The 114405-nt window shown below is 71.4% G+C and carries 101 protein-coding genes, 3 rRNA genes, 2 pseudogenes and 1 riboswitch (2 of these 107 cut by a window edge); of the genes and pseudogenes, 56 read left to right on the forward strand and 50 right to left on the reverse strand.

What is annotated here, in order from left to right; translation table 11 throughout:
• Together OHT01_RS30135 and OHT01_RS30140 are read right to left on the reverse strand one after the other, a co-directional pair.
• Nucleotides 1-226: the beginning of a peptidoglycan D,D-transpeptidase FtsI family protein gene (locus tag OHT01_RS30135; RefSeq protein WP_328556250.1), read on the reverse strand. Its footprint begins 1226 nt before the window's first position; only the first 226 of its 1452 coding nucleotides appear in the window; it begins with the start codon at nt 224-226; its stop codon lies off the left edge, out of view.
• 97 nt (nt 227-323) lie between these two features.
• On the reverse strand, nt 324-1097 hold the full coding sequence (locus OHT01_RS30140) for an IclR family transcriptional regulator (protein ID WP_266503678.1): 774 nt from the start codon (nt 1095-1097) through the stop codon (nt 324-326).
• A 132-nt stretch (nt 1098-1229) separates the two neighbouring features.
• On the opposite strand from OHT01_RS30140, the gene OHT01_RS30145 reads away from it, so the two are divergent.
• From OHT01_RS30145 to OHT01_RS30165, 5 genes are all read left to right on the forward strand, one after another.
• Entirely contained in the window at nt 1230-2759 is a 1530-nt protein-coding gene (locus tag OHT01_RS30145; RefSeq protein WP_328556251.1) for an aldehyde dehydrogenase (NADP(+)), read from the forward strand.
• Between the two features lie 156 nt (nt 2760-2915).
• Entirely contained in the window at nt 2916-3524 is a 609-nt protein-coding gene (locus OHT01_RS30150; protein ID WP_328556252.1) for a DUF1349 domain-containing protein, read from the forward strand.
• Between the two features lie 72 nt (nt 3525-3596).
• Nucleotides 3597-4139 carry a GNAT family N-acetyltransferase gene (locus tag OHT01_RS30155; protein WP_328556253.1) on the forward strand — a complete coding sequence of 181 codons (543 nt, stop codon included), beginning with the start codon at nt 3597-3599 and terminating at the stop codon, nt 4137-4139.
• Between the two features lie 78 nt (nt 4140-4217).
• On the forward strand, nt 4218-4937 hold the full coding sequence (locus OHT01_RS30160; RefSeq protein ID WP_328556254.1) for a DsbA family oxidoreductase: 720 nt from the start codon (nt 4218-4220) through the stop codon (nt 4935-4937).
• A gap of 151 nt (nt 4938-5088) precedes the next feature.
• Nucleotides 5089-6138 (forward strand): aminotransferase class V-fold PLP-dependent enzyme, encoded by a 1050-nt coding sequence (locus tag OHT01_RS30165; protein WP_328556255.1) that lies wholly within the window; start codon nt 5089-5091, stop codon nt 6136-6138.
• A 137-nt stretch (nt 6139-6275) separates the two neighbouring features.
• Here the strand turns inward: OHT01_RS30165 and thpD are convergent, their stop codons facing one another.
• From thpD to OHT01_RS30190, 5 genes are all read right to left on the reverse strand, one after another.
• On the reverse strand, nt 6276-7163 hold the full coding sequence (gene thpD, locus OHT01_RS30170) for an ectoine hydroxylase (protein ID WP_328556256.1): 888 nt from the start codon (nt 7161-7163) through the stop codon (nt 6276-6278).
• 7 nt (nt 7164-7170) lie between these two features.
• Entirely contained in the window at nt 7171-7575 is a 405-nt protein-coding gene (locus OHT01_RS30175; protein WP_328556257.1) for an ectoine synthase, read from the reverse strand.
• Between the two features lie 50 nt (nt 7576-7625).
• On the reverse strand, nt 7626-8897 hold the full coding sequence (gene ectB / locus OHT01_RS30180) for a diaminobutyrate--2-oxoglutarate transaminase (RefSeq protein WP_328556258.1): 1272 nt from the start codon (nt 8895-8897) through the stop codon (nt 7626-7628).
• Between the two features lie 116 nt (nt 8898-9013).
• On the reverse strand, nt 9014-9553 hold the full coding sequence (gene ectA, locus OHT01_RS30185; protein ID WP_328556259.1) for a diaminobutyrate acetyltransferase: 540 nt from the start codon (nt 9551-9553) through the stop codon (nt 9014-9016).
• Between the two features lie 423 nt (nt 9554-9976).
• The gene (locus OHT01_RS30190) at nt 9977-11077 is read right to left on the reverse strand and encodes a pyridoxal-phosphate-dependent aminotransferase family protein (protein ID WP_328558323.1); all 1101 of its coding nucleotides are present in this window, start codon (nt 11075-11077) and stop codon (nt 9977-9979) included.
• 177 nt (nt 11078-11254) lie between these two features.
• Between OHT01_RS30190 and OHT01_RS30195 the strand changes: the two genes are divergently transcribed.
• The 5 genes from OHT01_RS30195 to OHT01_RS30215 all read left to right on the forward strand — a co-directional run bounded on the left by OHT01_RS30195 (nt 11255) and on the right by OHT01_RS30215 (nt 16139).
• Nucleotides 11255-12088: a basic amino acid ABC transporter substrate-binding protein gene (locus OHT01_RS30195; protein WP_328556260.1), complete on the forward strand. Its 834-nt coding sequence runs from the start codon at nt 11255-11257 to the stop codon at nt 12086-12088.
• Entirely contained in the window at nt 12085-12918 is an 834-nt protein-coding gene (locus OHT01_RS30200; protein WP_328556261.1) for an amino acid ABC transporter permease, read from the forward strand. The genes OHT01_RS30195 and OHT01_RS30200 overlap by 4 nt, the downstream gene beginning before the upstream one ends.
• Entirely contained in the window at nt 12915-13703 is a 789-nt protein-coding gene (locus OHT01_RS30205) for an amino acid ABC transporter ATP-binding protein (protein ID WP_328556262.1), read from the forward strand. The genes OHT01_RS30200 and OHT01_RS30205 overlap by 4 nt, the downstream gene beginning before the upstream one ends.
• Nucleotides 13704-13791: 88 nt before the next feature.
• The gene (locus OHT01_RS30210) at nt 13792-14883 is read left to right on the forward strand and encodes an amidohydrolase family protein (protein WP_328556263.1); all 1092 of its coding nucleotides are present in this window, start codon (nt 13792-13794) and stop codon (nt 14881-14883) included.
• A gap of 308 nt (nt 14884-15191) precedes the next feature.
• Entirely contained in the window at nt 15192-16139 is a 948-nt protein-coding gene (locus tag OHT01_RS30215) for an SCO1860 family LAETG-anchored protein (RefSeq protein WP_328556264.1), read from the forward strand.
• Between the two features lie 817 nt (nt 16140-16956).
• Here the strand turns inward: OHT01_RS30215 and cobC are convergent.
• The 6 genes from cobC to cobM form a co-directional block, all read right to left on the reverse strand.
• Entirely contained in the window at nt 16957-18075 is a 1119-nt protein-coding gene (gene cobC / locus OHT01_RS30220; protein WP_328556265.1) for an Rv2231c family pyridoxal phosphate-dependent protein CobC, read from the reverse strand.
• On the reverse strand, nt 18065-19000 hold the full coding sequence (locus OHT01_RS30225) for a sirohydrochlorin chelatase (protein ID WP_328556266.1): 936 nt from the start codon (nt 18998-19000) through the stop codon (nt 18065-18067). The genes cobC and OHT01_RS30225 overlap by 11 nt, the downstream gene beginning before the upstream one ends.
• The gene (locus OHT01_RS30230; RefSeq protein WP_443043467.1) at nt 18997-19707 is read right to left on the reverse strand and encodes a precorrin-8X methylmutase; all 711 of its coding nucleotides are present in this window, start codon (nt 19705-19707) and stop codon (nt 18997-18999) included. The genes OHT01_RS30225 and OHT01_RS30230 overlap by 4 nt, the downstream gene beginning before the upstream one ends.
• Nucleotides 19704-21410, reverse strand: coding sequence for a precorrin-3B C(17)-methyltransferase (cobJ, locus tag OHT01_RS30235; protein ID WP_328556267.1), 1707 nt, complete (start codon nt 21408-21410; stop codon nt 19704-19706). Before cobJ ends, OHT01_RS30230 begins: the two co-directional genes overlap by 4 nt.
• Complete coding sequence (cbiE, locus tag OHT01_RS30240; protein ID WP_328558325.1) at nt 21407-22666, reverse strand: precorrin-6y C5,15-methyltransferase (decarboxylating) subunit CbiE; 1260 nt, start codon at nt 22664-22666, stop codon at nt 21407-21409. Before cbiE ends, cobJ begins: the two co-directional genes overlap by 4 nt.
• A 77-nt stretch (nt 22667-22743) precedes the next feature.
• Complete coding sequence (gene cobM / locus OHT01_RS30245) at nt 22744-23580, reverse strand: precorrin-4 C(11)-methyltransferase (protein ID WP_328556268.1); 837 nt, start codon at nt 23578-23580, stop codon at nt 22744-22746.
• A 109-nt stretch (nt 23581-23689) separates the two neighbouring features.
• Here cobM and OHT01_RS30250 point away from each other — a divergent pair, with 109 nt between their 5' ends.
• Nucleotides 23690-24418 carry a ZIP family metal transporter gene (locus OHT01_RS30250; RefSeq protein WP_328556269.1) on the forward strand — a complete coding sequence of 243 codons (729 nt, stop codon included), beginning with the start codon at nt 23690-23692 and terminating at the stop codon, nt 24416-24418.
• Nucleotides 24419-24528: 110 nt separating this feature from the next.
• Here the strand turns inward: OHT01_RS30250 and cobI are convergent, their stop codons facing one another.
• From cobI to OHT01_RS30300, 10 genes are all read right to left on the reverse strand, one after another.
• Nucleotides 24529-25278, reverse strand: a complete 750-nt coding sequence (gene cobI, locus OHT01_RS30255; protein ID WP_328556270.1) for a precorrin-2 C(20)-methyltransferase — start codon at nt 25276-25278, stop codon at nt 24529-24531.
• Nucleotides 25275-26783: a cobyrinate a,c-diamide synthase gene (locus OHT01_RS30260; RefSeq protein WP_328556271.1), complete on the reverse strand. Its 1509-nt coding sequence runs from the start codon at nt 26781-26783 to the stop codon at nt 25275-25277. The genes cobI and OHT01_RS30260 overlap by 4 nt, the downstream gene beginning before the upstream one ends.
• Nucleotides 26780-27379, reverse strand: coding sequence for a cob(I)yrinic acid a,c-diamide adenosyltransferase (cobO, locus tag OHT01_RS30265; RefSeq protein ID WP_328556272.1), 600 nt, complete (start codon nt 27377-27379; stop codon nt 26780-26782). Before cobO ends, OHT01_RS30260 begins: the two co-directional genes overlap by 4 nt.
• The gene (locus OHT01_RS30270; protein WP_328556273.1) at nt 27379-29406 is read right to left on the reverse strand and encodes a putative cobaltochelatase; all 2028 of its coding nucleotides are present in this window, start codon (nt 29404-29406) and stop codon (nt 27379-27381) included. Before OHT01_RS30270 ends, cobO begins: the two co-directional genes overlap by 1 nt.
• Nucleotides 29403-33056: a cobaltochelatase subunit CobN gene (cobN, locus tag OHT01_RS30275; protein WP_328556274.1), complete on the reverse strand. Its 3654-nt coding sequence runs from the start codon at nt 33054-33056 to the stop codon at nt 29403-29405. Before cobN ends, OHT01_RS30270 begins: the two co-directional genes overlap by 4 nt.
• Nucleotides 33053-34648: a cobyric acid synthase gene (locus OHT01_RS30280; protein ID WP_328556275.1), complete on the reverse strand. Its 1596-nt coding sequence runs from the start codon at nt 34646-34648 to the stop codon at nt 33053-33055. Before OHT01_RS30280 ends, cobN begins: the two co-directional genes overlap by 4 nt.
• Nucleotides 34645-35604, reverse strand: coding sequence for a cobalamin biosynthesis protein (locus OHT01_RS30285; protein WP_328556276.1), 960 nt, complete (start codon nt 35602-35604; stop codon nt 34645-34647). The genes OHT01_RS30280 and OHT01_RS30285 overlap by 4 nt, the downstream gene beginning before the upstream one ends.
• 107 nt (nt 35605-35711) lie before the next feature.
• Nucleotides 35712-35852: riboswitch (cobalamin riboswitch) on the reverse strand.
• Between the two features lie 137 nt (nt 35853-35989).
• Complete coding sequence (locus OHT01_RS30290; RefSeq protein ID WP_328556277.1) at nt 35990-36208, reverse strand: hypothetical protein; 219 nt, start codon at nt 36206-36208, stop codon at nt 35990-35992.
• Nucleotides 36209-36228: 20 nt separating this feature from the next.
• Complete coding sequence (locus OHT01_RS30295) at nt 36229-37470, reverse strand: inorganic phosphate transporter (protein ID WP_328556278.1); 1242 nt, start codon at nt 37468-37470, stop codon at nt 36229-36231.
• Between the two features lie 176 nt (nt 37471-37646).
• The gene (locus tag OHT01_RS30300; RefSeq protein WP_328556279.1) at nt 37647-38396 is read right to left on the reverse strand and encodes a lysozyme; all 750 of its coding nucleotides are present in this window, start codon (nt 38394-38396) and stop codon (nt 37647-37649) included.
• A gap of 197 nt (nt 38397-38593) precedes the next feature.
• Between OHT01_RS30300 and OHT01_RS30305 the strand changes: the two genes are divergently transcribed.
• The 3 genes from OHT01_RS30305 (at nt 38594) to OHT01_RS30315 (ending at nt 42342) form a co-directional block, all read left to right on the forward strand.
• Complete coding sequence (locus tag OHT01_RS30305) at nt 38594-39334, forward strand: class II aldolase/adducin family protein (protein ID WP_328556280.1); 741 nt, start codon at nt 38594-38596, stop codon at nt 39332-39334.
• A gap of 104 nt (nt 39335-39438) precedes the next feature.
• Nucleotides 39439-40566: an alpha/beta hydrolase family protein gene (locus tag OHT01_RS30310; protein ID WP_328556281.1), complete on the forward strand. Its 1128-nt coding sequence runs from the start codon at nt 39439-39441 to the stop codon at nt 40564-40566.
• Nucleotides 40567-40938: 372 nt separating this feature from the next.
• Entirely contained in the window at nt 40939-42342 is a 1404-nt protein-coding gene (locus tag OHT01_RS30315; RefSeq protein WP_328556282.1) for a hypothetical protein, read from the forward strand.
• Nucleotides 42343-42445: 103 nt separating this feature from the next.
• Here the strand turns inward: OHT01_RS30315 and OHT01_RS30320 are convergent, their stop codons facing one another.
• Both OHT01_RS30320 and ypfJ read right to left on the reverse strand, forming a co-directional pair.
• Entirely contained in the window at nt 42446-42859 is a 414-nt protein-coding gene (locus tag OHT01_RS30320; RefSeq protein WP_328556283.1) for a VOC family protein, read from the reverse strand.
• A gap of 105 nt (nt 42860-42964) precedes the next feature.
• Nucleotides 42965-43855 carry a KPN_02809 family neutral zinc metallopeptidase gene (gene ypfJ, locus OHT01_RS30325; RefSeq protein ID WP_328556284.1) on the reverse strand — a complete coding sequence of 297 codons (891 nt, stop codon included), beginning with the start codon at nt 43853-43855 and terminating at the stop codon, nt 42965-42967.
• Between the two features lie 526 nt (nt 43856-44381).
• Here ypfJ and OHT01_RS30330 point away from each other — a divergent pair.
• The 3 genes from OHT01_RS30330 to OHT01_RS30340 all read left to right on the forward strand — a co-directional run bounded on the left by OHT01_RS30330 (nt 44382) and on the right by OHT01_RS30340 (nt 47524).
• Complete coding sequence (locus tag OHT01_RS30330; protein WP_328556285.1) at nt 44382-45980, forward strand: ABC-F family ATP-binding cassette domain-containing protein; 1599 nt, start codon at nt 44382-44384, stop codon at nt 45978-45980.
• 373 nt (nt 45981-46353) lie between these two features.
• Nucleotides 46354-46575, forward strand: coding sequence for a helix-turn-helix domain-containing protein (locus tag OHT01_RS30335; protein WP_006123601.1), 222 nt, complete (start codon nt 46354-46356; stop codon nt 46573-46575).
• 145 nt (nt 46576-46720) lie between these two features.
• Nucleotides 46721-47524 carry an enoyl-CoA hydratase/isomerase family protein gene (locus OHT01_RS30340; RefSeq protein WP_328556286.1) on the forward strand — a complete coding sequence of 268 codons (804 nt, stop codon included), beginning with the start codon at nt 46721-46723 and terminating at the stop codon, nt 47522-47524.
• Nucleotides 47525-47690: 166 nt separating this feature from the next.
• Here the strand turns inward: OHT01_RS30340 and OHT01_RS40210 are convergent, their stop codons facing one another.
• Nucleotides 47691-48830, reverse strand: coding sequence for a hypothetical protein (locus tag OHT01_RS40210; protein ID WP_443043468.1), 1140 nt, complete (start codon nt 48828-48830; stop codon nt 47691-47693).
• 87 nt (nt 48831-48917) lie between these two features.
• Here OHT01_RS40210 and OHT01_RS30350 point away from each other — a divergent pair, with 87 nt between their 5' ends.
• The 5 genes from OHT01_RS30350 to amaP all read left to right on the forward strand — a co-directional run bounded on the left by OHT01_RS30350 (nt 48918) and on the right by amaP (nt 51363).
• Nucleotides 48918-49400 carry an Asp23/Gls24 family envelope stress response protein gene (locus tag OHT01_RS30350; protein ID WP_328556287.1) on the forward strand — a complete coding sequence of 161 codons (483 nt, stop codon included), beginning with the start codon at nt 48918-48920 and terminating at the stop codon, nt 49398-49400.
• An 84-nt stretch (nt 49401-49484) separates the two neighbouring features.
• Nucleotides 49485-49670 carry a hypothetical protein gene (locus OHT01_RS30355; RefSeq protein WP_261703263.1) on the forward strand — a complete coding sequence of 62 codons (186 nt, stop codon included), beginning with the start codon at nt 49485-49487 and terminating at the stop codon, nt 49668-49670.
• 3 nt (nt 49671-49673) lie between these two features.
• Complete coding sequence (locus OHT01_RS30360; protein ID WP_405917463.1) at nt 49674-50096, forward strand: hypothetical protein; 423 nt, start codon at nt 49674-49676, stop codon at nt 50094-50096.
• Complete coding sequence (locus tag OHT01_RS30365) at nt 50093-50779, forward strand: DUF6286 domain-containing protein (RefSeq protein ID WP_328556288.1); 687 nt, start codon at nt 50093-50095, stop codon at nt 50777-50779. The genes OHT01_RS30360 and OHT01_RS30365 overlap by 4 nt, the downstream gene beginning before the upstream one ends.
• A 5-nt stretch (nt 50780-50784) precedes the next feature.
• Nucleotides 50785-51363: an alkaline shock response membrane anchor protein AmaP gene (gene amaP, locus OHT01_RS30370; protein ID WP_328556289.1), complete on the forward strand. Its 579-nt coding sequence runs from the start codon at nt 50785-50787 to the stop codon at nt 51361-51363.
• A 355-nt stretch (nt 51364-51718) separates the two neighbouring features.
• On the opposite strand, the gene OHT01_RS30375 is transcribed toward amaP, so the two are convergent.
• From OHT01_RS30375 to OHT01_RS30395, 5 genes and pseudogenes are all read right to left on the reverse strand, one after another.
• Nucleotides 51719-52474, reverse strand: a complete 756-nt coding sequence (locus tag OHT01_RS30375; RefSeq protein WP_328556290.1) for an SDR family oxidoreductase — start codon at nt 52472-52474, stop codon at nt 51719-51721.
• Nucleotides 52475-52488: 14 nt separating this feature from the next.
• Nucleotides 52489-53921 (reverse strand): annotated as a pseudogene (locus OHT01_RS30380) (glycoside hydrolase family 15 protein).
• A gap of 212 nt (nt 53922-54133) precedes the next feature.
• Nucleotides 54134-54925: an SURF1 family cytochrome oxidase biogenesis protein gene (locus tag OHT01_RS30385; RefSeq protein WP_328556291.1), complete on the reverse strand. Its 792-nt coding sequence runs from the start codon at nt 54923-54925 to the stop codon at nt 54134-54136.
• Nucleotides 54926-55052: 127 nt separating this feature from the next.
• Nucleotides 55053-55286, reverse strand: a complete 234-nt coding sequence (locus OHT01_RS30390) for a hypothetical protein (RefSeq protein ID WP_328556292.1) — start codon at nt 55284-55286, stop codon at nt 55053-55055.
• A gap of 78 nt (nt 55287-55364) precedes the next feature.
• On the reverse strand, nt 55365-56369 hold the full coding sequence (locus OHT01_RS30395; RefSeq protein ID WP_328556293.1) for a DEDDh family exonuclease: 1005 nt from the start codon (nt 56367-56369) through the stop codon (nt 55365-55367).
• Between the two features lie 680 nt (nt 56370-57049).
• Between OHT01_RS30395 and OHT01_RS30400 the strand changes: the two genes are divergently transcribed.
• From OHT01_RS30400 to OHT01_RS30435, 8 genes are all read left to right on the forward strand, one after another.
• Entirely contained in the window at nt 57050-57847 is a 798-nt protein-coding gene (locus tag OHT01_RS30400) for an acetoacetate decarboxylase family protein (RefSeq protein WP_328556294.1), read from the forward strand.
• Nucleotides 57847-58731 (forward strand): SDR family NAD(P)-dependent oxidoreductase, encoded by an 885-nt coding sequence (locus OHT01_RS30405; RefSeq protein ID WP_328556295.1) that lies wholly within the window; start codon nt 57847-57849, stop codon nt 58729-58731. The genes OHT01_RS30400 and OHT01_RS30405 overlap by 1 nt, the downstream gene beginning before the upstream one ends.
• Nucleotides 58732-58740: 9 nt before the next feature.
• Nucleotides 58741-60024, forward strand: coding sequence for an amidohydrolase family protein (locus tag OHT01_RS30410; RefSeq protein ID WP_328556296.1), 1284 nt, complete (start codon nt 58741-58743; stop codon nt 60022-60024).
• A complete protein-coding gene (locus tag OHT01_RS30415; protein ID WP_328556297.1) occupies nt 60021-61262 on the forward strand; it encodes an amidohydrolase family protein in 1242 nt (413 codons plus the stop codon). Before OHT01_RS30410 ends, OHT01_RS30415 begins: the two co-directional genes overlap by 4 nt.
• 41 nt (nt 61263-61303) lie before the next feature.
• A complete protein-coding gene (locus tag OHT01_RS30420) occupies nt 61304-62035 on the forward strand; it encodes a VIT1/CCC1 transporter family protein (RefSeq protein ID WP_328556298.1) in 732 nt (243 codons plus the stop codon).
• 123 nt (nt 62036-62158) lie between these two features.
• Complete coding sequence (locus tag OHT01_RS30425) at nt 62159-63112, forward strand: sterol desaturase family protein (protein WP_328556299.1); 954 nt, start codon at nt 62159-62161, stop codon at nt 63110-63112.
• On the forward strand, nt 63109-63783 hold the full coding sequence (locus OHT01_RS30430) for a lysoplasmalogenase (protein WP_328556300.1): 675 nt from the start codon (nt 63109-63111) through the stop codon (nt 63781-63783). Before OHT01_RS30425 ends, OHT01_RS30430 begins: the two co-directional genes overlap by 4 nt.
• Before the next feature lie 40 nt (nt 63784-63823).
• Entirely contained in the window at nt 63824-64867 is a 1044-nt protein-coding gene (locus OHT01_RS30435) for a zinc-dependent alcohol dehydrogenase family protein (RefSeq protein WP_328556301.1), read from the forward strand.
• Between the two features lie 63 nt (nt 64868-64930).
• Here the strand turns inward: OHT01_RS30435 and OHT01_RS30440 are convergent, their stop codons facing one another.
• From OHT01_RS30440 to OHT01_RS30450, 3 genes are all read right to left on the reverse strand, one after another.
• Nucleotides 64931-66073 (reverse strand): CopD family protein, encoded by a 1143-nt coding sequence (locus OHT01_RS30440; protein ID WP_443043469.1) that lies wholly within the window; start codon nt 66071-66073, stop codon nt 64931-64933.
• 141 nt (nt 66074-66214) lie between these two features.
• Nucleotides 66215-67636 (reverse strand): CoA transferase, encoded by a 1422-nt coding sequence (locus OHT01_RS30445; RefSeq protein WP_328556302.1) that lies wholly within the window; start codon nt 67634-67636, stop codon nt 66215-66217.
• 106 nt (nt 67637-67742) lie between these two features.
• Nucleotides 67743-69269, reverse strand: a complete 1527-nt coding sequence (locus OHT01_RS30450; RefSeq protein WP_328556303.1) for a S8 family serine peptidase — start codon at nt 69267-69269, stop codon at nt 67743-67745.
• Between the two features lie 381 nt (nt 69270-69650).
• Here OHT01_RS30450 and OHT01_RS30455 point away from each other — a divergent pair, with 381 nt between their 5' ends.
• The 3 genes from OHT01_RS30455 to moaA all read left to right on the forward strand — a co-directional run bounded on the left by OHT01_RS30455 (nt 69651) and on the right by moaA (nt 72801).
• Nucleotides 69651-70007: a DUF485 domain-containing protein gene (locus tag OHT01_RS30455; RefSeq protein WP_328556304.1), complete on the forward strand. Its 357-nt coding sequence runs from the start codon at nt 69651-69653 to the stop codon at nt 70005-70007.
• Complete coding sequence (locus OHT01_RS30460; RefSeq protein ID WP_328556305.1) at nt 70004-71641, forward strand: solute symporter family protein; 1638 nt, start codon at nt 70004-70006, stop codon at nt 71639-71641. Before OHT01_RS30455 ends, OHT01_RS30460 begins: the two co-directional genes overlap by 4 nt.
• 170 nt (nt 71642-71811) lie before the next feature.
• On the forward strand, nt 71812-72801 hold the full coding sequence (moaA, locus tag OHT01_RS30465) for a GTP 3',8-cyclase MoaA (protein ID WP_328556306.1): 990 nt from the start codon (nt 71812-71814) through the stop codon (nt 72799-72801).
• A gap of 9 nt (nt 72802-72810) precedes the next feature.
• Here the strand turns inward: moaA and OHT01_RS30470 are convergent, their stop codons facing one another.
• Nucleotides 72811-73065 carry a hypothetical protein gene (locus tag OHT01_RS30470; RefSeq protein ID WP_328556307.1) on the reverse strand — a complete coding sequence of 85 codons (255 nt, stop codon included), beginning with the start codon at nt 73063-73065 and terminating at the stop codon, nt 72811-72813.
• A gap of 338 nt (nt 73066-73403) precedes the next feature.
• Complete coding sequence (locus OHT01_RS30475; protein ID WP_328558328.1) at nt 73404-73790, reverse strand: DUF3099 domain-containing protein; 387 nt, start codon at nt 73788-73790, stop codon at nt 73404-73406.
• A gap of 244 nt (nt 73791-74034) precedes the next feature.
• Here OHT01_RS30475 and OHT01_RS30480 point away from each other — a divergent pair, with 244 nt between their 5' ends.
• Nucleotides 74035-74319 carry a GlsB/YeaQ/YmgE family stress response membrane protein gene (locus tag OHT01_RS30480; protein WP_328556308.1) on the forward strand — a complete coding sequence of 95 codons (285 nt, stop codon included), beginning with the start codon at nt 74035-74037 and terminating at the stop codon, nt 74317-74319.
• 78 nt (nt 74320-74397) lie between these two features.
• Here OHT01_RS30480 and tyrS read toward each other — a convergent pair whose 3' ends face one another.
• The 3 genes from tyrS to OHT01_RS30495 all read right to left on the reverse strand — a co-directional run bounded on the left by tyrS (nt 74398) and on the right by OHT01_RS30495 (nt 78711).
• On the reverse strand, nt 74398-75666 hold the full coding sequence (gene tyrS, locus OHT01_RS30485) for a tyrosine--tRNA ligase (RefSeq protein WP_328556309.1): 1269 nt from the start codon (nt 75664-75666) through the stop codon (nt 74398-74400).
• Nucleotides 75667-75710: 44 nt separating this feature from the next.
• Nucleotides 75711-77105 (reverse strand): metallopeptidase TldD-related protein, encoded by a 1395-nt coding sequence (locus OHT01_RS30490; protein WP_328556310.1) that lies wholly within the window; start codon nt 77103-77105, stop codon nt 75711-75713.
• Nucleotides 77106-77187: 82 nt separating this feature from the next.
• The gene (locus OHT01_RS30495) at nt 77188-78711 is read right to left on the reverse strand and encodes a TldD/PmbA family protein (RefSeq protein WP_328556311.1); all 1524 of its coding nucleotides are present in this window, start codon (nt 78709-78711) and stop codon (nt 77188-77190) included.
• 269 nt (nt 78712-78980) lie between these two features.
• Between OHT01_RS30495 and fabG the strand changes: the two genes are divergently transcribed.
• The 3 genes from fabG to OHT01_RS30510 all read left to right on the forward strand — a co-directional run bounded on the left by fabG (nt 78981) and on the right by OHT01_RS30510 (nt 80987).
• Complete coding sequence (fabG, locus tag OHT01_RS30500) at nt 78981-79700, forward strand: 3-oxoacyl-[acyl-carrier-protein] reductase (protein WP_328556312.1); 720 nt, start codon at nt 78981-78983, stop codon at nt 79698-79700.
• A 5-nt stretch (nt 79701-79705) separates the two neighbouring features.
• Nucleotides 79706-80473 carry an enoyl-ACP reductase FabI gene (fabI, locus tag OHT01_RS30505; protein ID WP_328556313.1) on the forward strand — a complete coding sequence of 256 codons (768 nt, stop codon included), beginning with the start codon at nt 79706-79708 and terminating at the stop codon, nt 80471-80473.
• A 154-nt stretch (nt 80474-80627) separates the two neighbouring features.
• On the forward strand, nt 80628-80987 hold the full coding sequence (locus tag OHT01_RS30510) for a hypothetical protein (RefSeq protein WP_328556314.1): 360 nt from the start codon (nt 80628-80630) through the stop codon (nt 80985-80987).
• A gap of 307 nt (nt 80988-81294) precedes the next feature.
• Here OHT01_RS30510 and OHT01_RS30515 read toward each other — a convergent pair whose 3' ends face one another.
• The gene (locus OHT01_RS30515) at nt 81295-81981 is read right to left on the reverse strand and encodes a FadR/GntR family transcriptional regulator (RefSeq protein WP_328556315.1); all 687 of its coding nucleotides are present in this window, start codon (nt 81979-81981) and stop codon (nt 81295-81297) included.
• A 100-nt stretch (nt 81982-82081) separates the two neighbouring features.
• Between OHT01_RS30515 and OHT01_RS30520 the strand changes: the two genes are divergently transcribed.
• The 4 genes from OHT01_RS30520 to OHT01_RS30535 all read left to right on the forward strand — a co-directional run bounded on the left by OHT01_RS30520 (nt 82082) and on the right by OHT01_RS30535 (nt 84890).
• A complete protein-coding gene (locus OHT01_RS30520; protein WP_443043470.1) occupies nt 82082-83458 on the forward strand; it encodes a CynX/NimT family MFS transporter in 1377 nt (458 codons plus the stop codon).
• A gap of 62 nt (nt 83459-83520) precedes the next feature.
• Nucleotides 83521-83637, forward strand: coding sequence for an SGM_5486 family transporter-associated protein (locus OHT01_RS30525; RefSeq protein ID WP_328556317.1), 117 nt, complete (start codon nt 83521-83523; stop codon nt 83635-83637).
• A gap of 275 nt (nt 83638-83912) precedes the next feature.
• Nucleotides 83913-84128, forward strand: a complete 216-nt coding sequence (locus OHT01_RS30530) for a hypothetical protein (protein WP_328556318.1) — start codon at nt 83913-83915, stop codon at nt 84126-84128.
• Between the two features lie 243 nt (nt 84129-84371).
• Nucleotides 84372-84890 (forward strand): SixA phosphatase family protein, encoded by a 519-nt coding sequence (locus tag OHT01_RS30535; RefSeq protein WP_328556319.1) that lies wholly within the window; start codon nt 84372-84374, stop codon nt 84888-84890.
• Between the two features lie 68 nt (nt 84891-84958).
• On the opposite strand, the gene serB is transcribed toward OHT01_RS30535, so the two are convergent.
• Both serB and OHT01_RS30545 read right to left on the reverse strand, forming a co-directional pair.
• Complete coding sequence (gene serB, locus OHT01_RS30540) at nt 84959-86176, reverse strand: phosphoserine phosphatase SerB (RefSeq protein WP_328556320.1); 1218 nt, start codon at nt 86174-86176, stop codon at nt 84959-84961.
• A gap of 675 nt (nt 86177-86851) precedes the next feature.
• Nucleotides 86852-88699, reverse strand: a complete 1848-nt coding sequence (locus tag OHT01_RS30545) for a streptophobe family protein (protein ID WP_328556321.1) — start codon at nt 88697-88699, stop codon at nt 86852-86854.
• Nucleotides 88700-88939: 240 nt separating this feature from the next.
• Between OHT01_RS30545 and OHT01_RS30550 the strand changes: the two genes are divergently transcribed.
• Nucleotides 88940-91438 (forward strand): ABC transporter ATP-binding protein/permease, encoded by a 2499-nt coding sequence (locus tag OHT01_RS30550; RefSeq protein ID WP_328556322.1) that lies wholly within the window; start codon nt 88940-88942, stop codon nt 91436-91438.
• Nucleotides 91439-91519: 81 nt separating this feature from the next.
• Here the strand turns inward: OHT01_RS30550 and OHT01_RS30555 are convergent, their stop codons facing one another.
• The 3 genes from OHT01_RS30555 to OHT01_RS30565 all read right to left on the reverse strand — a co-directional run bounded on the left by OHT01_RS30555 (nt 91520) and on the right by OHT01_RS30565 (nt 94426).
• Nucleotides 91520-92314 carry a transglycosylase SLT domain-containing protein gene (locus OHT01_RS30555; protein ID WP_328556323.1) on the reverse strand — a complete coding sequence of 265 codons (795 nt, stop codon included), beginning with the start codon at nt 92312-92314 and terminating at the stop codon, nt 91520-91522.
• 304 nt (nt 92315-92618) lie between these two features.
• Nucleotides 92619-93734, reverse strand: a complete 1116-nt coding sequence (locus tag OHT01_RS30560; RefSeq protein ID WP_328556324.1) for an S-adenosylmethionine:tRNA ribosyltransferase-isomerase — start codon at nt 93732-93734, stop codon at nt 92619-92621.
• Nucleotides 93731-94426, reverse strand: a complete 696-nt coding sequence (locus tag OHT01_RS30565; RefSeq protein ID WP_328556325.1) for an SDR family NAD(P)-dependent oxidoreductase — start codon at nt 94424-94426, stop codon at nt 93731-93733. The genes OHT01_RS30560 and OHT01_RS30565 overlap by 4 nt, the downstream gene beginning before the upstream one ends.
• A gap of 184 nt (nt 94427-94610) precedes the next feature.
• Here OHT01_RS30565 and OHT01_RS30570 point away from each other — a divergent pair, with 184 nt between their 5' ends.
• The 4 genes from OHT01_RS30570 to OHT01_RS30585 all read left to right on the forward strand — a co-directional run bounded on the left by OHT01_RS30570 (nt 94611) and on the right by OHT01_RS30585 (nt 97315).
• Complete coding sequence (locus OHT01_RS30570; RefSeq protein ID WP_328556326.1) at nt 94611-95780, forward strand: GAF domain-containing sensor histidine kinase; 1170 nt, start codon at nt 94611-94613, stop codon at nt 95778-95780.
• Nucleotides 95773-96414, forward strand: coding sequence for a response regulator transcription factor (locus OHT01_RS30575; protein ID WP_328556327.1), 642 nt, complete (start codon nt 95773-95775; stop codon nt 96412-96414). Before OHT01_RS30570 ends, OHT01_RS30575 begins: the two co-directional genes overlap by 8 nt.
• 221 nt (nt 96415-96635) lie before the next feature.
• Nucleotides 96636-96881, forward strand: coding sequence for a chaplin (locus OHT01_RS30580; protein ID WP_328556328.1), 246 nt, complete (start codon nt 96636-96638; stop codon nt 96879-96881).
• 194 nt (nt 96882-97075) lie between these two features.
• A complete protein-coding gene (locus OHT01_RS30585) occupies nt 97076-97315 on the forward strand; it encodes a chaplin (RefSeq protein WP_328556329.1) in 240 nt (79 codons plus the stop codon).
• Between the two features lie 395 nt (nt 97316-97710).
• Here the strand turns inward: OHT01_RS30585 and OHT01_RS30590 are convergent, their stop codons facing one another.
• Nucleotides 97711-98499, reverse strand: a complete 789-nt coding sequence (locus OHT01_RS30590) for a hypothetical protein (protein WP_328556330.1) — start codon at nt 98497-98499, stop codon at nt 97711-97713.
• Nucleotides 98500-98620: 121 nt separating this feature from the next.
• Here OHT01_RS30590 and OHT01_RS30595 point away from each other — a divergent pair, with 121 nt between their 5' ends.
• From OHT01_RS30595 to OHT01_RS30605, 3 genes are all read left to right on the forward strand, one after another.
• A complete protein-coding gene (locus OHT01_RS30595) occupies nt 98621-99412 on the forward strand; it encodes an ABC transporter ATP-binding protein (RefSeq protein WP_328556331.1) in 792 nt (263 codons plus the stop codon).
• A gap of 95 nt (nt 99413-99507) precedes the next feature.
• Nucleotides 99508-99942 (forward strand): NfeD family protein, encoded by a 435-nt coding sequence (locus tag OHT01_RS30600; RefSeq protein ID WP_328556332.1) that lies wholly within the window; start codon nt 99508-99510, stop codon nt 99940-99942.
• A gap of 130 nt (nt 99943-100072) precedes the next feature.
• On the forward strand, nt 100073-101041 hold the full coding sequence (locus tag OHT01_RS30605; protein ID WP_328556333.1) for an SPFH domain-containing protein: 969 nt from the start codon (nt 100073-100075) through the stop codon (nt 101039-101041).
• Nucleotides 101042-101108: 67 nt separating this feature from the next.
• On the opposite strand, the gene OHT01_RS30610 is transcribed toward OHT01_RS30605, so the two are convergent.
• From OHT01_RS30610 to OHT01_RS30620, 3 genes are all read right to left on the reverse strand, one after another.
• Complete coding sequence (locus OHT01_RS30610; protein WP_328556334.1) at nt 101109-101615, reverse strand: HNH endonuclease; 507 nt, start codon at nt 101613-101615, stop codon at nt 101109-101111.
• Between the two features lie 143 nt (nt 101616-101758).
• On the reverse strand, nt 101759-102298 hold the full coding sequence (locus tag OHT01_RS30615; RefSeq protein WP_328556335.1) for a YbhB/YbcL family Raf kinase inhibitor-like protein: 540 nt from the start codon (nt 102296-102298) through the stop codon (nt 101759-101761).
• A 38-nt stretch (nt 102299-102336) separates the two neighbouring features.
• Nucleotides 102337-103122, reverse strand: coding sequence for a sporulation protein (locus tag OHT01_RS30620; protein ID WP_328556336.1), 786 nt, complete (start codon nt 103120-103122; stop codon nt 102337-102339).
• Nucleotides 103123-103339: 217 nt separating this feature from the next.
• On the opposite strand from OHT01_RS30620, the gene OHT01_RS30625 reads away from it, so the two are divergent.
• The 6 genes and pseudogenes from OHT01_RS30625 to OHT01_RS30650 all read left to right on the forward strand — a co-directional run bounded on the left by OHT01_RS30625 (nt 103340) and on the right by OHT01_RS30650 (nt 112581).
• Nucleotides 103340-103981, forward strand: coding sequence for a DNA-3-methyladenine glycosylase (locus OHT01_RS30625; RefSeq protein ID WP_328556337.1), 642 nt, complete (start codon nt 103340-103342; stop codon nt 103979-103981).
• 643 nt (nt 103982-104624) lie between these two features.
• Nucleotides 104625-106150: ribosomal RNA gene (locus tag OHT01_RS30630) — 16S ribosomal RNA — on the forward strand.
• 312 nt (nt 106151-106462) lie between these two features.
• Nucleotides 106463-109585, forward strand: a 23S ribosomal RNA gene (locus OHT01_RS30635).
• Between the two features lie 136 nt (nt 109586-109721).
• Nucleotides 109722-109838: ribosomal RNA gene (rrf, locus tag OHT01_RS30640) — 5S ribosomal RNA — on the forward strand.
• Together the 16S, 23S and 5S rRNA genes form the textbook arrangement of a ribosomal RNA operon.
• A 518-nt stretch (nt 109839-110356) precedes the next feature.
• Nucleotides 110357-111339, forward strand: a pseudogene (locus OHT01_RS40215) (hypothetical protein); the annotation flags it as partial.
• Nucleotides 111340-111711: 372 nt separating this feature from the next.
• The gene (locus OHT01_RS30650) at nt 111712-112581 is read left to right on the forward strand and encodes a hypothetical protein (protein WP_328558329.1); all 870 of its coding nucleotides are present in this window, start codon (nt 111712-111714) and stop codon (nt 112579-112581) included.
• A gap of 96 nt (nt 112582-112677) precedes the next feature.
• Here the strand turns inward: OHT01_RS30650 and OHT01_RS30655 are convergent, their stop codons facing one another.
• Nucleotides 112678-113970: a DUF1015 domain-containing protein gene (locus OHT01_RS30655; RefSeq protein ID WP_328556338.1), complete on the reverse strand. Its 1293-nt coding sequence runs from the start codon at nt 113968-113970 to the stop codon at nt 112678-112680.
• A gap of 72 nt (nt 113971-114042) precedes the next feature.
• Between OHT01_RS30655 and OHT01_RS30660 the strand changes: the two genes are divergently transcribed.
• Nucleotides 114043-114405, forward strand: the beginning of a protein-coding gene (locus OHT01_RS30660) for an HAD hydrolase-like protein (protein ID WP_328556339.1). 666 nt of this gene lie beyond the right edge of the window; the window shows 363 of its 1029 coding nt (coding positions 1-363); its start codon is at nt 114043-114045; its stop codon lies beyond the right edge, outside the window.

Raw genomic sequence — 114405 nt, forward strand, 5'->3', positions numbered from 1 at the left:
TGTACTTGAGGTCGCCCCCTGTCGTCTTCGCGGAACCGGTGATCGCGTCGCCGGCCACGATGATGTTCCCGAGCGGGTTCGCGTACAGCGAGATCATGTTCCGTCGGTTGTTCTTGTCGTCCGCGAGTGCCCTGCCGTCGTAGAACTGCACCCACGTCGCCCTGACCAGCAGGGCGAGCACGAGCAGCAGTGTGAAGACGGCGGCACGCCTGATCGTCTTGTTCATCCCGCACAGAAGGACGAGCGATCAGGGGCGAATCGTTCCCGTCCGCCCGGTTTTCTCATGCATCCCTCATGGAGTCACCGGGCGGGCGGCTCGCCCGTCAGAGCCTGCGGGTGGCCAGCGTGAGGCGGTCGCGGGCGTCGAACAGGGCGTCCTTGACCATCTGCTCGTGCGCGGGGGTGAGCCGGGCCACAGGCACCGAGCAGCTGATCGCGTCGCGGGCGGGCGTGCGGTACGGGATCGCCACACCGAAGCAGCGCAGTCCCAGCGTGTTCTCCTCGCGGTCCACCGCGAAGCCCTGCTCCCGCACCTGGCGCAGCTCCTCGATGAGCTTCTCCCGGTCGGTGATCGTGTGCTCGGTCAGCGCGGGGAGCGTCTCCGGCAGCAGTTTGCGGACCTGCTCGTCGGTGTGCGTGGCCAGCAGCGCCTTGCCGAGCGAGGTGGAGTGGGCGGGGAGCCGGCGGCCGACCCGGGTGAAGGGGCGCAGATAGTGCTGGGACTGCCGGGTGGCCAGATAGACGACGTTCGTGCCGTCCAGGCGCGCGAGGTGGATCGTCTCGGTGGTGTCGTCGGAGAGACGGTCGAGGGTGGGACGGGCCGCGGCGACCACTTCGTCACCGTCGATGTACGAGGTGCCGACGAGCAGCGCCCGGACGCCGATGCCGTACCGCGTACCCGTGGCGTCCGTCTCGACCCAGCCGAGCTCCACGAGCGTCCGAAGCAGCATGTAGAGGCTCGACTTGGGATATCCGACGGCTTCCTGGACCGCGGCCAGGGAGTGCATTCCGGGCCGGCCGGCGAAGTACTCCAGCAATTCCACGGTCCGCACCGCGGACTTGACCTGCGCCCCGCCGCCTGTCTCGCCTGCCGACATCGCCCTTGACCCCTTCGTTGGACGGGAAATAGTCTCCGACAGGAGATTCACCATCAGAGACAGCGTTCAGCATATCGAACACCCCTGGTGAGTGACACAAGAAATGTGGCATCACATCTGAAGGGACCCGCGGTGGCAGCAGCACCAGTCTGGAGTGTCGACCCCCGTACCGGGAAGCAGCGGGAACAGGTCGCGGTGGAGGCCACGGCCCAGGAGGTGGACGAGACCGTCCGCGCCGCGAACGCCGCCCGTCCCGCGCTCGTCGACCGCACCGTCCGCGCCGCGTTCCTGCGCACCGCCGCCGACCTGCTCGAAGGCTCCAAGGACCACCTCGTCGAGGCCGCCGACGCGGAGACCGCGCTCGGCCCGGTCCGGCTCACCGGCGAACTCGCCCGCACCTGCTACCAGTTGCGCGCCTTCGCCTCGATCGTCGACGAGGGTGCCTTCCTCGACGTCGTCATCAACCACCCCGACGGCACGGCGACCCCGCCGATCCCGGACCTGCGCCGCTACAAGGTGCCGCTGGGCGTCGTCGCCGTGTACTCGGCCTCGAACTTCCCCTTCGCCTTCTCGGTCGCCGGCGGCGACACCGCGAGCGCGCTGGCCGCGGGCTGCCCGGTCGTGGTCAAGGCCCACCCCGACCACCCGGCGCTCTCCGAGCTGGTCGCGGCCGTCCTGCGCCGCGCCGCCGCCCGGCACGACATCCCCGAGGGGGTCATCGGTCTCGTCCACGGCTTCGAGGCCGGGGTCGAGCTGGTCCGCCACCCGCTGGTCGCCGCGGCCGGGTTCACCGGCTCGGTCCGTGGCGGGCGCGCGCTGTTCGACGCGGCCTCGTCGCGTCCGGTGCCGATCCCGTTCCACGGTGAGCTCGGCTCCCTCAACCCCGTCGTCGTCACCGAGGCCGCGGCCGCCGAGCGTGCCGAGGAGATCGGCGCGGGACTCGCCGGATCGATGACGCTGGGCGTCGGTCAGTTCTGTGTGAAGCCGGGCCTGGTGCTCGCTCCGGCCGGCGCGGCGGGCGACCGTCTGCTGAAGTCCCTGACCGACGCGGTGAGCGACACCGCTTCCGGGGTCCTGCTCGACCACCGCATGCGCGACAACTTCATCGCCGGGGTCGCCGAGCGCGCCGGACTCCCCGACGTACAGGCCCCGGTGACACCGGGCGCGGGCGGCGAGCACACGGTGAGCCCCGGCTTCCTGACCGTGCCCGCGAGCAGGCTCGCGGCCGGGGGCGAGCACGACCTGCTCCTGGAGGAGTGCTTCGGGCCGCTCACGGTCGTGGCGCGCTACGAGGACGAGTCCGAGGCCGGCGCGGTGCTCTCCCGGCTGCCGGGCAACCTCACGGCCACCGTGCAGCTCTCCGCGGAGGAGGCGGCGGGCGAGGGGCGCGGCGCGGAGATCCTCGCCGAACTGACCTCCCTGGCGGGCCGCGTGCTGGTGAACGGCTGGCCGACCGGCGTCGCCGTGGCCCCGGCCCAGCATCACGGGGGCCCGTACCCGGCGACGACCTCGACGTCCACCTCGGTCGGCGGCAGCGCCATCGAGCGCTGGATGCGGCCGGTGGCCTACCAGGGTGTGCCCGAGGCCCTGCTGCCGCCGGAGCTGCGCGACGACAACCCGCTGGGGCTGCCGCGGCGGTACGACGGGCGCCTGGAGCGATAACCCCCGGCCGGTGTCCGTGGGGCCCGGTGTCCGAGTCGGTGCCCGCCGGTTCCGCCGGTCTCCGCCGGGCCGCCGGTGTCGCGGGTGCCGCGTGTTCGATCACGCGGCACCCCGAGTCCGCCGAGGGTGCCGCCGTGGACCTGAGAGACTCGGGGCATGGACGTCACACTCCCCGAACTCCCCTTCTCCCTCCGCACCTACGGCCCCGGCGGGCACTGGTCGTACGAGGACGGTGTGCTCACCGGCTGGGCCGGGCCCCGGCAGGACCGCTTCGTACCGCCCACCGGTGAAGGACTCGACCCGGCCTCGGACGCGCCCCGGCTGCTCGGCTCGCCCGAGGGGGACTTCCAGCTCATCGCCCGCGTGACGGTCGGTTTCGGGGCGGCCTTCGACGCGGGCGTGCTCTACGTCCATGTCGGGGAGCGGGCCTGGGCGAAGCTGTGCCTGGAGTACTCCCCGGACGTGCCCACCGTCTGCACGGTGGTCACCCGGGGACACTCCGACGATGCCAACTCCTTCACCGTGGAGGGCAGTTCCGTCTGGCTGCGGGTGAGCCGCACGGACCGTGCCTTCGCCTTCCACGCCTCCCGCGACGGCGAGCGCTGGACCTTCGTCCGCCTCTTCACCCTGGCCGACGAGAAGGAGACGGGGGCGGCGCTGGTGGGCTTCATGACCCAGTCGCCGATGGGGGAGGGCTGTGTGGTGACGTACGACGGAATCGAGTTCCGGCCCGACTGGCCGAGCGACCTCCGCGACGGCAGCTAGCGAGCGTCGCCGGTCCGGTTCGGCGCCCGGCGGGTGCGGAACCGGACCGGTGGCGGGCACGTCCTCAGTTGCATGATCGAGGACCGTGTGGACCATGTGGGCCGGATGATCAGGACCGCCCTCCCCGCCGAGGCGGCCGGTGTCGCCGAACTGCACGCCCGCGCCCGGGCGACGTACTACCCCGGCGGGGTGCCGCAGGACGGCACCGACTGGCTCGCCGGCTGGCGGAGCGCCATCGAGCGCCCCGACGGCCATGTGCTGTGTGTCGTGCAGGACGCCCGGATCGTGGGCATCGCCTCTTTCCGTACGGCCGAGGGCGCACCCGCCGACACGGTCAAGCTCTACCAGTTCCATGTCGACCCCGACCGCTGGCGGGCCGGTGTCGGCACGGCCCTGCACGCGGCCTGCGTGGAGGAGTGGAGGGCGGACGGGAAGAGCGCGGCGACGCTCGACGTGCACGTCGACAACCTGCGCGCCCAGGCCTTCTACGCCCGCCTCGGCTGGGTCCCGGACCCGGAGAACCCGCCCGCCGAGGGCGATCACCACCGGTATCTGCGGTACGCGGTGACGGGGACCGGACCCGGAACGGCTCCCCGGGCGGTGCCCGGGGAATGACCCGAGCCGTTTGAACGTTCACATACTGACGTCCCCGGAGGGTGTCCCGTATCCGCACGACCTGAAGAGAGCCGAAGAATGCGCGTCGAAATCTGGAGCGACATCGCCTGCCCCTGGTGTTATGTCGGAAAGGCCCGTTTCGAGAAGGCGCTGGACGCCTTCCCGCACCGGGACCAGGTCGAGGTCGTGCACCGTTCCTTCGAACTCGACCCGGGCCGCGCCAAGGGCGACATCCAGCCGGTGATCACGATGCTCACCAAGAAGTACGGCATGAGTGAGACCCAGGCCCAGGCGGGCGAGGAGAACCTCGGCACGCAGGCCGCCGCCGAGGGCCTCGCGTACCGCACCCGGGACCGCGACCACGGCAACACCTTCGACATGCACCGCCTGCTGCACCTCGCCAAGGCGCGGGGCCGTCAGGACGAGCTGATCGGTCTGTTCTACCGGGCCAACTTCGCCGAGGAGCGGACCGTCTTCGGTGACGACGAGCGGCTCGTGGAGCTGGCCGTCGCCGCCGGCCTCGACGAAGGCGAGGCCCGCCGGGTGCTCGCCGACCCGGCCGCCTACGCCGACGACGTCCGCGCCGACGAGCGCGAGGCCGCCGAGCTGGGCGCGAACGGCGTCCCCTTCTTCGTCCTCGACCGCACCTACGGCGTCTCCGGCGCACAGCCCGCCGAGGTCTTCGCCCAGGCGCTGGCCCAGGCCTGGGGCGAGCGTCCGCAGCTCACCCTGATCCAGGACGAAGGCGGCGACGCGGAGGCCTGCGGTCCGGACGGCTGCGCCGTTCCCCAGCACTGACCGGCGCGGGCCGGATTCCCGGCGCCGGGAGACGCGGGTCGTGTCCCGGCGCCGAAAGGCGCAGGTCGGAGCCGATTCATAAGCGCTCCTTGGGGGAATCACGTAAAAGTCCGCAATGGACTTGGGCATGTTCGGGGCCCAGAGTGGTCCCATGGAGACCTTCGAGACCCTCGTCCGTTCCGAGTTCGCCGCGAAGAACACCTATCTGAACACCGCGAGTACCGGACTGCTCCCGGCCCGCACCGTGGCCGCGATGCGGGCCGCCGTGGAGTCGGTGGCCGCCGGGCAGCCCGCCGACATGTTCGCGGACGTCGAGGCGGCCCGCTCGTCGTTCGCCCGGCTCGTCGGGGTGCCCGACGGCCGGGTGGCGGCCGGGGCCTCGGTCGCCGTGTACAGCGGACTGATCGCGGCCTCGCTGCCGCCGGGTGCCGAAGTCCTCACCGCGGAGGCGGACTTCAGCTCCGTCGTGACCCCCTTCCACGTCCGCGGCGACCTCAAGGTCCGCGCCGTCCCGCTGGAGCGGATCGCCGAATCCGTGCACTCGGGCACCGCGCTCGTCGCGGTGAGCGCCGCACAGTCCGCGGACGGCCGGATCGCCCCGCTGGCGGACATCCGGGAGGCGGCCCGGGAACACGGAGCCCGTACGTACATCGACGCGTCCCAGGCCGCCGGATGGCTGCCGCTGGGCGCGGACGCCTACGACTACGTCGCGTCCGTCGCGTTCAAGTGGCTCGTCTGCCCGCGCGGTGTGGCCTTCCTGGTCGTCCCGGAGGACCTCGGCGGACTCACCCCGGTGTTCGCCGGCTGGGTCGCGGGCGAGGCCCCCTGGGACAGCTGCTACGGCCCCGTGGAGGAACTCGCCCACTCCGCACGGCGGTTCGACGAGAGTCCGGGCCTGTTCGCGTACGCCGGAGCGCGGCATTCGCTGGAGCTGGTCGAGGAACTGGGCGTGGAGCGGGTGTACGCCCACGACCTGGCGCTCGCCGACCGCTTCCGCACCGGCCTGCGGGAACGGGGTCACGAACCGGTGCCCGCCCCCGGCTCCGCGATCGTCTCCGTACCCGGACTCGGCGGTCTTCAGCCCGAGTTGAGCCGAGCCGGGGTCGAAGTCTCCGACCGCGCGGGCCATTTGAGGGCGGCATTCCATCTCTACAACACCCCGGACGACGTCGACAGGCTGCTCGGCGCGCTGCCCGGCTGAACGGCCGCGGACCAGCTCCGCCCGCACGGGCGAGGCGCCCGGTCACGCCTCACAGCGAGGCGCCCCGTCATGCCCCGCGCGGCTCGGCGCGGGGCACGACGGGACGGCGGTCATGCCGCGGGCACCGGGGGAGGACGTCACCGCACCGGCGTGAAGTCCCGCGCCCCGATGAACTCCGGCCTGCGCACGGGGGCCGCGAAGGGTTCCACCGCCGCGTTCTCCACGCTGTTGAACACGATGAAGACGTTGCTGCGCGGGAACGGGGTGATGTTGTCCCCCGAACCGTGCATGCAGTTGCAGTCGAACCAGGTCGCCGAACCGGCCCGGCCCGTGAAGAGCTTGATGCCGTGCCGGCCCGCGAGGTGGGTGAGTGCCTCGTCGGAGGGCGTTCCGGCGTCCTGCATCTGGAGCGACCGCTTGTAGTTGTCCTTCGGCGTGGCCCCCGCGCACCCGAGGAACGTCCTGTGCGACCCCGGCATGATCATCAGGCCGCCGTTGGTGTCGTGGTTCTCGGTCAGGGCGATCGAGACGGACACCGTCCGCATGTTCGGCAGACCGTCCTCGGCGTGCCAGGTCTCGAAGTCCGAGTGCCAGTAGAAGCCGCCGGCCCCGAATCCCGGCTTGACGTTGATCCGTGACTGGTGGACGTACACGTCGGAGCCGAGGATCTGCCGGGCCGGGCCGACGACGCGCTCGTCGCGGACGAGCCGGGCGAAGACCTCGCTGATCCGGTGCACCTCGAAGACGGAGCGGATCTCCCGCGTCGTCGGCTCGACGATCGAGCGTTCGTCGGCACGGACGGCCGGGTCGGTGACGAGCCGTTCCAGCTCCTGCCGGTAGACGGCGACCTCGTCCTCGGTGATGAGCTCCTCGACGGCGAGGAAGCCGTCGCGCTCGTACGTCTGGAGTTCGGGCACGGTGATCGGGCCGGGTTCGTCCGGCGCGCCCCAGACGACCGGGTCCTGGCGGGGCACGGCCACTTCGGTGGCGGCGCGGCTGGGGTACGGATCGGTGAGTGTGGTCATCGGTGTGTCACACCTCCTCGGGTTCGGTGAGCAGCGGGTAGACGCCGTTCTCGTCGTGGTCCTCCCGTCCGGTGACCGGCGGGTTGAAGACGCAGACGCAGCGGAAGTCGGTCCTGGGACGCAGGGTGTGGCGCTCGTGGCCGTTCAGCAGGTACATCGTCCCGGGGGCGATCCAGTGCTTGTCGCCGGTCTCCTCGTCGGTGAGTTCGGCCTCGCCCTCCACGCAGAGCACGGCCTCGATGTGGTTCGCGTACCACATCGACGTCTCCGTACCGGCGTACAGGATCGTCTCGTGCAGGGAGAAGCCGACCTTCTCCTTGGCGAGGACGATGCGCTTGCTCTCCCAGGTACCGGTCGCCGCCTTCACGTGCCGGTCGGTGCCTTCGACATCCTTGAACGAACGGACTATCACGGTGGTGCGATGCCTCTCTCTCGTGCTTCTCGTGGTGTGCGGCGGTCTGGTCAGACGGTCTCGCGGACGGCGCGGGCGAGGGTCCGCAGGCCCTCGTCGAGCTCGTCGGGGGTGATGGTGAGCGCGGGCAGCAGTTTCACGACCTCGCTCTCGGGGCCGGACGTCTCGATGAGCAGCCCGAGTTCGAAGGCGCGATGGGCGACGCGTCCGGCGCGCGCCTTGTCCTTGAACTCGATGCCCCAGACGAGCCCGCGACCGCGGTACTCCTTGATGTCGGCGAGGTTCTCCTCGGTGATGGAGATCAGCGCCTGTTCGACCTGCTCGCCGCGGGCGCGGGTCTGCTTCTCCATGGCGGAGCCGTCGGCCCAGTAGGTCTCCAGGGCGGCGGCGGCCGTCACGAACGCCGGGTTGTTGCCGCGGAAGGTGCCGTTGTGCTCGCCCGGCTCCCAGATGTCCAGCTCGGGCTTGAACAGGCACAGCGACATCGGCAGTCCGTATCCGCTGATGGACTTGGAGACGGTCACGATGTCGGGCACGACGCCGGCCTCCTCGAAGGAGAAGAACGCGCCGGTCCGCCCGCAGCCCATCTGGATGTCGTCGACGATCAGCAGCATGTCGCGGCGCTCGCACAGGTCGGCCAGGGCGCGCAGCCACTCGGGCCGCGCGACATTGATCCCGCCCTCGCCCTGCACGGTCTCGACGATCACCGCGGCGGGCTGGTTGAGGCCCGAGCCCTGGTCCTCCAGGAGCCGTTCGAACCACAGGAAGTCCGGGACCAGGCCGTCGAAGTAGTTGTCGAACGGCATCGGGGTGCCGTGCACCAGGGGGACACCCGCGCCCGCCCGCTTGAAGGCGTTGCCGGTCACGGCGAGCGAGCCGAGCGACATCCCGTGGAAGGCGTTGGTGAACGACACGATCGCCTCGCGCCCCTTCACCTTGCGCGCGAGCTTCAGCGCGGACTCGACGGCGTTGGTGCCCGTCGGCCCGGGGAACATCACCTTGTACGGCAGATCGCGCGGCCGCAGCACCAGGTCCTGGAAGGTCTCCAGGAAGCCGCGCTTGGCGGCCGTCGACATGTCGAGTCCGTGGGTCACCCCGTCGCGTTCCAGGTAGTCGATCAGGGCCCGTTTGAGCACGGGGTTGTTGTGCCCGTAGTTCAGGGACCCGGCGCCTGCGAAGAAGTCGAGGTACTCGTGTCCGTCCTCGTCGTACATCCGGCTGCCCCGGGCGCGGTCGAAGACGGTGGGCCAGTTGCGGCAGTAGCTGCGCACCTCCGACTCCAGGGTCTCGAAGACGCTCAGGTCCGGCTGGGTGATGGTCACGGCGAATGGCTCCTCGAAGTGTGGGGGGAGGAAGAGAGAAGAACGGGGAGGGAGGAGAACGAGGGGAGAAGAACGGGGGGAGGACGCGGCGCGGGAGGTCGGCGCGGGGGCGCGGGTCAGGGGGCGAACGGGCCGATGCGGTACAGCACTTCGGGGTCGTGCGGTCCGTCGGGGAACTGCCCCGCACCGAACAGCACCTCGCGCTCGACGGCCGCGCCGTGACGCCGTGCGTACGACGTGAACAGGCGCTCGGAGGCGGTGTTGCCCGGCGTGATGGTCGTCTCGACGACGGACAGCCCCCGCTCGGCCGCCACCCGCGCGGTCAGCCCGTCGAGCAGTCGCGCGGCCAGTCCCCGGCCGCGGTGCGCCGCGTCGACGGCCACCTGCCACACGAGCAGGGTGCGCGGGCGCTCCGGGCGGATGTACGCGGTAACGAAGCCGACGGGCCGGCCGTCGGCGTCGCGTGCCACCGCCGAGGTGCCGGCGAAGTCACGACACCACAGCAGATAGCTGTAGGAGGAGTTCAGGTCGAGGGTTCGGGAGTCCTTGGCGATACGCCAGAGGGCGGCCCCGTCGGCCACCTCCGGACGGTCGATCCGAAGGCCCTCAGGCATTTCCAGGAATTCCGCTGACAGGTCTGCGTGTGCGGCGGTCATGCGGATTGAATTTACCGACGGAAAGTTCAAATTGCATCGTCGGGTGGGGTTACGTACGGCGCACCCATGTGTTATCACGCGCCCGTGAAAGGCGGGCGATCCCTGTGCCTTTCCGGGCGGTTTCGACCGGATAATACCTAGGAAATCGGGCGCGCTATGGGGTGTGTCACAGTATCGAAATGTGCAGGTGACCTGCGCGAATCGCCTCACAGGCGTTCGCGGGATCTTTGTGTTTAGGTACGCGGAGAGCGGGCAGGAGAATGCGGGAGGCTATGCCGGATCAATCGAATGAATTCAGCTTCGAATTAACGGCGGGATAAAGGTGGGAGTGGGATGCGCAATTCCCGTCGCGTGCAATGCGCCGGGAGGCCGGTGTCCCCCGTCCCGGCGGAGGCGCGGACGCCTCCGCCGGCAGCCTCGCGGTCAGCCCCAGGCCAGTGCCACGGCCCGGCGCGCGCCCTCCAGGTCCACCGGGAAGCCGGACTCGGCCAGCGCCGCGCCCAGGCCCGCGAGGCTGGAGTGCACGACACCCCGGGTCGCGTCGGGACCGTAGTGGTTCACCCGGATCATCGACTGCGCGAGAGCCCCGCCGCCCGCGGCGAGCGGCAGCGCGGGATCCGCGGCCAGCGCCTTGGCGACCACGGCGGAGGCGTCCACGTCCTCGGGCACCCGCAGCGTGGTGGCCACGGGGGCCGCGTCCGGGGCCGCGTGCACATACGGGGCGAGGCCACCGCCGAGAGCCACGGCTCCCGCCCGGGTGGCGGCGGCGGCCGAGGCGTGACGGGCCATCACCGCGTCGAGCCCCTCGCCCTCGATCCGCTCGACACACGCCTCCAGGGCCAGCATCTCCAGCTGCGCGGGAGCGTGCAGCAGCGCCGTGCGGCCCGCGTCGACCCAGCGCTCCTTCCAGTCCAGCAGGGACAGGTAGGAGCGGCGCGGCGCGCCGGGGTTCGCGGCCATCCGCGCCCACGCCCGATCGCTCACGGACACCGCCGACACCCCGGCCGGTCCGCCCATCGCCTTCTGTGCCCCGATCACGCACAGGTCGACGCCCCAGGCGTCCGGCAGCACCGGCTCGGCGCCGATCGACGCGACGGCGTCCAGGTAGAAGAGCGCGCCGTGCTCGCGTACGACCTCGCCGATCTCCGCGACCGGGTTGGTGTTCCCGGTGGCGGCCTCGGCGTGCACGAGCGAGACGAAGTCGATCGACGGGTGCTCGGCGAAGGCCTCGCGGACCTGCTCGGCGGTGACGGCGTCGTGGAAGGGCACCGCCAGATCGATCACGGTCGCCCCGCAGTCCCGCAGCCAGTTGCCGAAGGTCTGGCCGTAGGGGCCGGTGATCACGTTCAGGGCGGTGGTGCCGGGACCGGCCGTGCCGCGAATCGCGCCCTCCAGGGGCAGCAGCGCCTCGCCCTGCATGATCACGACGTCCTGCTCGGTGGAGAGAAGGCGGGCGACACGGTCCTCGATCGACGCGAAGCGGGCGGCGCTCAGCGGCGCCAGGTCAAGGAAGGGGTGGGTCACGGTGGTGCTCTCTTCGCTCACGGTGGGGTCGACGATCAGAGCGTAAACCGGCGCCTCGTCGCCCACCCGGACCGGCGAATTCTGAGGCCAGACGGCCCAATCACCATCGGATTGATTTGAGCAACCCAAACCTTTCCTTATAATCAGAACCCTCTGTTCCCTCCACAGGAGGTCTCCGTGTACTCGGTCCTCGGACGCCGGACCCGCATTCTGGCCGCCACCACCGCCACGGCCGGGCTGCTGCTCGTGGCCGGCTGCACGTCGGACGGCGGCGGCAAGACCACCGCGAACGGGGTCCCGCTGGTCAAGAGCGGTCAGCTCACGACCTGCACCCATCTGCCGTACCCGCCCTTCCAGTCGGAGATCGACGGCAAGGTGCAGGGCTTCGACGTGTCGCTGATCGACCTGGTGGCCAAGAACCTGGGCGTGAAGCAGACCATCGTCGACACGCCCTTCGAGAACTTCAAGACGGGCGCGTTCCTCAACTCCGAGCAGTGCGACCTAGCCGCCGCCGGTATGACGATCACCGAGGAGCGCAAGAAGAACGTCGACTTCTCCGACCCGTACTTCGACGCCACCCAGGCCGTCCTGGTCGACAAGAACAGCGGCATCAACTCCTTCGCGGACCTCAAGGGCCAGAAGGTCGGTGCCCAGGCGCAGACCACCGGTGAGGAGTACGCGAAGAGCAAGGGGCTCGACCCCGTCTCCTTCGAGTCGTCCGACGCCGTCCTCAACGGCCTGCGCACCGGCCAGGTCAAGGCCGTCGTCATCGACTACCCCGTCGTCCAGGGGTGGCTGAAGGACAAGGCCAACGCCGACGCCTTCAAGGTGGCCGACAACCTCAACACCGGTGAGCAGTACGGCTTCACGGTGAAGAAGGGCAACACCAAGCTCGTCGCGGCCATCAACAAGGCCATCGCCGACGCGAAGGCCGACGGCACGTACAAGAAGCTCTACGAGAAGTGGATCGGCCCGTACGACGCGTCCGCGGCCTCCCCGTCCGCGTCATGAGTGATGCCGACACACCTCTCCAGCCCCGCAGGTCCGGCCTGAGCCGGCGCCGGAAGCGCTCGATCTCGCGCGGTGTGCAGTACGCCGTCTTCGTCGCCGTCGTGATCGCCTTCGCGGTCACGGCGGACTGGGGCCGTCTGCAGAACCAGTTCTTCCAGTGGGACCTGGTCAAGCGGATGTTCCCGGAAGTCATCACGCTGGCGCTGAAGAACACCGTCCTCTACACGGTGTTCGGTTTCACCGTCGGACTCGTGCTGGGCATCGTCGTCGCGCTGATGCGCCTGTCGTCGGTGGGCCCCTACCGCTGGGTGGCCGGGATCTACATCGAGGTCTTCCGGGGTCTGCCCGCCCTGATGATCTTCATCTTCGTGGGCGTCGCGGTGCCGCTCGCGTTCCCGGGCACGGAGATCATCGGCGGAACGTACGGAAAGGTCGCCATCGCGCTCGGCCTGGTGGGGGCCGCGTACATGGCCGAGACGTTCCGCGCGGGCATCCAGGCCGTGCCCAAGGGGCAGATGGAGGCGGCGCGTTCGCTGGGGTTCTCGCACGCGCGGGCCATGGTCTCGATCATCGTCCCGCAGGCGTTCCGGATCATCATCCCGCCGCTCACCAACGAGCTCGTGACCCTCTTCAAGGACTCCTCGCTGGTGCTGTTCCTCGGCGTCACCCTGGAGGAGCGCGAACTGTCCAAGTACGGCCGCGACCTGGCCAGCACGACCGCCAACTCCACGCCGATCCTGGTCGCGGGCCTGTGCTACCTGCTCGTCACGATCCCGCTCGGTTTCGTCGCGCGACGACTTGAGGCGAAGCAGAAGGAGGCCGCTCAGTGACCACCCCCGAGATCCGGGTGAAGGGCCTGCACAAGTCCTTCGGCGACAACGAGGTCCTGCGCGGTATCGACCTGGAGGTCGCCCGGGGCGAGGTCGTCTGTGTCATCGGCCCGTCCGGCTCCGGCAAGTCGACCCTGCTGCGGTGCGTGAACCTGCTGGAGGAACCCAGCAAGGGCCAGGTGTTCGTCGGCGGTACGGAGGTCACGCACCCGGACGTCGACATCGACGCCGTACGCCGCCGTATCGGCATGGTCTTCCAGCAGTTCAACCTCTTCCCCCATCTGACGGTGACCGGGAACCTCGCGCTGCCGCAGCGCCGGGTACTGGGCCGGGACAAGGCGGAGGCGGCCCGGATCGCCGCCGAGAACCTCGCCCGGGTGGGCCTCGCGGAGAAGGCGGACGCCTATCCGGCCTCGCTCTCCGGCGGCCAGCAGCAGCGCGTCGCGATCGCCCGCGCGCTCGCCATGGGGCCCGACGTGATGCTCTTCGACGAGCCGACGTCGGCGCTCGACCCCGAACTCGTCGGCGAGGTGCTCGCCGTCATGCGGATGCTCGCCGACGAGGGCATGACGATGATGGTCGTCACCCACGAGATGTCCTTCGCGCGCGAGGTGGCCGACCGGGTCGTGTTCATGGACGGCGGTGTGATCGTCGAGGACGGCGCCCCGGCGCAGGTCATCGGCAACCCGGCCCACGAGCGGACACGGCACTTCCTGTCCCGGCTGCTCGACCCGGCGATGGCGGACGTCGAGGACAGCGCACCGGACCGGCCGGACCAGGAGTAGGACCGGCCGGGGGAGGAGCGGGACCGGCCGGGGGAGGAGCGGGACCGGGAGGGTGAGCGGCGGGAGCCGCCTTACTAAGGTGCCTCTCATGAGCGATCACCCGGTACTGCACGTTAAGGGGCGGGTCGTCGTCGGACCCGACGACGTCCGCGACGAGCTGTGGGTCGTCGGCGGCCGGATCTCGTACGAGCGTCCCGGCGGCGCCCGTGACGTCCGCACCGTCGAGGGCTGGGCGCTGCCCGGTCTGGTCGACGCGCACTGCCATGTCGGTCTCGACGCCCACGGCCCGGTCCCGGCGGACGTCTCCGAGAAGCAGGCGCTGACCGACCGCGACGCCGGCACCCTGCTCGTCCGGGACGCCGGCTCGCCCTCCGACACCCGCTGGATCGACGACCGCGACGACCTCCCGAAGATCATCCGGGCGGGCCGGCACATCGCCCGCACCCGCCGTTACATCCGCAACTACGCCCACGAGATCGAGCCCGAGGACCTCGTCGCGTATGTGGCCCAGGAGGCCCGGCGCGGCGACGGCTGGGTCAAGCTCGTCGGGGACTGGATCGACCGCGGCACCGGCGACCTGAGCGCCTGCTGGCCGCGCGAGGCCGCCCGGGCGGCGATCGCCGAGGCGCACCGGCTCGGCGCCCGGGTCACCGCGCACTGCTTCGCCGAGGACTCGCTCCGCGACCTGGTCGAGGCGGGCATCGACTGCATCGAGCACGCCACCGGGCTCACCGAGGACACCATCCCGCTCTTCGCCGAGCGCGGTGTCGCCATCGTCCCCACCCTCGTGAACATCGCGACCTTCCCGGATTTGGCGGCCGGCGGCGAGTCCAAGTTCCCCCAGTGGTCGGCGCACATGCGACGGCTGCACGAGCGCCGCTACGACACCGTGCGCGCCGCGTACGACGCCGGAATCCCGGTCTACGTGGGCACCGACGCGGGCGGCTCCCTCGCGCACGGCCTCGTCGCGGCCGAGGTCGCCGAGCTCGTCACCGCCGGCATCCCGCCCGTCGAGGCGGTCTCCGCCACCGCCTGGGGCGCCCGGCGCTGGCTCGGGCGGCCCGGCCTCGACGAGGGAGCGCCCGCGGACCTCGTGGTCTACGAGGAGGACCCGCGCGCGGACGTACGGGTGCTGGCGGCTCCGCGACGGGTGGTCCTCAACGGGCGGATCGTCGGCTGACGTGGGTGCGGCGGGCGCGGTTGACGGAGCGTGACGGTCGGGGTGGTGTGCTCGTTACGCACTGTCTGCCGTGCACCGGCGTGTCAACCGGCGTCGGCCGGCGCGTCAACCAGCGCCTTCACCCAAGGGTGTTGAGCAAGTGGCGGTGGGGAACAGTCGTGCCTCGGGATTCGAAGACGTGCGCGGAAACCCCACGAAGGAGTGAACTCACGCCAGGTGGCTGACTGTTCACTCTCGGTGCGTAATTCTTTCCGGGTCCCAGGCTTTCTTCTATGGGGGTCCCACCCTTGAACAGCATCAACCACCGTATGCCCGTGCGCCGTTTCGCCGTCACGGCGGCGGCCACCGTCCTCGCCGCGGGTCCCGCCGCGCTGGCCGGCGCGGGCTCCGCACACGCGACCGCGGACCATGGTCGCGCGAGCGCCGTCGTGCTCCGCACCGGACTCGACGTGTCCCTCCTCAGGAAGTCCGTGAACGTCCCGCTCGCGGTCTCCCTGAACGAGGTGCAGGCACCGGAGAGTGCCGACAAGACCGCGCTCACCGCCCGGTTGGACGGCGTCGACCACGGGCGCCCGTTCAGCGTGCTGCGCGCGGACGTCGCCACCGCCGAGGCCACCGTCTCCGCCGGGAAGGCCGAGGGGTCCACCCGTCTCGCGCACGCCGCCGTCCATGTCCCCGGACTGCCGCTGCTGTCGCTCATCGAGATCGAGGACGTGACCTCGAAGGCGACCTGCGAGGCGGGGAAGAAGCCCGTCGCCACCGCCAACCTGCTGGGGTCCGTGAACGTCCTCGGCAAGAAGGTGACCCTCTCGACGGGCGGCCCGACGCACGTGCGGGTCCCCGGGGTCGGTGAGGTGCGGCTCGACCTCTCCAGGACCGAGACCACCTCCCGGACGGCCGCCGCGTCAGCGCTCGAACTCAAGGTGTCCATCAACCCGTTGAAGCTGAACGTGGCCGAGGTGGAGGGCACCCTGACGCTGGCGAAGGCCACTTGCGAGTCACCGGCGGCGCCCGTCGCCCAGGAGGCAGCGGCCGGCCCGTCCGAATCCGCCGACCCGGTGGCCTCCGGGGAGAAGGCGCCCGCGGAGAAGGCGCCCGCGAAGGCCCGCGAGGCGAAGCCGCAGGGTGCTCACGTGGAGCAGGGTCTCGCCGAGACCGGGGGCAGCTCCACGACGCCGTATCTGGCCGGCGGCGCGGTGGCGCTGCTCGCCGCGGGCGCCGGAGCGGTCGCCCTCTCCCGGCGCCGCCGGAGCTGACGGGCCACCGGGGTCCGGTCGTCGCCACCCGGACCCCGCACCTCGAACACCGGATGCGCTGAGCGGTCCCAGCCCGTCCGGCCTACGAAACCGGCCCACCCCGACGCCCCCGCCACGAGGGGCGCCGGGCCCCGCCCACGGCAGGGGTCGGCCCGACTCCGGCTACGGCCGGGCTCGCCGGACTCCGGGACGGCGGGGGGCCGCGGGGTTTCGCTGCCGGCGGGGCCGTTGGACGCGGGGGCGCGGGGGCTTGGCGGGCGTCGGGGGCCGCCAGGTCTCGGGTACGCCGGGGCTTCGGGTGCGGCCAGCGGCCGCAGGGCTTCGGGGCCGCCAGGTCTCGGGTGCTGCCGGATTGCGCGGACTGCCGGGGGCGCCGGGCTTCGGGGTACCGGGCGCCGGGTTTCGGGTACGGCCAGAGGCCAGAGGCCTTAGGGCGGCGGGGCCGCGAGGGCTTCGGGGCGCCGGGCCACGCCCACGGCAGGGGTCGGCCCGACTCCGGCTACGGCCGGGCTCGCCGGACTCCGGGACGGCGGGGGCCGCCGGACTTGGGGGCACGGAAGCTTGGCGGGCGTCGGGGGCCGCCAGGGGGCGAGTGCTGCCGGGCTGCCGGGTTTCGGGGTAGGGGGCTTGGCGAACAACAAGCCGGGCCTTGGGTACGCCGGGGCTTGCGGGTACGGCCGGAGGCCGTGGGGTTTCGGGGGTGCCGGGGCTCGGCGGGCGTCGGGGGTCGCCAGGTCTCGGGTATGCCGGGGTCTCGGGTGATGCCGGGTTGCGCGGGCGGTGGGGCCCCGGCTTCGGGGGCGGCCCGGAGGCCGGGCTACGGGGACGGTGGGGGCCGGCGGGGCGGGGTGACCCCGCTGCCGCCGCTCACGGTCATCGCCCGGTCCAGGGCCTGCAGGAAGCCGTTGACCGTCTTCCGGTCCCGTACCGCGATCCGCAGCCACTCGTCCCCGAGCCCGGGAAACGTGTCCCCGCGCCGCACCGCGAACCCGAGATCGCGAAGGGCCCGGCGAACCCCCGCGGCCCGCGGCAGCCGGACCAGGACGAAGGAGCCCTCCGCGGGCTCCACCACCCGCAGCCCGTCGGTGCAGGCGAACTCCCGCAGTCCCGCGACCAGATGGTCCCGGTCCTTCGCGATCCGCCGCGCCGCGTGCGCCGCCTCCGCGAGTGCCTGCGAGGACATGCAGACCTCGGCCGCCGCGAGCGCGGGCGTGGAGACCGGCCAGAGCGGCTGGGCGCGCTCCAGCGCGGCGATCGTCCCGGGACCGGCGAGCACGTAGCCGATCCGCAGCCCCGCGAGACCCCAGGTCTTCGTGAGGCTGCGCAGGACGACGAGTCCGGGCACGTCCGTCCGCCCGGCCAGGGACTCGCGCTCACCCGGCACCGCGTCCATGAACGCCTCGTCGACCACCAGCACCCGCCCCGGGCGGGCCAGTTCGGCGATGGACGCCGCCGGGTGCAGGACCGACGTCGGATTGGTCGGATTGCCGATCACGACGAGGTCCGCGTCCTCGGGGACGGCGGCCGCGTCGAGCCGGAAGCCGTCCTCCTCGCGCAGCAGGACCCGCCCCACCGCGTGGCCGGCGTCCCGCAGGGCGGCCTCCGGCTCCGTGAACTGCGGATGGACGACGACCGGCCGGCGTACCTCCAGAGCGCGCGCGAGCAGGACGAAGGCCTCGGCCGCGCCCGCCGTGAGCAGCACCCGCTCCACCGGCAGCCCGTGCCGCGCCGCTACCGCGGCCCGCGCGGCCCGCCCGTCCGGGTAGGCCGCGAGACCGGGCAGCGACGCGGTGATCCGGTCGAGCAGCCAAGCGGGCGGGGTGTCCGCGCGGACGTTCACGGCGAGATCGGTGAGCTTGGAACCGTCGTCGCGCACCTCGGCGTCCCCGTGGTGCCGCAGATCGTGCCCGCCCTCGGCGGCCTCTTCAGTGCGCATGGGAATGCGTGTGTCCCCCGTGATGGTGGTGACCGTGTCCGTCGTGGTGGCCGTCGTCGTCGGGGTGGAAGTGCGGCTGCTGGGGGAGCCCCACCTTGTCCTCGAAGCCGGGCAGCGCGATCCGGTAGACGCAGGAGTCGCAGTTCATCCGCAGGTCGCCCTTGACCGCCTCCCGGTAGCGCTCCATGACCAGGTCGAGCAGTTCGGGCTCGGGGCCGATGACCTCGGCGGAGCCCACCTCGACCCCCGGGTGCGCGGCGGCCCAGTCGTCCGTCTGCCGCCGTACCCGGTCCGGGAGGATGCCGGTGAACAGGAAGTAGGGCAGCACCACGATCCGGCGCGCGCCCAGCTTCACACAGCGGTCCAGGCCGGACGGCACGTCCGGCGCCGCCAGGGACACGAACGCCGTCTCGACGCCCGCGTAGCCGCGGCCCTCCCACAGCAGCCGCGCGGCCTTGTGCACCTCGGCGTTGGCGTCCGGGTCGGTGGACCCGCGGCCCACGAGCAGCACCGTCACCTCGGCCCGCCCCTCCGGGGTCCGGGCACCGCCGCCGAGAGCCTCGTCGAGGCGCCGCTCCAGCACGGCGAGCAGCGACGGATGCGGGCCCAGCGGACGCCCGTACGTGTAGGAGATGCCGGGGTGCCGCTCCTTCTCACGGGTCAGCGCCGCCGGGATGTCGCCCTTGGCGTGCCCGGCGGACACCAGCATCAGCGGCACGGCGGCGAAACGTCGTACCCCCCGCTCGACGAGTTCGGCGACCGCGTCGCCCAGCGGTGGCGGCGACAGCTCGATGAACCCTCCGGCGACGGGCAGTTCGGGATGGCGGCGCCCCAACTCCCGTACGAAGGAGCGGAAGGCCTCGGCTCCGGCCTCGTCCCGGGTGCCGTGTCCGGCGATGAGCAGGGCGGGGGGCGGGGTGGTCACGATGTCTCCTTGGCGGCCGGGACGGCCTCGGCGGTCGGCTGGGTCGTCCCGGCCCGGTCGGTCTTCGCGGACCGGTCGGCCCGAGTGGATCGCGAGGCCTGGTCGGCCCCTGGAACAGGGTGGTACAGCAGGGCGTTGAGCGCGGCGGCCGCGACCGCCGAACCGCCCTTCTCGGACACGTTGCTGACAGCGGGCAGGCCGCTCTCGCGGAGCGCGGCCTTGGACTCGGCGGCGCCGACGAAGCCGACGGGCAGCCCGATGACGAGCGCCGGACCGGCGTCGAGGCGCAGCAACTCCTCAAGGGCGGTGGGCGCGCAGCCGATCACCCACAGCGCGCCGGGCCCGACCTGCTCGTACGCGAGCCGGACCGCGTGCGCCGAACGCGTCAGTCCTGGGCCCGACTCGGCGTCCTTGAGCCGGCAGACGGTGGCGCGGCGCGTGATGCCCGCCGCGACCATCTCGACGTCCACCACGACGGGCGCCCCGGCGTGCAGCGCCGCGTGCGCCCGTATCAGGACGTCCTCGTCGGTGACGAGATCGCTCGCGTACTCCAGGTCGGCGGCGGAGTGGATCACCCGCTCCACCACCGCGCGGGTCAGCGGCGGGAAGTGCGAGGTGTCCAGGCGGGCCCGCAGCCGCCGGAAGGACTCCTGCTCGATGGGGTGCACGACCCGGCTCCCGGGGAACACCCGGCTCGTTTGGCTCACTTGGGCTCCTCCTGCCAGCGGTAGCCGCGCGGTGTCACGATGCGGCCGGCGATCTCACGGGTCGCCGTGTTGCCCACGGTCACCACCGTCATCATGTCGACGATCGCCGGATCCAGGGACCCCAGCGACGTGATCCGGCTCGACTCGTCCGGGCGGGAGGCGTTGCGCACCACACCCACCGGCGTCGTGGGCTCCCGGTGCTCCGCGAGGATCGCGAGCGCCTTGGGGAGCTGCCAGTCCCGGCCCCGGCTGCGCGGGTTGTAGAAGGTCACCACGATGTCGGCCTCGGCCGCCGCGCGCACCCGGCGCTCGATGACCTCCCACGGTGTGTGCAGGTCGGACAGACTGATCGACACATGGTCGTGGCCGAGCGGCGCGCCGAGGATCGCCCCGGCCGCGAGCGCCGCGGTCACCCCCGGCACCCCGACGACGTCGATGTCGTCGGACGCCTCGGCCAGCGCGGGCGAGGCCATCGCGTACACGCCCGCGTCGCCGCTGCCGATCAGCGCGACGGCCTGCCCGCGGCGCGCCTGCGCCACCGCCGTGCGGGCCCGCTCCTCCTCGGCGCCGAGCCCCGACTCCAGGATCAGTGTGCCGGGCCGCAGCAGATCGCGGATCTGGTCGACGTACTGGTCGAGCCCGACGAGCACGGCGGCCCGCCGCAGCTCCGCCGTCGCACGCGGGGTCAGCAGATCGCGTGCTCCGGGGCCGAGGCCCACGACCGCGAGCCGTCCGCGGCCCGGCCGGCGCACGACGGCGCAGGTCGCCATCGCGGGCTGCCCGTCCGCCCGCACCGACTTCCGCTTGGGGACGAGGAGTTCACCGCCGCCCATCAGCGCCGCCGCCTCCGCGACGGACGGGGTCCCCACGGCCGAGAGGGGCGCGTCGGACGGGTTCGGGACGGTCACCGCCGCCAGTTCCCCGGCGGTGTACGTGACGACCGGGACGCCGAACCGCTCGGCGGCCCCGACGATGCCGGGCTCCTCGGACTTGGCGTCGACGGTGGCGAGTGCGGCCACCGACCCGGCCGAGAGACCGGCCTCCCGCAGGGCGTCCTCGACGAGTCCGAGGACCTCCTCCACGGGCGCGCCCCGGGAGGCGCCGACCCCGACCACGAGGGACGGCGGGCGCAGGACGACCTCGCGCGCGGCGGCTTCACGCACGCGGTCCGAGACGCGGACGACGGCGGCCCCCGGCGCGGCCGGGCTCCCCACGTTCGGCGGCAGCGCGGGCAGCGGCCAGACCGACTCCGCCTCCAGCACCACCGGTTCGCCGTCCAGCATGGCCCGCGAGACCCCGGCGACATCCCCCTCCACCGGGAGACCCAGGGTGTCGAGACCGGGCACCCCCACCGCGTCGGTCGCCGTCGTCACCACCGGCTCGGCCCCGAGCAACTCACCCACCTCGCGGGCGAGTTCGTTCGCCCCGCCCGCGTGGCCGCCGACCAGCGAAACGGCGAACCGCCCCGCCTCGTCGACGCACACCACCCCGGGGTCCGCCCCCTTGTCGACGAGCAGCGGCGCCACGAGCCGTACCACCGCGCCCGTGGCGAGGAAGCACACCACCTGGTCGCACTCCCCGAAGGCCCGCCGCACGGCCTCCGCCACGGGTCCGTCGTACACCCGGGTACGCGTGGACCATGCCGAGGCGAGCCGGTCACGGGCCGCCGCTCCCGCCGCCGTGGCGGAAATCAGGCCGATCACTGGGGGACTCCTTCGATACGGGCCGGAGGCCGGACGCCCCACAGCACAAAGACGGGATTGGTCGCCGCGAGCCGGGACACGTCCCCCGGCAGCGGGGCGAGCCGCGACGACTGCAACAGGACGCCGTCGCAGGCGAATCCGGCGGCGGTGAGCGCGTCCCGGGCGGCCGGAACCCGGTCCAGCGAGGCCATGGCGATCACGACGGCGCGCCGGGCCCGGCGCGCGCACACCGTGACGATCGCGGGCAGTTCACGTCCGCCGCCGCCGATGAACACCGCGTCCGGATCGTCGAGTCCGGACAGCACCGCGGGCGCGGCCCCGTGCACCACCCGTACGTCGACGCCGTGCGCCGCCGCGTTGGCGAGGACGCGGTCGCAGCCGTCCCGGGTCTTCTCGACCGCGGTCACCGCGGCACCGAACCGCGCGCACTCGACGGCCACGGAACCGGAGCCCGCGCCGACGTCCCAGACCAGTTCGCCGAGCCGCGGTCCGATCCGGGCCAGTGCCAGCGCCCGTACCTCGAACTTGCTGATCATCGAGTCGCGGTGGGCGAACTCGCTCTCGTCCAGGGCCCATCGGTCGGGTCCGGCAACCGGCCCCGCGACCGTCCGCACGGGATTCAGGGTCCGCGACTCGTCCAGGCACAGCACGACACTGACCGCCGTCCCCCAGTCGCGGGCGGCGGCGTCGGCGGGCGTGACCCGTTCGACGCGCTCGCGCTCCGGGTCGCCGAGGGCGCTCGCCACGACGAGGACGCGCTCCGCGCCCCGGTGGGCGAGGGCGGCACCCAGCTCGGCGGGCCCGGACCCCGGCCCGGTCAGCACGGCCACCTTGGGCTGCGACCGGCAGACCTGGACGGCCGTACGGAGGTCACGTCCGTGCGCGCTGACCACCACCGCGTCGTCCCAGGGCAGCCCGAGCCGGGCGAACGCGGTCGCCACGGACGAGACAGCGGGGCGCACGTCCAGCCGCTCGCTCCCGAACCGGCCCGCCAGCGCCCGCACGATCCCGAAGAACCCCGGGTCGCCGGAGGCCAGCACCACGACCGGTCCGCCGTGCGCCCCGTCGTCCAGATAGCGCTCGATACGGTCGAGGGCGGGCGCCAGCGGCCCGAGCACCACCTGCTCCGCCCGCTCCGGCGGCCGGGCCACCACCAGATGCCGCCCGGCACCCACGACGAGCCCGGCCCCCGCGAGCACACCGCCCGCTTCAGGGGACAGCGGAGCGCCGGTGCCCGTACCGACGACCGTGATCACCGTGTCGCGGTCCCCGAGGACGACGGACTCTCCCGTCGGGGCGACGGACTCCTCCCGCGCGCCGACGACCTCCGCGGTCACGACGCGGGGCCCTGCGCACCGCTCCGGCGCGCGGCGCGCAGCTCGGCGCGCGCCTGCGGGTCCGCCTTGCGGAAGCCGTGGAAGTGACCGGGGTGGTAGAGGTGCGAGCGGGTGCCGCTCGCGGCGAGCGCCGGGCCCACCAGGAAGAGGGTGTGCTTCCAGAGCTTGTGCTCCTTGACGGTCTCCTCCAGCGTGCCGATCGTGCACTTCACGATCAGCTCCTCCGGCCAGGTCGCCTGGTAGGCGACCACGACGGGTGTGGTCGTCGGATAGCCGCCCTCCAGCAGCTCCCGCACGAGCTGGCCGCTGCGGGCCGCCGACAGGAACAGCGCCATCGTCGTGCCGTGCTTCGCGAACTCCCGTACGTCCTCCCCGGGCGGCATCGGCGTCTTGCCGCCGCCGAGCCGGGTCAGGATCACCGACTGCGCGACCTCGGGAATCGTCAGCTCGCGCTGCGCGATCGCGGCCACCGCGGAGAACGACGAGACCCCCGGCACGATCTCCGTCTCGATACCGAGCTCGGCGCACCGGTCGACCTGCTCCTGGGTACCGCCCCACAGGGCCGGGTCGCCCGAGTGGATCCGCGCCACCCGCAGGCCCTCGGCACGGGCCCGCCCGTACACGGCGACGACGTCCTCCAGCGACATCGTCGCGGAGTCGAGGATCTCGGCGCCCTCGCGAGCGTGGTCGAGGACCTCGGCCTGCACCAGGCTCGCCGCCCAGATCACGACATCGGCCTCGGCGATGGCGCGCGCGGCGCGGAACGTCAGCAGGTCGGCGGCGCCGGGGCCGGCACCGACGAAGGTCACTTTGCCGGTGGGGGCATCGGCCATGGGAATCGGTCCTCTCCTACGAGAAATCAGGGGTGCTGCGAAAGGTTCAGTGGGCGCGGGGCCGTCGCCCCGGGTGCGCGACCCGGGGTTGATCGGATAGCAAGGGCCTATGGCGGTCCTCGTCGCGCTCGGCGCGTTCCTGATGACGCTGGCCGGCGGCTGGACGGCGCAGCGCGTGACCGACCGCCGCCATCTGGTCCTCGGCCTGGCCGGCGGCCTGATGCTCGGCGTGGTCGGCCTCGACCTGCTGCCGGAGGCGCTGGCGGCGGCGGGCACCGAGGTGTTCGGCGTTCCGGCCGCGCTGCTCCTGTTCGTGGCCGGCTTTCTGCTGGCCCATCTGGTGGAACGCCTGCTCGCCCACCGCCAGGCCGCGCACGGCGGCGACGAGCACGACGGACGCGCGCCCGAGGTGGGCCTCACGGCGGCGGGTGCCATGGTCGGCCACAGCGCGATGGACGGCGTCGCGATCGGCGCCGCCTTCCAGGTCGGCGGCGGTATGGGCCTCGCGGTCTCGCTCGCGGTGATCGCCCACGACTTCGCGGACGGCTTCAACACGTACACGATCACGAGCCTGTACGGGAACGCCCGTCGCAAGGCCCTGCTCATGCTGTACGCGGATGCGGCGGCCCCCATGATCGGCGCCGCCTCCACCCTCTTCTTCACCATTCCCGAGCGGCTGCTCGGCGGCTACCTCGGCCTCTTCGGTGGCGTACTGCTCTACCTCGCCGCCGCCGAGATCCTCCCGGAGGCACACCACGAGCACCCCGCCCGCTCGACCCTGTTGTGCACGGTCGCGGGCGTGGCCTTCATCTGGCTGGTGGTGGGCCTCGCGGGCTGAGCCCGAGCGGCCCACCCCGCTCGCCGGGCGGACCGGGTCCGAGGGGTCCGCCCCGTTCGCCGGGCGCGCGGGGTCCGAGCGGTCCGCCGCGTTCGACGGGTGGGCGCAGGTCACAGCTTTCCGCCGCGTTTCCCGTCGCGGCGCGCGGGCGCGATGAGGGTCGAGAGGTAGGGGAGCGGCTCCCCGTCGAGCTCGCCCGCCGGGCGGATCGACTCGTCGTCGAGGCCGAGCGCGGACCCCCACACGGCGTCGTCGATCCGCCCGCTGTCCCGCAACGCCCGGGCGACCTCCGCGGCCTGCCGCCCGAACTTGTACGCGACCACGGTGCCGGGCCCGTTCAGCGCGTCCTTGAGCACGGCGGACCCCGCCGTCACCGGGACGAGCGTGAGCGGCTCGGTCCCCTCGGTGAGAACGGCCCCCGACCGCGCGGCGAGGTCCTGCATGGCGGTGATGCCGGGCACCGTCTCCACGACCGTGCCCGGGACCAGCTCCGCGATCGTGTGCGCGAGATAGGTGAACGTCGAATACACGTTGGGGTCGCCGATGGTGGCGAAGGCGACCGAGGCGTGCCGGCCGAGCAGGTCGGCCACCCGCGCGCCGGCGGCGTCCCAGGCTGCCTCGCGCCGCCCCCGGTCGCTCCGCTCGTTGAGCGCGAACACCACCCGGACGACCTTCTCCTCGGGCACGTAGTGCAGGACGGTCGCCTCGGCCCGCCCGCGCTCGCCGCCGTCCTTCCCGTCCGGCGCGGCCATCACCGGGACGACGACGACCTCCGCGGCGCGCAGGGCGTTGACACCCTTGACGGTCACCAGCTCCGGGTCGCCGGGGCCCACCCCGACCCCGATCAGCTTGCTGCTCATGACGTCAGGCACCTCTCGACGAACCGACGGGCCACACCGGGCTCGGACGCCCAGTGCGTGTGCAGATAACTCGCGTGCACACCGCGTTGCACGAAACCTTCGACGCGCCGCTCCGGGGCGCGCATCCCCCAGGCGGGAGCCGCACCGGCGCCGGGCTCCACGACCGTCCGGTGGAACTCGTGCCCGCGCATCCGGGTACCGGCCGCGGCGAGCACGCTGTCGCCGAGGGCCACGGCGTCCCGGTAGCCGAGGGTGAGCCGCTCGTCCATCCGGGCCGTGGCGTCGATCACCCCGCACATGGGCCGGCCGTCGATTTCCCGCGCCAGATACAGCAGTCCGGCGCACTCGGCCGCGACCGGTGCCCCGCCGAACGCCAGCTCGGCCACCGCCTTGCGCAGCGGCTCGTTGGCGGACAGCTCGGGCGCGTACACCTCGGGGAACCCGCCGCCGATCACCAACCCGCCGGTCCCTTCGGGAAGTTGCTCGTCCCGGAGCGGATCGAAGGTGACGACCTCGGCTCCGGCGGCGGTGAGCAGCTCGGCGTGTTCGGCGTAGGAGAAGGTGAACGCCGGGCCACCGGCCACGGCAACTCTGCGCACCCCGGCCGAAGTCCGGTCCGCCGGCCCGTCGTCCCCTCGCGGACGGGCCGGGCCGGGCCCCGGGGAGGCGGCCACGGCGGTGGAGGGGGAGAGGGGCGGCAGGGACGAGGGAGGAAGCGCCTCGGCCGCGGCCGAGGCGTGAACCCCCTCGGCTCCGGCCGGGGAACGCACCGCCTCGGCCGCGTCCCACGCGGGACCCGGCACCGCACCCGCACCGCGCGCCAGCGCGAACAGCGCGTCCAGGTCGCATCCGGCGCGCACCTGCGCGGCCATGGCGGCGACCGCCTCGACCGCTTCCGAGCGCCGTTCGGCGACCGGCACGAGTCCCAGATGGCGCGACGGCGTGTCGATCTGCGGAGCCCGCCGCAGCACGCCGAGCACCGGAACCCCGGACGCGTCCAGCGCCTCCCGGAGCATGGCCTCGTGCCGCTCGGACCCCACCTTGTTGAGGATCACCCCGGCGACCCGCACCTCGGGGTCCCAGGAGGCGAACCCGTGCACCAGCGCGGCCACCGACCGCGACTGCGAGGACGCGTCGACGACCAGCACCACCGGAGCCCGCAGCAGCTTCGCCACCTGGGCCGTGGACGCGAGTTCGCCCTCGCCCGCGGCCCCGTCGTACAGCCCCATCACGCCCTCGACGACCGCGAGATCGCACCCGCGCGCCCCGTGCGCGAACAGCGGGCCGATCAACTCGGTGCCGCACAGGTAGGAGTCGAGATTGCGTCCCACCCGCCCGGTGGCGAGCGCGTGGTACCCGGGGTCGATGTAGTCCGGCCCCACCTTGTGCGGGGACACGGCGAGCCCCCGCGAGGCGAAGGCCGCCATCAGCCCCGTGGCGACGGTCGTCTTGCCGCTGCCCGAGGAGGGCGCGGCGATGACCAGCCGGGGAACGGACGAGGTCACCACTCGATGCCCCTCTGCCCCTTCTGCCCGGCGTCCATCGGATGCTTGACCTTGGACATGTCGGTCACGAGATCGGCGAAGTCGACCAGCTTCTCAGGAGCGTTGCGCCCGGTGATCACGACGTGCTGGGTGCCCGGACGGTCCCGCAGCACCGCGAGGACCTCGTCGGTGTCGATCCACCCCCAGTGCATCGGGTACGCGAACTCGTCGAGCACGTACAGCTTGTACGTCTCGGCGGCGAGGTCGCGCTTGACCTGTTCCCAGCCCTCGCGGGCCTTCTCCTCGTTGTCCATCTGCGCGTCGCGCTGGACCCAGGACCAGCCCTCGCCCATCTTGTGCCAGTCGACGGACCCGCCCTCGCCCGAGGCGCCGAGGACCCGCAGCGCGTTCTCCTCGCCGACCTTCCACTTCGCCGACTTGACGAACTGGAACACCCCGATGGGCCACCCCTGGTTCCAGGCGCGCAGCGCGAGCCCGAACGCGGCGGTGGACTTGCCCTTGCCGATCCCCGTGTGCACGACGATCAGCGGCCGGTTACGACGCTGACGGGTCGTCAGACCGTCCTCCGGTACGACACTCGGCTGTCCCTGCGGCACTACGCGGCCCTCCTCGAAGTCCCCTGCACACCCTGCACGTCCCGGACGAGCCCGGCGATGGAATCGGCCCGCAGCGCGTCCAGGGTCACCGGCGTGCCGCCCAGTTCGCCCGCGAGCTGACCCGCGAGCCCGAGCCGTACCGGCCCCGACTCGCAGTCGACGACCACCGAGGCGACCCCGTCCGCCGCGAACAGCCGTGCCGCGCGACCGGCCGTGGCGACCGGCTCGGCCCCGCCCGTGGCCCGTCCGTCGGTCACGACGACGACCAGCGGCCGCCGGGCTGCGTCCCGCAGCCGCTCCACCCGCAGCACCTCGTGGGCCCGCAGCAGCCCGGCCGCGAGCGGCGTCCGGCCGCCCGTCGGCAGCGACTCCAGCCGGGCCGCGGCCGCGTCCACGGAGGAGGTGGGCGGCAGCGCGACCTCGGCGGCCGACCCGCGGAACGTCACCAGACCCACCTTGTCCCGCCGCTGGTACGCGTCGAGCAGCAGGGACAGCACCGCGCCCTTGACGGCGCTCATCCGCTGCCGCGCCGCCATGGAGCCGGAGGCGTCCACCACGAAGAGGACCAGGTTGCCCTCACGGCCCTCGCGCGTCGCCTGCCGCAGATCGTCCCGCCGTACCACCAGACCCCGGCCCGACCGTCCGCGTGCCCGCTGGTGCGGGGCGGCGGCCTGCACGGTCGCCGCCAGGTGCAGTTTGGTGAGGGCCCCGCGGGGCCGCCGCGATCCCGTCGTGCGTCCGTGCTCGGTCCGCGCGCGCGAACGCCGTCCGGCCGCGCCCTCGCCGAGGCCGGGAACGCTCAGCGTCTTCGTGCGGAACGGCTCGGCGGCCCGTACGGGCGACTGCTCGCCGGCGCCCTGCCCGGCCGGGGTCTGCCCGTCGTCCGACGGCTCGCCCTGCGCCGGGATGTCACCGGCGGGGGAGCCGTCGTCCGGCCCGTCCTCGGGCGGCTGCCCGCCGCCCCCGGGCCCGTCGGGATCGGGGTCCGGGTCGTCGTCCTGCGACTCCCTGTCCGAGCCGCCGAACTCCTCCAGGGTCTCGTCGAGCTTGTCCTCGTCGATGCCGGGCGCGTCGAACGGGTTGCGCCGCCGCCGGTGCGGCAGCGCCAGCAGCGCCGCCTGCCGTACGTCCTCGGCGATCACCTCGGTGCGTCCCGCCCAGGCGGCGAGCGCCGTCGCGGTCCGCGCCATCACGATGTCGGCGCGCATGCCGTCCACCTCGAAGGCCGCGCAGGTCGCCGCGATCTGCCGCAGCGGCCCGTCCCCGAGCCGCACGGAGGGCAGCAGCGCCCGGGCCGCCACGATCCGGGCCCGCACGGCGGCCTCCTCGTCGGCCCAGCGCGCCGCGAAGCCGGCCGGGTCGTCGTCGTAGGCCAGCCGCCGCCGCACCACCTCGACCCGCCGGTCGGGCTCGCGCGAGGCCGCGACCTCGACGGTCAGTCCGAACCGGTCGAGCAACTGCGGCCGCAGTTCGCCCTCTTCGGGGTTCATCGTCCCGACGAGCAGGAACCGGGCGGCATGCCGTACGGAGACACCCTCGCGCTCGACGTAGGAGGCGCCCATCGCCGCCGCGTCCAGCAGCAGGTCGACCAAGTGGTCGTGCAGCAGGTTGACTTCGTCGACGTAGAGGATGCCGCGGTGGGCGTCGGCGAGCAGGCCCGGCTCGAAGGACTTCACTCCCTCGGCGAGCGCCCGCTCGATGTCGAGCGCTCCCACCAGCCGGTCCTCGGAGGCCCCCACGGGCAACTCGACCATGCGGGCCGGGCGGTGTGTGCCGGCCGCCGCCTCGTGCGGGCCGTCCGGGCACGCCGGGTCGGGAGCCGCGGGGTCGCACGAGAAACGGCACCCGGGGACGACGGCGACCTCGGGCAGCAGCGCCGAAAGGGCGCGCACCGCCGTCGACTTGGCGGTGCCCTTCTCGCCGCGCACGAGGACTCCGCCGACCGCCGGACTGACAGCGTTCAGCAGCAGCGCGAGCCGCAGGTCGTCCTGGCCGACCACCGCCGTGAACGGGAACGGGGTACTCACTGGTCGTCGCCCTCCAAGTCGCCTTCGAGCTCCAGATAGGTGGCGCGCAGCCGTTCCAGCGTCTCCGCGTCCGGCTCCGCCCACAGCCCGCGGTCGGCCGCCTCCAGCAGCCGCTCCGTGATGCCGCGCAGGGCCCACGGGTTGGACTTCTTCATGAAGTCCCGGTTCTCCGCGTCGAAGACGTACTCCGCGCTCAGCTTCTCGTACATCCAGTCGTCCACGACCCCGGCCGTGGCGTCGTAGCCGAAGAGGTAGTCGACGGTCGCCGCCATCTCGAAGGCGCCCTTGTAGCCGTGCCGGCGCATCGCGGCCATCCAGCGCGGGTTGACCACCCGGGCGCGGAAGACCCGGTGCGTCTCCTCGCCCAGGGTGCGGGTCTTCACCTGGTCGGGCACGGCCGAGTCACCGACGTACGCCTCGGGGCTGGCGCCCGTCAGATGGCGGACCATCGCGACCATGCCGCCGTGGTACTGGAAGTAGTCGTCGGCGTCGACGAGGTCGTGCTCGCGGGTGTCGACGTTCTTCGCCGCGACCGCGATGCGCCTGAACGCGGTCTCCATGTCGCCGCGCGCCGCCCGCCCGTCGAGCCCGCGCCCGTAGGCGTAGCCGCCCCACACCGCGTACACCTCGGCGAGGTCGGCGTCCGAGCGCCAGTTGCGGGCGTCGATCAGCGGGAGCAGACCCGCGCCGTACGCGCCCGGCTTGGAGCCGAAGATACGGGCGGTCGCGCGCCGCCGGTCGCCGTGCTCGGCGGTGTCCTCGTCGGCGTGCTTGCGCACGTAGTTCCGGTCGGCGGGCTCGTCCAGCTCGGCGACCGCGCGCACCGCGTCGTCGAGCAGACCCACGACGTGCGGGAACGCGTCCCGGAAGAAGCCCGAGATGCGGACCGTGACGTCGATGCGCGGGCGGCCGAGCTCGTCGAGCGGGACGATCTCGAAGCCGGTCACGCGCCGCGACGCGTCGTCCCACGCCGGGCGGCAGCCCAGCAGCGCGAGGATCTCCGCGATGTCGTCGCCCTGGGTGCGCATCGCGGACGTGCCCCAGACCGTCAGTCCGACGGACGTCGGGTACGCGCCGGTGTCCTGGAGGTAGCGCTGCACGAGCGAGTCCGCGAGGGACTGGCCGACCTCCCAACTGAGCCGGGACGGGATGGCCTTGGGGTCGACCGAGTAGAAGTTGCGGCCGGTCGGCAGGACGTTGACGAGCCCGCGCGTCGGCGAACCGGACGGCCCCGCCGGGACGTAACCGCCGTTCAGCGCCTTGAGGATGTGCCCGATCTCGTCCGTCGTCCGGGCGAGCCGCGGTACGACCTCGCGGCAGGCGAACTCCAGCACCGCGACGGCGTCGGGGAGTTCGGTGCCCAGTACCTCGCGCACGAGCGCCGGGACGGCGGCCGGGTCCCAGCCGCGCTCCTCCAGGCCCAGCGCCGCCCGGCGGCACAACTGCTCCAGCAGGTCGATCGCGTCGGCGGCCGTACGGGCCGGGCCCTCGACCAGGTCCGTCAGTTCGACGGGCGCCTTCACCGGAGCGCCCGGCTCGGCGAGCAACTCCTTCTCCACCAGGCCGAAGTGCTCGGCGAGCGCGGCGCGCAGACCGGGCAGCGCGTTCGCCGTGCCGCCCCACACCTGCGAGGCGCGCAGCACGGCGAGCACGAGGTTCACCCGCGGCTCGGCCTCCGGACCGCCGCCCAGGATGTGCAGTCCGTCGCGGATCTGCACGTCCTTGATCTCGCAGAGATAGCCGTCGATGTGCATGACGAAGGAGTCGAAGTCGCCGTCGTCCGGCTGCTCGTCGACGTGCAGGTCGTGGTGGAGCTCGGCCGCCTTGACCAGCGTCCAGATCTGCGCGCGGACCGCCGGGGCCTTCGTCGGGTCCAGGTCGGAGACCAGCGCGTACTCGTCGAGGAGCTGCTCCAGCTTCGCGAGGTCGCCGTAGGTGTCGGCCCGGGCCATCGGCGGTACGAGGTGGTCGACGACGGTGGCGTGCCCGCGCCGCTTGGCCTGGGTGCCCTCACCGGGGTCGTTGACGATGAACGGGTAGACCAGGGGGAGTTCGCCGAGGACGGCGTCGGGGGCGCAGCCGCCGCTGAGCCCGAGCCCCTTGCCTGGCAGCCACTCCATCGTGCCGTGCTTGCCCATGTGCACGACGGCGTCCGCGCCGAAACTGTTCTCCAGCCAGCGGTAGGCCGCCATGTAGTGGTGCGACGGCGGCATGTCCGGGTCGTGGTAGATCGCGATCGGGTTCTCGCCGAAGCCGCGCGGCGGCTGGATCATCACGACGACGTTCCCGAACTCCAGGCACGCCAGCACGATGTCGTCGCCGTCGGTGTAGAGGGAACCCGGCGGCTCGCCCCAGGCCTCCAGCATGCCCGCGCGCAGGTCGGGGTCGAGCGTGTCGAACCAGGCCCGGTAGTCGGCGAGCGGCACGCGCGCCGGGGCGGCGGCGAGCTGTTCCTCGGTCAGCCACTCGACGTCGTGGCCGCCGGCCGCGATGAGCCGGTGGATCAACTCGTCGCCGTTGTCCGGGTATTCGGTGAGGCTGTAGCCGGCGTCGCGCAGCGCGTCGAGCACCCGCACCGCCGAGGCGGGGGTGTCGAGGCCGACCGCGTTGCCGACCCGCGAGTGCTTGGTCGGATAGGCGGTGAAGACGATCCCGAGCTTCTTCTCCGCGTTCGGCTTGTGCTTCAACAGCGCGTGCCGCAGGGCGATTCCGGCGACCCGGGCGGCCCGCTCGGGGTCGGCTACGTAGACCGGGACGTCGTCCGGGCCCTGCTCCTTGAAGGAGAACGGCACGGTGACGATCCGGCCGTCGAACTCCGGGATCGCGACCTGCATCGCCGCGTCCATGGGGGACAGCGCCGCGTCCGACGCCTCCCAGGCGCTCTTCGACGAGGTCAGGCAGAGGCCCTGGAGCACCGGGATGTCGAGGTCGGCGAGCGCTCCGATGTCCCAGGCCTCCTCGTCGCCGCCCGCGGACGCCTCGGAGGCGTGGGTGCCGCCCGCCGCGAGGACGGTGGCGACCAGGGTGTCGGCCCGGCCGAGGATCTCGTAGAGGGCCGGGTCGGCTCCGCGCAGTGAACCGCAGTACACGGGAAGGGCGTTGGCGCCGCGCGCCTCGATCGCCTCGCACAGCGTGTCGACGAACGCGGTGTTCCCGGACAGCTCGTGCGCCCGGTAGAACAGCACACCGACGGTCGGCCGGCCCTCGACGAACTCACGCTCGCCGCGGACACCGAACTCGGCTGTCCTGTGCGGCTCTTCGAAACCCTCACCCGTCAGCAGCACGGTGTCGGAGAGGAACCGGGCCAGCTCGGCGAGGTTGGCGGGGCCGCCCTCGACGAGATAGCGCAGCGCCTCCGCCACCACGCCCGCGGGCACCGACGACTCGGCCATCAGCTCGGCGTCCGGGACGGACTCGCCGCCGAGCAGCACGGTCGGGATGCCGGACGCCTTCAGGAAGGCCAGCCCGTCCTCCCAGGCCCGCTTGCCGCCGAGCAGCCGTACGACGGCGACGTCCGCGCCCTCGACGAGCGCGGCGAGTCCGTCCGCGACGTCCACCCGGGTCGGATTGCCGATCCGGTAGGCGGCGCCACTGGCACGGGCCGCCAGCAGGTCCGTGTCGGCGGTCGACAACAACAACACTGTGCTCATGCGGGTGCTCCCGGTGGAATGAAGGGCAGTCCTTGCGGCGCGCCGGACTCGATGAGCCGCCACAGCGCGTCCGTGTCCGCGTGTTCCTCGATCAGGTCGCCGAGCCGGTCCAGCTGCTCCTCGCGCAGCGCCGCGAACGACGTGTCGGCCGCCGGTACGAAGCGGCGGCCCGCGGAGGCGGCCACCTCGCGCAGGAAGGCCCGCCGGAAACCGTCCGACTCCAGTGAGCCGTGCCAGTGCGTGCCCCAGACGGAGCCGACGCGGCACCCGTCCAGGCCGTGTCCACGGTCATCGGAGATGAACGCCTCGCCGCCGGTCACTTCGGCGACGCCGTGGTGGATCTCGTACCCCTCGACCTGCTCGCCGAGGGCCTCGCCGACCGGCCGCGTCAGCGTCTTCTCCCGCGCGAACCGCACGCGTACGGGGAGGAGTCCGAGCCCGTCGACCCGACCGGCGCGCGACTCGACCTCGTCCTCGATGTGCTGTCCGAGGAGCTGGTAGCCGCCGCAGATGCCGAGCACGGGACGGCCCTCGGCGGCCCGGCGCGCGATCGCGTCCGCGAGGCCGCGCTCACGCAGCCATGCCAGTGCCTTCACCGTGCCCCGGGTCCCGGGCACGATGACGAGATCCGCGTCGGCCAGTTCCTCGGCCCGGTCCACGAACCGCACGACGACGCCCGGTTCGGCGGCCAGCGCGTCCACGTCGGTGAAGTTGGACATCAGCGGGACCGCGCAGACGGCGACCCGCAGGATGTCCGCGCCGACGGGGGAGGAGACGGTGGACTCGCGGACGGCCCCGCGCAGCGAGACCCTCAGCCCGTCCTCCTCGTCGATGCCCAGACCGTGCTGGAAGGGCAGCACACCGTAGGTGCGGCGCCCGGTGAGGCCGTGCAGCATGTCGAGGCCGGGCTCCAGCAGGCCGACGTCCCCGCGGAACTTGTTGACGAGGAACCCGGCGACGAGCGCCTGGTCCTCGGGCGACAGCAGGGCGACCGTCCCGAAGAACGAGGCGAACACACCGCCCCGGTCGATGTCGCCGACGACGAGCACGGGGAGCCCCGCGTTCCGCGCCACCCCCATGTTCACGATGTCGGTGCGCCGCAGATTGATCTCGGCCGGGCTGCCGGCCCCCTCACAGATCACCGCGTCATACGTGCCCCGCAACTGGGCGAGACAGTCGAGGACCGTCCCGAGGAGTGCTTCCTGGCGTCCTCCGCGCAGCCTTTCGCCGGGTGCCCCGGCGCCCGGCAGCGGCTCCCCGGCGGGTCCGGACGTCCCGAAGAACCCGCGCGCGCTCATCTCGCCCACCGGCCTGCCCATCAGGACGACCTGACTGCTGCGGTCGCTGCCCGGCTTGAGCAGCACGGGATTCATCAGCGCGGTCGGCTCCACGCGGGCGGCCTGCGCCTGCATGGCCTGCGCCCGCCCGATCTCGGCGCCCTCGCGCGTCACGAACGAGTTCAGGGACATGTTCTGCGCCTTGAAGGGCGCGACCTTGACGCCCTGGCGCACCAGCCACCGGCAGATCCCGGCGGTCACGACACTCTTTCCTGCGTCCGAGGTGGTCCCGGCGATCAGCAGCCCCCCGCTCATGCGGTGCGCCCCTTCCTGGTGAGCAGGACCGTGAGCAGCACCCGTCCGGCGGCGCTCACGCCGAGCGCGAGCCGGCCGACGCGCCGGGACAGCCGTACGGCCCGCTCGATGTCGTGGGTGTGGACGGCGCGCCCCGCTTCGTTGAGCACGGGCCGGTGCTCGACGCGTCCCCCGTACGAGAGGGTGCCGCCGAGCCGGACGCCGAGCGCGCCCGCGAAGGAGGCCTCCACGGGCCCGGCGTTGGGGCTCGGATGCCTGCAGGCGTCCGCGCGCCAGGCGCGCACGGCGCCCCGCGGGTCGGACCCGGCCACGGCCGCGAGGACGGCGGTGAGCCGGGCTCCGGGCCAGCCGGCGACGTCGTCGAGCCGGGCGGAGGCCCAGCCGTAGCGCCGGTACCGCGAGGACTTGTGCCCGACCATGGCGTCGAGCGTGTTCACGGCGCGGAAGGCGACGAGTCCGGGCACACCGGCGACGGCGCCCCAGACCAGGGCGCCGACGACGGCGTCGGAGGTGTTCTCGGCGACGGACTCGACGACGGCCCGCGCGATCCCGTCGGCGTCCAGCGCCTGCGGATCGCGGCCGCACAGACGCGGCAGCAGCTCCCGGGCGGTGTCGAGGTCACCGGCCGCGAGCGCGCCGCCGACCGCCCGCGCCTCCCGGCCGAGGGAGGTGCCTCCGACGACGGTCCAGGTGGCTGCGGCGGTCAGGGCGACGGAGGCGGCAGGCGAGGCGCGTACGGTACGGCTCGCGAGCGTGGCGAGTGCGGTGGCACCGCCCACGCAGACGGCCGTGTGCAGGGCGCCCCACCCGCGGTGGTCCCGCCACAGGGTCCGCTCGACGGCCGCGGCGGCCCGCCCGAACACGGCGACCGGATGCCCCCGGCGGGGATCGCCGAGCAGCAGGTCGCCGAGAAGGCCGGCGGCGGCGCCGTACGCGAAGACGCGATCGGCTCGCACGGGGTCAGCCCGCGGTCTGGTGGAGTGGAACCCTCGTACTCAGCGGAACGGGCAACGGGCAGCCGCGCATGGCGATATGTCCTCACTCAGGGTGTCCACGCCCTGGTTCGACGAGACCGGCGGTGAGAGTTCCTGGCTCCCGGGGAGTTCCTTCCCCGATGACAGTGGCGGGACCGCGCCGGATTCGCACCGGCTTCCTCTCATGCCGCCGTACTTGGCTCCGGCAGTCCACCACGGGGTGAGAACGGCCGTCAACTGGCTGTTGACCTGCGGGGGGACAGTGTGCGCAGGCCCACATACGCGTGGGGTGCGGGACGGTGATCCGTCCCGCACCCCACGCGCGGTGTCGCCCGGAGCGGCCCGGTGCCGGGCCGCCCGTTCCGGGCTACTTGGTGATGATCAGGGAGATGCCGTACGCCACCGCCGCGGCGCAGGCCGCGAAGCAGACGTACGCGCCGGTGGCCGCCGCGACCGCGGAACCGCCCTGGGCCGACTCCTTCTTGGAGAGGCCGGCGACGCCGAGGGTGAAGAGGGCGACGAGGGCCACGGTCACTCCGAGGCTGACCCCGAAGACGGACCCGAGGGCTGACCAGTCGATGTTCATGCTGTTGCTTCCTTCGGTTCTCAGGCCACGGCGGACGGCGTCGACGGGGCCGCCGCGGGTTCGGCGGGAGCCGGGATGGTGGCCGTGAGACCTTCGGTCACGGTGCCGGCCGGGGGCGGGGTGACGGCGGCGATGGCCTGCGTCACCACACCGGCGGGCTCCTCGGTGTCGTTCACGTTGTTGTGGTCGATCACCTCGCGGCGCGAGCGGCGCCAGATCGCGAAGCTGGAGCCGACCAGGAAGACGGCGACGAGCGCGGTGCCCCAGGCACCGAAACCGGTCACCCACTCGGCACCGGCGCCGACCAGGGCGGCGGCGGGCAGCGTGAGGACCCAGGCGACGACCATCCGCTTGGCGGTGGACCAGCGGACCACACCGCCCTTGCGGCCGAGGCCCGCGCCCATCACGGAGCCGGAGACCGAGTGCGTGGTGGAGAGGGAGAAGCCGATGTGCGAGGAGGCCAGGATGACCGTGGCCGCGCTGGTCTGGGCGGCGAAGCCCTGCTGCGGCTGGAGGTCGGTCAGGCCCTTGCCCATCGTGCGGATGATGCGCCAGCCGCCCAGGTAGGTGCCGAGCGCGATCGCGAGACCGGCGGAGAGGATGACCCAGACCGGCGGGTCGGCGTCGGGAGCGACGGCGCCACCGGCGACCAGGGCCAGGGTGATGATGCCCATCGTCTTCTGCGCGTCGTTGGTGCCGTGGGCCAGCGAGACGAGGCCCGCGGAGGCTATCTGGCCGGCGCGGTACCCCTTCTTGGTGGCCTTGGTGTCGGCGTCACCGCTCAGCTTGTACGACAGCCGCGTGGCGACCATGGCGGCCACACCGGCGACGATCGGGGCCGCGACGGCGGGCAGAAGCACCTTGCCGACCAGGACGTCCCCGTGCACCGCGCCGGTACCGGCGGAGGCGATCGTGGCGCCGACCAGGCCGCCCATGAGGGCGTGCGAGGAGCTGGAGGGAAGTCCGACGAGCCACGTCACCAGGTTCCAGAGGATCGCGCCGACGAGCGCGGCGAAGATCACCTCCGGCTTGATTCCGGATTCGTCGACGAGGCCTTTGGAGATCGTGTTGGCGACCTCCACCGAGAGGAAGGCGCCGACAAGGTTGAGGGTGGCGGACATGGCCACCGCGACCTTGGGCTTGAGGGCGCCCGTCGAGATGGTGGTGGCCATCGCGTTGGCGGTGTCGTGGAAACCGTTCGTGAAATCGAACACGAGAGCGGTGACGATCACGATTCCGAGGAGGAGCGTGATGTGTTCCATTTACCCAGGCTTCTGTTTGGACGTCAGTGGCAGGTGGACCGTAGGCAACCTGGGTGAACGGAAGATGAACTGGGTCGTACTTCGCGGTGTCCCGAAGAGCGAATCGCCCCTCCGCTTGTGTCGGAGGGGCGACCCCCCGGGTTCGAACGGATGCGGAATCTCGTGCTCCGCTTGGGTCAGCGCCCCAGGGCGAGTTGTTTGAGCCGGGCCGCGGATCCGTTGAAGAGATTCTGGTCACCCGGCAGGCTGCCGCTGTTGCCGTACTGCCAGAAGGTCCACGCGGACCACCCCGCGGGCAGCGCTCCGGTGTCCGTCGCGCCGTAACGGGCCAGCCACAGCGTGTGATCCGCGGCAAATGTCCGGCTGGAGCCGGTGCAGGTGTTCCACCAATGCGTTGTGGTGTAAATCACAGGGCGCAGGCCCGTCTCGCGACGGGTCTCGTCGCTGAAGGCCCTGATCCAGTTCACCATCGCGGCCTTGTCCAGGCCGTAGCACGTGCGTTTGCCGTAGGGGTTGTACTCGATGTCCAGCGCGGGCGGCAGCGTCCAGCCGTCGGCGCGCCACGCCCCGCCGTTGTGTACGAAGTACGCGGCCTGCGCGGTGCCGGACGACTGGTCCGGTACCGCGAAGTGGTACGCGCCGTGCAGGATGCCCGCCTCGCGCGCGCCGTCGTACTGCCGGGCGAACCAGGGGTTGCGGTACGTGGTGGACTCGGTCGCCTTCACGTAGACGAAGCGGGCACCTTTCGCCCTCGCGTTCCGCCAGTCCACGTTCTTCTGGTGCGAGGAGATGTCGTGCCCTCTGGTGCTGCCCGCGGCCTCGGCCGGGAGCGTGGTCAGGGTGGCGCCCCCCAGGGTGAGCGCCGCCGCGAAGGCGGTCGCGGCGACCCGGGCGCGACGACGGGACGGCTGGTGGTCACGGGCCATGTTTCCCCCCGGAAATGGCGACGTGTACGACAAATCCCCCAGAGGCTACGGGAAGGCCGGGACTCGTCCGTCGATCCCCGGCCATTCGCGACCGGGAGGCGATAGATGCCCATATGCACCCTTACGGAGGCCCGGCTTCCGCCCTAGAGTGCGCCCGCCCGGGATGCGTCCACGGCCACGGCTGGCAGGATCGCGGCATGGCTGAGCGGCACCGGTACACGGGGGACGGACGGGAGGACCCACGGATGACGGACGAGGACGACGAGCGGGACGGGTCGGCCGCGCGGGACGCACGGGAAGTCCTCGGCCGGGCCTGGGACGAGCTCGTCGCGACGGCCCGCAGGACGGTCGCCGACGGGCTCGTCGTCGGCACCTCGGGCAACGTCTCGGTCCGCGTCGGCGACACCGTCCTGGTCACGCCCACGGGCGTGCCCTACGACCGGCTGACGCACGACGACATCGTCGGCGTGGACCTCGACGGCCGGCAGGTGCTCGGCTCGCTGCTCCCGACCAGTGAACTGCCGATGCACCTCGCGGTGTACCGCGCGACCGGCGCACAGGCCGTCGTCCACACCCACGCCGCGCACGCGACGGCCGTCTCGGTCCTCGTTCCCGAGCTCCCGCTGATCCACTACATGGCCGCGGCCCTCGGCGGCCCGGTCCGCGTCGCCCCCTACGCGGCCTACGGAACGGCGGAGTTGGCCGAGAACACGCTCCGGGCCCTGGCGGGCCGCTCGGCCTGCCTCCTCCAGAACCACGGCACCATCGCCCACGGAGCCTCCCTGGAGCAGGCGTACGACCGCACGGCCCAGCTCGAATGGATGTGCCGCGTCTGGCTCCTGTCCTCCTCGGTCCCCGGCCTCGCGCCCGCCCTGCTCTCACCGGACCAGCTCCGTGAAGCGGGGGAGCGGCTGCGCGGGTACGGCCAGCGGCCGTAGGGCCCGCCGGGTCGGCCCGCGCCCCCGGGTCCGCCGAGCGCCGGCCGTCACCCCTCGGGGCGCTCCCGCTGGCCGATGGCGCGGTACCCCGGGAAACTGGTCGGGTGCGCACCCTAAGAGCCACTGCAGCGGCCGTCACCGTAGCGCTGGCCGCGGGCGCGGCCTCCGTGGCGGCGGGCCGGTTCGCCAGCGACGCCGCGCTGAAGACCAGGCCCGGCAAACCCCTGCCCACCGAGCACCGGCTCACCGTGCACGCCACGACGGCGGGCGGTGTCACCCTCACCCGGACCCTCGCCTCCCGGCGCCCGGGAACCTACGGCCTCGCGGGCGACGGCTCCCACGCGGTCGCCGGCCCGCTCCAGAACTCCGTCCCCCACACCGCCGACACCGTCGTACGCCGGCTGGAACGGGTCACCCACGGCTCCCTGGACCCCGGCGACAAGGTGTGGCTCACCCCGAACCTGTACGTCGGCGACCCCGGATCCGCCCTCGGGCTCGAACACGCCGACGTCGACGTGCCCGGCGAACTCGGCGCCCTGCCGGCCTGGTTCGTGCCCGCCGTCCGCGACACCTGGATCATCACGGTGCACGGCCTGGGCACCACCCGGGAACACCCCATGAACGTGATGGAGTTCCTGAACGGCCGGCACTTCCCCGTGCTCGACCTCGCCTACCGGGGCGACCTCGGGGCACCCCGCCCCCCGGACGGCCTGAACCACCTCGGCGAGACCGAGTGGCGCGACCTGGACGCGGCCATCCGCTACGCCGTGCGGTACGGCGCCGAGCGGGTCGTCCTCTACGGCTGGTCCACCGGCGCCACCATGGCGCTCCGCGCGGCCGCCCACTCGGCGCTGCGGGAGCGGATCTCCGGGCTCGTCCTGGACTCGCCCGTCCTCGACTGGGAGACCACGCTGCGCGCCCTCGCCCGCGCCCGCCACACCCCGGGCTTCCTGCTGCCGCTCGCGGTGCGCGCCGCCCAGGGCCGCACCGGTGTAAGCGGCGACCGCATCGCGCACGCCGCGCTTCCGGGCGGGCTCAAGGTGCCTACGCTGCTGGTGCACGGCCCGGACGACACCATCGCCCCCTGGGGCCCCTCCCGCCGCCTCGCCGCGAGCCGCCCCGACCTGGTCACCCTGCACACCGTCCCGAACGCCCAGCACGGCGCGATGTGGAACGCCGACCCGGCGGGCTACGAGGAAGCCCTGCGCCGCTTCCTCACACCTCTGATGTAGGTCTGCCCGCCACTGACACCGACCTCCCCGGTCCAAGCCGCACCCGATGTGGACCACGCACACCGATCCCGCCCCGCGCGCCGGAGTGAAGCGGCCGCACGCCCGCGGGCACCGGCGTCGCCCGTCCCCGGAACGAGGCTCCGGCCGCCCCGCGCGCCCCCCGGCGCGGGCGGGCCGACGGGTGGGCCCAGGGCGTGCGCGAGGGGTCCCGGTCCGAGGTGACGGCGTACTTCCGGTTCGGTCCTGAACAACTCCGCGCGGCCTGCTTTCCCGCGTGTCGGACACCCCGGGAAGGCCGCGCGTCCACCGCCCCCGTGGCCTGCGACGGCATTCCGTTTGGGTTTTCGGACTGTCAACCGCAAGACTGCACCCGTGACGTCCCGTAACCCGCGCGACTCCAGGCTCCGACTCGTCAGCCCGCGGTCCCTCGCGGCCGCTCCCCGAGCGGTGACCCAGCGCCGCACGCGCCGCCCCGCACCGCGACCGCCGGAAGGCACACCGCCGCCCGCGGAACTCGCCCGCATGGCGCGCACCGGCCTGTCCGACGCGGCCCGCGTCGCGCGCTGGGCGGACGCCGCCCTGCGCCCGGGGCGCGACGGCGCGAACCCCGGCGGCAAGGGCGCCCTCTCCGACGCCACCGCGGAACGCGCCGCCGACGATCTCGGACTGACCCCGGTCCAGGTCCGCGGAGACTGGGACACCGCCCGCCTGTCCGGCCTCATCGAGGTGCACGGCGACACCGCCCGCCCGGGATGGCGGCTGCGCGCCTGGAGCCGCGACGACAGCGCCGTGCTGCGCGGCTGGGTCGCCCTCTTCGACGCCTGGTCCCTCGCGTATCCCGAACCCGTGGACCGCGAGCCCGCGGCGGTGGCCGAGGTCGTCTCCGCGATGCCCCAGGTGCTCTCCTTCCTCCAGCTCTCCGCCGGGCCCGTCCCCGTGGACGACCTCCTCGACCTCCTCGGGCAGCGCGTCACGGAACTGCGCACCGAGCGCTGCGAGATCCCCTACGGCCCCCGTCCCGAGCCCGCCCCGGACCCCGCCGAGGTTCCGGACGCCCCCCTCGCCCCCCTCCTTGACTGGGCCCTGCACGCCCTCGCCTCCGTCGGCGCGCTGACCTACGGCGAAGGACAGGCCACCCTCACACCGCTCGGGAGCTGGGCGGTCTGGGTCAAGCTGGAGCAGATCTGCGTCGCCGCGCAGAGCCCCGCCGGGAACATCGAGCAGTCCGCCGAGGACATGCTCCGCGGCTGCGCCCAGCTCCGCCCCAACGCCGCCCGCGCCGAGTACCGCGCCTGGCTCGCCGCCCGCCCGGTCGGCGGCGCCGTCACCGAACTCATCGACGCCGCCCGCGGCGAGGACGCCCTCACCCGCGGCCTCGCGTTCGAGGCGCTGCGGGTGGTCGGTGCCCCCGCCGAGCCCGATGTGCGCGCCGTGGTCGAGGAGACCCCGCTGCGCCCCTACGCCCTGCTGTGGCTCGCCGAGCACGACGGATACGACCCCGAGGACGCCCACGAGGTCCTCACCCGCGCCGAGTCCACCTGGCTGTGGGTCGACACCGCGGCCGCCGTCGCCGACCACGGCGAGGCCCCGCTCCTCGTCCGTCATCTGGAGTCCGCGGTGCAGCCCACCGTGCCCGCGCTGCTCGACGAGGTGCGGGCCGTCGGGCACCCCCGCACGGTGCAGGTACTGGTCGCGCTCGCCGCCGCCCACCCGGACCCGGCCCTCGCCAAGGCCGTACGCCGGGCCGCCTTCCAGGTGCACACCGGGGGGAGCTGACCGGGGAGCGGGCCGTTGGAGAGCGGGCCGGAGACAACAGGCCGGGGGGAGCCGATCCGGGGAGCGCGCCGGGAGCGGCGGCGCGGGGCGCCGCCGGCGGGTCCTAGGCCGTTATCTCGGGGGCGTACGTGCCGAAGCTCCAGATGTTGCCCTCGATGTCGCGGGCCATGTAGTCCCGTGAGCCGTAGTCCTGGTCGGTCGGGGCCATCAGGATCTCCGCGCCGTGGTCCACGGCCCGCTGGTGGTGTGCGTCGACGTCGTCCACGACGATGTACACCCCGCACGGGCCCGCGCTCTTCATCGCCTCGTCGAAGCGGCCGCCGCGGCCCTTGGAGCCGAGCATCACCGCGCCGTTGCCCTGCACCAGCTCGGCGTGCATCACCGAGCCGTCCTCACCCTCGTAGACGGACAGCTCGGTGAAACCGAAGGCCTCCGTGAGCTGCCTGATGGCCGCCTTCGCATCGGTGTACAACATCGAGGGGTAGATGCTCGGGCGCCCGCCGTTCATACCGGTCATGCCGATCACTCCGTCCCGTCACACTGCCGGAATCCGATCCGCTGCCCAGTCTGGCACCGGCCACTGACAACGCCCCGAGGCCCGGAACCCGCTCCGGCCTCCCGCTCACCGGAACGTGTTGCACTGCGCCATGTCGCCGCTGGTGAAGCCCTGGTAGAACCACTGCTGCCGCTGCCGTGCCGACCCGTGCGTCCAGGTCTCGGGGGTCACCCGGCCCTGGTACCTCGACTGGATCCGGTCGTCGCCGACGGCCGCCGAGGCGTCCAGGCCGTCGCGGATGTCGGCGTCCGTCAGCGAGGTCAGCAGCGGCTTGCCCGTCGACGAGGACGGTGTGGTGGTCGCGTGCCGCGCCCACACCCCCGCGTAGCAGTCGGCCTGGAGCTCCGTCCTCACCGAATTGCTGTTCGCGCCGGTCACACCGTCCTGCGACCTGGCCAGTGTGCCCATCAGGTTCTGCACGTGATGCCCGTACTCGTGCGCCACCACATACGCCTGCGCGAACGGTCCGCCGCCGGAGCCGAACTTCGTACGAAGATCGTCGAAGAAGCCGAGGTCCAGATAGACCTTGCGGTCGGCGGGACAGTAGAAGGGACCGACAGCGGACGTCGCGCTGCCGCAGGCGGTGTTGACCCGGCCGCTGAAGAAGACCGTGGGGGCGCGGGTGTAGGTGCCGCCCCTGCGCGCGAACTCCTGGGTCCAGTAGGCCTGGACGCTGTTGACCACCGCCACGGTCCGGCAGTCCTCCTGGGCGTTCGCGTCCCGCCCCGTCCGGCAGGTCCGCTGGAGCTGGGCGAGGGACGAGGCGGTCGCTCCGGGCCGGTCGGCGTCCGAGGAGAGCCCGAGCTGGTCGGGACCCACCCCGAAGAGCAGTCCGACGACCAGGGCGATCAGACCGGCGAGCCCGCCGCCGACGGTCGCCCGGCCGCCGGGGATTCGACTGCCGCGCACATCCTGCACCTCGGAGGTGTCCAGGTCGGCGTCGTCGTCGAACTGCATGGGCGCCCCGCTTCCTGCCGTACGTCGCTCCGTGGCGTCATCCTCGTACGCTCCCGGACCCCCGGCTCCGGCCCGCGGTCCGAACGGGCGACGCCCGGGACCGGGCCGCCGCTCCGGGAGGCGCCCCCGGCCGCTCGTGTGCCTCCGCGCCGCCCTCCGGCAGCGGGACCGGCGAGAATCATCACAGTGGGAGCGGCGGGATCACCGCCGCGGACGACCGCGACCGGAGCACCCCGGGCGGCATCCCTCGGGTGCCGAAGGGCTGCCGGAGGCCCACCGAAGAGGCGCCGAGCAGCCGTCGAGCAGCCCGCGGAGGGGCACCCGGGAGGCGTCGAGCAGGTACCGGGCAGGCACTGATCCGGCACCCGGCGGCGGGGCGAGTGTCACAGTGCCGGACGCCCGCACACCGGAAAAGCGGTTGCACCGCCCCGTTAGACTTGGCCCATGGCCATTCTCCTCGCGCATTAGACGGCGGGAACGTCCTCAGCCGTCCACCCCGCCAACAATCCTGCCCTGGAGTCTGTCCGTGATCTCCGCCTCCGGTATCGAGCTGCGCGCCGGCGCCCGAATCCTCATCGAGTCCGCGACCTTCCGCATCACGAAGGGCGACCGCATCGGTCTGGTCGGCCGCAACGGCGCGGGCAAGACGACCCTCACCAAGATCCTGGCGGGCGAAGGCCAGCCCGCCGCGGGAACCGTCGCCCGCTCCGGCGAGGTCGGCTACCTGCCGCAGGACCCGCGTACCGGCGACCTCGACGTCCTCGCCCGCGACCGCGTCCTGTCCGCCCGCGGCCTGGACGTCCTGATCCGCAAGATGCGCGAGAACGAACAGCGCATCGCCAACGGCTCGGGCGCCACCCGCGAGAAGGCCATGCGGCAGTACGAGCGCCAGGAGACCGAGTTCCTCACCAAGGGCGGGTACTCCGCCGAGGCCGAGGCCGCCACCATCGCCGCCGCGCTCAACCTGCCCGACCGCGTGCTCGGCCAGCCCCTGCACACGCTCTCCGGCGGTCAGCGCCGCCGTATCGAGCTGGCCCGCATCCTCTTCTCGGACGCCGACACCCTGCTGCTCGACGAGCCGACGAACCACCTCGACGCCGACTCGATCGTCTGGCTGCGGGACTACCTGAAGACCTACCGCGGCGGCTTCATCGTCATCTCGCACGATGTCGACCTCGTCGAGACGGTCGTCAACAAGGTGTTCTACCTGGACGCCAACCGCGCGCAGATCGACGTCTACAACATGGGCTGGCGGCTGTACCAGCAGCAGCGCGAGGCCGACGAGAAGCGCCGCAAGCGCGAGCGCCAGAACGCCGAGAAGAAGGCCGCCGCGCTGAACTCGCAGGCCGACAAGATGCGCGCCAAGGCCACCAAGACGGTGGCCGCGCAGAACATGGCCAAGCGCGCCGACAAGCTGCTCGCCGGCCTGGAGGCGGTCCGCGTCTCCGACAAGGTCGCCAAGCTGCGCTTCCCGGAGCCCGCGCCCTGCGGCAGGACCCCGCTCATGGCCGAGGGCCTGTCGAAGTCGTACGGCTCCCTGGAGATCTTCACCGATGTCGACCTGGCCATCGACAAGGGCTCCCGCGTCGTCATCCTCGGCCTGAACGGCGCCGGCAAGACGACCCTCCTGCGCCTGCTCGGCGGCGCCGAGAAGCCCGACACCGGCGAGGTCATCGAGGGCCACGGCCTCAAGCTCGGCTACTACGCCCAGGAGCACGAGACCCTCGACCCCGAGCGCACGGTCCTGGAGAACATGCGCTCCGCCGCGCCCGACCTGGACCTGGTCGAGGTCCGCAAGACGCTCGGCTCGTTCCTGTTCTCCGGGGACGACGTCGACAAGCCGGCCGGCGTGCTGTCCGGCGGCGAGAAGACCCGGCTCGCGCTCGCGACCCTCGTCGTCTCGTCCGCGAACGTGCTGCTGCTCGACGAGCCGACGAACAACCTCGACCCGGCCAGCCGCGAGGAGATCCTCGGCGCGCTGCGCACCTACAAGGGCGCCGTCGTCCTCGTCACTCACGACGAGGGCGCCGTCCAGGCGCTCCAGCCGGAGCGGATCATCCTGCTGCCGGACGGCGTCGAGGACCTGTGGGGCTCCGACTACGCCGACCTGGTGGCCCTCGCCTGACCCGTGCGCGGCCTCCGGCAGGGGGCCGGCACCACGTGATCGAATGACTGATCCACTGCGTATGGATCATTCGGCCGATCCGTGATCCATCATCTGTGTGAGATCTCCTCGTACCGAGGTGTGTCCTACATCGATTTCGCGGCCGAGTCCTTTGTTCCCAAGGGCTCGGCCGTCTTGTGTCGCTGACCAGGCACTTCGCGGCCCAACCCGTTCGGCTGTACGGGCGGCGCCAGCCGGAACCGTTGATTCCACTCGTGGGGACGGGCTCCTGTCGTCAAAACCGTGTCTTACGGACCTTGCCGAATGGGTGGCCATGACGCCCGAAAGGGGTGATCATGAGAGTCCAGAGCGCACTTCCCATGAGGAGGACCGGGTGGCCGAGACTCTGAAGAAGGGCAGCCGGGTTACCGGCGCCGCGCGCGACAAGCTCGCGGCAGACCTGAAGAAGAAGTACGACTCCGGTGCGAGCATCCGAGCGCTGGCCGAAGAGACCGGCCGTTCGTATGGCTTCGTGCACCGGATGCTCAGTGAGTCGGGTGTCACGCTCCGAGGGCGTGGCGGAGCGACGCGGGGCAAGAAGGCCGCCTCGGCCTGAGGCCGGGCGTCCCCATCGGCTTCGGTGGTGACCACCCGGTCGGTCGGGTGACCGACCGGGTGGTTACTGTGCAGTCACTTAGGTGCGTTCCTCGTGTCTTCGCGGGGTGCGCAGCTGATCCGACCGCACCCATCGGAGGCACCCCATGGCTTCGCTCGACAAGGATCTCGACCCGGTACTCGACAAGGACGGCGTACGGCTCACCGTCGACGGCGCGATCGCCACGGTGTCGCTGACCAATCCGGCCAAGCGCAACGCCCAGAGTCCTGCTCTCTGGCGGGCCTTGACGCAGGCCGGCCGGTCACTGCCGGGCTCCGTCCGGGTGGTCGTCCTGCGGGCCGAGGGCCAGTCCTTCTCCGCGGGGCTCGACCGGAAGGCGTTCACGCCCGAGGGCTTCGACGGGGAACCGTCGTTCATCGACCTCGCGCGGGGCTCCGACGCCGAGCTCGACGCGACCATCGCCGAGTACCAGGAGGCGTTCACCTGGTGGCGGCGCAGCGACCTCGTGTCCATCGCCGCCGTACAGGGGCACGCCATCGGTGCGGGGTTCCAGCTCGCACTCGCCTGTGACCTGCGCGTCGTCGCCGACGACGTGCAGTTCGCCATGCGCGAGACCAGCCTCGGCCTCGTGCCCGACCTCACGGGGACGCACCCGCTGGTCAGTCTCGTGGGATACGCCCGTGCGCTCGAGATCTGCGCCACGGGCCGCTTCGTCCTGGCCGAGGAGGCCGAGCGCACCGGGCTCGCCAACCTCGCCGTGCCCGCCGAGCAGCTCGACGCCGCCGTGCTCGACCTGACCGCGGCGCTGCTGGCCGCTCCGCGGGATGCCGTGATCGAGACGAAGGCGTTGCTGCGCGGGGCGCAGGAGCGGTCGTACGAGGAGCAGCGCACCGCCGAGCGGGCCTCCCAGGCTCGTCGGCTCCGCGACCTCGCGGGCGTGGGCGAGTAGCTCCCTCCGATCCGGGGCCGTCCGCGGCGGAGCACCGCCGTGAGGACGGGGCGTCCCGCTGCGCGGGTTGAGTTGCCGGGCGCGGGCGCCCCTCGTCGGCTGCACGGGGCCGCGTTCTCCGGAGCCGGGGCTCCCGGCGTACGGCGGTCGTGGGCGGGGGCCCGGTTCAGTGCGGCCCCGGATGGGCGCGCCGGGTCACCGCCGTCACCAGTACCGCCACGGACGGGGTGTCCCGGGCTGCCCCGGTGATCGCGGTTCTGGCCGCCCGCGCCACGTCCGCCGCCCGCTCGTCCCCGGAGACCTCCAACTCGACCCGGATGTGGCGGCGCGGCAGGGCCGGGTCCGTGGCCGGCGTGCTCTCGACGTGGACCGGTCGGCCCAGCACGTCCGTCAGACGGGTGACACCCGGGACCGCCAGCGCGGCCGCCGCGATCCGAGCCTCCTCGGGATCCTTCGGCACGGCGGCCGCCCGCCCGCCGCCGCCCGCCTCCCCACTCGCCCCCACCCCGGCCCCGCCCGTCCCGCTTCCGCCCGCTCCGGCCGTGCCCGTCCGGGCCGCGCCCTCTCCGGTCCCGCCCGTCCCGGCCCCGCCCGCGGCGGCGTCGGCCGCTCCGGTTCCGTCCGTCTGGCCGTTGCCCGTGTCGGCCTCGCCCGCTCCCGTTCCGGCCGTCCGTCCGGCGGCCGCTCCGGTGCCTGCTGCCTCGGTTCGGGGCGTCCGGTCGTTGGTTTTTTCGGTGTCGGCCGCCCGGGTGTCGGCCGCCCGGGTGTCCGTCGGTCCGGTTCCGGCGCGCCCGGCGTGGGGGGCCGGCCCTGTTCCGGGGCGTTGCGAACCGGCGGCCGCCGGGATCGCCGTGGGTGTCCCCGGTACGCCGGTAGGCGGGTGGGGCGCGTCCGCCTCCAGCAGGTCCGTCACCCGTAGGTCCACCTCGCTGACGTCGAGGCCCAGGAGCCGCGTCGCGGCGGACACCACGGTCAGGCGCAGCCGGGCCGCGACGGCGGGGAGGGGTTCGGCGCCCGGGGCCGTGGGATCCGCCGAGGCTGCGAACTCCGCGGTGACGCGCAGCGGACCGGGCGGCAGGGCGCTGGGCGGCGGCGGTACGGGCGAGGTGCCGGCCCCCTGCGGATCGGCCGACGCGATCCGCAGCGACCCGAGCCGCACCCCCGCCACGACCGCGGTCTCACGCCGCAGCACCGACTCGGCCGCCTCCTCCGTGATCCACGTGCCGTCGAGCGCGAGCCCCAGCGGCAGGAGCCTGCCGAGCCCGAGCTGATGCCGTACCACTTGCGTCCACCGGTCCGCCGTCATTGCTCCAGCGTGCCCCATCCACGGCGCGCGACCGCGCGACCCGACCTACTGTGAGCAGAGGAGGACGACCGAAAGGGACGTACGGCGATGACCGACATGACCGAGCGGAACCGGACGGACAGCCCCGACCTCGAGAAGGAGGGCCAGCAGACCCGTAAGCCCACCAGGCGCGGCGGTGGAGATCCCGCCACGCGGGGACGGACCACGATCGCCGACGGAGTCGTGGAGAAGATCGCCGGGCTCGCCGCCCGTGACGTAGTCGGTGTCCACACGATGGGCAGCGGGCTGAGCCGGACCTTCGGAGCGGTACGCGACCGGGTGCCGGGCGGGTCCAAGTCCGTGACCCGGGGTGTGAAGGCCGAGGTCGGCGAGCTGCAGACGGCGCTCGACCTGGAGATCGTCGTCGACTACGGCGTCTCGATCGCCGACGTGGCGCGGGATGTGCGCGAGAACGTCGTCGCGGCCGTCGAGCGCATGACAGGCCTCGAAGTGGTGGAAGTCAACATCGCGGTGAGTGATGTGAAGCTTCCCGAGGAAGAAGACGAGGAGCCGGAGACGCGGCTCCAGTGACCAAGGGGCCACCGGAACGCCCTGGAAACCCCGGCAACCGCACCATGAGTGATCACGCGGCCACCGACTGCTGAGGAGCGCATCATGAGCTTGGCCGTGATCGGCATGATCGCCGGAATGGCGCTGGCCTTCGCCGGGTACTTCGGCGGTTTCGGCGCCTTCCTCCTGGTGGCGGCCCTGGGCGCCGTCGGGTTCGTCGTAGGACGGCTCCTGGAGGGGGACCTGGACATCGGCGACTTCTTCCGCGCCCGTGACGACCGGCGGCGGTGACGCGTGCCAGGTCATGTGGACCGGCTCGGTGAGAGTCGGCCGGGCCTCGCGACGGTCGAGGCCCCCGAGCGGGGCGCGACCCGGATCGCCGACCGTGTCGTCGCGAAGATCGCGTCCCAGGCGGCGCGTGAGGCGCTTCCCCCGCTGCCCGCCGACGCCGTGCCCCCGCACGCGACGGTCGTCGTCCGGCGGCTGGCGTCGGGCTCCGGCGGTGCGGGCGGCACACCGACGCACAGTGCCCAGGTCCGGGTCAGTCTCGAACTCGGCTACCCCTCCGACATCGGCGCACAGTGCGGTGCGGTGCGTCGTCATGTCACCGAGCGGGTAAGGGCGTTGGCGGGAATGGAAGTGCCGGAGGTGGCCGTCCAGGTGGAGCGGCTGCACCTGGCGCACGGGCCCGGCGCGGTACAGGGGAGGACGCAATGAGCGAGCCCCAGGGCTCCGAGAACACCCGGAAGATGCCCGTACTGGAGAAGTCGGAGCAGGGGGAGGACGCGGGCGCGCTCGGGCAGTCCGCCTCCGCGGCCGCATACGAACCGCTGGACACCGTCGGCGACGAGGACGGCCGGCAGGGCCGGTTCTGGTCCGCCCGCCGTGTTCCGGCGGGCGTCCTCGCGCTCCTGCTCCTCGTCGCGGCGGGCGCCTTCCTGTACGACGTCGCGGCCGTCCGCGCGGGCCGGAACGCACTGCGCTGGCGCACCTGGCTGGCCCAGCAGCTCGCCGAACGGCCGCTCGACGACACCGCTGTCCTGGTCGGCGCCGGGATCGCGGCCGCGGTCGGACTGTGGCTGATCGTCCTGGCGGTCACGCCCGGACTGCGGGACGTGCTGCCGATGCGGCGCACCCACGCGGACGTCCGGGCCGGACTGCACCGGGGCGCCGCCGCGATGGCGCTCCGCGACCGGGCCATGGAGGTCGCCGGTGTGCAGTCGGTCCGGGTGCGCGTGAAGCGCCGGAAGGTCGACGTGCGCGCGGTGTCGCACTTCCGGGAACTCGACGATGTGCGCGCCGACCTCGACACCACGCTCGCCGACGGCATCAAGGGACTGGGGCTGTCCCGTTCGCCCGCCCTGTCGGTGCGTGTCGCGCGTCCCGGACGGAAGGGGTGAGGTCCGTGCTCCGGATCGTCAACCGTGTCCTCATCGGCTTCGTCGGGCTGGTGCTGCTCGTCCTCGGCGGCTCGGTGCTCGCCGTCGGACTCGGCGTACGGCCGCCGTCTTGGTGGATCTACGACGGGCGGCACGACGTGCTGCTGAGCACGGCCGATCGGACCAAGTGGCGGGACCAGGGCTGGTGGTGGCCCGCCGTCATCGCCGCGTTCGCGGTGCTTCTGCTGCTCGGCCTGTGGTGGCTGGTCGCCGTCGTGCGGCGCCGAAGGCTCGCCGATGTGCTCGTCGACACGGGCGACGGCGCGGGAGCGCTGCTGCGCGGGCGGGCCCTGGAGGGCGTGCTGGCCGCCGAATCGGCCCGGCTGGGCGGGGTCGACCGGGCGCACGTCCATCTGACCGGCCGCCGTACGCTGCCCGAGGCCCGTGTACGGCTCCTGCTGGAACCCCATGTGGACCCCGGGCACGCGCTGCACCTGCTGACCGTGGAGGCGCTCGCCCACGCACGGGACTCGGCCGGCCTCGCCGCGCTCCCCGCTGAGGTCCGCCTGCGCGGCGTCAAGCACGGCGCGGAACGCGTGAGTTGACCGACGCGTGCCCAGCAGGCCCCCTGTGGGGGCCGCCCGCTTCCGGGGCACCCCGCCGGGCGTCCGGCAGCCGCATCCCGGCGAGTTCGGTGCGCAGGTCCGGCTGCACGGGGTCAACTGCCGGACGGAGCACGTGAATCGAGCGGTGCGTGCTTGCGGGCGGCCCTGTCGGGGCCGCCCGTTCCCGGACGGGCCGGATGGCCTGCCGCTTCCGGGCGGGCCCCGGCAGGCGTATCCGTTTCCGGGCGGCCCCGCAGGCTTGTTCGCCTCCGGGCGGGCTTCCGCTGGGCGCGTCGGCTGCCGGGCGGGCGTCCCGGAGAGGTGACCCGCCGTGGGGCCCGCCGGCTGCCGGGGGCTAGAACCCGGAGCGCATGCCGCCGTCCACCGGCACCATGATGCCGGTGAGGTACGACGCCGCGGGGGAGAGCAGGAACGCGGCCGTGCGGCCGAACTCGTCCGGGGTGCCGTAGCGGCGCAGCGGGATGCGGGACTCGTTGGCCGCGCGGGTGGCCTCGGGGTCGGCGGACAGCCCGTCCAGTTCACGGACGCGGTCCGTGTCGATACGGGACGGCAGCAGCCCGAGGACCCGGATGCCGCGCGGGCCCAGCTCGTTCGCCAGGGACTTGGCGAAGCCCGCGAGGCCCGGACGCAGACCGTTGGAGATGGTCAGCCCGGGGATCGGCTCGTACACCGAGCCGGAGAGCACGAAACCGACGACACCGCCCTCGCCGAGCTCCGCGGCGGCCGCGCGGGCCAGCCGGACGGCACCGAGGAACACCGACTCGAACGCGACCATCCACTGCTCGTCGGTGTTGTCCGCGGCGAACCCGGGCGGCGGTCCGCCCACGCTGATCAGGATGCCGTCGAAGCCGCCGAAGTGGTCACGGGCGGCCGCGATCAGCCGGGCCGGGGTCTCGGCGGCGCCGTTGTCGGCAGCGACCCCGACCGCGTTCGGGCCGAGCGCGGAGGCGGCGTCGGCCGCGCTCTTCGCGTCGCGCCCGGTGACGACCACCTTCGCGCCGTCGGCGACGAGTTCACGCGCGGCGGCGTTGCCCAGGCCCCGGGTGGCTCCCGTGACGACGTACACACGATCCTTCAGTCCAAGATCCATGGCCCCATCCTCTCCTATCCCGGTGGTGCGGCCCCTTCCGTGTTTCCCGCCTCTTCGACGCCGTACAGGCTGAGGGCGGACACCACCAGACCGATGTGGCTGAAGGCCTGCGGGAAGTTGCCGAGCTGGCGGCCGGCGACGGGGTCGTACTCCTCGGAGAGCAGTCCCAGGTCGTTCGTGAGGCCGACCAGCCGCTCGAACAGCTCGCGCGCCTCCCGCGTACGGCCCGTCAGATGCAGCGCGTCCGCGAGCCAGAACGAGCAGACGAGGAAGGTGCCCTCGCCGCCCGGGAGCCCGTCGACGCCGGTCGTCGCGGCGCTGTAGCGGCGCACCAGGAAGCCGTCGGGGGCGAGTTCCGCGCGGACCGCGTCGATCGTGCCCACCACCCGCGGATCGTCCGGGGGCAGGAAACCGACCCGCGGGATGAGCAGCAGGGAGGCGTCCAGCCCGGGTGAGCCGTAGGACTGCGTGAAGGTGTTCCGGACGGGGTCGAAGCCGCGTTCGAGCACCTCCCGGTGCACGTCGTCGCGCATCGCCCGCCAGCCTTCGAGATCGCCGTCGAGTGCCGGGTCGTCCTCCAGTCGCGCCACGCCTCGGCCTCCTCGTGGTAACCGGCCGCGAGGAGCGCGCCGAGGGTGAGCGTGGAGTCGCGCAGCCAGCAGTAGCGGTAGTCCCAGTTGCGGACGCCGCCGAGCTCCTCGGGCAGTGAGGTGGTGGGGGCGGCCACGATGCCGCCGGTCGGCGCGTAGGTGAGGGCCTTGAGGGTGATCAGGGAGCGGACGACGGCGTCCCGGTGGGGCCCGTCGTAGCGGCAGCGCGCCGCCCACGCCCGCCAGTCCCGGACGCTCGTCTCCAGTGCCTCGAAGGGATCGCGCAGGGGCGGCCGGGGCCGGTGCGAGGGGTGCCAGGTCAGGACGAAGGCGACCTTCTCGCCCGCTTCCACGGTGAACTCCGAGTGCGTGCGGAAGTCCTTGCCCCAGGTGTGCACGGGCGGTTCGCTGCGCAGCCACACCGAGTCGGGCCCGGCGACCGCGACCCGGTGGCCGTCCGAGCGGCGCATCCACGGTACGACCGAGCCGTAGTCGAAGCGCAGCCGGAGCAGACTGCGCATCCGGACCCGGCCGCTGAGACCTTCGACGACGCGTACGACATCGGGGGCGTGCTCGCGCTGCGGCATCAGGTCGGTCACCCGGACGGAGCCCTCGGCGGTGTCCCACTCGGTGTCGAGCACCAGCGTGTCCGGGCGGTACGCGCGCCGGGTGCAGACGTCCGCCCCCTCGGGCGCGATCCGCCAGTGACCGTTGTCCTCGTCGCCCAGCAGGGCCGCGAAGCAGGCCGCGGAGTCGAAGCGAGGCAGGCACAGCCAGTCGACGGAGCCGTCGCGGCCCACCAGAGCGGCGGTCTGCTCGTCCCCGATGAGGGCGTAGTCCTCGATGCGGCGGTGCACGGTGGACGGGTTCCCGACGGGGGCGACGGCCAATCGGGCCGCCAGAGTGGCGTGAGCGCCCGCGGCGCGGCGGGACGGGACGGGACGTGACACGCGACGGGGGAGTCCCGGGCCCCGCCCTCGAACCCTCGGGCCTCGAAGGTCCCGGCCTCGGACCTCGGGCTTCGAGGGTCCCGGCCTCGGGCCTCGAACCTCCGGGCCCCGCCCTCGGGTTAGACCCCGGCCGGTTCCGCCGTCGGCGCGGTCCGCGCGGCGGCTGCCTCCGCCCGGTCGCGGCGCTCGCGGCGGACCAGGATCACCCAGCCGACGGGGACGCCCGCGGAGAAGAGCCACCACTGGATCGCGTACGCCATGTGCGGGCCGATGTCGCTGTGCTCGGGATCCGGGATCAGTTCGGGGGAGTCGCCCTTGGGCTCCGGCGCGGTCTGCTCGATGTAGCCGCCGAGGACCGGCCTGCCGAGCCGGCGGGCCTGCTGCCCGCTGCTGATCAGCATGACCTGACGGGCGGGCAGGCCCCGGACGTTCTTGATGCCGCTGTCGGCGGTCGTCTGGTCGGCCATCAGCCGGCCGGTGACGGTGATCTCGCCCTGCGCGGGGGCCGGGATCTTCGGGAAGGCGGTCTGCGCGCCGTCCGCCGGGACCCAGCCGCGGTTGACCATCAGGACGCGGCCGTCGGCCAGGACGAAGGGGGTCAGGACGTGGTAGCCGACCTCGCCGTCGGCGTTGGTGCGGCGCCGTACGACCTCTTCGTGCGCGGTGTCGAAGTGCCCCCTCGCCGTCACCCGGCGGAACAGGTCGTCGTGCCCGATCTCCTGCCCCGGCCGCGTGACCGACTCCGCGGGCACCGGCTTCGCGGTGAGCGAGTCGGAGATCACCGTGTTCAGGGCGACCTTGTGTTCATGCCGGTGCAGCTGCCAGAAGCCCAGCTTGATCATCGTCGGGATGAGTGCGAGGGCCACGAGGGTGAGGATCACCCACTGCCGGGAGAACAGGAAGCGGTACACCCCATTGACGGTACTCGGCACGATTCGGCCCTCGACGGGAGGGTCCCGCCGAGGGCCGTACGCGGGTCTGTCCTGGGCCGGGCCGGTGACTGTCCGGTGGGGCCGGAATGCCGGTCCGGGCGGGGGCTCACACCTTGTCGATGATCCCCGCCTTCCCCTCCGCGCGGGCGCAGTGCGCGCCGCAGTACCAGTGGCCCTCGACCTCGACGCCCTGGCCGATGACCTGGACGCGACAGTGCTCGCAGATCGGGGCCATCCGGTGGATCGCGCAGGAGAAGCAGTCGAAGACGTGCACCGCACCCTGTGCGTGCACCTCGAAGGTCATTCCGTAGTCATTGCCGCATACTTCGCATCTCGCCATGCGCCACAGGGTGGGGTGCCGGGGCGGTGCGGGCGAGCGGGTGCCGGGCGAGTCGCCCGTCAATCACCCGTACGTCCGTCACCCTTCCGACGCGGGTTCGACATCCCGCAGCAGTTGTCCGAACGCGGCCTCGTCGATCACCGGTGTCCCGAACTGCTTGGCCTTGAGCACTTTCGAGGTGCTGGAGTCCGGGTCGTTCGTCACCAGCAGGCTGGTGAGCCGGGACAGGCTCGTCGCGACGTGCAGACCGGCCTCGACGGCCCGGTCCTCCAGTAGTTCGCGATCGACGGACGTGTCCCCGGAGAACGCGACCCGCATGCCCTGCTTGAGCGGTTTGTCCGACTCGTACCGTCCCGGGTTGGGGTGGGGGCAGGCGGGGCGTTTACGGGAGGGACGCCAACTCCCGGACGGGTAACCGCCGGAGGCGTACCCCCCGCCCCCGCCCTGTCGTCCGATGCGCGGCGCCGCGGGGCTGTCGGACCACTCCTTGAGCGGCAGGCACTCCAGGAGAGGCAGGCGCACCCCGTCGCGTGCGGCGGCCCGCAGGCTCGGCCGGAACGCCTCGGCCAGCACGCGCGCGTCGTCCAGCGCGTGGTGCGCCCGCTGCTGTACGACGCCGAAGTGCGCGGCCAGCGACTCCAGCTTGTGGTTGGGCAGCGGCAGGCGCAGCTCCTTGGAGAGCGCGATGGTGCACAGGCGCTGGCGCACCGGCGCCTCGCGCTCGGCGCGCGCGTACTCCCGGGCGATCATCGACCAGTCGAAGACCGCGTTGTGCGCGACCAGCACGCGCCCGTCCAGGCGGGCGGCGAACTCCTCGGCGACGTCCTGGAAGAGCGGCGCCCCTTCGAGCATCTCGCTCGTCAGACCGTGGATCCAGACAGGGCCCGGGTCCCGTTCCGGGTTGACCATCGTGTACCAGTGGTCCTCGACCTCGCCGCGGGCGTCCAGCCGGTAGACGGCGGCGGAGATTATCCGGTCGTCGCGGGCCAGTCCTGTGGTCTCCACGTCAACGACCGCGTATCCCTGCGGATACGCGGCCGGCCAGGAGGCTGGGGACGCTGCGGTCGTGAGGTCTTCGAGCATGGTCAATGAGGATACGGGCCCTGACTGACATTCCGGTGCCCGCCTTCCCGGATCCGGGACCCCCGGGAGCCCCGTCACCGGGCCACCCGCGCGGGGTTCCGGCAACCGGGCGCGGCGGGCGGGGCGTTGACGCCCGGCTCGGCGCCGTCACCAGGTCGCCCACCGTCGGGGGAGCAGGACCGCGGCCGTCGACCGGCCCGGGCCGCAGCCGGTGCACGGCTCCGTTCGCGCCCCCGGGGGCGACGCCGCCGCGTACCAGGGCGAGCGGCCCACGCTTCTTCCCGGCCGCCCCGGCGCCGAGACCGTCCGGGTCGTCGGCCGGACGCCGTCGTTCCGGGGCTCCAGAACGCCCGCCCGCCAGGTCGTCGTACAGGGCCACGTACAGGCCGAGGTCCAGGCCGAGGTCCAGGCGGATTCCGGCGAGCAGTGGGCGCACGGTCGCGCGCGTGCGCCGGCAGGAGCTTCACATCGCCCCGGTCCTGCGGCGGCAGAGGCGTCCGCCGGGCCGGCGACCGGAGCAGCGTCCGCACGCGACCTGCTCGCCGGTCCGGCCCGGGATCGGCTGGGCCCGCCGCCGGACCCGGACGTCCGGTCGGCGCACGGCTATGGACCTTTCGCCCGTGCGGTGCAAGCGTGCTGCGCGGTCCCAGCAGGTAGCGCCTACGAAGGGCGGTACGGACATGGCACGAGTGAGGTACGGCGCACGGACCGAGGCGGAGATAGCCGCCTCGCGCACCGCGAGCTCCAGACTCCCCGACATCTGGTCCACCGGTGTGGTGGCCGTCTGGGAGAGCGACCCCGACGCGGTCGCGGCGGTCCTGCCGCCCCCGTTGAAGCCCACCGCACGGCCTCTGGTGCGGGTGAACATCAGCAAGGTCGATCTGCCCGGATATCCGCTGGGCGCGGGCTCGTTCGCCGTCGCCGCGGCGCACGAGGACGTCGAGGGCTGGTATCCGCTCGTCATGCCGATGACCCACGAACGGGCCCTGATCGGCGGCCGCGAGGTCTTCGGGGAGCCCAAGAAACTCGGCGAGGTGACGGTCGAGCGCGACGGTCTCGTCGTGCGCGGCGTGCTCGCCCGGCACGGCATCGCCTTCGTCGAGGTGCGCGGCGCGGTGAGCGGTGCCCTGCCACTGCCCGAACCCGCGCAGAAGACCGACTTCTACTTCAAGTTCCTTCCCGCCGTGGACGGTTCGGGCTTCGACGCCGACCCGGTCCTCGTGCACTGCGTGCGCAACGAGAAGGTCCGCAGGCTGGAGCGGGTCACCGGGGACGTAGTCCTGCGCGAGTCGATGTACGACCCGGTCGCCGACCTGCCCGTGCGCCGGCTGGTGGGGATCACCATCGGTGAGAAGACCACCGACCAGAAGGGCCGGGTCGCCGAACGCGTCAGCGGCCGGGCCCTGTTGCCGTACATCCACCAGCGCTACGACGATCCGCGGCAGATCCTCGACGGTCCGCCCGAGGGGAGCGTCTGATGGAACTGCGGGCGGGACAGGTCGCCGTCGTCACCGGCGCGGCGAGTGGCATCGGCCTCGCGATGGCACGGCGGTTCGCGGCCGACGGGCTCAAGGTGGTCCTCGCCGACGTCGAGGAGGGCGCCCTGGAGAAGGCCGCCGGTGAGCTGCGCGAGGACGGCGCCGACGTCCTCGCGCGCGTGGTGGACGTCGGGGAGCGCTCCGAGGTCCTCGCGCTCGCCGAAGATGTGTACGGCACGTACGGCGCGGTGCACGTGCTGTGCAACAACGCCGGTGTCGGCTCCGGTGCCGAGGGCCGGATGTGGGAGCACGACCCGAACGACTGGAAGTGGGCCTTCGCCGTCAACGTGTGGGGCGTCTTCCACTGCGTCCAGGCGTTCGTGCCCCGGATGATCGCCGGGGGTGAACCGGGCCACGTCGTCAACACCTCGTCCGGCGACGGCGGGATCGCCCCGCTGCCCACCGCCTCCGTGTACGCGGTCACCAAGGCGGCCGTGGTCACGATGACCGAGTCGCTGTACGCGCACCTGAAGGCGGAGCACGCGCGCGTGGGCGCCTCCGTGCTGTTCCCCGGACCCCACATGCTCCGCACGGGCCTGTGGGAGTCGCACCGCAACCGGCCCGAGCGGTACGCGAAGGAGCGGCCCCGCAGGACCCCGTACCGCAGCCTCGGACAGTGGGAGGCCGCGATGAACGAGGCGGGCCACGAGGTGCGGTTCACCCCCGTCGAACAGGTCGCCGACCTGGTCGCCGAGGGCATCCGCGAGGACCGCTTCTGGCTGCTGCCCGAGAGCGAGCACAGCGACCGGCAGATCCGGGCCCGGTCGCGGTCGATGCTCGACCGGTCCGATCCGTCGTACCTGGAAAGCTTCATCCTCGACTGAGGGGGCGCGGTGCCCGAACAGGATCCGTATCTGATCATCTCCTCCGACTGCCACGCCGGACTCCCCACCGAGGAGTACCGGCCCTATCTGGACTCCCGTTTCCACCGGGACTTCGACGAGTTCCTCGCGGGCCGTGACCGGCGCCGCGAGGAGATGACCCGCCTCGGCATCCGCAACGAGGCCTTCGCGGACAAGTGGTTCCACGACAACGAGGAAGGCCTGCGCGGTGGTTGGGACAGCGCGCAGCGCCTCAAGGAACTCGACGGCGACGGGGTGGCGGCGGAGGTCGTCTTCCCCGACGCGGACGCCGTGGACAGCAGGACCGCCGCTCCGTTCGGCGTCGGCCTCGGTCTCTCCGGCGACCAGGACCCGGAACTCGGCATGGCGGGCGCGCAGGCCCACAACCGCTGGCTCGCAGACTTCGTCTCCGAACACCCCGAACGGCACTGCGGGGTCGCCCTGTTGCCGGTCACCGGCGAGACCGGACGCGTGGTCGCCGAGGTGTACCGGGCCAAGGAGTCCGGCCTCGGCGCGCTGATGATCCCCTCCATGTGGGTCGACAAGGAGCCGTACCACGACCGCCGTTACGACCCCGTGTGGGCGGCGGCCGCCGAGTGTGCGATGCCCGTGCTCACGCACTCCGGCGCCGCGCCCCGCCATGAGTACGGCGACCACCTGGGGATCTACGTCTCCGAGGTCACCTGGTGGCCCGCGCGCCCGCTCTGGTTCCTGCTCTGGTCGGGGGTCTTCGAACGGCACCCCGGACTCCGGTTCGGCGTCGCGGAGTCGGGCTGCTGGTGGCTGCCCAACCTGCTGTGGTTCATGGACCGCCTCTATCTCGGCGCGCACGGCGGCAAGAAGCTGTCGCCCTTCGCCGAGCTGAAACGGCCCCCGCACGAGTACCTGGACCGGCAGGTCTTCATCTGCGCGACCAACACCAAGCGCCGCGAACTCGCCCAGCGCTACGAGATCGGCGTCGACAACATCCTCTGGGGCAGCGACTTCCCGCACCCCGAGGGCACCTGGCCCGACACCCGGACGTGGCTGGCGAAGACCTTCCACGACATCCCGGTCGCGGAGACCCGCCGCATGCTCGGCCTCGCGGCGGCCGAGGTGTTCGGCTTCGACGTCGGTCGACTGGCCCCGCTCGCCCGGCGGATCGGCCCCACACCGGCCGAACTGGGCCAGCCGGACGACCAGTCGGCGGTCGAGGCGTCCTGGGCCCGCTCGCGCGAGGTGGGCCGCCACTGGCTGACGGACCACGACTTCCCCGTGCTGGGAGTGAGCCCATGAGCGCCGAGGACCGCTACACCGTCATCTCCGCGGACTGCCACGCGGGCGCCGATCTCCTCGACTACAAGCCGTACTTGGAGCGCCGGCACCACGAGGACTTCGACGCCTGGGCGGCCGGCTACGTCAACCCGTACGAGGACCTGCTCGCCGACACCGCCGACCGGAACTGGAACTCCGGGCGGCGCGTCGCGGAGCTGGAGGAGGACGGCATCGTCGCGGAGGTGGTCTTCCCGAACACCATCCCGCCGTTCTTCCCGTCGGCCTCCCTGATGGCACCGGCCCCGACGGCAGGGGAGTTCGAGCAGCGGTGGGCGGGTCTGCGGGCCCACAACCGCTGGCTCGCCGACTTCTGCGCGGCGGCGCCCGGCCGGCGCGCGGGCGTCTTCCAGATCCTCCTGAACGACGTCGACGCGGCGGTCGAGGAGATCCACCGGTCGGCGGGCGCGGGCCTCAGGGGCGGTCTGCTGCTGCCCGGTACACCCCCCGGCTCGGGCCTGCCCGAGCTGTACTCGTCGGTGTACGACCCGATCTGGGCGGCCTGCGCCGAACTGGGTGTCCCGGTGAACCACCACGCGGGCTCCGCCTCGCCGCCGCTGGGGGACGAACCGGCGGCCCGCGCGGTCTACATGGTGGAGACGACCTGGTTCTCGCACCGGGCGCTGTGGCACCTGGTGTTCGGCGGCGCGTTCCGCCGGAACCCCGGCCTGAGACTGGTGCTCACCGAGCAGGGCTCGGGCTGGATCCCCCGGGTGCTCGACATGCTGGACTACTACCACGAGCGGCTGGTCGCGGCGGCGGGCAGGGCGTCGAAGGCGTCGACCGCCGAGTCGAAGTTCGGCGCGGGACTGGCCGCGACGATGGGCGAACGCCCCTCCGAGGTCTGGCGTGACAACTGCTTCGTCGGCGCCAGTTTCATGCGCCCCCACGAGGTGCCGCTGCGCGACCGCATCGGCCTCGACAAGATCATGTGGGGCAGCGACTACCCGCACGACGAGGGCACCCATCCGTACACCCGCGAGGGCCTGCGCATCGCCTACGCGGGTCTGCCCCGTGCCGAGATCGCGGCGATGGTCGGCGGCAACGCGGCCCGTGTCTACGGCTTCGACCTGGCGTACCTCGACGAGATCGCCGCGAAGGTCGGCCCCACCGTGGCCGAGATCGCCGAACCGCTCGGCACCCCGCCCGCCGACGCGACGAGCCCGGTGTTCGCGAGAGGGGGTTCGGTGCGGGTGTGGTGAGCCGGTCCGGCATCGCCCGCCCCGGATGGGATCCTCCCCGAGTGACGCAACCGACGCACGACGAGCCCCACGACGAGGCCGGCGAGCCCCACGGCGGCACCCTCGGCTCGCGGCTGAACTGGCTGCGGGCCGCCGTCCTGGGCGCCAACGACGGCATCGTCTCCACCGCGGGCCTCGTCGTCGGCGTGGCCGGCGCCACCAGCGACCGCGCCGCGCTGTTCACCGCGGGCCTCGCGGGACTGCTCGCCGGGTCGATGTCCATGGCGGCGGGCGAGTACGTGTCCGTCTCGACCCAGCGGGACTCGGAGCTGGCGGCCCTGGCCACGGAGAAACGGGAGCTCAAGGAGCAGCCGGAGGCCGAACTCGAAGAGCTGACCGAGCTCCTGGAGCGGCGCGGTCTGTCGCGGGAGGTGGCGCGCGAGGCGGCCGGACAGCTCACCGAGAGGGACGCCCTGCGGGCCCACGCGTCCGTGGAGCTCGGCATCGATCCCGACGACCTGACCAACCCGTGGCACGCGGCATGGGCGAGCTTCCTCGCGTTCACCGCCGGAGCGCTGCTGCCGCTGCTGGCGATCGTGCTGCCGCCGGCGGCCTGGCGGCTCGGCGTCACCGTGGTCTCGGTGCTGGCCGCGCTCGCCCTCACCGGCTGGAGCAGCGCGCGGCTGGGCTCGTCGGACCCGTGGCGCGCGGTGCTGCGGAACACGGCCGGGGGAGCGCTTGCCATGGCGGTGACGTACGCGGCCGGAGCGCTGCTCGGAGCGGCGGGCGTATGAGCGCCCGGCCGGACACGGGTATCGCCCTTGGCGGAGATCACCAAGAAGCAAGCGCGTACCGGTGGTAATACTTGTCGGTAACAGCCTCTGTACGCGGCCGACCAGCGCATCTACCGTTCACCCATGCCGAACCTGCCCGATGTCGTGCTGTGGTCGATACCCGCCTTCGTGCTCCTCGCCGTGATCGAGATGGTGAGCGTCCGGATCCATCCGGACGAGGACGCCGCGGGTTACGGGACGAAGGACGCCGCGACCAGTCTCGGCATGGGACTCGGCAGCCTGTTCTTCGACTTCCTGTGGAAGAGCCCGATCGTCGCCGTCTACGCGGCGGTCTACGAACTGACCCCGCTGCGGGTGCCCGTCCTGTGGTGGACGATCCCGCCGATGCTGCTCGCGCAGGACTTCTTCTACTACTGGTCCCACCGCGGCCACCACGTCATCCGCGTCCTGTGGGCCTGTCACGTCGTGCACCACTCCAGCAGGAAGTTCAACCTCACCACCGCGCTGCGCCAGCCCTGGACGGGCTGGACGTCGTGGCCGTTCTACCTCCCGATGGTCGCCCTCGGGGTGCACCCGGCAGCGCTCGCGTTCTGCTCGTCGGTGAGCCTGGTCTACCAGTTCTGGATCCACACCGAGCGCATCGACAGGATGCACCGGTGGTTCGAGTTCACCTTCAACACGCCCTCCCACCACCGCGTCCACCACGCCTCCCAGGGCGGCTATCTGGACCGCAACTTCGGCGGCATCCTCATCGTCTGGGACCGGCTCTTCGGATCGTGGGTCGCGGAGACCGAACGGCCCGTCTACGGCCTCACCAAGAACATCACCACGTACAACCCGGTGCGGGTGGCCACCCACGAGTACCTCGCCATCGCCCGGGACGTGCGGGCGGCGGCGAGCTGGCGCGAGCGCGCGGGGCGCGTCCTGGGCGGACCCGGCTGGCAGCCCGCGCCCCCGGTCGCCACGCCGACCACGGCCGCCGAGACCACCGCGCGCACCCGGGGGAGGGACACCGCCGCGCAGACTCCGGCGACGGATTCCGCCGCCCGGACCCCGGTCGCGGAGTCCGCCGCGTGACCCCGCGTCCGGCGCGCGCCCTGCTCGTCGCCTTCGTGCTGGTGGCCGCCGTGGACCTCCTCTCGCTGCTCGCCGGATCCGACCTCGGGCACCGGATCGCCAAGCCGCTCCTGATGCCCCTGCTCGCCGCCTGCGCGGGGGTGCGCGGCGGACCCCGGCTGCTCGTCGCGGCCCTGCTCCTCGGCTGGTGCGGCGACCTGGCGCTCATGTCCGACGCCGACCCCGCGTTCCTCGTCGGCATGGCCTGCTTCGCGGCCGGGCACGTGTGCTACCTCGTGCTCTTCCGCCGGACGCCGCGCGGCGGGCGCGCTGCGTGGCTCCCCGGCGCGTACGCCGCCGTCCTCCTCGCCCTCGTCGTCCTCCTGTGGCCCGGTCTGCCGGCCGGGCTGCGCGTCCCCGTCGCGGGATACAGCCTGCTGCTGACCGCGATGGCGTACGGGGCCACCCGGCTCGGGCCCGTCGCGGCGCTCGGCGGCGCCCTCTTCATGCTCTCGGACACGCTGATCGCCACCGGAGTCGCCGACTGGCCGCAGCTCCCGAAGGCCGCCTTCTGGATCATGATCACGTACGTCGTGGCCCAGTTTCTGCTGGTCCAAGGCGTGCTGGGCCCCCTCGCCGCGCGACGCGCCCCCGCGGCGGCGTACGGTGAGATGCGCTCGACCACCCCCTGAGCGCATCTCACCGACGTACCGCACGAGAGGGACCCTCGCCATGCGCGCCACCACCATCCACGCCCCGTTCGACATGCGCGTGGAGGACGTGCCCGAGCCCATGGTGCAGTTGCCCACCGACGCGATCGTGCGGGTGCTGCGCTCCTGCATCTGCGGCAGCGACCTGTGGGCGTACCGCGGCGAGGCGGCCCGGCAGCCGGGCCAGCGGATCGGGCACGAGTTCCTTGGCATCGTCGAGGAGACGGGCTCCGCGGTGACCGGTGTCCGGCGCGGCGACCTGGTCGTGGCGCCCTTCATGTGGTCCGACGGCGTGTGCGAGTACTGCCGTGACGGACTCACCACGTCGTGCCGGCACGGCGGCTTCTGGGGCTCGGTCGGCTACGACGGCGGACAGGGCGAGGCCGTGCGCGTTCCCTTCGCCGACGGCACCCTCGTACGGCTGCCCAAGGAGGCGGCCTCCGACGACCACCTGCTGTCCGCCCTGCTGACCCTGTCCGACGTCCTCGGCACCGGCCACCACGCGGCCCTGGGCGCCGGCGTGCGCAAGGGCTCGACCGTCGCCGTCGTGGGTGACGGGGCCGTCGGCCTGTGCGCCGTCCTCGCGGCCAAGCGGCTCGGCGCCGAGCGGATCATCGCCCTCGGCCGGCACCAGGTGCGCACGGACATCGCGCGCCGCTTCGGGGCCACGGACGTCGTCGCCGAGCGCGGCGAAGCGGCCGTCGAGGCCCTGCGCGAGCTGACCGGTGGCCAGGGCGCGCACTGCGTCGTCGAGGCCGTCGGCACCGAGCAGTCCATGAGCACGGCCGTGAACATCACCCGCGACGGCGGCGCCATCGGCTTCGTCGGCGTGCCCCACGGCAGCGGTACGGGCCTCGACCTGGGCGTCATGTTCGACCGGAACATCGCCCTGCGCGGCGGCGTCGCCCCGGTGCGCGCGTACATCCCCGAACTGCTGCCCGACGTTCTCGACGGCACGATTGACCCGTCGCCGGTCTTCGACATGACCATCGGCCTGGAGAGCGTGCCCGAGGGCTACAAGGCGATGGACGAGCGGACCGCGCTGAAGGTCCTCGTCACCAACTGACTCCCGGGTCCGCGGCCGCGGACCCGCCGTCCCTCGCCCTTCTGCCGCTGCCCGTCCGGAGGCTCACCACCGGATGGGCAGCGGCAGCGCCGTCAGCAGGCCCGACACCGCGACGACCGCGCCCAGCGCCACGATCTCCGCCCGCGCGGGGGAGCGGGCGCCGAGCGGGTCCGCCGCGCGGCGCAGCCGCAGCCGGGCCGCGAGGGCCAGGACGGCGACGGCGGCCACGAGGAGGACCTTCGCGAGCAGGGCGCGCCCGTACGCCGTCGACGTCAGCTGGTCCAGGACCGTGCCGGGCGGCATCCGGCGCAGCGCGCTCCAGACGCCCGTCGCCGTGACCGTCGCGAACAGTACGGCCGCCACGCGCGCGTAGAGACCGAGCAGCGTGGCACCGGCCCGACCGCCTCCGGCCGCCGTCCCCGGTCCGGTGGCCGCAGCCGCAGCCGTGGTTCCTACGGCAGTCGCAGTCGTAGTCCGGCCGGTGGGATCGGTCTCCCGGGTTCCCGTGACCGCACCGGTCGCGGTGCGCCGGCCGTGCAGCAGGCGCAGGACGTGGAGCAGGCCGCCCGCCCACAGCGCCGCGCATGTCAGGTGCACCAGGGTCAGACCGGAGCCGAGCAGCGCGTCGTGCTCCGCCGGGGGATGCGCGCGCAGCGCCTCCGCGACCGCCACCACGGCCGGCGGCCACACCCGGGCGGCCGGGCGGTGCGAGCGGGCACAGAGCCAGGCCGCCGCGAACGCGTCGGTCTCCACAAGCGCCAGCCGGCCGTCCCGGGTCCGGTACAGCCCGCCGATGTCGATGTCGGAGAGGTGATGCGGCAGCAGATTGCCCGTCGCCACCACGGAGGCCAGACCCAGCGCGACGACGAACCCGGCGGCGGCCGCGTACGCCGCCCAACTGCGCGGCGCCGCCATCGTCGACGCCCCGGGCACCCGGCGCGCCAGCGCGGACGCGAACACCTCTCCCACAGGGACGCAGAGCGCCGCGAACAGCACCGACCGCAGCAGCGCGATGCCATCGGCCCCGGGTGCCGCGGCTTCCCCCGTACCGGTGAGCGCGGTGCGCGGGCCCAGCAGTGGGATCAGGGCCGCGACGGCCACCAGGGCGAGTACGGCGACGGCCCGGTGGGTGGCCCGCCGCGGCGCGGTCCCGCCCGCGACCTCGTCCCCGCTCGGGTCCGCGGTCCCGGCCGTCGAAGCTGTCAACGTCCCCCCCCAGGATCGTCGCCGGCGGTCACAGATCCGGGCAAGTCACCGTAACCCGTTCGGTGTTCGAGGACGAGAGGGCGAGGGGACGAGGGAGAGGGGGTGAGGTGGTGAGGGGGTGGAAGGGCTCGGGCGCGAGGCTCACGCCCAGCGCGCGGGGTCCGTACCCCAGAGCCCCGGTGGGCGTGACCAGTCGGTGGGGCCGCCGGTGAAGGAGACCGGGGGCAGGGCATGGCCGAGGAGGCCGAAGGGGCTGTTCCGCTCGGACAGCCAGGGGTCGGGACGGCCGTACGGCTCTGCCGCCACCGGGTCCGGCAGCGCGCCGGGTGCCTCCTCCCGCCCGATGCCGTCGGTCAGCCACATCGCCGTGCGCGCCAGCGCCAGCCGTACGACGCACCCGCGGCCGTGCTCCTCCCGCTCGGTCAGCGCGCGCAGGACGGCCGCCGCCAGCAGATATCCGGTTCCGTGGTCGAGCGCCTGCGCGGGCAGCGCGCCCGGCCGCTCGGGCGATCCCTCCGCCATGGCGATCCCGGTGGCCACCTGCACCAGGCTGTCGAAGCCGCGCCGCGCGCCCCAGGGCCCGTACGTCCCCCACGCCGACACCTGCGCCACGACGAGGCCGGGGTTCCCCTCGGCCAGCGCCTCCGGGGAGAGCCCGAACCGGTCCAGGGCGCCGGGCCGGTAGCCGGTGACGACGACGTCCGCCGTCGCCAGCAACTCGTCGAAGGTACGCCGGTCGGCCACCAGGTCCAGTACCGCCGAGCGCTTCCCGAAGCCCGTGTCCGCGTGCGCGTCCGGGTCCTCGGGCAGCCGCGGCCCGTCCACCCGCAGCACGTCGGCGCCCAGCAGGGCGAGCGTGCGGGTGGCGACGGGGCCCGCGATGACCCGGGTCAGGTCCAGGACGCGCACCCCGGCGGCGGGCGACAACGGGGGGCCGTCGCGCAACGGGGCGAGGGCTCGCGCGCCCGCGGTGGCCGGCTCGCCCCGCTCGGACGGCCTGTCCCAGTCGGTCAACGGCCGCCCGGCCAGGGCGAGAGCCTGCTCGTGGACGGCCCACTCCTTCGCCGTGCGCAGCGCGACGGCGAGCCCGCCGGCCGCGTACACCGTCTCCTCGACCTCCCGCGCGGACCGTCCGGCGAGCACCCCGGCCACGTCCTCCGCGGTCGCGTCGTCCGCCGCCCCCAACGCGTCCAGCAGCCGCGCCCGGTGATGCGGATAGTTCGCGTGTGTCCGTACCCAGCCGTCCGCGGTCCGCCAGAAGCGGGACAGCGGCGCGAAGTTGACCGGCGCGCGCCCGTCGATCCGCAGATGCCGCTCGCTGACGAACGCCGTGGCGACGGCGCCGTCGTCCACGCTCACCCGCGGCACCCGCGCGAGCCCGGCACGCCGGGCCCCCAGCTCGGCGGCCGCCAGCGCACAGGCACCCACACAGGCGCGCGCCGACTCGCGTACGGGCAGCCGTGCCTCCAGCGCACCCGCACGCGCCACGGTCGAAACCCCGGGGAGCAGCGCCGGGTCTCCGCCCAGTTCCCGCCACACGACGGCCATCGGTGAATGCGTCATACCGGCACTATGCAGCGTGGACGCGATCAACATACGAGGCGGCCGGCGACGGCGCGGCCCCGGTCGCCGAGCGGGTCGACCGGGGCCGCGGGACGTTCTGCGGGCGCTACTTGACCGCCCGCAGGGCGTTGACGATCCCGAATCCGTAGAAGCCGTTCACGTGCTTGCCGCCCGCGCAGGTCGCGTCCACGACTCCGTCGCCGTTCCCGTCGTACGGGGCGGTCGGGCAACCCGGGTTGTCCGCCTGGGCCTTGAGGAGGATCTGGAGCTGAGCCGGCGTAGCCCAGGGGTACTTGGACTTCAGCAGTGCGGCCACGGCGGCGACGTGCGGCGTCGCCATCGAGGTGCCCTGGAGCCAGCCGTACGTGTTGTTCGGCAGCGTGGAGAGGATGCGGCCGTTCTGCGACGGCGTGTCCGGGATCTGATACCGGTCGCCGCCGGGCGCCGCGACATCGATGACACCGTCGCCGTAGCTGGAGAAGTACGACTTGGCGCCCTTGACGCCGGTCGAGGCGACCGTGACGACACCCGGCAACTGGGTAGGGATGTCGAAGCACTTGTGCGGGTCGACCGTCCGCGTCGTGGCGGTCGAGTCGTCGGGGCTGGACGCGTCGGTCAGCGCGTTCGAGTCGAGGTCGTCATTGGAGTTGCCCGCCGCCGCGATGTTCAGCGTGCCCTTCCGCTGGGCGTACAGCTGGGCCCGGTCGACGGCGTCGACGATGGCCTTCTGGTCGGGGTCGTCGACGCAGTTGTACAGCCAAGGGTCGACGTAATAACTGTTGTTGGTGATCTCGACGCCGTGGTCGGCGGCGAACACGAAGGCGCACACGACGCTCTCCGGGTAGAACAACTGGGTGGAGTCGGGCTCGGCCACCGTGATGCCCGCGACCTTCACGCCGGGGGCGACTCCCGCGACGCCGATACCGTTGCGGGCCGCCGCTATCTCGCCCGCGACGTGCGTGCCGTGGTAGTGGTCGGCGTCAACCGGGCGCCAGGCGCCGTACGTCGTGTCCGGCTTGCCGCCCACGCAGTTGGCGGACTGCGAGGCCGAGAAGTTCGGCGCGATGTCCGGGTGCGTGTCGTCGACGCCGACATCGATCACGGCGACGGTCACCTTCTTGCTGCCCGGGTTGACCGCGGCCGCCTTGTCGGCGCCGATCGCGCGCAGGTCCCACTGGTCGGCCTCAAGAGGTTCCTCGCCCGCGGACGCGGTCTTCGCGACCTTCGCGGCCTCGGCGGCCGACAGCACCTGCACCGCGCCCTCGTCGGTCGTCGCCGCGGAGGTCAGCGGCGAGGTACGGGTGGCACCGGCCGACTGCACCCCGCGCACCGTCCGGATCTGCCGGCCGAAGTCCGGGTTCGCCGAGTGGACGACGATGACGCCGATCTGCTCGTACGCGATGACGACGCTGCCGCCGGCCGCGCCGATGGCCTTCTTCACCGACTCGATCGTGCGGTGGTCCGTTGTCGTGTTGACCACGTACGAGAGGTTCGGCCCGTCCGCGGTCGTCGCGGCGGGCGCGGTGAGAGGGGTGGCGGACGCGGCGCCCGGCAGGAAGCCGAGCGAGGCGGTGAGCGACAGAACGACCGGCACGGCGAGGGCGAGACGTCGTCTGGAACGCAGATGAGCCATGGGATCTCCACATCATCCGGAAAACGGAGCTGCCCGAACACGGATGGTGCTCGGGCAGGTACATGACGGAATGGTGCAGGCCGAAGCTATCCTCCCGCCGACCGGGCCAGCAATGACTTGCGGCCACGACTTCCGAAAGAAGCCAGGGGAGTTGAACCGGTCCACGCGTGGCGCCGTGACCTTGGGCAGGGAGCCCGTGGACGATCGAGCCCCCCGCAAGGATCACCCAACGGGTGTGAACCGTCGCTTTCCGCCACGTGACGCCCGCCGCTGTGAGATCAACGTCCCATGTCCGCACCCGAGCCGTCCCCGCCCCCCTCCGCCGCTCCCGACCTGCCCCCGCCCACCGTCGCAACCGCACCCGCAACGCGAGGAGACACCGTGGCCACCGACGCACCACCGCCCGCGAAAACCGGGACTCCGTTCCCGTCCACCGAGGAGTTCACCCAGATGCAGGAGAGCGCCGAATTCGGTGAACTCCGCAGCTCCCACCGCTCCTTCGCCTTTCCGCTGACCGTCGGATTCATCCTCTGGTACCTGCTGTACGTGCTGCTCTCGAACTACGCGGACGACTTCATGGGCACCAAGCTGTTCGGCAACGTCAACGTCGCCCTGGTGCTCGGTCTCGCCCAGTTCCTCACCACCTTCCTCATCGCCTGGTGGTACTCGCGGCACGCGGCCGCCCAGCTCGACCCCAAGGCCGACGCCATCAAGTCCCGGATGGAGGGCGGCGCATGAGCTCCGCACGGACGACCGCGCACACGACGCTGCTGGCCGCGGGCGAGGCGAGCCAGCACCGGCCGCTGATCATCACCCTCTTCGCGGTGTTCGTCGCCGCGACCCTCGTCATCACCGTCTGGGCCGGCCGCCAGACCAAGAACGCCGCCGACTTCTACGCGGGCGGCCGCCAGTTCACCGGCTTCCAGAACGGACTCGCCGTCTCCGGCGACTACATGTCCGCCGCGTCCTTCCTCGGCATCGCCGGCGCCATCGCCCTCTTCGGCTACGACGGCTTCCTCTACTCCATCGGCTTCCTGGTCGCCTGGCTGGTGGCCCTGCTCCTGGTCGCCGAGCCGCTGCGCAACTCCGGCCGCTACACGATGGGCGACGTGCTCGCCTACCGCATGCGCCAGCGTCCGGTCCGTACCGCCGCGGGCACCTCCACCATCGTCGTGTCGATCTTCTACCTGCTGGCCCAGATGGCGGGCGCGGGCGTCCTCGTCTCGCTGCTCCTCGGCATCACCAGCGACGGCGGCAAGATCGGCATCGTCGCGCTCGTCGGCGTCCTGATGATCGTCTACGTCACCATCGGCGGCATGAAGGGCACCACCTGGGTCCAGATGGTCAAGGCGGTCCTGCTGATCGTCGGCGCCCTGCTGCTCACCTTCCTGGTGCTGCTGAAGTTCCACTTCAACGTCTCCGACCTGCTCGGCAAGGCGGCCGAGAACAGCGGCAAGGGCTCGCCGTTCCTGGAGCCCGGCCTCAAGTACGGCGCCACGTCCACCACCAAACTGGACTTCATCTCGCTCGGCATGGCGCTGGTCCTCGGCACCGCGGGCCTGCCGCACATCCTGATCCGCTTCTACACCGTGCCCACCGCCAAGACCGCGCGGAAGTCGGTCAACTGGGCCATCGGTCTCATCGGCACCTTCTACCTGATGACCCTCGCCCTCGGTTTCGGCGCCGCCGCGCTGATCAAGCCGGACGAGATCATCGCCTCCAACAAGGCGGGCAACACGGCGGCACCGCTGCTCGCCCTGCACCTCGGCGGCGTCGACTCCACCTGGGGCGCGGTCCTGCTCGCCACCATCTCCGCCGTCGCCTTCGCCACGATCCTCGCGGTCGTCGCGGGACTGACACTCGCCTCGTCCTCGTCCTTCGCGCACGACATCTACGCGAACGTCATCAAGAAGGGGCAGGCGTCGGAGAAGCAGGAGATGGCGGCCGCCCGGTACGCGACCGTCGGCATCGGGGCCGTGTCCATCCTGCTGGGCGCCCTCTCCCGCGACCTCAACGTCGCCGGCCTGGTCGCCCTCGCCTTCGCGGTCGCCGCCTCCGCCAACCTGCCGACGATCCTCTACAGCCTGTTCTGGAAGCGGTTCACCACCCCGGGCGCGCTCTGGTCGATCTACGGCGGCCTGGTCACGGCGGTCGGCCTGGTGCTGTTCTCCCCGGTGGTCTCGGGCAAGCCCACCTCGATGTTCCCGGACGTCGACTTCCACTGGTTCCCGCTGGAGAATCCGGGCCTCATCTCCATCCCGGTCGGCTTCCTGCTGGGCTGGCTGGGCACCGTCCTGTCCAAGGAGGAGCCGGACGCCGGCAAGTACGCCGAACTGGAGGTCCGCTCCCTGACGGGCACCGGAGCACACTGAGGCACGGCACGCGCGGGCCCGCCGCAGGCCACCGGTGGATCACCACTGGTAGGTCCCTACGACGGGCCCGCGCCGCGTCTCGTGCGATCGGGACGCTGTTCCCGCCCGTCCTGTCACGTAGGCTCGCAGGTGTCCGGAAAACGAGATCGGCATCGAGGGAGGGGGCCCACGTGCTCATCGACACCTACGGCCGGGTCGCCACCGACCTGCGTGTCTCACTGACCGACCGGTGCAATCTGCGGTGCACGTACTGCATGCCCGAAGAGGGACTGCAGTGGCTCGGCAAGCCCGATCTGCTCACGGACGACGAGATCGTCCGCCTGATAGGGATCGCGGTCACCGGCCTCGGCATCGAGGAGGTCCGCTTCACCGGCGGCGAGCCCCTCCTGCGCCCCGGCCTGGTCGGCATCGTCGAGCGGGTCGCGGCCCTCGCCCCCCGCCCCCGGATGTCCCTCACGACCAACGGCATCGGCCTCAAGCGCACCGCGGCCGCCCTGAAGGCCGCGGGCCTGGACCGGGTGAACGTCTCGCTGGACACCCTGCGCCCCGACGTCTTCAAGACCCTCACCCGCCGTGACCGCCACAAGGACGTCATCGAGGGCCTCGAAGCCGCCCACCACGCCGGTCTGACCCCCGTCAAGATCAACTCGGTCCTGATGCCGGGCCTGAACGCCGACGAGGCCCCGGACCTGCTGGCCTGGTCCGTGGAGCACGACTACGAACTCCGCTTCATCGAGCAGATGCCCCTGGACGCCCAGCACGGCTGGAAGCGCGACGGCATGGTCACCGCCGGCGACATCCTCGCCTCGCTGCGCACCCGCTTCGAGCTCACCGAGGAAGGCGCCGACGAGCGGGGTTCCGCGCCCGCCGAGCGCTGGATCGTCGACGGCGGCCCGCATCGCGTCGGCGTGATCGCCTCGGTCACCCGCCCGTTCTGCTCGGCCTGCGACCGCACCCGCCTCACCGCCGACGGCCAGGTGCGCACCTGCCTCTTCGCCACCGAGGAGACCGATCTGCGGGCCGCGCTGCGCTCGGGCGCGCCCGACGAGGAGATCGCCCGCCTCTGGCGCCTCGCGATGTGGGGCAAGAAGGCCGGAGCGGGCCTGGACGACCCCTCGTTCGTGCAGCCCGACCGCCCGATGTCGGCGATCGGCGGCTGAGCCGGCGGGCTATCCCTCGCCGCGCTCCACCGGCCCGGAGGCCTCCCACTCGTCGAGCGTCACGACGTCCTTCAGGAACCCGCGCACACCGAGGAACTGCGACAGATGCTCGCGGTGCGCCTCGCACGCGAGCCAGGTCTTGCGGCGCTCGGGCGTGTGCAGTTTCGGGTTGTTCCAGGCGAGCACCCACACGGCGTCCGCGCGGCAGGCCTTGGCCGAGCAGACAGGGGTGGCGGGGTCGGAGCCGGGGGCGTTCGGAATCACCCTGCCGACCCTAGCCGAGGCCTCGCGCGACGTGTTCCGCGCGGTGGGCCGGCCGCTCCGGGAAAGGGCTTCTACGGCCCGACAAAGGCGACGCCGAGCAGCCACGGGGGGAGCTGCCCGGCGTCGGTCCGTCGCTCCGACGGGGGATGCGGAGCGCGTACGAAGTATGTCACGGGTCACCCGCCGCCCGGCACCGGAACAACATGATTGATCTGAGCTTTTCTTGAGCTTGTTTGCGCGGCGATATTCCGTTTTCGGAGGATCCCTGGATGACCGTCCGAGGCCGAACCGGCTTTGCGGCAAGGCGAGTTCGGGAACGAAACGAACCCGGTCCGGCCTCAGCCCAAGTCGTGCGGTTCGGCTCGCTGCGGCGCTTCGGGACCGGTCTCTGCGCCCTCGTGGAACGGCTCCCCGGAGCCGTCCTGCCGGGGCGCGGCGATCATCGGACGCAGCGGAGCGGTGACGAACGTCGAGGGCAGCGAGGGCGTGTTCTCACGTCCCGCGTTGGCGATGACCACGGCGACGTACGGGAGGAGAATCCCGAGCACCAGCGCGACGAGAGCGACGGGCCGTTCGACGTTCCACAGGGTGGCCGCCAGGATCACGGACACCGTCCGGACGGACATCGAGATGACATAGCGGCGCTGCCGGCCGCGGACGTCGTCGTCCAGTCCCTGTCTGGCTCCGGTGATCCGGAAGACCTGGACGTTGCTCTGCTTCCTGATCACTTTCCACCACCTGCCTGCGTCGGACGCTCCCCGGTCCGTACCCGGCACGGACCCGTCGAGGAAGCGGGCCCGGACTGCTTCCACGTTACGCCGCGTCTGCGCCGCGTTCGAGAGCGGGGCATGTCCTGACTGGGTGGACATGATGCGCCGTAGCGCGTATGGCTCTGCCCGACATGCGCCGTATGGAGGACAGCAAGACACTGACGGTACCGCTCACGGGGAGCGGTGCTAGGAGGCGGTCATGGGCTGGCTGTGGGCGATCATCGTCGGGTTCGTGCTGGGCCTGATCGCCAAGGCGATCATTCCCGGGAAGCAGCACAGCCCGCTCTGGCTGACCACCATCTTCGGGATGCTCGGCGCCATCGTGGGCAATGCCCTCGCGCGCGCCTTCGGCGTCGCGGCGACGTCCGGCATCGACTGGACCCGTCACCTGTTCCAGCTGATCGCCGCGATCGTCATCGTGGCGCTGGGCGACATGGCGTACATGGCCCTGTGGGGGAACAAGAAGGCGCAGCAGCGGGCGTGACCCCGCGCGGACGGACGAAGGGCGCGGGCCGCTTCCCGATCCGGGAAGCGGCCCGCGCCCTCGCTGTCGTCGGAACGCTCAGCCGCCCGTGACCTCGACCGCGGCCAGGCTCTTCTTGCCCCGTCGCAGCACCAGCCAGCGCCCGTGCAGCAGGTCCTCGGCCGCCGGGACCGCGTCCTCGGCGGCGACCTTGACGTTGTTCACGTACGCCCCGCCCTCCTTGACCGTGCGGCGCGCGGCGGACTTGCTGGCCACCAGGCCGACCTCGGCGAACAGGTCCACGACGAGACCCGCCTCGGCGACCTGGATGTGCGGCACCTCGGACAGGGCGGCGCTCAGCGTCCGCTCGTCGAGGTCGGACAGCTCGCCCTGACCGAAGAGCGCCTTGGACGCGGCGATCACGGCGGCCGTCTGGTCGGCGCCGTGCACCAGCGTCGTCAGCTCCTCGGCCAGCGCGCGCTGGGCGGCACGGGCCTGCGGGCGCTCCTCGGTCTGCTTCTCCAGCTCCTCCAGCTCCTCGGGGGACCTGAAGGACAGGATGCGCATGTACGTCGAGATGTCCCGGTCGTCCACGTTCAGCCAGAACTGGTAGAACGCGTACGGCGTCGTCATCTCGGGGTCGAGCCAGATGGCGCCGCCCTCGGTCTTGCCGAACTTGGTGCCGTCCGCCTTGACCATCAGCGGCGTCGCCAGCGCGTGCACATGGGCCCCGGGCTCCAGGCGGTGGATCAGGTCCAGGCCCGCCGTGAGGTTGCCCCACTGGTCGCTGCCGCCCTGCTGCAACGTGCAGCCGTAGCGTCGGTACAGCTCCAGGAAGTCCATGCCCTGCAGCAGCTGGTAGCTGAACTCCGTGTAGCTGATGCCCTCCTCGGACTCCAGGCGCCGGGCCACGGAGTCCTTGGTCAGCATCTTGTTGACGCGGAAGTGCTTGCCGATGTCCCGCAGGAACTCGATCGCCGACAGACCGGCCGTCCAGTCCAGGTTGTTCACCATGACCGCGGCGTTCTCGCCCTCGAAGGACAGGAACGGCTCGATCTGCGAACGCAGCCGTGTCACCCAGTTGGCGACCGTCTCCGGGTCGTTCAGCGTGCGCTCGGCCGTCGGGCGCGGGTCACCGATCTGACCCGTCGCGCCGCCCACCAGGGCGAGCGGCCGCAGCCCCGCCTGCTGGAGCCGGCGCATGGTGAGCACCTGCACCAGGTGACCGACGTGCAGGCTGGGCGCGGTCGGGTCGAAGCCGCAATAGAACGTGACGGGACCGTCCGCGAGCGCCTTGCGCAATGCATCTTCGTCGGTGGACAGGGAGAACAGCCCCCGCCACTTCAGCTCGTCGACGATGTCCGTCACGGTTCTCGTATCTCCTTGAGTGGTCTCGTGAATCAGGTACGAGGTTATACGCCCTGGCTGACAGAGCTCATATTGAAGTCCGGCACCCGCAGGGCGGGCATCGCGGCCCTGGTGAACCAGTCGCTCCATTCCCGGGGCAGCGTCTTCTCCGTCCGCCCCGCCTCGGTGGCCCGCCCCAGCAGGCCCACCGGCGACTCGTTGAACCGGAAGTTGTTCACCTCGCCCACGACCTCGCCGTTCTCGACGAGGTAGACGCCGTCCCGGGTCAGCCCGGTCAGCAGCAGCGTCGCCGGGTCGACCTCGCGGATGTACCAGAGGCAGGTCAGCAGCAGACCGCGCTCGGTCGCGGCGACCATCTCCTCCAAGGAGCGGTCCTCGCCGCCGTCGAGGACGAGGTTCCCGATCGTCGGCGTCACCGGCAGCCCGGTCAGGCCGGCGCTGTGCCGGGTGGTGGAGAGGTGCCGCAGCTCGCCCTGGTGGATCCAGTCGGTGGCCTTGAGCGGCAGCCCGTTGTCGAACACGGAGGCGTCGTCGCCCGAGGAGTGCGTGAGGACGAAGGGCGCGGACTCCAGACCCGGCTCGTTCGGGTCGCTGCGCAGCGTCAGCGGCAGCTCGGTGAGCCGCTCGCCGATCCTGGTGCCGCCCCCGGGCTTGCTGAAGACGGTCCGGCCCTCGGCCGCGTCCCGGGCGGCGGCCGACCACATCTGGTAGATCAGCAGGTCCGCGACGGCGGTCGGCGGCAGCAGCGTCTCGTAGCGCCCGGCGGGCAGCTCCATCCGCCGTCGCGCCCAGCCGAGCCGTACGGCCAGTTCCGCGTCCAGCGCCGCCGGGTCGACGTCCTTGAAGTCCCGCGTCGAGCGTCCCGCCCACGCCGAACGCGTACGGTCCGGGGACTTGGCGTTGAGTTCCAGCGTGCCGTTCGGCTGGTCGTGCCGCAGCCGCAGCCCCGTCGACGTACCGAGGTAGCTGGAGACGAGCTCGTGGTTGGCGAAGCCGTACAGCTCACGGCCGCCGGCACGCGCGCGGGCGAACGATTCACCGAGAGCCGGCGCGAAGTCGGCGAAGACGGTGGAGGAGGTCTCGGCGGGCGCGTCAGCGAAGTCCGGGGACTCCGGTACGCCCGTCACCAGCGGCCGGCCGTCCTCGGCGGGACCGGCCCCCCGCGCCGCGGCCTCGGCCGCCCGCACCAGGGGCTCCAGTTCGTCGGCGGTCACGGCCGAGCGCGACACCACGCCCGACGAGGTCCCCTCACGGCCGTCGACGGTGGCGATCACGGTGAGCGTGCGCCCGCGCGTGACCCCGTTCGTGGTGAGCGCGTTGCCCGCCCAGCGCAGGTTGGCGGTGGACTGCTCGTCGGCGATCACCACACAGCCGTCGGCCCGGGACAGTTCGAGGGCGCGCTCGACGACCTCGTGCGGCTTGCTCGTACGGGCGCTCATCGACCGGCCTCCGACGTGGTGTTGAGACTGTGCTGTCCCGGGAGGCGACCCCCGGACCCCCGGACGTTCCCCTGCTGAACGCTCATCGACCCGCCTCCGAGGTGGTGTTGAGGATGTTGACACCCTTGAAGAGGGCGGAAGGGCAGCCGTGCGACACCGCGGCGACCTGGCCCGGCTGGGCCTTGCCGCAGTTGAACGCACCGCCGAGGACGTATGTCTGCGGGCCGCCCACCGCGGCCATCGAGCCCCAGAAGTCGGTGGTGGTCGCCTGGTACGCGACATCACGCAGCTGACCCGTGATCCGGCCGTTCTCGATCTTGAAGAAGCGCTGGCCGGTGAACTGGAAGTTGTAGCGCTGCATGTCGATGGACCAGGACCGGTCGCCGACCACGTAGATGCCGCGGTCGACGCCCCCGATCAGATCCTCGGTGGCCAGCCCGCCCGGGTCCGGCCGCAGTGACACGTTGGCCATCCGCTGCACGGGCACGTGCCCGGGGGAGTCGGCGTACGCGCAGCCGTTGGACCGCTCGAAGCCGGTCAGCCTCGCGATCCGCCGGTCGAGCTGGTAGCCGACGAGCGTGCCGTCCTTCACCAGGTCCCAGGACTGGGCCTCGACGCCCTCGTCGTCGAAGCCGATGGTCGCGAGGCCGTGTTCGGCGGTGCGGTCACCGGTCACGTTCATCAGATCGGAGCCGTACCTGAGCTTGCCGAGCTGGTCGAAGGTGGCGAACGACGTCCCGGCGTAGGCGGCCTCGTAACCGAGCGCCCGGTCCAGCTCGGTGGCGTGCCCGATGGACTCGTGGATCGTCAGCCACAGGTTGGACGGATCGACGACGAGGTCGTACACCCCCGCCTCGACGCTCGGTGCCCGCATCTTCTCCGCGAGCAGCTCGGGGATCCGCTCCAGCTCGGAGTCCCAGTCCCAGCCGGTGCCCCGCAGGTACTCCCAGCCGCGCCCGGCCGGCGGCGCGATCGTCCGCATCGAGTCGAACTCGCCGCTGGACTCGTCGACGGCGACGGCGGTGAGCTGCGGGTGCAGCCGCACCCGCTGCTGGGTGGTCACGGTCCCCGAGGTGTCGGCGTAGAACTTGTTCTCGTGCACGGTCAGCAGCGAAGCGTCGACATGGTTGACACCGTCCGCCGCCAGCAGCCGCGCGCTCCAGTCCGCGAGGAGGCCCGCCTTCTCCTCGTCCGGCACGGAGAAGGGATCGATCTCGTACGACGAGATCCAGGTCCTGTCGGCGTGCACCGGCTCATGGGCCAGCTCCACCCGCTCCTCGGAACCCGCCGCCTTGATCACCTGGGCCGACAGCTTCGCCATCGCCACGGCCTGCGAGGCGACCTTCGCGGCCGCGTCCATCGTCAGATCCACGCCCGACGCGAACCCCCAGGTCCCGCCGTGCACGACCCGCACCGCGTACCCCAGGTCCGTGGTGTCCGAGGACCCGGCCGGCTTGGCGTCGCGCAGCCGCCAGGACGCGCTGCGCACCCGCTCGAAGCGGAAGTCCGCGTGGTCGGCGCCCAGCGCCCGCGCGCGCGCGAGCGCGGCGTCGGCGAGTGCGCGCAGCGGTAGCGCCGTGAAGGCTTCGTCGATGGAATGAGGCACCGAGGTCTCCCTGCTGTCGTGGCCCGTCGGGTCCGATCATGTCGCGCGGGCGGCTCCGGCTGCCACGCCTTTGCCGTGACCGGGCGCGTCTTTCGGCCGCGCCGTCGGCTTTGAGGCCCTACGGCCTCGGCTTTCTGTAGGGATCCGACAGCAGTCACCCGAACCCACTGTCGGTGCCCGATTCTCCCGGAGGCCAGGGGGACCGATAGGTTTTCGAGGAAGGCGCCTGTATTGCAGGGGTTTCCGTCCGCTAACGAAAGGGTGATCCGTTGAGCCGCTCGGTTCTCGTCACCGGAGGCAACCGGGGCATCGGCCTCGCCATCGCCCGAGCATTCGCCGACGCAGGCGACAAGGTCGCGATCACGTACCGGTCCGGTGAGCCGCCGGCCGCCCTGACGGAATTGGGGTGCCTGGCGGTCAAGTGCGACATCACCGACACCGAGCAGGTGGAGCAGGCCTACAAGGAGATCGAGGCCGAGCACGGCCCGGTCGAGGTCCTGGTCGCCAACGCCGGCATCACCAAGGACCAGCTCCTGATGCGCATGTCCGAGGAGGATTTCACCTCGGTCATCGACACGAACCTCACGGGCGCCTTCCGCGTGGTCAAGCGCGCCAACCGCGGCATGCTGCGGGCCAAGAAGGGCCGCGTCGTCCTGATCTCCTCGGTCGTCGGCCTGCTCGGCTCGGCGGGACAGGCGAACTACGCCGCGTCCAAGGCCGCCCTGGTCGGCTTCGCGCGTTCGCTCGCCCGTGAGCTCGGCTCGCGCAACCTCACCTTCAACGTCGTCGCGCCCGGCTTCGTCGACACCGACATGACGCAGGCGCTCACCGACGAGCAGCGCGCGAACATCGTGTCGCAGGTGCCGCTGGGCCGCTACGCGCAGCCCGAGGAGATCGCCGCGGCGGTGCGGTTCCTCGCCTCGGACGAAGCCTCGTACATCACTGGAGCCGTCATCCCGGTTGACGGCGGACTGGGAATGGGTCACTGATCACCATGAGCGGAATTCTCGAAGGCAAGCGCGTCCTGATCACCGGTGTGCTGATGGAGTCCTCCATCGCCTTCCACACCGCGAAGCTGGCCCAGGAGCAGGGTGCCGAGATCATCCTGACCGCGTTCCCGCGGCCCACGCTGACCGAGCGCATCGCCAGGAAGCTGCCGAAGCCCACCAAGGTCATCGAGTTGGACGTCACCAACGAGGAGCACCTCGGGCGTCTGGCCGAGGTCGTCGGCGAGGAGCTGGGCAGCCTCGACGGCGTCGTGCACTCCATCGGTTTCGCACCGCAGGACGCGCTCGGCGGCAACTTCCTCAACACGCCGTTCGAGTCGGTCGCCACCGCCATGCACGTCTCGGCGTTCTCCCTGAAGTCGCTGACGATGGCCTGCCTGCCGCTGATGCAGAACGGCGGCTCCGTCGTCGGCCTCACCTTCGACGCGCAGTACGCCTGGCCGCAGTACGACTGGATGGGCCCGGCCAAGGCCGCCCTGGAGGCGACCAGCCGCTACATGGCGCGCGACCTGGGCAAGCAGAACATCCGCTGCAACCTCATCTCGGCGGGCCCGATCGGCTCCATGGCCGCCAAGTCCATCCCGGGCTTCGGCGAGCTCGCCTCCGTGTGGGACACCCGCGCGCCCCTGGAGTGGGACCTCAAGGACCCGGAGCCGGCCGGCAAGGGCGTCGTCGCCCTGCTGAGCGACTGGTTCCCGAAGACCACGGGCGAGATCATCCACGTGGACGGCGGTCTGCACGCCATCGGCGCGTAAACGCTTACGCCCCGTATCGACGCCCCGTTTCCCGCAGCGCGCGGGGAGCGGGGCGTCGCCCGTTCGGCCCATTCGACCGGGCGGCCCGGACCCCCTGCCCCCCACGCTGGGAGAACGCACCGCCCCGCAGCCGTACGGCCGAGGAGGTCCCCTTGTGCGCCTGTCCCGCCGTTTTGCCCCGGTGTTCGCCGCTGTAGCCCTGGTGATGGCCGTGCCGTACGACGCGACATCCCACACGCGCGTGGAGGGTGCCTACGGCGGGGCCGGGAGCCCCGCCGCGTCCCAACCGTTCGGTGCCGAGTGCCGGACCACCGTCACCGGCTCCCATGTCGTCGCGTACTGCCACAACCCCTATGTGGGCACCGACCGGGTCAGCCTGCACGTCGAGTGCGCCCGCTGGTGGGACATCGACACCGACAGCGCCCCGGTCGACGTCGGCCCCGCGATGACGGTGCGCCTGGCCGGCCGCTGCTGGAAGGAGATCCGCACGGTCTGGATCACCCACGGGCCGTGAGGTCGGCGCACCCGCGGCCGGTACCCGCCTTTGCGGGGTGCCCGGCGGCGGGTGTCCGCGCCGGCGGTTCGTGACGCCTGGCGCTCCCGCGGCCGGTGTCCGCACCTGCGGGTCGTGAGGTCCGTAGACCCGGCGGCCGGTGTCCGCGCCACGCGACGTGGCGTCCAGCCCCCCGGGGGTCCGGCGCCCGCGTCTGTCGGCCGCCCCGGCGCGTGCCTCGCCGGTCGATCCGTCCGGCCTGGCCTCCCGGGCGTCCGGGGCTCCCGCGTCTACGCCTGGCCCTCCCGGGCGTCCGGGGTGCCCGCGCCTACCCCTGGCCCCCCGGCCGTCCGGGGCGGCACTGGAACGGATAGCTCGCGGCCTCGGCGGCCGCGCCCTCCGCGTCGCCCGTCCGGATCGCGTCCACGAGCCGGGTGTGGTCCATGTACGTCTCCGGCGTCAGCTCCTTGCCCACGTCCTCGCGCAGCCAGTCGCGCAGCACCTCGCCCAGATCCGCGTACATCGCCGTCATGACGTCATTGCGGGACGCGGCCACCACCGCCAGGTGAAAGGTCGCGTCGGCGGCCACGAAGGCCTCGGCGTCGCCCGATTCCCAGGCCTCCTCCCGGCGTACGAGAAGTGCGTCGAGCTGCTTCAGATCGCGCTCGGTGCGCCGCTCCGCGGCCAGACTGGCGGCGCTCGACTCCAGCGTGGAACGCAGTTCGGCGATGTGCCGCGGGTCGGCGTCCGCGAACCGCCGGTGCATCACACCCGCCAGCTCGCTGGTCGCCACGACATAGGTGCCGGAGCCCTGCCGGATGTCCAGCAGCCCGTTGTGGGCGAGCGCCCGGACGGCCTCGCGCACGGTGTTGCGGGCGACGCCGAGCTGGTCGACGAGCTCCGGCTCGGTGGGGATACGGGAGCCCACCGGCCACTCGCCCGAGGTGATCTGGTTCCGCAGCTCGGCGATGACCTGTTCGGACAGGGCCGAACGGCGGGGATGGCTCAGCGGCATGGCGGTCCTTCGTACGGGCCCGGGTGTGGTCGTTCGCGCGGGGCCGGAGGTTCCGGAGATTAACGCAGCAGGATTGGACAGCCAATCATCCCATGATTCTATGATGGGCGTCATGGCCATCGAGGAGACCCGGACCACGACGACGTCCCCAGCGGTACGCCGCTCCACCGAGAGCACGGCACCCGAATCGTCGTCCACGCGCGCGTGGACGACGCGACTGGTGGTCGCCGGAATCGTCCTCGCCGCACTCAATCTGCGCCCGGCCATCACCAGCCTCGGAGCCCTCCTCGAAGAGGTGCGCGACGGCCTCGGCATGAGCGGCAGCGTCGCCGGACTGCTCACCTCCGTACCGCCCCTGTGCTTCGCCGTCTTCGGTGTGATGGCACCGCGTCTCGCCCGCCGCTTCGGGCCCGCCGTCGTCGTCTGCGCGGGCATGGTCGCCATCACCGCGGGACTGGTGCTGCGCCCGTACGTCGGCGGGGTGGCCGGCTTCCTCGCCGCCAGCGCGCTCGCGCTCATGGGCATCGCCGTCAGCAACGTCCTGATGCCGGTGATCGTCAAGCGCTGGTTCCCCGACAAGGTCGGCTCCATGACCGGCCTGTACTCGATGGCGCTCGCCCTCGGCACCTCGGTCGCCGCGGCGGTGACCGTCCCGATGACCGACGCCCTGGGCGGCAACTGGCAGTCCGGGCTCGTGGTGTGGGCGGGCCTCGCGGCGGCGGCCGTGGTCCCGTGGATTCTGCTCGTACGCGCGCGGGGCACCGTTTCCCCCGCCGACGGCCGCGAGCCCGCCGCGCCCGCCACCGGCGTCCAGGAGATCCCCGCGCCCGGCGCGGCCCCTACCGGCGACCGGACCGCCGAGGCCGTCGCCGCCCCGCACGAGCCCGACGGACTGCGCATCACCCGCAGCCGTACGGCCTGGGCGCTCGCCGTCTTCTTCGGCCTCCAGGCCACCGCCGCCTACATCACGATGGGCTGGATGGCACAGATCTTCCGCGACGCGGGTGTCGCCGCCGGTACCGCCGGACTGCTTCTCGCCGTCACCATGGTGATGGGCGTACCGCTGGCCTTCGTCATCCCACGCCTGGCCACCCGCCTGCCCCACCAGGGGCCCATCGTGGTCGCCCTCGGCCTCTGCGGACTCGCCGGATACGCGGGCCTCTACCTCGCCCCCGCGGCGGGCGCCTGGGCCTGGGCCCTGCTGCTCGGCGTCTCCAACTGCGCCTTCCCGCTCGCCCTCACCATGGTCGGCATGCGGGCCCGGACCGGCGCCGGTGTCGCCAAGCTGTCGGCGTTCGCCCAGAGCACCGGCTATCTGATCTCGATCCCAGGACCGCTGCTCGTGGGCGTGCTCTACCAGCACAGCGGCGGCTGGGGCCTGCCGCTCGCGATGATGGCCGGGCTGATGATCCCGCAGATCGGTGTCGGCATCCTGGCGGGCCGCGACCGCACCGTGGAGGACGAGGCGGCCGGATGACCGCACTCCGGGAAGCGGGCCCCGGCGGCGGTGGAACGGACCGGGGGTGCGAGACTGGCCGCATGCCTGTGCTCGACCCGAACCCCCAGAACAGCCAGAAGAAGCTGCTGCTCGTGCTCGGCGCGATGCTGGCCATCACGGTGATCATCGGCATCATCGCGTCCATCGCGTCCCCGTGAACGGCGTGGTCGCCCCGCCGGCGACCGCACGCTGACCGTCGCCGCACCGGTGCCGTGGCGCCCCTCCCGGCCCTCCGGCACGCAGCGTCCCTGACGCAAGCCTGCCCGACGGCCCGCCCGCGGGTCCGGGGTGGGGCTAACCCCCCATCCCCTAGGGGGTGAGTGTCAGGGTCAAGTGGGTGGATCACCGGATGGGCCGAAGGCTCCGGAGTCCGTAGTTTCGAGTTGTGGCCGCGCGGCGCGGCCACGCACACTCGAAGACCCACGGAGGCGGCATGTCGGCCCCTACGCACACCCGGCCCCACCCGGCGACCACGGGCCGCGTGGACATCCGACTGCCCTGGTGGGCCCTGGCCCTGCCCACGCTCGCCTTCATCACCCTGCTGGTCATGATCCTCAACCCGGTGGACGCGCACGCCGCGGGCAGCGACCCGGCGATCACCCATATGTTCGAGCGGGTCCAGCAGGCGGTCCTCCACAACACCCCGTGAGCCGTTCGCGCCCCCGCGCACGACCGCACCCACCGCATTCGAGCCACCCGCCTCCTGCCGCGCCGATCGCTCCACCGCACCTCGCGCCGTACCGCACGGACGGACCCCGCCCGCAACCCGGGAAGACCGTTTCCCCTCTCAAAGGGTGAGCCATCGCCCCTGACGGAGCACGACGTCACCCTCACCGGGGGACCGCATCAACTCCCTGCGCCCCATGGCATGTTTCGTGCGAAGCTGGGACGCATGAGCGTCGCAGAACCCCGCAGGATCGTCCTCTTCCGGCATGCGAAAGCCGACTGGCCGGAGATGTCCGACCATGAGCGGCCGCTCGCCGACCGGGGCCGCATGGACTCCGCTGTCGCCGGACGCAGACTGGCCGACACCGGCATCCCTCTGGACCTGGCCCTCTGCTCCACCGCGATCCGGACCCGCGAGACATGGAAGCATGCCGTCCAGGAGCTACCGCACCGGCCGAAAACGGTCTATGAGGAGCGGCTCTACGAAGCCTCGCCCGGCGAGCTCATCGCCGTGCTCAACGAAACCCCGGACGACGCGCACAACGTGATCCTCATCGGTCACAACCCGGGCGTACACGGCCTCGCCGACGTTCTGGCGGGCCGTGCCGAGGGCGACACCCGTACCCGGATGAACGCCCACGGCTTCCACACAGCCGCCTTCGCGGTGCTCTCGTTCGAGGGCCCGTGGAAGTCCCTGGAGCCCGGATCGGGCACCCTGACCGACTACTGGGCTCCGACGCAGTAGAACCCGCCTCTACGTCGACGGGGCCCCGCACCGCCACGGTGCCGGGCCCCGTCCGTCGTGCACGTCACTCAGTGGGCGTTGTCGTCCTCGTGCATGTCGGCGGCCTCGACCTCTTCGCGGGTGACGCCCAGCAGATAGAGGACGGTGTCGAGGAACGGGAAGTTCACCGCGGTGTGCGCGGCCTGCCGTACCACCGGCTTGGCGTTGAAGGCGACCCCGAGGCCGGCGGCGTTGAGCATGTCGAGGTCGTTGGCGCCGTCGCCGATCGCCACGGTCTGGGCCAGCGGAACCCCGGCCTCGGCGGCGAACCGGCGCAGCAGCCGCGCCTTGCCCGCCCGGTCCACGATCTCCCCGGTGACCCGGCCCGTCAGTTTCCCGTCGACGATCTCCAGCGTGTTGGCCTGGGCGAAGTCGAGCCCGAGCCGGTCCTTCAGGTCATCGGTCACCTGCGTGAACCCACCGGAGACGACCCCGACTTGGAAGCCGAGGCGCTTCAGCGTACGGATCAGCGTGCGCGCGCCCGGCGTCAGCCGCACTTCCTCGCGCACCTTCTGCACCACCGACGCGTCCAGCCCTTCGAGGAGCGCCACGCGCGCGTGCAGGGACTGCTCGAAGTCCAGCTCGCCCCGCATGGCGGCCGCCGTCACGTCGGCGACCTCGGCCTCGCACCCGGCGTGCGCGGCGAAGAGCTCGATCACCTCGTCCTGGATGAGCGTGGAGTCCACGTCCATCACGACAAGACGCTGGGCCCGCCGGTGCAGGCCCGCGGCCACCACGGCGATGTCCACGCCGAGCGCCGCCGCCTCGGTCACCAGCGCGGTGCGCAGCGCCTCGGTCTCCGTACCGGACACCGCGAACTCGACCGCTGTCACCGGGTACTTGGCCAGCCGGAAGATACGGTCGATGTTGCCGCCGGTCTTCGTGATCCGGGCGGCGATGGCGGCCGTCGACTCCGCGGTCAGGGGGTGCCCGAGCACGGTGACCAGCGAACGTCCGGATCCGCGCGGGCGGTTGTCGCCGAGGCCGGAGATGATCTCCGCCTGCATCTTCATCGATTCCGCCCAGCTGTGGACGGTGGCCCGCAGATCGCCTTCGAGGCCGGCGGGCGGCTCGGTCACGAGCGCGCACAGCACGATCCGGCCCCGGGTGACGACCTGCTCGATGTCGACCACGTCGACGGACCAGGCGGCGAGGGTGTCGAAGAGTCCGGCGGTGATGCCGGGCCGGTCCTTGCCGAAGATCTTGACAAGAAGGGTGGGCACATCAGAGGTCTGCGAAGCGCTCATGGTGGTCCCACCGTATCCGGCACCCAGTGCCTCCCGCCCGCCCGGTCCGCCTGCCGGACACGGAACAGTGGGTGACACCCAAACGGCACACCGGTGACCAACGGACCACCCCCGCCGCGCGGGGGCGTCCACCACCTCCCACCCCGCCCGGCCCGCCGACCCCCGACACCACCCCGAGCCGGAAGCCCGCACCCCTGGGCCGGGCACCCGCACCCCCGGGGCTCCGCCCCGCACCCCCGCGCCGGGCACCCGCACCCCTGGGGCTCCGCCCCGCACCTCTGGGGCTCCGCCCCGCACCTCTGGGGCTCCGCCCCGAACTACGCTCCTCAATCGCCGAAGGGGCTGCCCCTTGGCCCCGCTTCTCCACCCCCCGAGGGGATGAAGTCTGCCCCCGCACCCGGCCGCGTACCGAGGGGGCCGTGCCCGGATGGGCGCAAGCCGGGTACCACCTGCACCCGGCCGCGTACCGAGGGGGCCGTGCCTGGGTGGGCGCAAGCCGGGTACCACTCGCACCCGGCCGCGTACGGGAGGGGTCGTGCCGGTACATCCCTGATGTCCGTCGCTTACGTTCGGGTCGATCGGCAGTTCGCACAGGTAGCCGACGTCTGATCCAGCGGCGACGGACTGGGATGTACCGGCACGGCCCCGACCCACCCCCACCGGACCCGCGCATCCTCAGCGTCGAGGCCCGCGCGGAGGCGGCGGTGGGCCTTCTCCCGGCGCGGGCGGAACAGGCGGCGGCGGTGGAGGCAACGGCGGTGGCCCGTCCTGCCTCCGCTTCGGGCGGGGCGCTCCGATCGGCCCCACCACGGTGGGCGCCCCATAGACGTCACCGGCCGGCCGGGAACCTCCCGGGCCAGGCCGCCGATCCTCCGGTTCCCGCAACTGGTCCGGCACCTTCAGATACGGATTGGTGTCCGGGTTGGGAGCCCGGTACGACCCCCCGGGCCGGTACGGCCCGGCATTCCCACCGGCACCGACACCGGCACTCGCACTCGCACCAACCCCCGTCCCACCACTGCCGAGCCCCTCGGCCCCTCTGGGCTCCCCGGACCCCCCGGACCCCGCACCCCCCGAGTCACCCCGTGCCACCCCCGCGGCCCTCCGCCCCGCGGCCCCACTCGCACAGGCCAGCAACGCCCCCACACCCCCGGCCCCCGCCCCCCAGAGGGCACCCAGTACCAACGCCACCCCCAACCGCCCGTGCAACGTGATCCCGGCCCCGAACGCGTCGAACCCGAGCACGGACAGGGAGGCGTCCACCGACACCTCCGTCAGCCACGCGAGCAGCGGCAGTGCCAGCGCCGTCACGACCCCGAGCCGAAGTGCGCAGCGCCCGGCGAACCGCAGCGCGCTATCGCCCCGTACAGCCGAAGCACCCGGCACCCCCGCAGCGGCGGCATCCCCGGCCCGTACAAATGGCGTACGCGCGGCCGTCAGGACGCCCGCGTACAGCATCATGAGGGCGGCGGCGACGGCCAACAGCCATACGCGCCCGTCGAGTTCGGCGAGACGCCCGAGGGTGACCGGCCGGGACGCGTCGACCGTGAGCAGCCGGTCGAGGGGATCGGGCAGCAGCTTGGCCAGCTCGCCGGTCGCCTTGCCGTCCCACGGGACGAAGAGTCCGAGGGGGACGCCGAGCCAGACCCCGTTGGGCGCACCCAGCAGCGCCGCGCCGGCGACCCGCTTCGGGTGGTCGTCGCCCACCGCCGCGTACGCCGCCGCCGCGAGCCCGGCCAGGACCGCGACCAGCAGCACGGCGGCGAGCGAGGAGACGGCGGGCCGCACCACGCGGTGCACGGCGTCCCAGCCGCGCGGCAACGGCGTACGCCGGGAGGCCAGCAGGGCGATCAGCAGGACCCCGGCGGCCCACGCGGCCCCGCCGAGCAGCGTCGGCGTGGTGTCGACGGAGAAGCCCACGGCCGCCTTCGCCTTCACGAGATCGCCGATCCTGCCGGGCAGCAGGCCGCCGAGGTCCCCGAGCCCGCCCGGGAGTTTGTCCGTGATGTCACCGAGCCCGCCGCCACCCCCCGTGACCTTGTCGAGCCCGAGCTTGCCGCCGTCGATCGTGATGACGTCGTGGCCGGCCCAGGCGAGCCCGCCCAGCGTCGCCACGAACACGACGACCACCGAGCCCGCCCGCGCCAGGAGTTCAGCCGGCGCGACGACAACTCCGGCCCCGCGCAAGGAACGTAGGAAGAACCAGGACATCAGCAGGGCGCCGACCAGTCCGACGCCCAGCGGTGTGATCTGGATGGCGGTGTGCGCCTCCGCCCCCTTCAGCCCGAAGGCGGAGACGTTGCCCGACGGCGTCACCGCGCCGTTGGCCCCGAGCGCCACCACCGCGGCGGTCATGGGGCCGAGCGAGGCCGCCGAGTCCGCGCCGAGCAGGTGCAGGCCGAGCGCGGCGGTGCCCGCCATGCCGATCAACGCCCAGCTCACGGAGGCGATCGCGGACAGCAGCACGTCCCCCCACGGCACGCTTCTGGTGCTCCCGCCGTGGTGCATGGTCCCGATGCTCATCGCCAGACCCCCCGATCCGCGCCGCGGTGATCCCCGCGAATGTCCCCCTCGCGTGGGATTACCACTCTCCGGGCCGGTTTCAACCCCGTCAACGGAAACGGACAACCCGCCCGCGGAGTGTCCTTCACAAGGCCCGACTTTCGGTCAGGCGGCCTGTACTGAAATAGTTCCCCACGATGTTCGACATCCCTAGACTCCCTGCGACGGGGGAAACTCGGGGGACAACTCAGTGGGGCTGGAGTGCCGGAACTCGTACTGGAATTGAATGGACGGACCTGGACGCTCGACGCGTCCAGGCCCTACACCCTCGGACGTGATCCGCAGGGTGACATCGTGCTGGAGGACGCCAGGGTCTCCTGGCGTCACGCCACGATCAGCTGGAACGGCCGTAGTTGGGTCATCGACGACCACGGGAGCACCAACGGCACGTTCGTACGGGGGCAGCGGATCCACCAGATGGAGATGGGCCCCGGTTCGGCCGTGCATCTGGGCAACGCGACCGACGGACCGCGCCTGAGCGTGTCAGGTGCCGCGGCCTCGGTGGCGCAGCCGCAGCAGACGCCGCTCGCGGCGCAGGGCGCAGGCCCCGGCTGGGCTCAGCAGCCCACGCCGCAGGCGCCGGAACAGGCCTCGCAGCAGCAGCCGCAGCAGGCGGCGAGCATTCCGCAGCAGCAGGGACCCGGTGGTGGCGCGGGGGCGCCGCCGGTCTACGGCGACCGTAGCCCGACGACCTTCCACCAGTTCTCGCTCGGCCGTGTGATGCGCATAGGCCGCGCGCTGGAGAACGAGCTGGTGGTCTCCGACCTCCAAGTCTCGCGTCACCACGCCGAGTTCCACGCGACGCCGGACGGCCGCTTCGAGATCCGTGATCTCGGCTCGCACAACGGCACGTACGTCAACGGTATGCCGATCGCCAAGGGCGGCTCCGCGCTGCTCGGCCCGAACGACATCGTCGGCGTCGGCCACTCGACGTTCCGTCTGGTCGGCGACCGGCTGGAAGAGTTCGTCGACACCGGTGAGGTCTCCTTCTCGGCCCGCCACCTGACGGTCACCGTCGACGGCGGCAAGCAGATCCTCAAGGACGTCTCCTTCGGCGTACCCGAGAAGTCGCTCGTCGCGGTCATCGGCCCGTCGGGGTCCGGCAAGTCGACGCTCCTGAAGGCGCTCACGGGCTACCGCCCCGCCAACCAGGGTGACGTCCTCTACGACAACCGGAACCTGTACAAGCAGTTCGCCGAGCTCCGTCAGCGCATCGGTCTGGTCCCGCAGGACGACATCCTGCACAAGGAGCTGACCGTCAAGAAGGCCCTCAAGTACGCGGCCAAGCTGCGCTTCCCCGCCGACACCACGGGCCAGGAGCGCGAGGCCCGGATAGACGAGGTGCTGCGCGAGCTGAAGCTGGACATCCACAAAGAGAAGAAGATCACCTCCCTCTCCGGTGGCCAGCGCAAGCGGGTCTCGGTGGCCCTGGAGCTGCTCACCAAGCCGTCGCTGATCTTCCTGGACGAGCCGACTTCCGGTCTCGACCCGGGCATGGACCGCGATGTCATGCAGTTGCTGCGCGGCCTCGCCGACGACGGCCGTACGGTCCTCGTCGTCACCCACTCGGTGGCGGAGCTGGCGATCTGCGACAAGCTCCTCGTGATGGCGCCCGGCGGCTCCGTCGCCTACTTCGGTCCGCCGGAGGAGGCGCTGAACTTCTTCGGCTACGAGACCTGGGCCGACGTCTTCTCCGCGTTCGAGAACTACCGCGACTACGACTGGGCGGGCCGCTGGAAGGGTTCGCAGCACTACCAGATGTACGCCGCGGACATCGACGCGGTGGCTCCGCAGTCGACGCAGATGCCGCCCGCGCAGGCGATGAAGCCGCCGAAGCCGCAGAGCTGGGGCTCCCAGCTGATGACGCTGATCCGCCGCTACGCATCGGTGATCGCGTCGGACAGGGGCTTCCTGGCGCTGACGGTGATCCTGCCGGCCGTCCTGGGCTCGGTCAGCCTGCTCATCGACAACGGCAAGACGCTGCTGGTCAACGACAAGGTGCTGCCCTCGGGTGCCCATGTCGCGAACGGCACGGCCACGACCGTGCTGCTGATCCTCGCGGTCGGCGCGTGCTTCGCGGGCGCCGCCAACTCGGTCCGTGAGCTGATCAAGGAACGGGTGATCTACGAGCGCGAACGCGCGACGGGCCTGTCGCGTTCGGCGTACCTGATGTCCAAGGTGATCGTCCTCGGGGTGATCACCCTGCTGCAGGGCGCTCTGGTCGGTGCCATCGGCTTCGGCAGCCGTGAGGTGCCGGCCCAGGGGCTGATCCTCAAGAGCCTGCCCAAGATCGAGCTCACGCTGCCGATCATGGCTCTGGGCTTCGTGTCGATGATGTTCGGCCTGATCATCTCTTCGCTGGTGAAGACCGCGGAGAAGACCATGCCGCTCCTGGTCATGTTCGCGATCGTCCAGGTCGTCTTCACCGGCTGTCTGTTCATCCTGAACGGCACGGTGGGCGTCAACCAGTTCTCGTACCTGATGCCGGCCCGCTGGGCGGTGGCCGCCTCCGGCGCCACGCTGGACCTGAACAACATCTTCCCGAACCAGGACGACCCGACGAGCACGGACCCGCTGTGGAACCACACGGCCGGGGCCTGGACCCTGGACATGATCGCGCTGGTCGTCCTCGGTGTGGTCTGCGGCTTCTTCGTGGCCCGCTTCCTGCGCCGCCACGAGCCCGAGGTCATGCGCAAGTAGACGCCCGGGAACGACGCGAGGGCGGCACCCCGGATCGGGGTGCCGCCCTTCGGCGTCTGTGGGGAACTCCGCGCTGAGTCCTCAGTACGCGCTGTTCACGTTGTCCATGGAACCGTACTTGTCGGCCGCGTAGTTGCAGGCGGCGGTGATGTTGGCGACCGGGTCGTAGATGTTCCACGAGGTACCGGCCACGTGGTACGCCTTGAACGTCGGCGGGATGACCTGGAGCAGACCCTTCGACGGGATGCCGTTGATGGCGTTGATGTCCCAGTCGTTGATGGCCATCGGGTTGCCCGAGGACTCACGCATGATGTTCTTGTGCAGCCCCTGGTAGGTGCCGGGGATGCCCTTGGCCTTCAGGATGTCGAGGGACTGGCGGATCCAGCCGTCGAGGTTGTTGGCGTACGTCTTCGCGGCGACCGTCTGCAGCTTGATGCGCTGCGTGGAGCGGCTCGCGACGGCGGACTCGGCGCGCGACGCTGCGGCCTTCTTCTTCGCCGCCGCGTGCGCGGCCGTCTTCTTCTTCGCGGCCTGGGCGGCCGCCTTGTGCTTCGCGGCCACCGCGTCGGCGGCCTTCTTCTTGGAAGCGGCCGTGGAGTGGGCCGCCGCCTTGTGCTTCGCCGCGATGGCCTGGGCCTTCAGGTCGGCACCGGCCAGGGCGCCGGTGACGCCGGCCTTGACGTCCTTGATCTGGTGCCCGGTGTAGGCGACCTGCGCCGTGGGGGCGGCGGCGTCGTCCGTGGTGGTGTGCGAGTTGCCGGGTACCAGGGAGAACGCGAGGGCGGCGGCACCGAGGGTGGCCACACCGGCGATCGAAAGCTTGTGGAGCTTGGTCAGCGTCGGACGATGACCAGGAGTGGTGATGTTCTTGGGCATGACTGATGGACCTCTTCGAATAGCGCGGAGGTCGCTCTTCGTCCCGGCGGGGGACTGTGTGTTTCCGGAACAAACGCTGCGGGGGAGAACCCGCCGCGCTGAGCGACAACGCAATTCTTAGCGGTCGCAAAATGCCCTGGCAAAGCTGTGACCTACGAAGCCGGGTAGTGGAGACGGAAGGGGCAAATCGGGGCAGACTGGCACGTCTTCCCTGCTCATCTTGTCCCTTTTATCTCCTATGCTCCTTCGTACGTGACCTGGACCCTATGCGCGGGCTCACATGGCACCCCGGCCGATCTGACTGCTAGTTGCGCACGCAATGCTCAGAGTGAGGGCCCTCCTCCGGGAGGATCAGGTGTACGTCCCCGAACTCGTGCCAGAGGTAGCGCGCCCGCAGGGCCTCGGCGTAACCGCGGTCGATCGCCGCCCCTCCCGCGATCGCCTCCAGCATCAGCAGATGCGAGGCCTCCGGCTCGTGCAGCCCGGTCAGCAGCCCGTCGACGGCCCGTACACCGCGCTCCGGGGTCACCACCAGGCCGGTCCAGCCCCGCGCGGCCCGGACCAGCCCGTCCGTGCCGGTCGCCGACTCCACGGCCCGCACGGCCGTCGTACCGACCGCGATGATCCGGCCCCCACCCGCCCGCGCCGCGTTGATCAGCCGGGCCGACACCGCGGACACCTCGTACCGCTCCGGATACGGCGGCTCGTGCGCCTCGGCCGACGCGACCCCCGTGTGCAGCGTGACCGGCGCGAACTGCACACCCCGGCTCACCAGCTCCGCCACCAGACGCGCGGTGAAGGGGCGTGCCGCGCTCGGCATCTCCGCGCTGCCCCCGCCGTCGGCGGACGGCAGCGCGAACACCGTCTGGTAGACGGACAGCGGCTGGTCCCGCTCCGTATAGGAGTAGCGGATGGGCCGCCCGTGCCTCCGCAGCAGTCCCGGTACGTCCGTGTCCGGCACCCGCGCCCACCACAGCCGGGGACCGCGCGCGGACAGCGGTTCCTCCAGGACCAGGGGTACGGCCCCGGGCAGACGCACCACTGTTCCCGCGGGGCCGCCCGCACGCGCACGCGTGGTCCCCATCCCGTCGGGATCCCGCAGTTCGACCGCCCACCGCCCGTCGTCGCCACGCGTGGAGAAATGCACCACCACACGCGCGTGGCCGAGCCACCCGTCCACGGCCGCCGCCAGGGTGGCCGAGGTGTTGACGATCAGCAGATCCCCCGCCCGCAGCTCCCCGGGCAGCTCCACGAACGCGTGGTGCGACACCGCGACACCGCGCGACACCAGCAGCCGTACGGAGTCCCGGTCGCGCCCGGGGCCGCGCTGCTCCGCCGGCACCCGGGCCGACAGCTCCTCCGGAACCTGCCCCCACGCCCGGCCGCCCCCGGCCTGAGGAACCCCCGTCGCCGTCGTCACCGCTCCTCCAGCAGCGCCGCCGCCGTGTAGCGCCCACTGGCGGGCCGCTCGTCGAGCAGACGGAGAAAGGCCGGAACCACGCTCTCCGGGGCCGGCCGCGGATCACCGTCGTCCGGTACGGCCGCCCGGTAGAGGTCCGTGCCCATGTCCCCGGGGTCCACGGCCCACACCCGCAGGCCGGACTCCTCCTCGCCGAGCACCGCGGAGAGGTGGTCGAGCGCCGCCTTGGAGGCGCCGTAACCGCCCCAGGTCTCGTACGCCTCCGCCGCGGCGTCCGAGCTGACACCGACGACCGCGCCCGCCCCCGCCGCCCTCAGCAGCGGCAGCGCCTCCTGGACCATCCCCAGGGCGGCGACCACATTGACCTCCAGGGCCTGCCGCAGCCCGTCCAGGCCCAGCTCCTCCAGGCGCACCAGCGGCTCCGCGCCCAGCGCGCTCGCGTTGTTCACGAGCAGGTCGACACCCCCCAGCCTCCGGGCCGCCGCCACCAGCGCGGCACGGTGATCCGCGTCCGTCACGTCCCCGGGCAGAGCCTCCACCCGGGTCCCGTGGGCGGACAGCGCCTCCGCGGTCTCCTTCAGCACCCCGGCCGTTCTGGCGTCGAGCACCAGGTCCCAGCCGCGTTCCGCCAGGGCCGCGCCGAGCGCCCTGCCCAGCCCCTTCGAGGCCCCCGTGATGATCGCTACCGGCATGACATCCGTCCCCTCACTCAGGCCGCCTTCCCGGCGGGTGCCCTCACGGTAGGAACGGGGCCCGCCCGGCCGCCTCGTGCGCGGGCCGTAATGATCAGGGGCCCTTCGGCCTAGGCCCAATGGCCGGGCGGACGCCGGCACGGGTCCGATACGCGGTGTCACACCCCGCCGGTAGTTTGGGGTCATGAGTCACGGACCCCGGTCGGGCCTGTACGCGGTGAGCACCGCGCTCCTGGCCATGAGCAGGCACCTCGAAGTGCGCGACGTCCTCAAGACGATCGTCGCCTCGGCGCGCGAGCTGCTCGACGCGCAGTACGCGGCGCTGGGCGTGCCCGACGACCACGGAGGCTTCGCCCAGTTCGTCGTCGACGGTGTCAGCGACGCACAGTGGAAGGCCATCGGACCCCTCCCGCGCCAGCACGGCATCCTCGCCGCGATGCTGCGCGAGGCCCGCACCGAGCGCCTGGCCGACGTACGCAGGGACCCCCGCTTCGAGGGCTGGCCCGAGGCCCACCCCGACATGTCCGACTTCCTGGGCCTGCCCATCCGCGACGGCGACGAGGTCATCGGCGCGCTCTTCCTCGCGAACAAGCGGTGCCCGGGGCAGGGGCACTCCCCGAACCCCGAGCCGGAGGGAAGCTGCGGCTTCACCGAGGACGACGAGGAACTCCTCACCATCCTCGCCCAGCACGCGGCCATCGCCCTGACCAACGCCCGGCTCTACGAGCGCAGCCGCGAGCTCACGATCGCCGAGGAGCGCTCCCGGCTCGCGCACGAACTGCACGACGCCGTCAGCCAGAAGCTGTTCTCCCTGCGCCTCACCGCGCAGGCCGCCGCCACCCTCGTCGACCGCGACCCCTCCCGGGCCAAGGGCGAACTCCAGCAGGTCGCCGCGCTGGCAGCCGAGGCCACCGAGGAACTGCGCGCCGCCGTCGTCGAGTTGCGCCCCGCCGCCCTCGACGAGGACGGCCTGGTCGCCACCCTGCGCACCCAGATCCAGGTCCTGGACCGCGCCCACTCCGCGCGCGTGACCTTCACCAGCCACGGTGTACGAGCGCTGCCCAACTCCCAGGAGGAGGCGATGCTGCGAGTGGCCCAGGAGGCCCTGCACAACGCCCTGCGGCACTCCGGCGCCACCCGTGTCGACGTCAGCCTGGTCAGGCGCGGCCCCGGTGCCGTCCTGCACGTCATGGACGACGGCAGCGGCTTTGACCCCACCGCGATACGCAGCGCCGGCCGCCATCTCGGCCTGGTGTCGATGCGGGACCGGGCGAGCGGGGTCGGCGGAACACTCACCGTGGAATCGGCGCCCGGAAAGGGCACCATGATCGAAATGGAGGTCCCTGGTGGCTGACGCAATCAAGGTGCTGCTCGTCGACGACCACCAGGTCGTCCGCCGGGGACTGCGCACCTTTCTCGAAGTGCAGGACGACATCGAGGTCGTCGGAGAGGCGTCCGACGGAGCCGAAGGCGTCGCCCGCGCCGAGGAGTTGAGACCCGACGTCGTCCTCATGGACGTCAAGATGCCGGGAATGGACGGCATCGACGCGCTGCGCAAGCTCCGCGAACTCGTCAACCCCGCACGCGTGCTGATCGTCACCAGCTTCACCGAGCAGCGCACGGTGGTGCCGGCGCTGCGCGCGGGCGCCGCCGGGTACGTCTACAAGGACGTGGATCCCGACGCGCTGGCCGGAGCCATCCGCTCGGTCCACGCGGGGCACATCATTCTCCAAGCCGAGGTCGCGGGCGCCCTGTTGTCCCAGGAAGAGGTCAACTCGGGCCAAGGGAGAGGCGGTTCGCTCACCGACCGGGAGCGCGAGGTGCTCGGCCTGATCGCGGACGGCCGCTCCAACCGGGAGATCGCCCGTGCCCTCGTCCTCTCCGAGAAGACGGTGAAGACACACGTTTCGAACATCCTGATGAAGCTCGACCTCGCCGACCGCACCCAGGCCGCGCTCTGGGCGGTACGGCACGGGATCGCGGACTGATCGTCAGGGGGTGTCCCACCAGGGGATCCACGCGCCGGCGCACCCCCTCAGGAGACGGGCGGGACGGTGCCAACGCCCGGCAACTCGGGGGGTTCCGACCCGGGATGAGATTCATACCGTCGGGTGTATGTCACCCGGATGGCGCATCCTCTCCGGGGGCCGGCCGTTCTCCAGTGCGCCGCGGCGGACTGCCGCGGTGTTCGCGAGGAGGGGTTTCACACGTGAAGAACCTGAAGAAGGTCACAGCTGTCGCGATGGTGGCGGGCGGTCTGGTCGCCGCCGGTGCGGGCATGGCTTCGGCCGCGGACGGCGCGTCGGCGGCCGGCCAGGCCGTGGGCTCCCCGGGCGTCGTCTCGGGCAACCTCGTCCAGGCCCCGGTCGACGTTCCCGTGAACGTGGTCGGCAACAGCGTGAACGTCATCGGCGCGCTGAACCCCGCGTTCGGCAACCTCGGCCTCAACCGCTGAGTTTCCCCACCGGAACGATCACGGCCACCGGCCCTCCGGGAAATCCCTGGGGGCCGGTCGGCTTGTCGGCTCATCGGCGGACTGCACCGGACGGGGCAAACCCTGCGGCCCCCCGTGCCGTCCCCGGCTCTGCGGCGTTGCTCAGGTACGACCCGCGGCGGGTCGGATTCGTGAACGCAGGAGGAACACTTCCCATGAACATCGCCAAGAAGGCCGCTCTGGCCGTCACCGTCGCCGGTATCGCCGCGGGAGCTTGCGCCGGTGCCGCCGTCGCAAACTCGGGCGCCGAGGGCGCGGCCGTGCAGTCGCCCGGCGTCCTCTCGGGCAACGTCGCGCAGGTCCCGGTCCACGTCCCCGTGAACGTGGTCGGCGACAGCGTGAACGTCATCGGCGCCCTGAACCCGGCGTTCGGCAACGCGGGCGTCAACGGCTGAGCCCCACCGCCCACAAGGGCCCCGCGAACGGAAACGTTTCGCGGGGCCCTTCCGCATGCACCTCAGCTCACTCCTCAACCGCCGGGGCGCTGAATTCCCCCGGCCCAGGGACCTGACGGTCCACCACGACGCGCCCGCGGCCGGGTACGCACGGAAGGGGCCGTGCCGGTACATCAAATGCCCGCAGGCCGGACGGATCAGCACCCACGCCCACTTCGAAACGCCGGTGGGATCCGTTCGGATGCGGGCGGATGTACCGGCACGGCCCCGCCCCCCAACGTCCCGGAGCCGGACACCGAGCCGAGCCGAGCCGAGCCGTGCCGAGCCGTGCCGAGCCGAGCCGAGCCGAGCCGAGCCGAGCCGAGCACCGAGCCGAGCCGAGCACCGAGCCAAGCTCAGCGCGCCCCCCGCTCCATCTCCTCCACGAACGCGTTGTACGCGGCCACCTGCGCCCGCCGGGCCGTCCGCTCCACCGGGCGCAGGGCCTCGGCCCGAGCGGACATCTCCGACGCGCTCACCGCGCCGCCGTGCCCGCTCTCGTACGCCACGGAAATCAGCATCCCGACCCGCTGAGCCAGCTCCAACACGCGCACCGCGCGCGGCGGGTACCCGGGGGCCAGCACCTCGTGCCCCCGCTCGGCCCGCGCCCGGTACGCCTCGATCGCCGCAGCCGCGACCGGCCCCGACCCGGCCACGTCCAGCCGCGCCAGCACCTCCGTCGCCTCACGGAGCGCCTCCGCCAGCTCCCGCTCGGACTCCCCGAGCGAGGGCACATCGGCGGGCGGAGCCTCCCGTACGGCGAGGCAGTGCCAGACGACCTCGACATGTACATCGCCGGCCGGCCCGGCCTCGTACACCTCGGGCACGAGCCCCAGCGCCGCGCCGTGACAGACCACGGCCTCCTCGGCGTCGAGGGCGCGCGCGTTGAACGCGGGCGGCCCGCTGAGCCCGAGCGGATGCCCCGGCGCGGGCAGCGCGACCCGCAGTCCGGTCACCCCGAGTCTGCGCAGCCGGCCGAGGGCGAGCGTGAGCCCGACGGGCCCCGACTCGCCGGGCAGCCCCTCGACCCGGTGCACCGCGTCGTCCCCGACGATGGCGAGCACGGCGTCGTCCGGCGAAACAAGTCCGGCCAATAGGGCATTTCCCCATGCCGCCAACTGTCCTGAGCGTGGTTCCGAGAGCATGCCCCCACCCTAAGGACCGGCCGATGGATCGGTGCGGCCGACCGGTGGCGTAGGTTTTCCCTGGGGGCTTCGTCCACAGACGTAAGCGACGGCCGAGACTGCAATGGGAGACAACGCGCTCATGAGCGATGTACTGGAGCTGGTGGACGTATCCGTGGTCCGCGAGGGCCGGGCTCTGGTGGACCAGGTCTCCTGGTCGGTCAAAGAGGGAGAGCGCTGGGTCATCCTCGGCCCCAACGGCGCCGGGAAGACGACCCTCCTGAACGTCGCCTCCAGCTACCTCTTCCCCAGCGCGGGCACCGCCACGATCCTCGGTGAGACCCTCGGCCAGGTCGACGTCTTCGAGCTGCGCCCGCGCATCGGCATCGCCGGCATCGCGATGGCCGAGAAGCTCCCCAAGCGCCAGACCGTCCTGCAGACGGTCCTGACCGCCGCGTACGGCATGACCGCCGGGTGGCACGAGGACTACGAGGACATCGACGAGCAGCGCGCCCGCGCCTTCCTCGACCGCCTCGGCATGAGCGACTACCTGGAGCGCAGGTTCGGCACCCTCTCCGAGGGCGAGCGCAAGCGCACCCTGATCGCCCGCGCCCTGATGACCGACCCCGAACTGCTGCTCCTCGACGAGCCCGCGGCCGGCCTCGACCTCGGCGGCCGCGAGGACCTCGTGCGCCGCCTCGGCCGCCTCGCCCGCGACCCGATCGCCCCCTCCATGATCATGGTCACGCACCATGTCGAGGAGATCGCCCCCGGCTTCACCCACGTCCTGATGATCCGGCAGGGCAAGGTGCTCGCCGCCGGCCCGCTGGAGCTCGAACTCACCTCGCGCAACCTCTCCCTCTGCTTCGGCCTCCCGCTCGTCGTCGATCAGGTCGGCGAGCGCTGGACCGCGCAGGGCCTCCCGATGGCCTGAACCGTCGCGGCACGCGGACGCACACCCATCACCCGGCGTACCCGACTTGATCGCGCGCTCTGTCCGCCGGGGGAGCGCGGACCTACCATGACCGTGTGAACGACATCAACGCATGGGTGTGGTGGCTGGTCGGGGCGGCCGGACTCGGCATCCCGCTCGTGGTGACCGCCATGCCGGAGTTCGGGATGCTCTCCGTCGGCGCCGTCGCGGCGGCGGTCGTGGCGGGCCTCGGCGGCGGTGTCGTCCTCCAAGTACTCGTCTTCGTGGGCGTGTCGGTCGCGCTCATCGCCGTCGTACGCCCCATCGCCGCCCGGCACAGCGCCCAACGCCCGCAACTCGCCACGGGAATCGAGGCGTTGAAGGGCAAACAGGCCATCGTCCTGGAACGCGTGGACAGTTCGGGCGGGGGCCGCATCAAGCTCGCCGGAGAGATCTGGTCGGCACGCGCCCTCGACGCCGGACTGGCCTACGAGGTGGGCCAGGAAGTCGATGTCGTGGACATCGACGGAGCCACGGCGATCGTCATGTGACCTCGTACAACGCAAGTGAACCGAACGCCCCACGTGGCAGACGACGTTCTGTCAGACTCGTCCAGCAAGATCTTCAACACCCATAAGATCTTTCGGAATTACCGAGTGGAGAAGGGTACGGGGAGCATCGATGGAACCGATCATCATCGTCCTGATCATTCTGGTGGTGCTGGTCTTCATCGCCCTGATCAAGACCATCCAGGTCATCCCACAGGCCAGCGCCGCCATCGTCGAGCGCTTCGGCCGCTACACGCGGACACTGAACGCCGGCCTGAACATCGTCGTCCCGTTCATAGACTCGATCCGCAACCGCATCGACCTGCGTGAACAGGTCGTCCCGTTCCCGCCCCAGCCGGTGATCACCCAGGACAACCTGGTCGTCAACATCGACACCGTCATCTACTACCAGGTCACCGACGCGCGAGCCGCGACGTACGAGGTCGCCAGCTACATCCAGGCGATCGAGCAGCTCACCGTCACCACCCTCCGCAACATCATCGGCGGCATGGACCTGGAGCGGACCCTGACCTCCCGTGAGGAGATCAACGCGGCCCTGCGCGGCGTCCTCGACGAGGCCACCGGCAAGTGGGGCATCCGCGTCAACCGGGTCGAACTGAAGGCGATCGAACCGCCCACCTCCATCCAGGACTCGATGGAGAAGCAGATGCGAGCCGACCGCGACAAGCGCGCCGCGATCCTCACCGCGGAAGGCATCCGGCAGTCGCAGATCCTCACCGCCGAGGGCGAGAAGCAGTCCGCGATCCTGCGCGCCGAGGGCGAGGCCAAGGCCGCGGCCCTGCGCGCCGAGGGCGAGGCCCAGGCCGTCCGTACGGTCTTCGAGGCCATCCACGCCGGAGACCCGGACCAGAAACTCCTCTCCTACCAGTACCTCCAGATGCTCCCGAAGATCGCCGAGGGCGACGCCAACAAGCTCTGGATCGTGCCCAGCGAGCTCGGCGACGCCCTCAAGGGCCTCAGCGGCGCCATGGGCAACTTCGGCAACCTGGGCGGGGGTTCGGGCAACTCGGGCAACCGCGGATCCTCCTCGGACTCCGGCGGCGGAAACGAACGCCGCGAGAAGCCGTCCATCACGGACTGATGCCGTACGACGACGGGGCCCACCTCCACAGGGAGGTGGGCCCCGTCGTCGTACGGACGCGGTACGGTTACGCGGCCGGCTGGGCCAGCCACCCCGGCAGCGCGTCGAAGTCGTCCTGGCCGAGCGCCAGCAGCATGGCGTCCGCCGGTGTCGGCTCGAACGGCTGCCGCAGCAACGGCATCTGGGCCTGCTCCGGCGTACGGGCCGCCTTGCGGTGATTGTCCTCGGCGCAGGAGGCCACCGTGTTCAGCCACGAGTCCTGGCCGCCCTGGGCACGCGGGACCACGTGGTCCACGGTCGTGGCCCGTCGGCCGCAGTAGGCGCACCTGTGCCGGTCACGTATCAGCACACCCCGCCTCGACCACGGCGCTTGTCTTCGGAACGGCACCCGGACGTAGCGGCAGAGCCGGATCACCCGGGGCACGGGTATGTCCAACGCCGCTCCGCGCATGCGCAGTTCGGGGTGGGCCTGCTCGACGACGGCCTTGTCCTGCAGCACCAGAACAACGGCTCGGTTCAACGTCACCGTCGACAGCGGCTCAAAGCTCGCGTTCAGTACCAGCGTGTCCCGCATCCAGCCCACCTCCTCCTGCGCACCGGCCCACCTGCGGCGGGCTGGGATCAACTCTGGCCGGGCACGCCGAGATGGACAACGCAATAAAAATGCCCGCCCCTGATCACTTCCATGACCAGAGGCGGGCAAACGTTCGGCGAACGTCAGTCTGCGGCAGGAGCCGTGTACTCACCGATCAACTGGGCGCGCGCCAGCGTGTGGAACCGCAGATTGAAGCCCACCACGGCGGGCGACACCTCCGCGTCGGGACCGAGCTTCTCCTGATCCACGGCGTACACCGTGAAGACGTACCGGTGCGCGGGATCGCCGGCCGGCGGCGCCGCGCCCCCGAAGTCCCGGGACCCGTAGTCGTTGCGCACCTGGACCGCGCCGTCGGGCAGCCCCTCGAACTTGCCGCTGCCCGCCCCCGTCGGCAGCTCCGTCACCGAGGCCGGGATGTCGAACACCACCCAGTGCCAGAACCCGCTCCCCGTCGGGGCGTCCGGATCGAAGCACGTCACGGCGAAGCTCTTGGTCTCCGCCGGGAAGCCCTCCCAGCTCAGCTGCGGCGAGGTGTTCCCGGCCGCGTGGACCTGCGCGTCCTTCAGCACCGCGCCCGGCTCGACATCCTCGCTGGCGACCGTGAACGCCGGCACCGGCGGATGGAAGTCGTGCGGGAGCGGCGGCCTCTTGAGCTCGGTCACGTCAGTACCTCCTGAACGGCGGAATCCGTATGCCGAGCCTAGAACCAGCTGCGCTTGCTGCCGACCTCCGACAGCCACTGGTTCAGGTATCCGGCCCAGTCCGTGCCCTGGAAGTCGTGCAGCCCCACCTCGAAGGAGCGGTACGAGTCGCTGCCCTCACTGAAGAGGCCCGGCTTCTTGTCCATCTCCAGGATGACGTCCATCGCACGGTCGTCCGCGACGAAGCTCAGCTCCATCTGGTTCAGCCCGCGGTACTGCGACGGCGGGTAGAACTCGATCTCCTGGTAGAACGGCAGCCGCTGACGCGTGTTCCTGATGTGGCCGCGCTCCATGTCCGCGTTCTTGAAGCGGAAGCCCAGCCGGATGAAGGCGTCGAGAATCGCCTGCTGCGCGGGCAGCGGGTGCACATTGATCGGGTCGAGGTCGCCCGAGTCGATGGCACGGGCGATCTCCAGCTCGGTGGTCACACCGATGTGCATCCCGCGCAGGCTCTGCCCGTCGATCATGGTGACCGGCGTCTCCCACGGGATCTCCAGCCCGAACGGAACCGAGTGCACGGCACCCGCCTGCAGCTCGAAGGCCCCGCCGAGCCGCAGCTTCGTGAACTCGATGTTCTGCTTGTACTCCTGGTCGTCGTGGCCCTCGACCTCGACCGTGGCCTGCAGGCCGACCGACAGACCCTCGATCGACTGGTCGACCGAGCCACCCTGGATCCGCACCTCACCCTGGACGACGCCGCCCGGAACGGTGTTCGCCTCGGTCAGCACCGTCTCGACCGAAGCCCCGCCGGCCCCCAAGCTAGCGAGCAGCCGCTTGAACCCCATGTCGCACTTCCTCCCCAGGCAACGCCTGTTCCGTCCTGTGTCCGTCTGGATCCCTTGATCCGTACAAACGCGATCCGGCCCCGGCCGGTTCCGCGTCCTCACCCTTACAAGGGAGAGGACCTCTGACCACCCCGCCGACGAGCGTCCGTCCGGACCGAGCCGCACCGCCCCGGACCGCGCCGCGGCGGTCAGTGCGGAGGGACTACGCTCGTACGCCATGATCGCGGCCCCTGACCGTACGCCCCTGAACCGGGACTTCTTCGACCGCCCTGTGCTGGACGTCGCCCCTGACCTGCTGGGACGCATCCTCGTACGACTCACCCCGGACGGTCCGATCGAACTGCGCCTCACCGAGGTCGAGGCCTACGACGGTCCGGACGACCCCGGCTCGCACGCCTACCGCGGTCGCACGGCCCGCAACGGCGTGATGTTCGGCCCGCCCGGTCATGTGTACGTCTACTTCACCTACGGCATGTGGCACTGCATGAATCTGGTGTGCGGTCCGGAGGGCAGACCGAGTGGGGTCCTGCTCCGGGCCGGCGAGGTCACCGAAGGCGCGGACCTCGCTCGTAAACGTCGACTCTCGGCCCGAAACGACAAGGAACTGGCCAAAGGACCGGCCCGCCTCGCGACGGCACTGGGGGTGGACCGGTCACTCGACGGAGCGGATGCCTGCGGCCCGTCGGGCTCCCCCCTGACCATGCTCAGGGGTACGCCCGTCCACTCCGACCAGGTACGCAACGGACCGCGCACCGGAGTCTCCGGCGACGGGGGCGTTCATCCCTGGCGTTTCTGGGTCGCCGACGACCCCACGGTGAGCCCCTATCGCGCTCATGCGCCCCGCCGCCGCTCAACTTGACGCGCCCCTGGGGGATCCGTAATGTAGCCCGAGCCGCTTGAACCGGTTACGGCGTTCAGCCAGCAGCCGAGAGCGGCCAACCCACTACCTACGACTTCCCTCCAGCGGGGGCTTATTCGGCGTGCCTGCATGCCTGAATTCGAACTCGCGGAACTCGATTATGAGTCGCTGCGGGAATCGGCTAGCGTAGTGAATGTCGAAAGGCCGCGAAACGCGAAAGCGCTGAAAGGCCCGAGGACAAACCCCGCTGACTGGGAGTCAGGCCCGAAAGGATCTGATAGAGTCGGACTCGCCGGAAAGGGAAACGCGGAAGCGGGAACCTGGAAAGCACCGAGGAAATCGGATACGGAAACGGTCTGATAGAGTCGGAAACGCAAGACCGAAGGGAAGCGCCCGGAGGAAAACCCGAGAGGGTGAGTACAAAGGAAGCGTCCGTTCCTTGAGAACTCAACAGCGTGCCAAAAATCAACGCCAGATTTGTTGATACCCCGTCTCCGGCCGATCGGTCGGGACGAGGTTCCTTTGAAAAAGTCCTGCCGGGCATTGTTCCGGTAGGCGCATCAGCGAGGACGCTGTGAACCGAAGGGATTATTCCTCCCTCCGGTTCCGCTCTCATGATGTTTCACCGGATTACCGGTAAACATTCACGGAGAGTTTGATCCTGGCTCAGGACGAACGCTGGCGGCGTGCTTAACACATGCAAGTCGAACGATGAACCACTTCGGTGGGGATTAGTGGCGAACGGGTGAGTAACACGTGGGCAATCTGCCCTTCACTCTGGGACAAGCCCTGGAAACGGGGTCTAATACCGGATAACACTCCTGCCTGCATGGGCGGGGGTTAAAAGCTCCGGCGGTGAAGGATGAGCCCGCGGCCTATCAGCTTGTTGGTGAGGTAGTGGCTCACCAAGGCGACGACGGGTAGCCGGCCTGAGAGGGCGACCGGCCACACTGGGACTGAGACACGGCCCAGACTCCTACGGGAGGCAGCAGTGGGGAATATTGCACAATGGGCGAAAGCCTGATGCAGCGACGCCGCGTGAGGGATGACGGCCTTCGGGTTGTAAACCTCTTTCAGCAGGGAAGAAGCGAAAGTGACGGTACCTGCAGAAGAAGCGCCGGCTAACTACGTGCCAGCAGCCGCGGTAATACGTAGGGCGCAAGCGTTGTCCGGAATTATTGGGCGTAAAGAGCTCGTAGGCGGCTTGTCACGTCGGGTGTGAAAGCCCGGGGCTTAACCCCGGGTCTGCATTCGATACGGGCTAGCTAGAGTGTGGTAGGGGAGATCGGAATTCCTGGTGTAGCGGTGAAATGCGCAGATATCAGGAGGAACACCGGTGGCGAAGGCGGATCTCTGGGCCATTACTGACGCTGAGGAGCGAAAGCGTGGGGAGCGAACAGGATTAGATACCCTGGTAGTCCACGCCGTAAACGGTGGGAACTAGGTGTTGGCGACATTCCACGTCGTCGGTGCCGCAGCTAACGCATTAAGTTCCCCGCCTGGGGAGTACGGCCGCAAGGCTAAAACTCAAAGGAATTGACGGGGGCCCGCACAAGCAGCGGAGCATGTGGCTTAATTCGACGCAACGCGAAGAACCTTACCAAGGCTTGACATACACCGGAAAGCATTAGAGATAGTGCCCCCCTTGTGGTCGGTGTACAGGTGGTGCATGGCTGTCGTCAGCTCGTGTCGTGAGATGTTGGGTTAAGTCCCGCAACGAGCGCAACCCTTGTTCTGTGTTGCCAGCATGCCCTTCGGGGTGATGGGGACTCACAGGAGACTGCCGGGGTCAACTCGGAGGAAGGTGGGGACGACGTCAAGTCATCATGCCCCTTATGTCTTGGGCTGCACACGTGCTACAATGGCAGGTACAAAGAGCTGCGAAGCCGCGAGGCGGAGCGAATCTCAAAAAGCCTGTCTCAGTTCGGATTGGGGTCTGCAACTCGACCCCATGAAGTCGGAGTTGCTAGTAATCGCAGATCAGCATTGCTGCGGTGAATACGTTCCCGGGCCTTGTACACACCGCCCGTCACGTCACGAAAGTCGGTAACACCCGAAGCCGGTGGCCCAACCCCTTGTGGGAGGGAGCTGTCGAAGGTGGGACTGGCGATTGGGACGAAGTCGTAACAAGGTAGCCGTACCGGAAGGTGCGGCTGGATCACCTCCTTTCTAAGGAGCATCTAGGCCGCCAAGCTTGCTTGGTGGTCCAGGGCCATTACGTCGGCACACGTTCGACGGTGGTTGCTCATGGGTGGAACGTTGATTATTCGGCACTCTTGACTGTCTTCTCCTTCCAGTACTGTCCTTCGGGGCGTGGAAAGAATGAGGGAAGCAGGAAGAGAGTCGGGCACGCTGTTGGGTGTCTGAAGGTACGGCCGAAAGGCTGCCTTCAGTGCCGGCCCCGGTGAAACACCGCGTAAGTGGTGTGTGACGGGTGGTTGGTCGTTGTTTGAGAACTGCACAGTGGACGCGAGCATCTGTGGCCAAGTTTTTAAGGGCGCACGGTGGATGCCTTGGCACCAGGAACCGATGAAGGACGTGGGAGGCCACGATAGTCCCCGGGGAGCCGTCAACCAGGCTTTGATCCGGGGGTTTCCGAATGGGGAAACCCGGCAGTCGTCATGGGCTGTCACCCATACCTGAACACATAGGGTATGTGGAGGGAACGCGGGGAAGTGAAACATCTCAGTACCCGCAGGAAGAGAAAACAACCGTGATTCCGGGAGTAGTGGCGAGCGAAACCGGATGAGGCCAAACCTTGTATGTGTGAGACCCGGCAGGGGTTGCATGCAAGGGGTTGTGGGATCTCTCTTTCACAGTCTGCCGGCTGTGAGACGAGTCAGAAACCGTTGATGTAGGCGAAGGACATGCGAAAGGTCCGGCGTAGAGGGTAAGACCCCCGTAGTCGAAACATCAACGGCTCGTTTGAGAGACACCCAAGTAGCACGGGGCCCGAGAAATCCCGTGTGAATCTGGCGGGACCACCCGCTAAGCCTAAATATTCCCTGGTGACCGATAGCGGATAGTACCGTGAGGGAATGGTGAAAAGTACCGCGGGAGCGGAGTGAAATAGTACCTGAAACCGTGTGCCTACAAGCCGTGGGAGCGTCGCGCATTGAGTTTACTCAGTGCGTCGTGACTGCGTGCCTTTTGAAGAATGAGCCTGCGAGTTTGCGGTGCGTTGCGAGGTTAACCCGTGTGGGGAAGCCGTAGCGAAAGCGAGTCCGAATAGGGCGATTCAGTAGCGCGCTCAAGACCCGAAGCGGAGTGATCTAGCCATGGGCAGGTTGAAGCGGCTGTAAGAGGTCGTGGAGGACCGAACCCACCAGGGTTGAAAACCTGGGGGATGACCTGTGGTTAGGGGTGAAAGGCCAATCAAACTCCGTGATAGCTGGTTCTCCCCGAAATGCATTTAGGTGCAGCGTCGTGTGTTTCTTGCCGGAGGTAGAGCACTGGATAGGCGATGGGCCCTACCGGGTTACTGACCTTAGCCAAACTCCGAATGCCGGTAAGTGAGAGCGCGGCAGTGAGACTGTGGGGGATAAGCTCCATGGTCGAGAGGGAAACAGCCCAGAGCATCGACTAAGGCCCCTAAGCGTACGCTAAGTGGGAAAGGATGTGGAGTCGCACAGACAACCAGGAGGTTGGCTTAGAAGCAGCCACCCTTGAAAGAGTGCGTAATAGCTCACTGGTCTAGTGATTCCGCGCCGACAATGTAGCGGGGCTCAAGCGTACCGCCGAAGTCGTGTCATTGCAGCAATAGGGCCAACGCCCGCTGTGATGGGTAGGGGAGCGTCGTGTGCCGGGTGAAGCCGCGCCGGAAGGCAGTGGTGGACGGTTCACGAGTGAGAATGCAGGCATGAGTAGCGATACACACGTGAGAAACGTGTGCGCCGATTGACTAAGGGTTCCTGGGTCAAGCTGATCTGCCCAGGGTAAGTCGGGACCTAAGGCGAGGCCGACAGGCGTAGTCGATGGATAACCGGTTGATATTCCGGTACCCGCTGTGAAGCGTCAAACATTGAACCAGGCGATGCTAAGTCCGTGAAGCCGCCCCGGAGCCTTCGGGCAAGGGGGAGTGGTGGAGCCGACGGTCCAGACCTGTAGTAGGTGAGTGATGGGGTGACGCAGGAAGGTAGTCCATCCCGGGCGGTGGTTGTCCCGGGGTAAGGGTGTAGGCCGTGTGATAGGCAAATCCGTCACACATTAAGGCTGAGACCTGATGCCGAGCCGATTGTGGTGAAGTGGATGATCCTATGCTGTCGAGAAAAGCCTCTAGCGAGTTTCATGGCGGCCCGTACCCTAAACCGACTCAGGTGGTCAGGTAGAGAATACCGAGGCGTTCGGGTGAACTATGGTTAAGGAACTCGGCAAAATGCCCCCGTAACTTCGGGAGAAGGGGGCCATCACTGGTGATCCGATTTACTCGGTGAGCTGGGGGTGGCCGCAGAGACCAGCGAGAAGCGACTGTTTACTAAAAACACAGGTCCGTGCGAAGCCGTAAGGCGATGTATACGGACTGACGCCTGCCCGGTGCTGGAACGTTAAGGGGACCGGTTAGTCACTCTTCGGGGTGGCGAAGCTGAGAACTTAAGCGCCAGTAAACGGCGGTGGTAACTATAACCATCCTAAGGTAGCGAAATTCCTTGTCGGGTAAGTTCCGACCTGCACGAATGGCGTAACGACTTCTCGACTGTCTCAACCATAGGCCCGGTGAAATTGCACTACGAGTAAAGATGCTCGTTTCGCGCAGCAGGACGGAAAGACCCCGGGACCTTTACTACAGTTTGATATTGGTGTTCGGTTCGGCTTGTGTAGGATAGGTGGGAGACTGTGAAGTGCGGGCGCCAGCCCGTGTGGAGTCGCCGTTGAAATACCACTCTGGTCGTGCTGGATGTCTAACCTGGGTCCGTGATCCGGATCAGGGACAGTGTCTGATGGGTAGTTTAACTGGGGCGGTTGCCTCCTAAAGAGTAACGGAGGCGCCCAAAGGTTCCCTCAGCCTGGTTGGCAATCAGGTGTTGAGTGTAAGTGCACAAGGGAGCTTGACTGTGAGACCGACGGGTCGAGCAGGGACGAAAGTCGGGACTAGTGATCCGGCGGTGGCTTGTGGAAGCGCCGTCGCTCAACGGATAAAAGGTACCCCGGGGATAACAGGCTGATCTTCCCCAAGAGTCCATATCGACGGGATGGTTTGGCACCTCGATGTCGGCTCGTCGCATCCTGGGGCTGGAGTCGGTCCCAAGGGTTGGGCTGTTCGCCCATTAAAGCGGTACGCGAGCTGGGTTTAGAACGTCGTGAGACAGTTCGGTCCCTATCCGCTGTGCGCGTAGGAATATTGAGAAGGGCTGTCCCTAGTACGAGAGGACCGGGACGGACGAACCTCTGGTGTGCCAGTTGTCCTGCCAAGGGCATGGCTGGTTGGCTACGTTCGGGAGGGATAACCGCTGAAAGCATCTAAGCGGGAAGCCTGCTTCGAGATGAGTATTCCCACCCCCTTTGAGGGGTTAAGGCTCCCAGTAGACGACTGGGTTGATAGGCCAGATCTGGAAGGCGGGCAACCGCTGGAGGTGACTGGTACTAATAGGCCGAGGGCTTGTCCTCAGTTGCTCGCGTCCACTGTGTAGTTCCCAGACAACGAACGGTTGTGCTGGCTGAACAGTTCCACTTACTTAATTGAAGAGTGTGCTTGTTCGCTGCCCGTTCGAGGCCTCGTTCATGACGAGGTGTCTGACAGGGTTTCGGTGGTCATAGCGTGAGGGAAACGCCCGGTTACATTCCGAACCCGGAAGCTAAGCCTCACAGCGCCGATGGTACTGCAGGGGGGACCCTGTGGGAGAGTAGGACGCCGCCGAACAATCTTTGGAGGACCCCTGGTCCCAGCGACTCGCTGGAACCAGGGGTCCTTTTTGTTTTTTCCGAAGCGCGCCGAGTACCCGGCTGCGCGAGAATGACTTGCGGTACCAATGACAGGAGTCACCATGTCCACCAACTCTCCCGACGAGCGACCGGAGCGCGACCAGCGCCGTCGTGACAGTGGTGACCGCGGTGACCACCGCGGGGGCCCGCGCCGAGACAACGACCGCGGCGGCTCCGGCCGACGTGACGACCGCCGTGACGGCGACCGTGGCGGAGACCGCGGTGGCTTCCGCCGTGACGACAACCGCGGTGGCGCCGGCGGCGCGGGCGGCCGTGACAGCGGCGGCCGGCCGCCGTTCCGTCGTGACGACCGTCCGAGCGGTCCGCGCCGCGACGACCGTACGTCCGCCCCGCGTCGCGACGGGGACCGTCCTGCCTTCAACCGTGACGATCGGCCCAGCAGCCCGCGCCGTGATGACAACCGCGGCGGCGGTAGTGGCGGCGGCTTCCGTCGCGATGACAACCGTGGTGGCAGTGGTACCGGTGGCGGCGGTTTCCGCCGTGACGACAACCGCGGCAGCAGCAGTGGTGGCGGCTTCCGTCGCGATGACAACCGCGGTGGCGGTAGCGGTGGTGGGTTCCGTCGCGACGACCGTGGCGGCAGCAGCAGTGGTGGCGGTTTCCGCCGTGACGACCGTGGTGGCAGCAGCAGTGGCGGGTTCCGTCGCGATGACAACCGCGGTGGCAGTGGAACCGGTGGCGGCGGCTTCCGCCGTGACGACAACCGCGGCAGCAGCAGTGGTGGCGGCTTCCGTCGCGACGACAACCGCGGTGGCGGTAGCGGTGGTGGGTTCCGTCGCGACGACCGTGGCGGCAGCGGTAGTGGTGGCGGTTTCCGCCGTGACGACAACCGTGGTGGCAGTGGTACCGGTGGCGGCGGCTTCCGTCGTGACGACCGTGGCGGCAGCGGTAGTGGTGGCGGCTTCCGTCGCGACGACAACCGCGGTGGCAGCAGCAGTGGCGGGGGCTTCCCCCGTGACGACCGCGGCGGCAACAGCGGTGGCGGTTTCCGTCGCGACGACCGTGGCGACTTCCGCCGTGACGACAGGCGCGACGACCGTGGCCCCCGTCGCGACGCCGACCGCCCGCCCTTCCGCCGTGACGACAACCGTGGCGGCAGCGACTTCCGCCGTGACGAGCGGCCCAGCACTCCGCGTCGCGATGACGACCGTGGCGGCTTCCGCCGTGACGACAACCGTGGCGGCAGCGACTTCCGCCGTGACGAGCGGCCCAGCACTCCGCGTCGCGATGACGACCGCGGTGGCTTCCGCCGTGACGACAATCGCGGCGGCAGCGACTTCCGTCGCGACGAGCGGCCCAGCACTCCGCGTCGCGATGACGACCGCGGTGGCTTCCGCCGTGACGACAACCGCGGCGGCGGTGGCGGCGGCGACTTCCGTCGTGACGAGCGCCGTGGCGACGACCGTGGTGGGTTCCGCCGTGACGACAACCGCGGCGGCAGCGACTTCCGCCGTGACGAGCGGCCCAGCACTCCGCGTCGCGATGACGACCGCGGTGGCTTCCGCCGTGACGACAACCGCGGCGGCAGCGACCGTCCGCCCTTCCGCCGTGACGACCGTGGCGACTTCCGTCGCGACGACAACCGTGGCGGCGGCAGCGGCGGCGGGTTCCGAGGCCGTGACGACCGGGGCCGCGACGACCGTGGCCGCGGTGGGCCGCGCGGCGACGACCGGCACGGTGGCGGCCGTTTCCGCGACGAGCGGGAGCGGGACCGTGAGCCGATCAAGCGGCTGCCGATCCCGGACGAGGTCACCGGCGAGGAGATCGACAAGGACGTACGGCAGGAGCTCATGAGCCTGCCCAAGGGCCTTGCCGAGGAGGTCTCGCGCAACCTGGTGATGGTGGCCCGGCTCATCGACGAGGACCCCGAGGGCGCCTACGCGTACTCGAGGATCGCCCTGCGGCTGGCGTCGCGTGTCGCGGCCGTGCGCGAGGCGGCCGGCTTCGCCGCGTACGCGAACCAGAAGTTCAGCGAGGCGCTCGCCGAGTTCCGCGCCGCGCGCCGGATGACCGGCAGCGTGGAGCTGTGGCCCGTGATGGCGGACTGCGAGCGCGGTCTCGGCCGGCCCGAGAAGGCGCTGGAGATGGCCGGGGCGCCCGAGGTGCAGAAGCTGGACAAGGCGAGCCAGGTCGAGATGCGGCTCGTGGCCGCCGGTGCCCGGCGGGACATGGATCAGCTGGAAGCCGCGATCGTCACGCTGCAGAGCCCGGAGCTCGCCTCGAACTCCGTACAGCCCTGGACCGCGCGGCTGCGGTACGCCTACGCCGACGCGCTCCTGGCCGCCGGCCGTGAGGGCGAGGCACGCGAGTGGTTCGCCAAGACCGTCGAGTCCGACAAGGACAGCAGCACGGACGCCTCCGACCGGCTCGCCGAGCTGGACGGCGTCGAGTTCGTCGACGCGCTCGTCGAGGACGACGAGGCCGGGAGCGGCCAGGCGAGCGCGTCCAAGGCCGGGACGGACGTCCACGCCGAGGACGGGCACCAGGACGAAGAGGATGAGGACGACGACGAGATCGAGTCCGTGACCACGGACGGGATCACGGACGACGTCGACGACCTCGACGACGAGGACGAGGACGAGGACGAAGACCTCGACAGGGACGACGACGAGGACGAGGACGACCGCGAGGACGACGCTCCTCACCGTCCCCAGAGCTGACGTCGGACACGTCTGACACTGCGGGACAAACACGTGGGCGGTGGGACACCGGAAGGTGTCCCACCGCCCACGTGGCGTTTCCGGGTCCGTGCCCCCTCAGGGGGCGAGCGCCCGCAGGACCAGACCCGACGCCGGCTTCGGGCCGAAGGACGTCGACTTGCGCGGCATCGTGACCCCCTGGCGGGCGAGATCGCGTACGACCTCCTCGTGGACCGGGTGCATCAGGACGGCCGTGCCTCCGTCCTGTTCCGCCTTCTCGACCGTGGCACTCGTGTCGTGGATGTACGCGATGTGCGCGGGGGAGTCCTCCGGGATGCCCCACACATGGTCGAGGAGTACGGCGTGCAGGACCGTGGCGTCCAGCGTGCGCCAGGCCTCCGGCCGGTCGGCCGGGACCGTACGGGCGAGAAGGTCCGGCGACGGGCGGTCGACGAGGTGGAAGGAGCCGTCGCCGGCGAGGAGGAAGGCGTTCCCCTCGGAGGCCGCCTCGGACAGTGCACCCAGCGCCTCGGCGAGGGGCACGTCGAGGTGACGTACGCGGAAGGAGTCGCCCAGGCCGGCCAGTGCCTCGGCGACCGGCAGGCGGTGCAGCAGGCGGTGGATGGCCCGGACGCGCAGCGGATAGCGGCCCGTGTCCACCAGAAGGACCAGACCGTAGTCCCAGGGGCTCGGCGAGGGGTGCTCCGCGCGTAGACGCAGATAGGTCGCCCAGCGGTGATGGCCGTCGGCGATCAGGGCCTGGTGCCGGCCGAGATCCGTCCGGATCTCCGCGAGCTCCGCCGGGTCGGTGACCGCCCACAGGCGGTGGCTGATGCCGTCCTCCGTGGTGGTGGACAGCAGCGGTGTCCGGGCGACGGTGCGTTCGATGACGGCGGCCGTGCCGGCCCCGGAGCCGTTGCCGCGATAGGTCAGCAGCAGGGGTTCGAGGTTGGCCGAGGTGGCGCGCATCAGGGCCGCGCGGTCGGCGATGACGTGCGGCATCACGTCCTCGTGCGGGAGGACGACGCCGTCGGACGGCTCCGACAGGCGCAGGTTGCCGATCACGCCCCGCTGCAGCAGGTCGCCGTCGCGTTGCTCGTACACGTACAGGCCCGGCTCGGGATCGGCTGCCAGGATGCCCTCCGACAGCCAGTGGCGCAGCGTGTCGGCGGCCTGCTGGTTGCGGGCGGCGGGAGTGCCGTCCTGCGGGAGGATCAGCCGGACGATGTTGTACGGGTCGGCGGATTCGAGTTCGAGCAGTCCGTCGGGCCGGACGATGACGTCGTACGGCGGGGATGTCACGGCGGCCAGGCTGCCGACCCGGTCGGGGTCGTAGCGCAGGCCTCGGAACGGGGTGAGTTCGAGGCCGCTCCCTGCCGGTGTTTCCTCCTCGGGACCTGCATAGTTCATTGGGGCATCGTAAGTGTGTCAGTGGCATGCGCGATGATCGGGGCAAAGGGATCGAACGAGGAGCGATGTGCAATGAGCCAGACCGTCAGGACGCGGCCCGAAGGCAGTGGCCAGGCCCTGAGCGAGGCGTACGACACGGCGCTGCTGGATCTGGACGGAGTGGTGTACGCGGGCGGTCTCGCCATCGCGCATGCCGTGGAGTCCCTCGGGACGGCGAGCAAGGGCGGCATGCACCTCGCGTACGTCACCAACAACGCGCTGCGCACTCCGGACGCCGTCGCCGAGCACCTCACGGAGCTGGGCATACCGACGGAGGCCTCGGACGTCATCACCTCGGCGCAGGCCGTGGCCCGGCTCATCAGCGAGCAGGTGCCCGCGGGGGCGCGGGTGCTGGTCATCGGGGGTGACGGGCTGCGGGTCGCGCTCCGTGAGCGC

The organism is Streptomyces sp. NBC_00358 (assembly GCF_036099295.1).
Taxonomy (GTDB): Bacteria; Actinomycetota; Actinomycetes; order Streptomycetales; family Streptomycetaceae; genus Streptomyces.

Bases quoted from the DNA above. Each gene is read 5' to 3' on its own strand.
- OHT01_RS30140 (WP_266503678.1), bottom strand. From the start codon at position 1,097: ATGTCGGCAGGCGAGACAGGCGGCGGGGCGCAGGTCAAGTCCGCGGTG.
- OHT01_RS30150 (WP_328556252.1), top strand. From the start codon at position 2,916: ATGGACGTCACACTCCCCGAACTCCCCTTCTCCCTCCGCACCTACGGC.
- OHT01_RS30155 (WP_328556253.1), top strand. From the start codon at position 3,597: ATGATCGAGGACCGTGTGGACCATGTGGGCCGGATGATCAGGACCGCC.
- OHT01_RS30160 (WP_328556254.1), top strand. From the start codon at position 4,218: ATGCGCGTCGAAATCTGGAGCGACATCGCCTGCCCCTGGTGTTATGTC.
- OHT01_RS30165 (WP_328556255.1), top strand. From the start codon at position 5,089: ATGGAGACCTTCGAGACCCTCGTCCGTTCCGAGTTCGCCGCGAAGAAC.
- thpD (WP_328556256.1), bottom strand. From the start codon at position 7,163: ATGACCACACTCACCGATCCGTACCCCAGCCGCGCCGCCACCGAAGTG.
- ectA (WP_328556259.1), bottom strand. From the start codon at position 9,553: ATGACCGCCGCACACGCAGACCTGTCAGCGGAATTCCTGGAAATGCCT.
- OHT01_RS30200 (WP_328556261.1), top strand. From the start codon at position 12,085: ATGAGTGATGCCGACACACCTCTCCAGCCCCGCAGGTCCGGCCTGAGC.
- OHT01_RS30210 (WP_328556263.1), top strand. From the start codon at position 13,792: ATGAGCGATCACCCGGTACTGCACGTTAAGGGGCGGGTCGTCGTCGGA.
- OHT01_RS30215 (WP_328556264.1), top strand. From the start codon at position 15,192: ATGCCCGTGCGCCGTTTCGCCGTCACGGCGGCGGCCACCGTCCTCGCC.
- cobC (WP_328556265.1), bottom strand. From the start codon at position 18,075: ATGCGCACTGAAGAGGCCGCCGAGGGCGGGCACGATCTGCGGCACCAC.
- cobM (WP_328556268.1), bottom strand. From the start codon at position 23,580: ATGGCCGATGCCCCCACCGGCAAAGTGACCTTCGTCGGTGCCGGCCCC.
- OHT01_RS30250 (WP_328556269.1), top strand. From the start codon at position 23,690: ATGGCGGTCCTCGTCGCGCTCGGCGCGTTCCTGATGACGCTGGCCGGC.
- cobI (WP_328556270.1), bottom strand. From the start codon at position 25,278: ATGAGCAGCAAGCTGATCGGGGTCGGGGTGGGCCCCGGCGACCCGGAG.
- cobN (WP_328556274.1), bottom strand. From the start codon at position 33,056: ATGAGCACAGTGTTGTTGTTGTCGACCGCCGACACGGACCTGCTGGCG.
- OHT01_RS30280 (WP_328556275.1), bottom strand. From the start codon at position 34,648: ATGAGCGGGGGGCTGCTGATCGCCGGGACCACCTCGGACGCAGGAAAG.
- OHT01_RS30290 (WP_328556277.1), bottom strand. From the start codon at position 36,208: ATGAACATCGACTGGTCAGCCCTCGGGTCCGTCTTCGGGGTCAGCCTC.
- OHT01_RS30295 (WP_328556278.1), bottom strand. From the start codon at position 37,470: ATGGAACACATCACGCTCCTCCTCGGAATCGTGATCGTCACCGCTCTC.
- OHT01_RS30300 (WP_328556279.1), bottom strand. From the start codon at position 38,396: ATGGCCCGTGACCACCAGCCGTCCCGTCGTCGCGCCCGGGTCGCCGCG.
- OHT01_RS30305 (WP_328556280.1), top strand. From the start codon at position 38,594: ATGGCTGAGCGGCACCGGTACACGGGGGACGGACGGGAGGACCCACGG.
- OHT01_RS30320 (WP_328556283.1), bottom strand. From the start codon at position 42,859: ATGACCGGTATGAACGGCGGGCGCCCGAGCATCTACCCCTCGATGTTG.
- ypfJ (WP_328556284.1), bottom strand. From the start codon at position 43,855: ATGCAGTTCGACGACGACGCCGACCTGGACACCTCCGAGGTGCAGGAT.
- OHT01_RS30340 (WP_328556286.1), top strand. From the start codon at position 46,721: ATGGCTTCGCTCGACAAGGATCTCGACCCGGTACTCGACAAGGACGGC.
- OHT01_RS40210 (WP_443043468.1), bottom strand. From the start codon at position 48,830: ATGACGGCGGACCGGTGGACGCAAGTGGTACGGCATCAGCTCGGGCTC.
- OHT01_RS30350 (WP_328556287.1), top strand. From the start codon at position 48,918: ATGACCGACATGACCGAGCGGAACCGGACGGACAGCCCCGACCTCGAG.
- OHT01_RS30355 (WP_261703263.1), top strand. From the start codon at position 49,485: ATGAGCTTGGCCGTGATCGGCATGATCGCCGGAATGGCGCTGGCCTTC.
- OHT01_RS30365 (WP_328556288.1), top strand. From the start codon at position 50,093: ATGAGCGAGCCCCAGGGCTCCGAGAACACCCGGAAGATGCCCGTACTG.
- OHT01_RS30375 (WP_328556290.1), bottom strand. From the start codon at position 52,474: ATGGATCTTGGACTGAAGGATCGTGTGTACGTCGTCACGGGAGCCACC.
- OHT01_RS30390 (WP_328556292.1), bottom strand. From the start codon at position 55,286: ATGGCGAGATGCGAAGTATGCGGCAATGACTACGGAATGACCTTCGAG.
- OHT01_RS30395 (WP_328556293.1), bottom strand. From the start codon at position 56,369: ATGCTCGAAGACCTCACGACCGCAGCGTCCCCAGCCTCCTGGCCGGCC.
- OHT01_RS30400 (WP_328556294.1), top strand. From the start codon at position 57,050: ATGGCACGAGTGAGGTACGGCGCACGGACCGAGGCGGAGATAGCCGCC.
- OHT01_RS30405 (WP_328556295.1), top strand. From the start codon at position 57,847: ATGGAACTGCGGGCGGGACAGGTCGCCGTCGTCACCGGCGCGGCGAGT.
- OHT01_RS30415 (WP_328556297.1), top strand. From the start codon at position 60,021: ATGAGCGCCGAGGACCGCTACACCGTCATCTCCGCGGACTGCCACGCG.
- OHT01_RS30425 (WP_328556299.1), top strand. From the start codon at position 62,159: ATGCCGAACCTGCCCGATGTCGTGCTGTGGTCGATACCCGCCTTCGTG.
- OHT01_RS30435 (WP_328556301.1), top strand. From the start codon at position 63,824: ATGCGCGCCACCACCATCCACGCCCCGTTCGACATGCGCGTGGAGGAC.
- OHT01_RS30445 (WP_328556302.1), bottom strand. From the start codon at position 67,636: ATGACGCATTCACCGATGGCCGTCGTGTGGCGGGAACTGGGCGGAGAC.
- OHT01_RS30450 (WP_328556303.1), bottom strand. From the start codon at position 69,269: ATGGCTCATCTGCGTTCCAGACGACGTCTCGCCCTCGCCGTGCCGGTC.
- OHT01_RS30460 (WP_328556305.1), top strand. From the start codon at position 70,004: ATGAGCTCCGCACGGACGACCGCGCACACGACGCTGCTGGCCGCGGGC.
- OHT01_RS30480 (WP_328556308.1), top strand. From the start codon at position 74,035: ATGGGCTGGCTGTGGGCGATCATCGTCGGGTTCGTGCTGGGCCTGATC.
- OHT01_RS30490 (WP_328556310.1), bottom strand. From the start codon at position 77,105: ATGAGCGCCCGTACGAGCAAGCCGCACGAGGTCGTCGAGCGCGCCCTC.
- fabI (WP_328556313.1), top strand. From the start codon at position 79,706: ATGAGCGGAATTCTCGAAGGCAAGCGCGTCCTGATCACCGGTGTGCTG.
- OHT01_RS30515 (WP_328556315.1), bottom strand. From the start codon at position 81,981: ATGCCGCTGAGCCATCCCCGCCGTTCGGCCCTGTCCGAACAGGTCATC.
- OHT01_RS30520 (WP_443043470.1), top strand. From the start codon at position 82,082: ATGATGGGCGTCATGGCCATCGAGGAGACCCGGACCACGACGACGTCC.
- OHT01_RS30525 (WP_328556317.1), top strand. From the start codon at position 83,521: ATGCCTGTGCTCGACCCGAACCCCCAGAACAGCCAGAAGAAGCTGCTG.
- OHT01_RS30530 (WP_328556318.1), top strand. From the start codon at position 83,913: ATGTCGGCCCCTACGCACACCCGGCCCCACCCGGCGACCACGGGCCGC.
- OHT01_RS30535 (WP_328556319.1), top strand. From the start codon at position 84,372: ATGAGCGTCGCAGAACCCCGCAGGATCGTCCTCTTCCGGCATGCGAAA.
- serB (WP_328556320.1), bottom strand. From the start codon at position 86,176: ATGAGCGCTTCGCAGACCTCTGATGTGCCCACCCTTCTTGTCAAGATC.
- OHT01_RS30545 (WP_328556321.1), bottom strand. From the start codon at position 88,699: ATGAGCATCGGGACCATGCACCACGGCGGGAGCACCAGAAGCGTGCCG.
- OHT01_RS30555 (WP_328556323.1), bottom strand. From the start codon at position 92,314: ATGCCCAAGAACATCACCACTCCTGGTCATCGTCCGACGCTGACCAAG.
- OHT01_RS30565 (WP_328556325.1), bottom strand. From the start codon at position 94,426: ATGCCGGTAGCGATCATCACGGGGGCCTCGAAGGGGCTGGGCAGGGCG.
- OHT01_RS30570 (WP_328556326.1), top strand. From the start codon at position 94,611: ATGAGTCACGGACCCCGGTCGGGCCTGTACGCGGTGAGCACCGCGCTC.
- OHT01_RS30585 (WP_328556329.1), top strand. From the start codon at position 97,076: ATGAACATCGCCAAGAAGGCCGCTCTGGCCGTCACCGTCGCCGGTATC.
- OHT01_RS30590 (WP_328556330.1), bottom strand. From the start codon at position 98,499: ATGCTCTCGGAACCACGCTCAGGACAGTTGGCGGCATGGGGAAATGCC.
- OHT01_RS30595 (WP_328556331.1), top strand. From the start codon at position 98,621: ATGAGCGATGTACTGGAGCTGGTGGACGTATCCGTGGTCCGCGAGGGC.
- OHT01_RS30605 (WP_328556333.1), top strand. From the start codon at position 100,073: ATGGAACCGATCATCATCGTCCTGATCATTCTGGTGGTGCTGGTCTTC.
- OHT01_RS30610 (WP_328556334.1), bottom strand. From the start codon at position 101,615: ATGCGGGACACGCTGGTACTGAACGCGAGCTTTGAGCCGCTGTCGACG.
- OHT01_RS30620 (WP_328556336.1), bottom strand. From the start codon at position 103,122: ATGGGGTTCAAGCGGCTGCTCGCTAGCTTGGGGGCCGGCGGGGCTTCG.
- OHT01_RS30625 (WP_328556337.1), top strand. From the start codon at position 103,340: ATGATCGCGGCCCCTGACCGTACGCCCCTGAACCGGGACTTCTTCGAC.
- OHT01_RS30650 (WP_328558329.1), top strand. From the start codon at position 111,712: ATGAGCCTGCCCAAGGGCCTTGCCGAGGAGGTCTCGCGCAACCTGGTG.
- OHT01_RS30655 (WP_328556338.1), bottom strand. From the start codon at position 113,970: ATGAACTATGCAGGTCCCGAGGAGGAAACACCGGCAGGGAGCGGCCTC.